Below are 112348 nucleotides of genomic sequence, written 5' to 3' on the forward strand. Positions count from 1 at the left end.
AGACACAGTGCTGCTCAACGGCAATAACGGTGCTGCTCAGAAGACCAACTACTCAGTAGGCCGACCCTCCGTAAGCGCTGACATTCCCCTGCGACGATCACCGCCAGAGCCGTCCGTGTAATAGCAAGCCCACCCGAATCACCGCCATGGAAGCCGTTGGTTTCCGCGCCCGGGCCGCCAGCACTGTCTTGGCGCATCAAGGTGAGATGTCCGGTCCAAACGAGGACGCCGTCGACATTGATCGAAACCAGGCGGTTCGTCGATAGAACGAAGTACCGGCACGTCTGTCCGGTCGTCGAGCCTGACGGGCAGAGCTGCCTACCCATCGGCAGGGTGCCGCGGTTGATGAGATGCGCTCGACGTTCGCTCGCCGTCGACGCGTACACACCGACCAGGACCGAAACGCCGACCAGCACGACGGCTCCGATCGATCCGAGCATTCTTTTTCCGCACGTTGCGCGGTCACCATAGCAGCAACGCTGAGCGCAGCGCTGTCCCCTTTTCGGCCTACAGACTCGCGTGTTTGACCTCGATAGGTTGAATGCGTGCGATGAGGGGTCCGGGCGGGCTACGGCCACAGATCACCGAGATTTGCCCGGGCTTGGTTTCCATATACCCGGCCGAATTCGACGTCGGATAGCTCCTCGACCGCCTCTGCTAGAGCAGGCTCGAGCCTGGGATCCGAGCGCACGTCCCCGAGAGAATGGAAACGCATGAGTCCACCAGCGAATGAGCGAAGTCGGAGCCAGGTCGAGGGAGGGGCGAGGGAATCTCCGGTGTCGAGGCGCACATTCATAGCTGCATCGGCTTCCGTACTCGCGGCCGCTGCGGTCGGCACAGAGTTGCTAACCCCGTCACGGGCCTCCGCCGCCGTTACATGGGGATATCCGTTTACGTTCCGTTCAGGGCGTTCGCGTGGATTCACAGGTCAATGGCCCAGTGGCCACGCTGGCATCGACTACACACCCGGCAATGAAACGCCGATTCATGCGGTCGCTGACGGCACGATCATCATTAGCGGAGTGAGCGGCACTGACGGCGCTTACGGCGAGAGCGTCTGGATTCAGCACGCCGACGGCTATCGCACAATCTATGCACATATGACGCCAGGCACGCGCGTGGGCACCGGGCCGGTGAAGCGGGGGGACTACATCGGCCGCGTCGGCAACACCGGGAACTCCTACGGACCCCACCTGCACATTGAGCTCCACCGTAATAACGTCGCCATCGACCCTGACCCGTTCATCAACGACGCGCCGCTCGCCAGCACGACGCCACAACCACCTGAGCCACCTGAGGAACAAATGCCCTTTTACAACCATAAGCAAGCCACGTTGCCGCTCAACTTCGCTGCGAACACTGCCTATTTTGCGACGTTCAACGGTGTCGTCACCACGACTGCTGCCCCCGGCGACACGAATCTCGCCGCTGGGGGTCCCGGCGTGTACGACCTGGACATTCCGATGCATTTCACCGGTCTCTACGCCGACTCGTTCGTAACCGTGAGCCTCGCGGTCCAGACCGTCGCCACGGGGGGCGTGTCACTCTGGTACGAGGAGAAGTTCGAGGGCAACGCGTCCGGCGAGGTTCGCGTCACGCACAGCACGAAACTCGCAGTCCCCGCCGACCGACGGTTGTTCCTACGAGTCACGCCTACCGCCAACGTGACGCTAGAAAAGTGGGGGCGCGCACTCACCAACTACCAAGGAGTGACAGGCTAGCTCGCTCCGTCCAATCGGGGCGCGCAACGCCGATTCTGAATTGAGCTTCTGGCGTACACGTAGCGCGAACAGGTTTCAGCGAACCTCAGAGCTCTCGCGAGCCTGCTCCCGACCTGCCGTGGACCTAGAGAAGATCGCCGCGGATTTGTGGCGATCTTCTCTTTGTTTGATCCGATCTCAGAAGAGCCGACTACGGGACTCGAACCCGTAACCCCCGTATTACAAGTACGGTGCGCTACCAATTGCGCCAAGTCGGCGGATGCCACCAGCTTAGCGATGGCATCGACCCGGCTTCGACCTACGGGGTCGTGGTGGGCGAAGGCGTCGACGTCGCACGCGAGGCATCGCTCGCGACGCTGAGCACGAACTGCGAGAACTCGGCCGGGTCGTCCAGCGCCCCGACGTAGGCCTCGCCGTTCGCGACGATCATCGGCGCTGCCGTCAGCACCAGGTCGTCGGAGCCGGCGAGCGGTCCGTCCAGGGCCCTGGTCGTCGCCTCCTTCGCCCAGCCGACGAAGTCGCCGTCCTCGATGCAGGACCGCACGGCCTTGGCGTTGTCGACGCCGACAGCACCGGCGAGGTTCGCGAGGTCCTCGTCGGAGAGGCCGTCGCTGCCGACCTCGGGCTGGTCGTCGAGCAGGTCATGGTTGAACGCGTAGAACTGGGCAGGCGAGTGCGTGGCGACGCAGGCCGCAGCGGCAGCCGAGCGGAGCGAGTACTTGGTTCCGTTGGAACTGGCGGTGAGCAGGGCGACCGGGTGATAGCTGACCGTGACCGCGTCCTCGCCGATCCAACCGGCGAGCTGTCGGGCGTTTGCACGCTCGAACTCCCCGGCGTCGGGCGACAGGTAGTCGACGTACACGTGGATGTCGACCTTTCCGGACGCCGTCGGCTCCGGCGTCGGGCTGGCCGATTCGCCGGCGTCGGTCGCCTCAGGAGACGGGGTCTCCGGCACCGCGCCGGTTCCCGCGAACGACTCGAGGTCGGTGACGACCACGCCATCCGATTCCATGCCGGTCGGCGTGAGCCGCGGCTTGGTGACCTGGGAGGACACCGCGAGGGTCACCGCGGTGCCGATCGCACCCACCGCGACGAGCGCCACCGCGCCGATGATGATCCGTCGCATGAGACGCGCCCTGGACTGCTGGGCGTGCACTCTCTGAGCCTTCTCCCGTACGGCCTCGCGGGAATTGCGAGGCGTCGGGACGTTCGGCGTTTCGTCGCTCGACATCGTTCCTCTGTGAGTCTCAACGGGGGTCCGGGTTGGCCCCGACCGCCGCCGAGCGACGATCGCCGCTGCGCGCGGCCGAGTTCGATGGTAGTCAGTGAGGCTGAGAAATACCCAGGTACCGCCGTTCATGTCATACTGATCCCGACCCAATGAGGGGTCACGGCGGGGTCACCCGCCGCTTCATCACTACGGATCGTCCGGCACGTACCTGCCGGTGAAGGAGAAAAGACAATGGCATCTGTGACTTTCGACGAGGCCACCCGCCTGTACCCCGGCGGAACCCGTCCGGCCGTCGACAAGCTGAACCTCGAGGTCGGTGACGGCGAGTTCCTCGTCCTCGTCGGTCCCTCCGGTTGCGGTAAGTCCACGTCCCTCCGCATGCTGGCCGGCCTCGAAGAGGTCAACGCCGGCCGCATCCTCATCGGCGACCGCGACGTGACCGACGTCCCGCCGAAGGACCGCGACATCGCGATGGTCTTCCAGAACTACGCGCTGTACCCGCACATGACCGTCGCCGAGAATATGGGCTTCGCGCTCAAGATCGCCGGCGTCGGCAAGGAAGAGCGCGCATCCCGAGTTCTCGAAGCCGCCAAGCTCCTCGACCTCGAGCCCTACCTGACTCGCAAGCCGAAGGCCCTCTCGGGTGGTCAGCGTCAGCGCGTCGCCATGGGTCGCGCCATCGTGCGTCAGCCTCAGGTGTTCCTCATGGATGAGCCGCTGTCGAACCTCGACGCCAAGCTCCGCGTGCAGACCCGTACGCAGATCGCTTCGCTGCAGCGTCGCCTCGGCGTCACCACGGTCTACGTCACGCACGACCAGACCGAGGCTCTGACCATGGGCGACCGCATCGCGGTCCTCAAGGACGGTCTGCTCCAGCAGGTCGGTTCCCCGCGCGACCTGTACGAGAAGCCGAACAACGTCTTCGTCGCCGGCTTCATCGGCTCGCCCGCGATGAACCTCTTCGCGGCCGACCTCGCCGACGGCGGCATCCGCTTCGGGTCCGAGGTCGTCCCGCTCGACCGCGACACCGTCGGCCGCGCGAACGGCAGCCAGGTCACGGTCGGCGTGCGCCCTGAGGACATCACGGTCGGACCGGCCGACGGCAAGGGCCTCCCCGTCGTCGTCGACCTCGTCGAGGAGCTCGGCGCCGACGGCTACCTCTACGGCCACACCGAGATCAACGGCAAGCGCAGCGACATCGTCGCCCGCGTCGACGGTCGCAGCCACCCGAACGCCGGCGAGACGGTCACGCTCGCTGCGAACCCGGGCCACGTGCACGCGTTCGACATCGAGTCCGGCGAGCGCCTGAACGACAAGCCGGTCGTCTCCGCCTGATCGGATCCACAGACGCGGCGCAGGCTGACTTCGGTCACCTGCGCCGCGTCTCTTTCTGTCCCACCTCGACCAGGGAGCATCATGCAGGATTCGCTGCGGATCACCGCCAGCAAGATCGATCCGGGGCTGTTGTCCCTCCCCTGGTCCACGACGCTGGCGAAGTGGCCGTCGGAGCACATCGTGTCGCTCCCGAAGGGGCTCTCCCGCCACCTCGTGCGCTTCGCCGACCTCTCCGGCCGGGTCATCGCCGTGAAGGAGACCACGGCGGAGATGGCCCAGCGCGAATACGACATGCTCGGCAATCTCGCCCGCCTCGACGTGCCCTGCGTCGACCGGGTCGCGGTGATCGCCGGGCGTACGGATGCCGACGGCGAGGCTCTTCCGGCCGCGCTGGTCACTTCTCACCTGCGTTTCTCGATGCCCTATCGCGCGCTCTTCACGCGGGTACTGCGCCCCGACACCGCGACCCGCCTCGTCGATGCCCTGGCCCTGCTGTTGGTGCGGCTGCACAACGTCGGCTTCTATTGGGGCGACGTCTCCCTGTCGAACACGCTGTTCCGCCGCGACGCGGGCGCGTTCGCCGCGTATCTGGTCGATGCGGAGACGGGTGAGCTGCACGAGGAAGGGCTGACCGACGGTCAGCGCGCCTACGATCTCGACCTGGCCCGCACGAACATCGCCGGCGAGATCATGGACCTCGCCGCGGGCGGTCGCCTCGAACACGGTGTGGACGCGGTGGCGATCGCCGACGGCATCGTCTCGTCGTATCGATCGCTGTGGGCCGAGCTCACCGCCCAGGAGTCCTTCTCGGCGGCGGAGACCTGGCGCATCACGGAGCGGGTCGAGCGCCTCAACGCCCTGGGGTTCGACATCGACGAGATGTCCATGTCGACGACCGCGGACGGCACCGTCGTCGAGATCCAGCCGAAGGTGGTGGATGCCGGTCACCACCAGCGCCGCCTGATCCGTCTGACGGGGCTGGACGTCGAGGAGAACCAGGCGCGGCGCCTGCTGAACGACCTCGACGAGTTCCGCGCCCGCTCGACGAAGCAGTGGGCGGACGAGGAGATGTACGCGCACGAGTGGCTCACCCGTGTCTTCGAGCCGGTGGTGCGCGCGATCCCATACGAGCTACGAGCCAAGCTGGAGCCCGCCGAGGTCTTCCACCAGGTGCTCGAGCACCGCTGGTACCTCTCGCAGGCGCAGGGGCGCTCGGTGCCGCTCGCCGAAGTGCTGACCAGCTACATCAACGAAGTGCTGCGACACCGGCGTGACGAGGCGACCATCATGGGCCCGCCGACCGAGACGATGAGCCTGCCGGTCGTCACCGGTGCGACTCCGGTGGCCGATGACGATGAGGACATCGACTGGCGCGACCTGGTCTGACACCTCCGCGGGCGCCGAGTGCACGGGTTACTGCCGAGCACACCGCATGCGTGCGTCAGCGAGCCGTGCATTCAGCGATAGCCCGTGCGGTCGCCGAAAGTCGTGGCGTCAGTAGCCGACGGTGAACCGCTCTCGGTGGTGGTTGCCCTGCTCGATCTCGTCCACCACGGCGACCGCGAAATCCGCGCCGGAGATGAACGACTTGCCGTCGGCATCGCGGACGATCACGTCGCCGCCGTCGCGATAGTGCCCGGTGCGCTCGCCTTCGGCCCAGGGACCGAACACCTCAGCGGGGTGGATGAAGAACCAGTCGAGGTCGGCCTCCGTCTCCTCGAGGAGCGCGAGGGAGTCGATGCCGACCTGCGCCTCGTGCTTGTACTCCTCAGGGAAATCCTGGTCGAACAGACGCGGCCCGCCGGGGGCCACCAGGCTGCCACCTGCACCGCCGACGACACCGAGACGCGTCTCGGTGCCCGCGACCCGGTCGACGACGTTCGACAGCGCCTCGAGCGCACGATCTTCCATGTCGCCGCGAGGGGAGAGCGCCGACACGACGGCATCCGCCCCGACGAACGCTTCCGCGATCGGATCGAGGTCGAGGGCGGAACCCTGCAGATATGCGGCTCCCGCCACCGGTTCGGTGGGCTCCGATCGGGAGATCGCGATCACCGCATGGCCGCGACTCACCGCCTCCCGGACGATGTGACGACCGGCGTAGCCGGTCCCTCCGAGCACGATGATACGGGCCATGATCTGCCTTTCCTCGGGCGGTCTAGTTCTTCGCGGCGCGGAGAGACGCGACCTGGTAGAGCGCGACCGAGGTCGCGATGCCGGCGTTCAGGGATTCAGCGGCCGCAGAGATCGGGATCGAGACGATCTGATCGCACGTCTCGGAGACCAGACGGGACAGCCCCTTGCCCTCCGAGCCGACCACGATCACGACAGGACGATCAGCCAGCTGGAGCTCGGGGAGCGACACGTCGCCGTCGCCGTCGAGGCCGAGCACGAACACCCCCTGTTTCTTGAACTCCTTGAGCTGCGCGGTGAGGTTGGTGGCCAGCGCGACGGGGGTCCGTGCGACGGCTCCGGCACTCGTCTTCCAGGCGGCGGAGTTGACACCGGCCGAGCGGCGCTGCGGAAGGATGATGCCGTGCCCACCGAACGCCGCGGTGGAGCGGATGATCGCGCCCAGGTTGCGGGGGTCCGTGATGCCGTCGAGCGCCACGAACAGCGGGACCTCGCCCTTGTCGATGACCTGCTCGAGCAGATCCTGTGGGTGGGCGTACTCGTACGGCGGCACCTTGATCGCGACGCCCTGGTGCACGCCGTCGAAGCCGGCCATGCGGTCGAGCTCCGGACGGGTGACCTCCATCACGGGGATCCCGCGATTCGTGGCGATCGCCAGCATCTCCTTCACACGGTCGTCCATCTCGACGCGCTGCGCGATGTAGAACGCCGTCGCCGGGATCTTCGCCCGCAAAGCCTCGAGGACGGAGTTGCGCCCGGTGACATTCTCGGTGTCGTCCCCCGCCTTGGCCTTCGGCGCACGGTTCGCACCGCCGCCGGACCCCGGACGACTGCCGCCGGGGCGTCCCTTGCCGCCCGACGCGGCGTATCGCTCGGCTGCGGCTTTGCGCTTGCCTGCGGGGTGCCACGCGCGGTCCTCCGCCTTCGGGGTCGGCCCGCGGCCCTCGAGCGCCTTGCGCCCGAGTCCGCCGGTGCCCTTGGTGGGGCCCTTCTTCTTGCCGTTGCTCGCGCCGGGGCGCTGTGGCTTAACCATCGATACTCCAATGAGTTCCGGCCGGAGTGTCCTCCAGCGTGATTCCTGCGGCGGCGATCGCGTCTCGGATGCGATCCGCCGCCGCCCAGTCCTTGTCAGCGCGTGCCTGCGCGCGCTGGGTGATCATCGTCTGGACGAGAGCGTCCAGAGTCCGGTGTTCCGCGAGGTCTCCCCCGGCCGACATGAGTTCATCGAATCCGAGGACGCGGACCATCGCATCCACTCCGACGAATGCCGCCCAGGCGTCGTCGTGCGCCCCCTCGTCGATCGCGGTGTTCCCGCGTCGTACGGTCTCGTGCAGCACGGCGATCGCCTGAGGCACGCCGAGGTCGTCGTCCATCGCGAGGGCGAAAGCTTCGGGGACCTCGCCGATCCCCGCCTCGTCCGGCTCCCCGGGGAGGGTGCGACGGACCCGCGAGATGAAGGTGCCGATACGGCCCAGCGCCGCCTCGGCCTCGGTCCACGACGACTCGCCGAGGTCGAGGCTCGAACGGTAGTGCGCTGCAGCGAGTGCGTAGCGCACCACCAGTGAGTCATGCGCGGCGAGAACATCGGCCGCCAGCGTGAAGTTGCCGAGCGACTTGGACATCTTCTGTCCGGCGACGGTCACGAGCCCGTTGTGCACCCAGTACCGGGCGAAGCCGTCGCCGGCGGCCGTCGACTGCGCGAGCTCGTTCTCGTGATGCGGGAAGCGCAGGTCCAGCCCGCCGCCGTGGATGTCGAACTCGGCACCGAGGTACCGCTTCGACATCGCCGAGCACTCGATGTGCCATCCCGGCCGCCCCGCGCCCCACGGCGACACCCATGTCGCATCCGCCGGTTCCTCCGGCTTCGTGCCCTTCCAGAGGGCGAAGTCCTGCGGGTTCCGCTTGCCGCGGGGGTCAGCATCCTCGGCCGCCTCCATGGCGTCGAGGGACTGATGCGTCAGCGAGCCGTACTCGGACCACGAGCGCACGTCGAAGTACACATCTCCGGAGCCGTCGGGAGCCGGATAGGCATGTCCGCGCTCGATCAGCAGCGCGATCAGCTCCTGCATCTGAGGAACGGATGCCGTGGCTCGCGGCTCGTACGTCGGAGGCAGGATTCCGACACCGGCATATGCGGCGGTGAACTCTCTCTCCATTCGGTACGCAAGCGCCCACCACGGCTCGCCGTCCGTCGCGTTGGCGAGCACCTTGTCGTCGATGTCGGTGACGTTGCGCACGAAGGTGACCCGCCCGTACCGGTGCTCGAGCCAGCGACGCAGGAGATCGAAGCTCAGCGCCGCTCTGACGTGCCCGATGTGGGGCCCGGACTGCACGGTGGGTCCGCACACGTACATCGTGATGTTCTCGGGGTCGAGAGGCACGAAGTCGCGCAGCAGCTGTGCGCGGGTGTCGTAGAGGCGGAGGGTCACCGGTCAAGCCTACTCGGGGACTGCTGAGCGCCCGCCCCGCGTGGACGATTCACGGAGGTTGTGACGTTCTGCCGATGGATCGGGGGGTTTCTCAGGCGATCGTCACGTGCTGCGCGCAACGTCGGGCACGACCAGGGCGATCGCGGTCACCGCGATGCCCTCGCCGCGTCCGGAGAAGCCGAGACCGTCGGTCGTCGTGGCCGTGACCGACACCGGAGCATCCAGGACCGCGGACAGGAACGCCTCCGCCTCGTGACGTCGGGGGCTGAAGCGCGGCCGATTCCCCTGCAACTGCACGGACACGTTGCCGATCACGAATCCGGATTCGGCGAGCAGCTCACGCGTACGAGCGAGGAAGACGTCGGCATGGGCGCCTGCGTACTCGGGGTGGGCTGTGCCGAAGTGTTCGCCGATGTCGCCGAGGCCCGCCGCCCCCAGGAGCGCGTCGACCACCGCGTGAGCGACCGCATCGCCGTCGGAGTGCCCGGAGAGCGGCTGCTCCCCCGGCCACTCGAGGCCGGCGAGCCAGAGGTTCCCGTCGCCGCCGAAGGCGTGGACGTCGGTGCCGATGCCGACGCGAGGGATACCCGGGATGTCCACCGACGAGGTCGGGCGTGCCATCGGCGCCGATGCCTCCAGCAGGTGCCGCGCACGTTCCAGGTCACTGGGAGTAGTGATCTTGAACGCGCGGCTGGAACCCTCGATATGCCGGACCCGGTGTCCTGCGGCGGCGAACAGAGCCGCATCGTCGGTGTACTCGATGCCGGCGGTCAGCGCTGCGTCATAGGCTGCTTCGAGCTCTGCACGGGGGAACCCCTGCGGTGTCTGCGCGGCAGCCAGCTCGGAACGGTCCACGGCCGAGACCACCGCGCCCCCCGCCACCTTCTTGAGCGTGTCGACAACGGGCAGCACGGGAATGACGCCCTCCCCCGGGACGACGGCCCGAGCGACCGCATCGATCTGCGCCGGAGGAGTCAGGGCGCGAGCCGCATCGTGCACGAGAACCGTCTTCACATCGCCCCACAGCGCGGCGAGACCTGCAGCGACGGACTGCTGCCTGGTCGCGCCACCGACCACGACACGGCCGAGGTCGCGTCGATCGCCTGCCGCCGCATCCAGCTCCGCCAGTGCGTCACCTTCGTATCCGGCCGGTGCGACGACGATGACCTGGGCGGGTTCCGCGGCGAAGACGCCGTCGAGCGCGTGGCGGAGGATCGAGTGCGCGTCGATTCCGACGAGGGCCTTCGGCGCCCCCGCATCCAGCCGGGTGCCGGAACCGGCGGCGACGACGATGATCGCGGTGTCGGGTACGGGAAGCAGAGTCACCGTCTCACGCTACCGTGTGGCGGGAACGACGAAGGGGCGGATGCCGAAGCATCCGCCCCTTCGCAGAGAACTCAGGAGGCGAGGACCTCGTCGAGCAGTGCGCCCGCCTTGTCCTCGTCGGTCTTCTCCGCGAGCGCGAGCTCGGAGATGAGGATCTGACGAGCCTTCGCCAGCATCCGCTTCTCCCCCGCGGACAGGCCGCGGTCCTGGTCGCGGCGCCACAGGTCGCGGACGACCTCGCTCACTTTGATGACGTCTCCGGAGGCGAGCTTCTCGAGGTTCGCCTTGTACCGACGAGACCAGTTGGTGGGCTCTTCGGTGAAGGGTGCACGCAGCACCTCGAAGACATGATCGAGACCTTCTTTTCCGATCACGTCGCGAACGCCGACCAGGTCGACATTCTCAGCAGGAACCTCGATGATGAGATCGCCCTGGGTGACGTTGAGCTTCAGATATTTCTTCGCCTCACCCTTGATGATGCGCTCCTTGACCTCGATGATGGTCGCAGCGCCATGGTGGGGATAGACGACGGTTTCGCCAACCTCAAAAAGCATAAAAACGTGTCCTTTCGGCAACCTCAAGGATACCACAGGGGAGATGCGCTAAGGTTCGCGCCCCCTGGGCCCCGGGGCCGTCACGACTTACCCATAGAATGGATGCGGACATCCCGCCGGACCTCAGGAGGACCCGTGAAATCGCGCCTTGTTGCGTCTGCTGCGCTCAGCGCTCTCGTTCTGCTCGGCGCCACCGGGTGCACATTCATCACTCCTCAGTCCACGAAGACCGAGTACGCGGCCTCCGACGGAGTGAACATCTCCGACGCCGACGGCCCGATCGATGTGCGCAACGCCCTCGTCATCGCCACCGACGACGGCTCGGTCGGCAACTTCATCGCCGGCATCGTCAACCCGACCGATGAGAGCGCCACGCTCACCATCGCCCTCGCGGACAGCGAGCCGTTCACCGTCACCGTTCCGGCGGGTGGCACGGTGAGCCTCGGCGCCGACGAGGAGCCGCTGCGCATCGTCGGCCTCGACACCATGCCCGGCGCGACCGTCGAAATGCACTTCCAGTCGGGCGACTCCACGGGCGTCAAGGCCGAGGTGCCCGTGCTCGACGGCTCGCTCCCCTACTACGCAGACCTGGTCCCCTCGGAGTCGGTACCCACTCCGACCCCGATGCCGACCGACACGGCAGCTCCGGCGCCTGCGGACTGACCCTCCGCACGGAACACGCAAGAGGCCGGCACCCCACGGGGCGCCGGCCTCTTCGGTGTTCAGCCCTCGAAGCGGTATCCGAGACCCCGCACGGTGACGAGCATCACGGGTTCGCTCGGGTTCTCTTCAATGCGGGAGCGGATGCGCTTGATGTGCACGTCGAGCGTCTTCGTGTCACCGAAGTAGTCGCTCCCCCAGACCCGATCGATCAGCTGACCGCGCGTGAGCACTCGCCCCGAGTTGCGCATGAGGACCTCGAGCAGCTCGAACTCCTTCAGGGGCATGTTGATCTGCTCACCGGCGACCGAGACGGTGTGCCGGTCGATGTCGAGCGAGACCCTGCCGCCGTCGAGCACACGCTCGTCGAGTTCACTGTCGGCCTGCACCCCCCGCCGCAACACGGCGCGCATGCGGGCGAGCAGTTCGCGGGACGAGTAGGGCTTCGTGATGTAGTCGTCCGCCCCGAGCTCGAGTCCCACCACGATGTCGACCTCGGAGTCCTTCGCCGTCAGCATGATGATCGGCACCGCCGAGGTCGAGCGGATCTGCCGGCACACCTCGGTGCCGGGCATCCCGGGCAGCATCAGGTCGAGCAGCACGATGTCGGCGCCCCGCTCCCGGAAAGCCGCGAGCGCGCCGGGGCCGTCCTCCGCGATCTCCACCTCGTACCCCTCACGTCGCAGCAGGTACGCGAGCGGGTCGGCGAGGTCGGGCTCGTCTTCGACGAGAAGGATTCGGGTCATGCTCTCTCTCCGTTTCGAACGCGCGCGGATGCCGCAGCCTTGGCCGCTTTGCGCGCACGCTTCTTCTTGCTCTTCTTGCCCGTGTCGGCGTGATCGGGGGCATCGATCCGAGGAAGTCGGATCGTGAAGGTGGATCCTCGGCCCGGGCGCGACCACAGCCGCACCTCCCCGCCGTGGCGCTGCGTGGCGTGTTTGACGATGGAGAGCCCGAGTCCGGTGCCTCCCGTACGCCGGGAACGAGCCTCATCGGCCCGGTAGAAACGCTCGAAGATGCGCTCCCGATCGGCCTCGGCGATACCGATGCCCTGGTCGGAGACGGCGATCTCGACCACGCCGTCCTCCGCCCGGACGCCGACTCCCACGCGCGAACCGCGGGGCGAGTAGACGATGGCGTTCGCGATCAGATTACCGACGGCCTCGATCAGGATCTGTGCGTCACCGCGCACCCAGACGCCGCGGTCGCCTCCCCTGGCGAGCTCCACGCCCGCGGAGTCGGCCTGCACGACATGGGCTTCGATGGAGGCGGCGATGACCTCGTCGATCGCGACCGGTCCCACCTTGGTCAGACCGTCTTCGGCCTGGAGCCGGGAGAGACTCATGATGCGTCCGGTGAGCTGTCCGAGCCGACCCGCCTCCGCCGAGATCCGGGCGGCGAAGATGCGCACCTGCGCCGGGTCATCGGCCGCGGACTCGATCGCTTCGGCGAGGAGGCTCACCGCACCCACCGGTGTCTTCAGTTCGTGGCTCGTGTTCGCGACGAAGTCCCGACGCATCTGATCGAGCCGCTCCTGCTCCGTGACGTCGCGGATGATCAACAGGACCAGGCGGGTGCCGATCGCGCTCGCACGAGCCGAGACGAGTCGCGGATCGAGGCTCAGTCCGCCTCGCGTGATGCGCATCGATTCGGTGGCCGTACCGCCGGCCGTCCTGACCCCGCGTACCAGCTGACGCAGCTCCGGATTGTCGAGCGTCGAGCCGACCTCGATCCCGAACCTGCTCGCAGCGTCCGACGCTGCGAGCACCAGCCCCGACGTGTCGACCACTCCGGCCGCGTCGTCCATGCTGTGCAGCACATCGGTGATGCCGGGAGGGATCGCCAGCGACGTCTCTTCCTGAACCCGGGCCCGCGCCCGATAGGCCCACACCACGAGCAGAGAGAGGCCGACGCCGATCACCAGCCCGATGGCGAGCGAAGACAGCGCGAGCTGCGGCAAGGTCATGTCATAAGCGTAGAGTGCGTTCACCGTCCGTCCGGCGGGTTTCCGCGCCCTGGGGGGAACAGGAGAAGTACTATTCACGTGCTGGGCACCGTTCGTTAACCTTCGAAGCAGACAATCGCTTCGGGCTTGTGCGGGAGCACAGACCTGCTCCTGTGCGGACGACCCGCCTTCTCGCGCTGACTCAGCCGAGATCCGAATGAAAGGTTGCGCCCCAACATGCGCGAAGTCTTCCACCAGTCCCTCGAGGACCTCCAGAATCGCCTCGTCGAGATCGCCGACCTCGTCACGGTCTCCATCGACAAGGCCACCAGGGCTTTCGCCACCAGCGACGTGGCCCTCGCCGAAGAGGTCATCGCGGACGACGCGAAGATCGACGAGCTGGCCGTGGCCCTCGACGAGCAGGCCATCGAGATCCTCGCCCGCCAGCAGCCGGTCGCCCGCGACCTGCGCATCGTCGTCACCGCACTCCGCGTGAGCGCCTCACTCGAGCGCATGGGCGACATGTCCGAGCACATCGCCCAGCTCGCCCGACTCCGCTTCCCCGAGCGGGCCATCCCGAAGGGGCTCAAGGGCACCTTCGTGAAGATGGGCGAGCTCGATGTCGAGGTCGCGCGTACGCTCTCGGAGCTGCTGCGCACCCAGGACCTGCGTTTCGCCGACGCGATCCGCAACGCGGACGACGACGTCGACGAGCTGCACGCCACGGTCTTCGAGAAGGTGCTCAGCGACAACTGGAAGGGTGAGGCCACGGCCACCGTCGACGCGACGCTCGCCAGCCGCTACCACGAGCGCTTCGCCGACCACGCGGTGGCCGTCGCGAAGAAGGTCGTCTACCTCGCCACCGGCGACTGGGCGGTCGAGGAGGAGGACATTCCCCTCGCCGTCGAACAGCAGGAACTCGAGCAGCAAGAGTTCGGGCACGCCTGACCCGCGCCCCGGAAGGACGAAGCCCCCGATGCGGTCGCATCGGGGGCTTCGTCCTTCCGGAGGCTCTTACTTCTTGCCCTGGGCCGCGACGGCGGCGGCACCGGCAGCAGCAGCCTCCGGGTCGAGGTAGCGACCGGGGCCGGTGGGCACGTTGTTCTCGTCCAGCTCGTAGACCAGCGGGATGCCGGTCGGGATGTTCAGCTCGGCGATGTCGTCGTCGCTGATGCCCTCGAGGTGCTTCACGAGACCCCGGAGCGAGTTGCCGTGCGCCGTGACGAGCACGGTCTTGCCGGCCTCGAGGTCGGGCACGATGGCGCTCTCCCAGTACGGAAGCAGACGGTCGATGACGAGTTTGAGCGACTCGGTGCGCGGCACCTCGCCGTCGATGCCCGCGTAGCGGACGTCGTCCACCTGGCTGAACTCGCTCTCGTCGTCGAGCACGGGCGGCGGCACGTCGAACGAGCGGCGCCAGAGCTGGAACTGCTCGGGACCGAACTCCTCGAGCGTCTGCGCCTTGTCCTTGCCCTGCAGAGCACCGTAGTGGCGCTCGTTGAGCCGCCAGGACCGGGTCACCGGGATCCACAGACGATCGGCGGCGTCGAGCGCGATGTTCGCCGTCTGGATCGCACGGCTCAGCAGCGAGGTGTGCAGCACATCGGGGAGGATGCCGGACTCGGCGAGCAGCTCGCCGCCGCGGCGTGCCTCCTTCTCGCCCTGCGCGTTGAGGCGGACGTCCACCCAACCGGTGAACAGGTTCAGTTCGTTCCATTCGCTCCGGCCGTGGCGGAGCAGGATGAGGGTGCGCGTCGCAGTCATGTCGCCAGTTTATCCGTGGCCGGCGCCGACGCTCGATTCGGATGCTGGGAGGATGGAGACATGGCGTCATCTCCCCTCGGCCGGCCGACCCGCGGCACCACGGGGACGAACCGTCTGCGGCGGAACGACCGCTGGATCGCCGCGAGCGATACCCTGCACCGAGCATCCGATCCACTGGTCGTCGATCTGGGCTACGGCGCCAGCGGCGTCACGGCATTCGAACTCGCGACGCGTCTGGTCCGGGTGCGCGACGACGTCGAGGTGCGCGGCCTCGAGATCGATCCGGTGCGCGTGGCCACGGCCGATGCCCAGCTCGCCGAGGTCCGAGCGGGGCACACACCCTTCGCGGCCGACCTGCCGGTCTCGTTCGCGCGAGGCGGCTTCGAGGTCCCCCTCCCCGGCGGACGACGAGCCGCGGTGATCCGCGCCATGAACGTGCTGCGCCAGTACGACGAAGGGGATGTCCCCGAGGCGTGGGGCCGGATGGCGTCACGGTTATCCCCCGGCGGCCTGCTGTTCGAGGGAACCTGCGATGAGATCGGCCGCGTCTCGAGCTGGATCGACGTCGATGCGCACGCCGTGCCGCTGCGCTTCACGATCTCGCTGCGGCTCGCCGACCTCGAGAGGCCGAGCATCGTCGCGGAACGGCTGCCGAAGGCGCTCATCCACCGCAACATCCCGGGGGAACGCATCCACGCACTGCTGGTCGAGCTCGACCGCGAGTGGGAGCGGGCCGCACCCCTGTCGACGTTCGGTGCCACACAGCGTTTCCTCGCCGCGGTGGGAGCTCTTCGCGCGCAGGGGTGGCCGGTGCTCGGCGGACGGACACGCTGGCGGCTGGGTGAGCTCACGCTGCCGTGGGCGGCCGTCGCCCCCTGAGCAAACCGCTGCCGGATGTAGTCATGCGGCATTCCGGTGAGCACACTGTGGCCCCACAGCAACATGTAACGTGTTAGCTGGCGTTCGCATGCGCCGAGGTCGGCAGCACAGTGGCTGCAGAACTCCGAGGACAGGAGATTGAATGGCGATCACCGATCCCCCACGGGAGCACGATCCCGCGGCGGCACAGGAGAACAGGCGTGAGCGCCTCGGCGACGTCGCAACCGCAGTTCAGGACTTCTCGCACGAGCAGAGGGGATATCGCACCGCCCTGAAACCGCGACACCTGCAGATGATCGCGCTCGGGGGCGCGATCGGCACCGGGCTCTTCATGGGTGCTGGGGGACGATTGCACTCCGCAGGGCCCCTGCTCGCGGTGTCGTACCTGGTGTGCGGTGTCTTCGCATTCTTCATCCTCCGAGCTCTGGGTGAGCTCGTGATCCATCGGCCGTCGTCGGGGTCCTTCATCTCGTATGCGCGGGAGTTCTACGGGGAGAAACTGGCGTTCGCGGCAGGCTGGCTCTACCTGCTCAACTGGGGCATGGTGGCGATCGTCGACTCCACGGCCGTCGCGTTGTACGTGCACTACTGGTCGGTCTTCGACGTGCTTCCGCAATGGCTTCTCGCTCTGATCGCGCTCATCGTCGTGGTCGGACTCAACCTCGTCTCCGTGCGACTGTTCGGCGAGATGGAGTTCTGGTTCTCGATCGTGAAGGTCGCAGCGCTCACGCTGTTCCTCGTCCTGGGGATCGTGTTCCTCGCTGCCGGCTGGAAGACGGATCAAGGCGCGACGGGGCTGGCGATGCTCGCCGAACACAACGGCTTCATGCCGGAAGGAGTGCTCCCCGCGGTCATCGTGATGCAGGGAGTCGTGTTCGCGTATGCGTCGATCGAACTTGTGGGCACCGCTGCCGGCGAGACAGAGAACCCCGAGAAGCTCATGCCCCGCGCCGTGAACTCGGTCATCCTCCGCATCGGAGTCTTCTACGTGGCCTCCGTGCTGCTGCTCGCGCTCCTGCTGCCGTACACCGTCTACCAGGCCGGCGAGAGCCCCTTCGTGACGTTCTTCTCACACGTCGGCGGGCCCGAGGTCGGCGCCGTGGCCGGCAGCATCATGAACTTCGTCGTCATCACCGCCGCCGTCTCGGGCCTCAACGCCGGCCTGTACTCCACGGGCCGGGTCTTCCATTCGCTCGCCGCCTCCGGGGCCGCCCCGGCGGTGGCCGGCCGGATGAGCAAGCGTGGCGTTCCCGTCGCCGGCATCGTCTTCACCGGGCTGTTCGCTCTCGGTGGTGTGCTTCTGAACGCGGTCGTACCCGACGATGCCTTCGAGATCGTGCTGAACATGTCGGCGCTCGGGATCATCGCCGCGTGGGCGACGATCATCCTCTGCCAGCTCCAGCTGCATCGACTTGCGAAGCAGGGTCGGCTCGAGCGCCCGGCCTTCCGACTGTTCGGCGCGCCCTTCACGTCCTACCTCACGCTCGCCTTCCTCGCGACGGTCATCGTCCTCATGGCGTTCGACTACCCGACCGGGACCTGGACCGTCGCCAGTCTGATCGTCATCATCCCCGCACTCATCGCCGGGTGGCTCGTGGCCCGACCGAGGATTCAGCAGCTCGCGGCGCTCCGCGCCACGGAGGCACATCACGCCGAGTAGCGCGCGACGCCCATCGCCTCAGGACGCAGCGGGGGCGTCGCGCGGATCGGGCGCAGACGGACGACGAGACAGTCGAGTGAGGCGCGGGATGTCTGCCGTGGCACCGGCATCCGCCGGCACGATCACCTGTTGGGACGCCGCGATGTCGATGCCGTCAGCACGCACCACGAGATCGCCGACCGGTGCGCGACGGGACAGGATGGCGAGCGCGATCGGCCCGTCTTCGTGGTGCCGCGCCACCGACGTGATGTGGCCGACCTCGTCATCCCCCGCGAACACCGTTGCTCCGGGCTCAGGAAGCACGGCGTCGCTGCCGTCGAGATGGAGCGCGGCCAATCGGCGCGGAGGATGTCCGAGGTTGTGCACCTTGGCGACCGTCTCCTGTCCGCGGTAGCAGCCCTTGTTCAGGTGCACGGCACTGCGGATCCAGTCGGACTCGTGCGGCAGCGAGCGCTCGTCGACCTCGGTGCTCCACCGCGGACGCCAGGCGGCGATGCGCAACGCCTCGGCGGCGAGGAGCCCGGCGAGAGCATCGCGGTCGAGCGATGCGGCGAGCGCATCCGCCGCGTCCGCGCTCAGCATCGCGACCCGCCACGCGTAATCCGCAGCCGGATGCTCGGCGACCTCGGCGTACTGGTGTCCCCCGCTGCTGATCCGCTGCCAGGGGTCGGCCCAGATCAGCGGGCTGCCGTTCGGCGCGAACGCTGCGGCGGATGCCGTCGGGGCCACCGCACCTCCGTCGATGTAGCCGATCGGCGCGAGGTCGGATCGCACGTCGACCGTGGCTTGCGTGCGGAACTTCATGCGGGTCAACCAGCCCGCGAGTGCATCGGCATCGCCGGCGTCGGCAAGGAGCCAAGTGGATGTGCCGTCGTCGAGGACGCCGGCCGCGTGCTCCACGCGCCCCTGCGGGTCGAGCACCAGCAGCTCCGTGCTCTCGCCGGCAGCGAGACGGCCCACCGACTGCGAAGTGATCGAGTCGAGCCAGGTCAGCCGTTCCGGGCCCGAGACCTCGATGATCGTCCGGTCGCCGAGTGGGGCGAGGGCCGCCCCCTCGGCGAGACGCCGCTGCTCGCGGAAGGCATCACCGAAGTGCATGATCCGATCGCCATCGGACACGACACCGTCGAGCTCGCCGAAGCCCGACACGTCAGACCTTGGCCAGCCGGGCCGAGGCGTGCGAACGGAGCGGGGTGCCGAGGGCCGCGACATCCCATGCCCACAGCAGATGACCGTCGACCAGGCCGTACATGCGGGAGGAGGCGGTGTGCACCTTCGCACCGGCACTGCGGACCACGGCATCGGTGCCGATGTCGACGCGCGGTCCGTTGATCTCGCCTATGTAGAGCTCGAGTGCGCCGTCGGAGTGAGCGACCGACACCTCGATCGGGAAGCCGCCGCTGGGTGCGCGCAGCTCCTCGACATCGTCGACCGTGCGTGCGACGGGGGGAGCCAGGGGCGGGAGCAGTGCGGGACCCGGATCCGCCGGCGCGGCCGGGCGAGCGAGCCGCCAGAAACCGGTCTCGGCGAGAAGCGCAGTCGACGGTGCGCCGTCTTCCGCGAGGAAGGTCGCGGTGCCGGAGTAGTTGAGGAACGGGCCGCCGTCGTGGCTGAAGCTGACCCGGTGCGTGAACTCGCCCTGCAGACGCTCATCACCCACCGGATAGTCGATGACGCCCGTGCCCTCCCACACGCCGATCAACCACGCGAGCGGGGCGAGGTCGGCGGGAAGGTCGGTGGGGAGTTCGATCACGATCGCGTCAGCGCTGGCCGCGGAAGAGGTTGCGCAGCACCACTGCCGAGACGAAGACGATAGCGAGGCTCGCGAGGCCCAGCAGGCCGATGAAGAAGATTTCGAGCGCCATGAGGTCCATGTGCTCCACCTTACCGCGCCGGGCCGACGTCAGGACGGGATCAGTGCGGCCAACCCGAAACCGATCGAGATGAGGCCCATCAACAGCAGGGCGCCCGTGACGCTGCTCGCCACCCGGAAGATGAAACCCTGCGTGCGCCCGTACCAGAGCTGCACGGCGAACGAGAGCAGAACGACTCCGCCGAAGCCGACCAGCATCCAGGGCACGCGCCATTCCTCCGGCACGAAGATGCCGATCGCGACGGTGGCGACGAACGCCACCGCCCACACGACCATCACACCGACGAAAGCGTTACGCGGTGCGAGTGCTGGTTCCGTCATGACACCATTGTTGCGCATCGGCTCCCGGTATCATGGCGGCACGGCGTCGATCGCCCGTCGGTGAGGAGTGCGCGTGGCCCTGGTCCTGGTTCTGACCAACGCTCCGCTCTCGGAGCAGGTCCTGCCCGCTCTCGAGTTGCTGAGCCATAAAGCGCGCCAGATTCCGGCGGAAACCGCGCAGCTGGTCAACGCCCCGGAGTATGACGTCGTGATCGTCGACGGTCGTCATGACCTGGTGGCGGCGAAGTCGCTGTGCCGCCTGCTGCGCGCGACCGGACAGGACGCGCCGCTGCTCCTCGTGGTCACCGAGGGAGGGATGAGTGCGCTCTCCGGCGACTGGGGCATCGACGACGTCCTGCTCGTCACCGCCGGCCCTGCCGAGATCGACGCACGACTGCGTCTCGCACTCGCGCGGCGAGATGACGTCGCCGAGCCCGCACGCGTACAGGCTTCCGGAGTCACGATCGATGAGCAGTCGTACTCGGCGAAGCTGCGCGGCAGACCGCTGGACCTCACCTACAAGGAGTTCCAGCTGCTGCACTTCCTCGCGACGCATCCTTCACGCGTCTTCACCCGGGAGCAGCTGCTCAGCGAGGTGTGGGGCTACGACTACTTCGGCGGGACCCGCACCGTCGACGTGCACGTGCGACGGCTCAGGGCGAAGCTCGGCGACCAGGAGCAGATCATCGGCACGGTGCGCAACGTCGGCTATCGCTTCAACGTCAACGAGGACGAGAGCATCGCCGCAGCCGGGTGAGGACGGACGCTGTTCACACGAGCGTCACCCGGCGGTGCTTAGATGTACCCCATGATCGATCCCGCACTCGCCGACGCCGGCCTCGGAGACGCCGAAGACGATGACTTCGACGCCATCGAGTCCCCCGACTCCCAGCTCCCGGACCACCGCTACCTGGATCGCGAGCTGAGCTGGCTCGCTTTCAACCAGCGCGTGCTGGAGCTCGCCGAGGATCCGTCGCTGCCCGAACTCGAACGGGCCAACTTCCTGGCGATCTTCGCCAGCAACCTCGACGAGTTCTTCATGGTGCGCGTGGCGGGCCTCAAGCGGCGCATCATGACCGGGCTCGCGGTGCCGACCAACATCGGCCGCTCCCCCGTCGACGCGCTCGCGGACATCTCCCGCGAGGCGCACGCCCTGCAGCTCCGCCATGCGGACGCGTGGATCTCGCTGGTGCGCCCCGCCCTCGCCGAGTCCGGCGTGGAGATCACCGACTGGTCGGAGCTCACCGACGGCGAGCGCTCCGCGCTGTCCGAGTACTTCCAGGCCCAGGTCTTCCCGGTGCTGATGCCGCTGGCGGTCGACCCGGCGCACCCGTTCCCGTACATCTCCGGCCTCTCGCTGAACCTCGCGATCCGCATCCGCAACGCGCGCACCGGTCGGCAGGAGTTCGCGCGCCTCAAGGTGCCGCCCATGCTCCCCCGCTTCGTGGAGGTACCCGGCGGCGGCGAGATCAAGCGCTTCCTGCGTCTGGAGGAGCTCATCGCGAACCACCTGGGCGACCTGTTCCCGGGCATGGAGGTGCTCGATCACCACGCGTTCCGACTCACGCGCAACGAAGACGTGGAGATCGAGGAAGACGAGAGCGAGAACCTGATCCAGGCGCTCGAGGCTGAGCTGCTCCGTCGCCGGTTCGGTCCGCCGATCCGCCTGGAGATCACCGACGACATGGATGACGTCACGATGGACCTGCTGGTCCGCGAACTCGACATCACCGACCTGGAGGTCTACCGCCTCCCCGGCCCGCTCGATCTGCGCGGCCTCTTCGACCTGTCCCGCATCGACCGACCCGACCTGCGGTATCCGCCGCACCTGCCCACCACGGCCGTGGCCTTCCAGCCCGCGGGATCGAGCAACCGCGCCGACATCTTCAAGGCGATCCGCAAGTCGGACGTGCTCGTGCACCACCCGTACGAGTCGTTCACGACCAGCGTCCAGGCGTTCCTCGAACAGGCCGCCCGTGACCCGCACGTGCTCGCCATCAAGCAGACGCTGTACCGCACATCGGGCGACAGCCCGGTCGTACAGGCGCTGATCGACGCCGCGGAGGCCGGCAAGCAGGTGCTGGCACTCGTCGAGGTGAAAGCCCGATTCGACGAGGCCAACAACATCGTCTGGGCGCGCAAGCTCGAGAAGGCCGGCGTGCACGTGGTCTACGGACTCGTCGGGCTGAAGACTCACTGCAAGCTCGCGCTCGTCATCCGCGAGGAAGACGGCAAGCTCCAGCACTATTCCCACGTCGGCACCGGCAACTACAACCCGAAGACCAGCCGTATCTACGAGGACTTCGGCCTGTTCACCGCAGACGCGCAGGTCGGCAAAGATCTGACCCGACTCTTCAATGAGCTCAGCGGCTATGCCATCGAGAAGAAGTTCAAGAGGCTCCTGGTCGCCCCTCTGCACCTCCGGAAGGGCCTCGTCCGCCAGATCGACGCCGAACGCAAGAACGCCGAAGCGGGCGTGCCCGCGCACATCCGCATCAAGGTCAACTCGATGGTCGATGAGGAGATCATCGACGCGCTGTACCGCGCGAGTGCTGCGGGAGTGAAGGTCGACGTCTGGGTGCGCGGCATCTGCAGCCTGCGTACGGATCTCGACGGCATCAGTGACAACATCACCGTGCGCAGCATCCTCGGCCGCTACCTGGAGCATTCGCGGATCTTCGCGTTCGAGAACGGCGGCGACCCGCAGGTGTACATCGGCAGTGCAGACATGATGCACCGCAACCTCGATCGTCGCGTCGAAGCGCTGGTGCGGGTCACCGACCCCGCCCATCTGAAGGAGCTGCAGACGTTCTTCGACCTGGCGATGGATGCCGGGACGACCTCGTGGCACCTGGGTGCCGGTGGAGTCTGGGAGCGCCACGCCGAGGACGCGGACGGCAAGCCCCTGATCGACCTGCAGGATAAGACCATGGGGTTGATCCAGCGGCGTCGCCGCGCACGGGCGGTGCGATGACCGGGCGGCAGCTGCAGCTCCCACCCGACACCGCGAACGGGTCGAAGTGGGCGGACAAGGCCGTGTACGCGGCGGGAGCCGTCGTCTGGCGACTCGTCGACGGCAAGCTGCGCATCCTCCTGATCCACCGCACGAAGTACCGCGACGTCACGCTGCCCAAGGGCAAGGTCGACCCCGGAGAGATGCTCGCCGAGACCGCCGTCCGGGAGGTGCACGAAGAGACCGGCATCCGCGTCTCGCTCGGGGTGTCGGTCGGTGTGAGCCGGTATCACCTGGCGTCCCAGAAGCAGAAGGTCGTGCACTACTGGGCAGCGGAAGCGACGGACTCCGCCATCCGGGAGTCGACGTTCGTGCCCAACCGCGAGATCGCCGCGCTGGAGTGGGTCAGTGTGAAGAAGGCGCGCGCGCGGCTGAGCTACCCCGTCGACCTCGAGATCCTCGACTTCTTCGCCAACCTCGTCGACGACGGAGTGCTGCGCACCTTCCCCGTGATCGCGCTGCGGCATGCGAAGGCCACGCCCCGTTCGGAGTGGGACGGATCGGATGCCTCCCGGCCGCTCACCGAGCGCGGTCGAAAGCAGGCGAAGTCGATCGTGGGACCGCTGCGTGCCTTCGGAGTGCGCCGGATCGTGACGAGTGACGCGGTGCGCTGCGTCGAGACGATCACCCCGCTCGCCCGTGCACTCGATCGCAAGCCGGTGAAGACCGACAAGATGAGCCAGGACGCCTGGGAGGACGGCGAGTCCGATCTGCGCTCGGTCGTCGGACGCCGCATCCGCGCCGGCAAGCCGGCCGTGCTGTGCAGCCACGGCCCGGTGCTGCCCGGCCTGCTCTCGGAGATCGCGCTGGCCACCGGCACCATCCACGGGTCGTATCTCAGCAGCGCCGCAGACCTCGAGCCGGCCGCGTTCTCGGTCGTCCACCTCTCCTCCACGAATCCCGGATCCGGGATCATCGCGATCGAGACCCACGTCCCGAAGGTCTGACGCTTCCTTGATTTCTCGCGGGAGCGCCCCAGAGAGTCGCCCGTCGTTCACCTGCCGTTCACCTGCTCGGGAGAGTCTCGTTAACCGTCGCCCCTAGCGTCACTGTGTGCCCTGCACCGGGCCCCACCCATCAAAGATCGAAGGATCCACAGTGAAGATCTCCCGAATCGCACGAATCGGCGCCATCGGCGCCGTGGCCGCTCTCGCCCTCGCCGGCTGCGCCGCGAACGAAGGCGGCACCGGCTCGAGCGAGGCTCCTGCCGAGTCCACGCTCTCCGGCACCATCGACGCCACCGGCGCCTCCTCGCAGGCCGCCGCCCAGGAGGCCTGGGTCGCCGCGTTCCAGACCGCCAACCCCGACGTGACCGTCAACTACGAGCCCACGGGCTCCGGCACCGGTCGTGAGAACTTCCTCGAGGGCGGCAGCAACTTCATCGGCTCCGACCGCGCATTCAACGATGAGGAGATCGCCGCCGGCGGCTTCGGCGCCTGCACCACGGACGACATCGTCGAGGTCCCCCTCTACATCTCGCCCGTCGCCGTCGCCTTCAACCTCGAAGGCGTCGACGCCCTGAACCTGGATGCCGCCACCATCGCGGGCATCTTCGCGGGCACGATCACCAACTGGAACGCGCCGGAGATCGCCGCGCTGAACGACGGCGTCGAGCTCCCCGACCTGGCGATCTCGCCGGTGCACCGCTCCGACCCCTCGGGAACGCAGGAGACCTTCGCGAAGTACATGAGCGCGACGGCACCCGATGTCTGGACCTATGAGGTCTCCGACGAGTGGCCGATCCAGGGCGGCGAGGCCGCACAGGGCACCTCCGGCGTCAAGCAGGCCATCACGGCCGGCAACGGAGCCATCGGGTTCCTCGACGCATCGCAGGCCGATGGCCTCGGCCAGGTCGCCGTGGGCGTCGGCGAGGAATTCGTCCCGTACTCGGCGGAGGCCGCTTCGAAGCTCGTCGAGGGCTCGCCGCTGGCCGAGGGCCGCGGCGAGGCCGACCTCGTCTTCGACGTCGACCCGTCCGCCGCCGCGGACGGCGCCTACCCGATCGCCCTGGTCAGCTACCTCATCGGCTGCGAGCAGTACGAGGACAGCAACGTCGCGGGGCTCGTGAAGGAGTACTTCTCCTACATCGCGAGTGCCGAGGGCCAGGATGCCGCCGCGGAGAACGCCGGCAGCGCCCCGATCTCGGACGGCCTGCGCGAGCAGGTGCTGGCCGCGATCGACCTGATCCAGGTCGGCTGATCCAGCCGATCCACTGACAGCGGTGCCCCCGCGTCCCGACGGGCGCGGGGGCACCTCCCGGTCAGTATCCGATCCACATCTACCCGGCCCGAAACAGGGAGATCATGAGCACGACCGCGCAGGCGCCCACACCGGCACCGGCCAAAGCGCCGCCCGCACCGATCAAGGCGAAGCAGCGACTCGGAGACCGGGTCTTCTCCGGCACCGCGCTCGGGGCGGGGATCATCATCCTCATCGTCCTCGCGCTCGTCGCCGCCTTCCTCTTCATCCAGAGCCTCCCGGCGTTCCAGCTCGACACCAGCGACAACCACATCCTCAAGGGCGAATCCTTCTGGGTGTACGTGTGGCCGCTGGTCTTCGGCACGCTCTGGGCCTCGTTCATCGCCCTGCTCATCGCCGCTCCGATCGCCATCGGCATCGCCCTGTTCATCTCGCACTACGCGCACCGGAGGCTCGCGGCCTTCCTCGGATACGTCATCGATCTGCTCGCCGCCGTGCCGTCCGTGGTGTTCGGCCTCTGGGGCGGGCTGGTGCTCGCTCCCCTGCTGCAGCCCATCTACGCCTGGCTGAACACGAACGCCTCCTGGGTCCCGTTCTTCGGCGGCCAGGTCTCGTCGACGGGCAAGACGATCCTCACCGCGGCCCTCGTGCTCGCGGTGATGTGCATCCCGATCATGACGGCCATCTGCCGCGAAGTCTTCCTGCAGACACCGAAGCTCCACGAAGAAGCGGCACTCGCCCTCGGCTCCACTCGCTGGGAGATGGTCCGTATGGCGGTTCTCCCCTTCGCCCGCGGTGGCATGGTGTCCGCCGCGATGCTGGCCCTGGGACGAGCGCTCGGCGAGACCATGGCCGTGACCATGGTGCTCTCCCCCTCGGCCGTCGTCAGCTTCCTGGTGCTCACCGCCACCAACCCGACGCCGATCCCCGCCAACATCGCCCTGGCCTTCCCGGAGGCGCACGGCACCGGTGTCAACACGCTCATCGCCACCGGCCTCATCCTCTTCGTCGTGACCTTCGCGGTCAATGCGCTGGCGCGCTGGATCGTCGCGCGCCGCGCCGAGTTCTCGGGAGCGAACTGACATGACCACCCTCACCTCCGCTCCCCCCGCATCGGCCAACGCGGCCTCGCTCACCTCCGGCAAGCTGCCGACGTGGGCGCCGTGGGCCCTGCTCACGGCATCCTTCGCCATCTCCGCCGCGATCTTCGGGGTCGCCGCCGCCGGTGCCGGATCCAGCCTCGCCGACTTCAACATCGTCGGCACAGCGATCGTCGGCATCCTGCTCTACATGGTCATCATCACGGTGATCTCCTCGATCGCGGAGAGCCGTCGCAAAGCGATCGACCGACTGATGACGGCGCTCGTCGCCACCGCCTTCCTGATCGCCCTGCTTCCCCTCGTGTCGCTGCTGTGGACGGTCGTGGCCAACGGCGTCGAACGGTTCGACGCCGAGTTCTTCAGCTACTCGATGCGCAACGTCGTCGGTGAGGGTGGCGGCATCGTGCACGCCATCTGGGGCACGGTGCTCATCACCCTGACCGCCACCGTCATCTCGGTGCCGATCGGTCTGATGACCTCCATCTACCTCGTCGAATACGGCCGCGGCAAGATCGCGAAGGCCATCACGTTCTTCGTCGACGTGATGACCGGCATCCCGTCGATCGTCGCCGGTCTGTTCATCTACGCCGCGTTCGCCCTGATCTTCAAGCCCGGCATCTCGATGGGCTTCATGGGCGCCCTCGCCCTCGCCGTGCTGATGACACCGGTGGTCGTGCGCGGCAGCGAGGAACTGCTGCGGATCGTCCCGAACGAGCTCCGCGAGGCGTCCTACGCCCTGGGCGTTCCGAAGTGGCTGACCATCCTGAAGGTCGTACTGCCGACCTCGATCGCCGGCATCATGACCTCGGTCATGCTCGCGATCTCCCGAGTCATCGGCGAGACCGCGCCGCTGCTGCTCACCGCCGGCTTCACCCAGAGCATGAACCTGAACATCTTCAACGGCCAGATGATGACGCTGCCGGTGTTCGCCTACAACCAGTACATGAATCAGGGCACGAGCCCCGACGCCGCCGTCGCGCGCGCGTGGGCCGCCGCCCTCACCCTCATCCTCATCGTCATGGTCCTGAACCTGCTCGCGCGTCTCATCGCGAAGTGGTTCGCCCCGAAGGTCTCCGGCCGCTGAGCGCCCGACCACTCAGAACAGGAATCCACGTGTCCAAGAGCATCGAAGTCAACGACCTCAACGTCTACTACAGCAACTTCCTCGCCGTGGAGGGCGTCTCCCTCGACATCCAGCCGCGCAGCGTGACCGCCTTCATCGGCCCCTCGGGGTGCGGCAAGTCCACGTTCCTGCGCACCCTGAACCGCATGCACGAGGTCATCCCCGGCGCCCGCGTCGAAGGTGAGGTGCTGCTCGACGGCAAAGACCTCTACGGTCCCGGCGTCGACCCGGTGCTCGTGCGTCGTCAGGTCGGCATGGTCTTCCAGCGGCCGAACCCGTTCCCCACGATGTCGATCAAGGAGAACGTCCTCGCGGGCGTGAAGCTCAACAACACCCGCATGTCCAAGAGCGACCAGGACGCCCTGGTCGAGAAGTCACTCACCGGCGCGAACCTGTGGAACGAGGTCAAGGACCGGCTCGACCGCCCGGGATCCGGCCTGTCCGGCGGGCAGCAGCAGCGTCTGTGCATCGCCCGCGCGATCGCCGTGTCGCCCGAGGTGCTGTTGATGGACGAGCCGTGCTCGGCTCTCGACCCGATCTCGACCTACGCGATCGAAGAGCTGATCGGCGAGCTCAAGAACGAGTTCACGATCGTCATCGTCACGCACAACATGCAGCAGGCGTCCCGCGTGTCCGACAAGACGGCCTTCTTCAACATCGCCGGCACCGGCAAGCCGGGCAAGCTCATCGAGTACGACGACACGACGAGCATCTTCACCACCCCGTCCGTGCAGGCCACCGAGGACTACGTCTCCGGCCGCTTCGGGTGAGTCGAGGCTGACGGAAGAGGGTTCGGGATCTTCGGTTCTCGGACCCTCTCGCGTGTCGGCGACGCCTCGACGCTCAGTCGCGCGGGGAGAGCAGGTAGCGGTTCAGGTCGGCGGTGAGGGCGGCGTCGACCGGGAGCGAGACATCGTCGACGGCGGTGATCGCCGCAGCGAGGCGGACGCTCGACACGAGCCACGCGGCATCCGCCTGCGGGAGATCCGTCGCCGGGATGCGGTCGTAGCCGACGTCGAAACCCTGTGCCGCGAGATGGTCGTACACGCTGAGCTGGGTCGTGCCGTGCAGGATGCCGCCGTTCGGGGCGGGGGTGACGAAGCGGTCGCCGAACCGGAGGATCAGCGAAGCCGTCGGCGCCTCCAGCACGAAGCCGTCGCTCGACAGGAAGATCGCGTCGTCCGCCCCGCGCCGGTGCGCCTCACGCAGAGCAGCCATGTTCACGGCGTACGAGAGGGTCTTGGCGCCCAGCAGCAGCCACGGCGCCCGCTCGGCCGCGCCCAGGTCGTATCCGCGGTCGAGGGTGACGACGCGCACGCCCGTCTCCCGCACGGCGGAGAAGTCGGCTGCCGGCGCCGCCGTCACCCATGCCGTCGGCGTGGGCCCGTGCTCGACGCCGCGGCTGAGGATGAGCTTGATCACGGATTCGCCCGCACCGAGCTGTGCCGCGGCCCGGTCGATGGCCTGGCGCCACTGCGCGAGGTTCGGCACCGGAAGGTCGCACAGGCGTGCCGAGTGCGCGAGCCGCTCGAGGTGCGGGACGACTTCCTGCGCATGCCCGTCGACCACGCCGATCGACTCGAACACGCCGTCACCGCGCTGCGTGCTCAGCTCTCCCACGCTGAGCGCGGGGGCCGCGGCATCCACCTGCGTGAGCGTGTCGGCGTAGTCGGAGCGCTGTTCCTCGGCGGGCACGGGATCGATCATGAGTGCGAAACGCCCGGTCATGATCCGAGCCTAGAGGGCGGGAATAGCCACCGCCGCATCGCGTTACAATTGAGTGGCCGGGCCGCATAACCCCGGGCTCCATTTTTCGCCGCTACGAGCGGCCTTCCGCCGAGAGGCGTTCTTGCGGCCCGGTCTTTTCTTTGTCCGGGCCCTTTTCTGCAGGACCGGCGGCCCGCCGGAGCGTGTCCGTCAGCTGAGAGCCCCCGTGCGCCACAGCACCGCTGCGGCCGCCAGATCCTGCGCATAGCTGCTGAGTCGCAGCGCTCGGGTGGTCAGTTCGCTGGCTCGCGCCGGTTCGGTGGGCTCGTAGTCGTCCGCCGAGTGGGTCGCCCCCGAAGCCTGCACCCGGCAGAACGCGGCGGCGCGGTCGAGAGCCACCGCGAAGTCCCCGCGGAACGCCCCGCGCAGGATCGTGTCGATCAGCGCGACGAGCTCGTCAGGGCTCGCCGGCACCGGAGCGCCGGCGATCACGACATCGGCCGAGGCCAGCTCCACCCGACCGCGGTCGTAGAGCAGCGCGGCCGTGCGGGCGTCGGCGTGGATCGCGAGCTGCAGCACGTACAGGCGCCACAGCGCGCCGGGAAGCGTGCGGGACGGAGCCTTCGACCACAGCTCCGCGATCTCGTCGATGCCGTGCTCGGAGGTGAATGCCACGAGCCGCTCCGCGCTGGCACCGCTCTCGTCCGCACGGACGCGCGTCAGCAGAGCGGATGCCGTGGCGTGTGCGACCCGCGTCTCTTCGGCGGGATCGTGCGCGCCGACGATGTTGTCGAAGGAGGAGGACGGTCGGCGCACAGGGCGGTGGTGCTGCTCAGGCATCCCTCCAGGGTACGCGCGATCGGCGACGCTCAGGCCGTGGGGATGACGATCACCGGGTCAGACGTCGGTTGCCCCGTCGGCGAGCCGCCGGCCTGTTCGACGGTCACCGCGATCGCATCTCCTGCCTGCATGTCGCCATCGAGCAGGGCTGTCGCCTCACCGCCGTCGACATCGAACACGCCTGCCGAGACGGGGGCGTCACCGCGCACGAACCAGAGTTCGTATGTCTCGCCCTCCCCGGGATTCGGGAGCCCGTCGGCCACGAGCACGGCCTTGCCGACCGAGCCCGACCAGTGCGCCGTCGCCGTTCCGCCGTCATCGAGCGCGACCGTCGCCTGCTCGGCGTCTCCCGCCGCTTCGATCTCCTGCAGGGCGACCACGCTCGCGGGGCGGTTCAGCTGCTGATTCAGAGCCACTGCGCCGATGCCGACGCCGACGAGGAGGGCGAGGCACGCGGCCAACGCGAACACCGTGCGAGTCCATCGGCGCGGCTTCGGGGATTCGGCGGCGGCCTCCTCCGTCGTGAAGCTCTCCGGTGCCGGAGCGGCCGCACGCGGCTCGTCGCCGTCCGACTCGATTCTCTGTGGCGTGACGGCGATCTGCGCGAGCAGGGCGGACCGGATGCTCGCGGGCGGATCGACCGTCGCGGCCGTCTCGGCGAGTAGCCCGGCCGCACCGGCATCCGCCTCGACGATGGCCTGCCACTCGGGGTGCGCGGCGCGTGCGTCACGGAAACGGCGCTCGTCGTCTGCCGACAGCGCGTGCAGGGCGGCACCTGCCGCGAGCTCTGCGAACTCTCTCTCGTTCATGCCGTCACCCCCATCGCCGTGCGCAAACGGGTCAGCCCGTCTCGCATCCGTGTCTTGATCGTCCCCAGCGGCGCGCCCACCAGAGCCGCGATCTCGTTCTGACTGTAACCGCCGTAGTAGGCGAGGACGAGTGCCTCGCGCTGCACCTCAGGAAGCCCCGAGAGCGCGTCGACGACCTTCTCGCCTTCGATTCCCAGCTCCACCTGTTCTGCGACGCTGTCGTGTGCCACACCGATGTCCTTGAATCCGGCCCGCACATCGCGGTCGGCGCTCGACTGCGATGCCCGCACCCGGTCGACGGCCCGACGATGTGCGATCGTCATGACCCACGTTCGTCCTTGACCTCTGTTCGGAGCGAAGCGGGAAGCGGATTGCCAGATCTCCAGGAAGACCTCCTGCAGGACCTCCTCGCTCTGCGCCCGGTTCACCAGCACGCGGAGGATCAGCCCGAAGGCGCGGGAGGAGAGGGCGTCGTAGAGGGCCGCGAAGGCAGCCTGATCACCGTCGGCGACGCGCACGAGGAGGTCGCCGACAGCATCCTGCGTCGCGCCGTCCTCCGGGACGTCCATTCCATCGATGACCATCTCCACAAGCATGCCGCATCTCCTCTCCGTACCCGTGCAGACGTCACCCGAATGTGAAGGAATAGACCTGGATTCCGGGCGGGACGTCGAGCGTGAGGGTGCCTTCGGCGATGTCGGTCTGCTTGAGCAGCTCGTACGAGCGCGGAGTGCCGTCGATCGCGATGGTCTCCGTCGATCCGTCGTCGCGTCGGAGCTCGATGTCTCCCGTCCCGGCGACCACGACCCGCACCTCGGCGGCGTGATACTCGAGGCTGATGCGTCCGTCATCACCCTCCGGCGTCGCGTACTGCGTCTCGATCGTCCAGTCGCCGTCGAGCGCGAAGCTGTCGGCCGGCTGATCCTTCGGGAACGTGTACGCGTTGGTGCCGGAGCGGTAGTCGCCGTCGCCGCCGTAGTTGACGTCCTTCGACGAACCGAGGAATGTCTCCCTCGTCGTCGACCCCACATCGGGTGTGTCATCTTCGACGTCTGTCGCGCCGGGAAGGTCGACGGACGGATCCGCGTCCTTCAACAGCTCGCGGATCATCGACTCGGTCGCGGCGTAGTTGCCCTCTCCGAACGAGATGTGGCGCACGGTTCCCTCTGCATCGATCAGGTAGTGGGCGGGCCAGTAGCGGTTGCGGTAGTTCGTCCACGTCGACAGGTTGTTGTCGAGGGCGACCGGGTATTCGATGCCGAAGTCTCGCGCGCCGGCCGCCACATTGCCCGGGTCCTTCTCGAACGCGTACTCGGGAGAGTGGATGCCGATCACCTGCAGGCCCGCATCGCGGTATGCCTCATCCCAGGCGACCACGTGCGGGAGCGAACGCTGGCAGTTGATGCACGAGTACGCCCAGAAGTCGATCAGCACCACCTGACCGCGCAGGTCCTTCAGGTCGAGCGCCTCCCCGTTCGGGGTGTTGAGCCATTCCTGGATGCCCTTGATCGACGGCGCCGTTCCGCACGACTCGAGTTCCTCGGCACCGTTGGTGCACTTGTCGAGATCCTTGTTCTCTTCGTTGACGAGTCCGCCGAGATCGAGGGCGTCCTTCACCTGGTCGGAGTCGGCGATCTGCTCCTGGAGCGGAGCCGTGTAGTCGGGCAGCAGACGCTGCAGCGCCTGGGGCACGTTGAACACGAGCCCGACGGCGAGCGCGATCATCGCGATGCCGGCGGCGATGCGCAGCCCGCGCTCCTTCGAGCGGAAGGAGCGGATGCGCTCGACGACGCTGCGGCCGGCGAGGGCGAAGATCAGCAGCGGCACCGCCACGCCGATCGAGAACGACACGGTGAGCAGCACAGTTCCGATGCCGATCTGACCGGTGGAGCCGGCGACGATGATGGCGGCCAGCACGGGGCCGGCGCACGGCACGAAGACCGCACCCAACGCGAGGCCGACGCCGAAGCCGCTCCCCCGGTTCTTCACCTCGCGCTGACCGAACCGCTGGAACGGGCGCTCGAGGATGTGCTGGAACCGCGGCACGATGAGCCCGACGCCGATGATGATCAGCACCGCGATGCCGACCCAGCGGATGATGTCCTGCGGCAGATTCAGCAGACCGAGCAGCAGTGAGCCGCCGAGCGTGACGAGCGTGAAGCTCAGCACCAGCCCCGCGATCACGAAGTACGGGCGGCTGCGCCTGGCGGGCACCACCTCGTCTTCATACCGCGCGGACTGGGCGCCCCCGGTGAGGAAGATCACGGGCAGCACGGGCAGGATGCACGGCGAGATGCCGGTGATGAGCCCGCCGAGCAGGCCGATGATGATCAGGTCCATGAGGTCCCCACTTCTGTCGGGAGCTGTTCGCTCCGGGGACGACAACGGATTGGATTCGATCGATCTGAGAGATTTCTGAGATTTCTCCCATCCGATCTCGAAGGTGCTCCGAACAGCCCTCGACGCCACGGAGAGGCCGTGGCTCAGTTCTGAAGGAGCTCGACATGTTCAGCACCAAGAAGAAGGTCACCGCAGCCATCACCCTCGGCCTGGCGAGCGCGTTCCTGCTCTCCGCCTGTTCGATGGGCAGCGGCAGCACCACGGAGGAGTCCACCGAGCCCAAGACTCCGGAGACGTCGGAGTCGACGCCGATGGAGGAGATGGACCCGGCCGCGAACCTCGTGGGCCCCGGTTGCGCCGCCTACGCCGAAGCTGTGCCGGAGGGCGCAGGATCGATCCAGGGCATGTCCCAGGACCCGGTCGCCGTCGCCGCATCCAACAACCCGATGCTGACCACGCTGGTCGCAGCGGTGAGCGGACAGCTCAACCCCGACGTGAACCTCGTCGACACGCTCAACGGAGACGAGTTCACCGTGTTCGCACCGGTGGATGACGCCTTCGCGAAGATCGACCCGGCCACCATCGAGGCGCTCAAGACCGACAGCGAGACGCTGAGCTCGATCCTGACCTACCACGTGGTCCCCGGCCAGATCGAGCCGGCCGACATCGAGGGCATGCACAAGACGGTCCAGGGTGCCGAGCTCGAAGTCACCGGCAGCGGCGATGACTGGATGGTCAACGACGCCAAGGTCGTTTGTGGTGGAGTGCAGACCGCGAACGCGACCGTGTACCTGATCGACACGGTCCTGATGCCCCCGGCTTCCTAAGCACGGGATGGCCGGGAGGAGGACCCGGCACGCGGCCTTCTCGGGGTAGGGGGAGCCACCCGGGAAGGAGAAGGGGCCGCCGGCGACGTTCTGTCGCCGACGGCCCCTCGTCGTGCGCACTAGACTTTGAGCAGGGGCCTCTAGCTCAGTTGGCAGAGCATCGGACTTTTAATCCGCGGGTCGTGGGTTCGAGCCCCACGGGGCCCACCGCAGGGTGAGCGCGGCGGCACCTGTCTCAGGATTCGCCGTCGTGCTCGCCCGCCAGCAGTTCCGAGCGGATGTCGGCCACGCCACTGGGCAGCGTCTCGCCTTCGAGTTCGAACGTCGGGGCTTTCGGGGTACCGCCGATCGCGCACACCGCGACGCTGTCCTGGCCGTCCAGTGTCTTGGGGATGACGACGAACCAGAGGGACTTCTCCGCAAGCCACTCGGTGGTCGCCATGTCGGCGTAGTAGGTCGCGTCCGGTGCCAGGCTGCGCGTCTTCTCGGTGCAGAGATTCACGAGCTGGGGACCGGAGAATTCCGAGGCGGCCTCCGTCGGGTCCGGGGTCGGCGCGGAGGTCTCAGACGGCGTGGGAGTGGGCGATGTCGGCGCAGAGGTCGACGACGTCGACGGCGACGGGCTCGGAGCCGGCTCGGGGGCGCAGGCCGCGAGCAGAACGAGCATCGGCAGGAGGACGAGAGCAGGACGAACGCGCATGTCTGGATGCTACTGCCGCCGCAGCGGATTCCGAGGGGAGCGCTCCGGAGACGACGGCTTCTCCTGTATCACCGGCTCCTCGCAGTGGCCACCCCCTTCCCACATTCGGGTGTCCCGGGAGAGGGTCTACTCGTCCGCTCCCCGCGGACGACCCTCCACGAAAGGACGACGAACCATGACTCTCACCGGCAACCGAGTGGCATTCCTGGCGACGGACGGATTCGAGGACAGCGAGCTCACCAGCCCCTGGGATGCGGTGACCGCCGAGGGCGCGAGCGCGACGCTGATCGCCCCGGACGGCGCCGCGATCACCGGGAAGAACGGTCACGAGCAGGCCGTGGATCTCCTCGCCTCCGACGCGTCGGCCGACCAGTTCGACGCGCTCGTGCTCCCCGGCGGTGTCGTGAACGCCGACCACCTGCGCCTCGACAAGCCGTCGATCGCCCTCGCGCGGTCCTTCTTCGAGCAGCACAAGCCCGTGGGCGTGATCTGCCACGGCGCCTGGATCCTCATCGAGGCCGGTGTCGTGGACGGCCGGACGCTCACCAGCTACCCGAGCCTGACGACAGACCTGCGCAACGCCGGGGCGACCTGGGTCGACGAGGAAGTCGTCGTGGACGAGGGCCTCGTCTCCAGCCGCACGCCCGACGACCTGCCCGCCTTCAACGCGAAGCTCGTCGAGGAGATCGGCGAGGGCAAGCACTCCGGGCAGACCGCCTGAGCAGCGGTGTCAGGCCCGCGCCCGGTGCCGTCGGACGGCCGCGCGGTTCGCACAGCGCACGGAGCAGAAGCGCTGGCGGCCGTTGCGGGTCACGTCCGCGACGACGTTCGTGCACGGTGCGGCCTGACACCTCCCGAGCCTGCTCATCCCTCGGGTCACGAGATGCAGCGATGTGCCGAGGCTGATGATCGCCCGCAGCACGTACGGCAGTGACGGCACGTCGTCGCGGTAGTGCAGGTGCCAGCCCTCCCCGTCGTGGTTCGTGAGCCGCGGGTAGGCGGCCGCGGCCGCGAGCTGGGCGTTCAGCAGCAGAGCCCGGGCGTCGGGGTCAGACTCGTCGACGATCGTGAGCCAGTCGTCGATGACCGCCCTGATCTTCTCGTGGTCGTCGGCAGCCGGCGGGAACGTCTGCGTCATGCCTAGCTCGAGGGTGCGCTCCTCGATCCCGGCACGGTCGGACGGCCAGTCGTTGGCGAGGGAGGCGGCCAGGAGCACCGCATATTCGCCGTAAGGGTTGAGATGCATAAGACCATTACATCACGCTGGGTACATGACCTCGCAGAACACGCTCCCGATCCCCCGCATCCGGCCCGAAACCGCGTCCCATGAGCACGCATGGCTCGTCGAGTCGCGGCATCCGACGAGTGAGGGCGTCATCCTCTACGTGCGGTGCGGGGGATGCGGCACCCGCCGCGTCGACCTGCAGTCGCACCCGCACACGCCGCCGACCGCGCTGAGCACGGAGACCGGCGGGGTCCAGGGCTGAGACTCAGGCCTCGACGATCTCCGGCGCCGTCACTCCGTCACTCCGTCACTCCGTCACGCCGTCAGCTCGATGAGTGTGCGCGTCGTCCGGAGGTTGCGGGCGGTCCCGGCCACGCCCAGCGCACGGTCCAGCACCCCCTTCGTGAGCTTCGTGGAGTGCACTCCACCACTCCCGTAGTCGATCCACAGGTCGTTCCCCACGAGCTCCAGACGCTCCTCCGGCAGGAGTCGTCTCCCCAGCGCCTCGACCGCCCCCGCCGAGGGCGTCCCCTCGAGGAACATCGCGTGCACGAACTTCACGTCACCCTCGGGAAAGGGCTGAGCGGACTCCGACGCGACCAACTGCGTGTGCGTTCGATGGATGACCGGAGTGTCGACCCCGAACTCCTCATGGATGAGCGAGCGGACGACGCTGCACGCGGCCTCCGGGTTCTTCGGGGTCGCGCAGACGATGTTGCCGCTCGCGATGTAGGTAGACACGTCGGCGAGATCAGTGTCGGTCGCCAGCACCTCTCGCAACCGTGCCATCGGCACGCTGTTGCGTCCGCTGACGTTCACAGCCCGAAGCAGCAGGACGCTGCGGTTCACGCGTCGGTGCTCTCGACCAGTTCCGCACCCGCGTGCACGAGTTCTGCGAGGGCCGCTTCGCTCGGCTCCGGAGCCACCCCGGCCACGAGGTCGGTCAGAATCCGTACATGGACGCCGTGCGCGATCGCGTCGAGCGCGGACGCCCGGACGCAGTGATCGGTCGCGATGCCAACCACATCGGCACTGAGCACTCCCGCGGCAGTGAGGAGCGCTCCGACGGTCTCACCAGCCTCCGTCTCCCCCTCGAACATCGAGTACGCGGGTTTGCCCTGTCCCTTGCGGACATGGTGCGTCACGGCATCCGTCACCAGGAGCGGGTCGTAGTCGGCACCTTCCGTGCCCGCGACGCAGTGCACGGGCCAGGAGTCGACGAAGTCGGGCGTGCCGGCGAAGTGTCCGCCGTTGTCTCCCTGCGCGTCATGCCAGTCCCGCGACGCGATGATCACCGCGTAGTCGGAGGCATGCGCGGCGAGGAATGTCGTGACGGCAGCGGCCACCGCATCACCGCCCGTCACGGCGAGTGCACCACCCTCCGTGAAATCGTTCTGCACATCGACGATCAGAAGCGCTCTGCTCATGATTCGAGGGTACGCCGCTGGAACGGGAAAGGCCCCGTGATGTTCTTCACATCACGGGGCCTTCGGAGCCGCTTGTCAGAATCGAACTGACGACCTTTTCATTACGAGTGAAATGCTCTGCCGACTGAGCTAAAGCGGCGTGCGACGCGTGAGCGGCGCGATCACCGATATTACCCTGTCTCGTGCCCGGTCGCGAATCGAGCCCGCCTCACTCGCAGCGCAGGCCGTCTTCGGGCACCACATCGTCGAGCAGGAACGCTTCGACGGCGTCGTCCACACAGACGTTGCCCTTGTTGTACCCGGTGTGGCCCTCGCCGACGCGGGTGATCAGGACCCCTTCTTCGAGCTGGTCCGCCAGCGACTCGGACCACTCGTACGGCGTCGCCGGATCGTTCGTCGTGCCGATCACGAGAATGGGTCCTGCACCCTCAGCCGCGATCTCGCCGCGCGTGCCGGTGGGCGGGTAGGGCCAGACCTCGCAGGAGTCCGGTCCGGTCCAGTACGGGGCGATGGTCGGCGCGCCCGCGGCGATCTTGGCCTCGATCGCGGCTTCGGCGGCCGGGTCGTCCTCGACCGGGTAGTCCATGCAGTTGTACGCACGGAAGGCCTCGGTGGAGTTGTCGGTATAGACCCCGTCATCGCCGCGCTTGTTGTAATAGTCGGCGAGCAGGAACGCCGTGGTCGGGTCTCCCTGCAGCGCCTCATCGAGGGCCTGGGTGAGGATGTCCCAGCTTTCCTGGGCGTAGAGCGCGGCGATGATCCCCGTCAGCAGGGAGTCCGCGCCCATCATCCGCCCATCGCCGTTCTCGAGCGGAGTGCGGTCGACGCTCGCCAGCAGCGCCCCGAGATCGGCCATCGCCTCGTCCACTGTGCCGTTGAAGGGGCAGTTCCCCGAGTCGAGACAGTTCTGCATGTAGGCGCGCAGCGCCGACTCGAAGCCCAGAGCCTGAGTCGCCCCGACCTCGAGCCCCGGAACCGCCGGATCGATGGCGCCGTCGAGCACCAGGCGTCCGGCCTTCTCGGGGTAGAGCTTGGCGTAGGTCGCGCCGAGGAAAGTGCCGTAGGAGTAGCCGAGATAGTTGAGCTGCTTGTCGCCCAGCACCGCGCGGATCAGGTCCATGTCGCGGGCGGAGTTGACCGTCGTGATGTGCGGCAGGATGCCGTCACTGTTCGCCTCGCATGCCTCGGCGAACGACTTGTGCGCGTCGAGCAGCTCGGCTTCCCACTCCGCCGTGCCACGGGCGGCGGACGGGATGCCGTAGAGGTAGTCGTCCATTTCCGGTGCGTCGTAGCAGGTCACCGCGGTGGAGCCCCCGACTCCGCGCGGGTCGAAGCCGATCACGTCGTAGTTCTCGATGAGATCGGGCCCGACGGCGAAGTCGAGGCTGCTCTGGACGAGCTCCACACCGCTCGATCCGGGTCCGCCCGGGTTCGTCAACAGGGAGCCGACGGGGGTCCCCTGCGCGCGATGGCGGATCACCGACAGGCTGATGTCACCGGCCCCCGGGCTCTCCCAGTCGAGGGGCGCCGTCACCTCAGTGCAGTCGAAGCCGGGGCCGCAGTCCGTCCACTCCAGCTCCTGCGAGTAGAAGGGCAGCAGGTCTTCGGCGACCCCGTCGGTGTCGGGGACGATGGTCGTCGCCGGCCGCGACGACTGCTCGGGGATCATCGCGTAGAGACAGCCCGAGAGGGCGACGGATGCCGCGGCGAGGCCGGCGATGACCGCGGCGGCGCGACGGAAGCGGGAAGTCGATCGGTTGTTCACGGTTTCCTCCCGCTCGTGATCGTCACGAGCAAGCTCTCCAGTGCGAGCAGCGGAGCGACGTTGCGCTCCAGCGACTGCCGCGTCTCGGCAAGGTGGTCAAGTACGACAAGGGTACGGGCCTCAGGCCAGGCCGACGCGAGGCCTTCCAGCTCGGGGCGCAGCTCGCGGTTGATGAGATCGTCGCCGCGGCCGAACTGCAGCATGATCACGTCGCGGAACAGCGACTGCAGATCGGTGAGCACGCGGTCGATGCCGTCACGCAGGCTGCGCGTGGCGCGCTTCTTCTGATCGTCTTCGAGCGCCGAGAGCTGTGTGCGCAATGCCGGCGGCACGGCCTGCCCCTCGGCGATTCCGATCGTGCGCAGGAGCGAAGCCCGCTCGTGCGCGTCGCGCTCCGCCGTGAGGGCCTTCGCGTCTTCGGTCGCGGCCTGGATGATCCGACCCGCGACATCGACCGCATCGCCGACACCGCGGACGCCGATGACAGACCGCAGGGTCTCGTCGCGCCGACGCCGAGCCGCGTCATCGGTGGCGAGCCGCTGCGCCATCCCGATGTGGCGCTGCGAATGCCGCGCCGCCTGCTCGGCGACGGCCTCATCGGCCCCCGTGCGCAGGGTGATGAGCCGGGCCACATCGGCGACATCCGGCTCCCGCAGTCGCAGCGAGCGGACCCGGGAGCGGATCGTCGGCAGCAGGTCGGCCTCGCTGGGCGCGCACAGGATCCACACCGTCTGCTCGGGCGGCTCCTCGAGTGCTTTCAGCAGCACATTGGAGGTGCGTTCGACCATGCGATCGGCGTCTTCGACGACGATGACGCGGTACCGACCCGCGGAGGGTGCGAAGTAGGAGCGCTCCACGAGAGCGCGGGCCTCGGCGATCGTGATGATCACCTTGTCGGTGCGGAGCGCCGTAACATCGGGATGGGTGCCCGCGAAGACCTGCCGCATCACCGCCTCATCTTCGGGGTGGTCGGCGACCAGAGCGGCCGCGAACGCGTACGCGAGAGTCGAACGGCCGGATCCGGGCGGGCCGGTGATCAGCCAGGCATGCGAGAGCGCACCCGGATCGGATGCCGCCGCACGGAGCGTGTCGACGGCAGCATCCTGCCCCCACACGTCCGCCCACGGGAAAGGAGGAGGAACGGTGCGGGCCATGCACTCAGCCTAATCGCGACCACCGACGCCGACGGCATGGGTGTCGCTCGCGCAGGTCAGCCGAGCAGTGCGCCGACCCGCGCACGGATCTGCTCCGCGATCACCGTCGGCGCTGCGGCGGCGTCGAGGACGAGGAACCTCTCGGGCTCGGCCGCCGCGAGGGCCAGGTACGCGTCGCGGACGCGCCCGTGGAACTCCGCCTGTTCTGCTTCCAGCCGGTCGAACGGCTTGTCGGCGGAGTCGAGGCGGGTGCGGGCCGCAGCGGGGTCGAGGTCGAGCAGCACGGTCAGGTCGGGCAGCGCGCCTTCGGCCGCCCAGAGCGAAAGCTCGCGGATCTCGGTCGCATCGAGCACACGGCCGGCGCCCTGGTACGCCACGGACGAGTCGAGGTAGCGATCCTGCAGCACGACATCCCCGCGGTCGAGTGCGGGTCGCACGACCGTCGCCACGTGGTGCGCGCGGTCGGCCGCGTAGAGCAGTGCCTCGGCGCGCGGCGCGATGTCACCGCGATGATGCAGCACGATGTCACGGATGAGCTGCCCGACCTCGGAGCCGCCGGGTTCGCGCGTGCGCACGACCGTGCGCACGGTGCCTTCGAGCCACTCCGCGAGCAGATTCGACTGCGTGGTCTTGCCAGAGCCGTCTCCGCCTTCGAGCGTGATCCACACCCCGTGACCTGGGGTCACGAGCTCGCCTTCTCCGCTGCCTTCGCGGCGGCGTTCGCCGCACGGGTGGCCGCAGCCTTCTTCGCCGCAGCCGACCGTGCGGCCGACGTCGCCGCCGTGGTCTTCTTCGCGGGGGCCTTCTTCGCGGTCGTCGACTTGGCCGCTGTCTTGGCTGCGGGCTTCTTGGCGGCGGCCTTCTTGGCCGGCGCCTTCTTGGCGGGCGCCTTCTTGGCCGCACCGCGCTTCGGAGCCGGGCCCTTGGCACGCTTGTCGGCGAGCATCTGCACGGCGATCTCGAATGTGATGTCCTCGACCGTCTGGCCGCGCGGAATCGTCACGTTCGTCTCGCCATCGGTCACGTAGGCACCGAACCGGCCGTCGCGGATGCGGATCGGCTTACCGCTGACGGGGTCGGCCTCGAACTCGGCGAGTGCGCTGGATGCACGACGACCGGCACCGTACTTCGGCTGGGAGTAGATCTCCAGCGCCTGCTCGAGCGTGACGTCGAAGATCTGCGATTCGCTCTCGAGCGACCGCGAGTCGGTGCCCTTCTTCAGGTACGGACCGAAGCGGCCGTTCTGGGCCGTGATCTCGTCTCCCGATTCCGGGTCGACGCCCACGACACGCGGCAGGCTCAGGAGCTGGAGCGCGGTGTCGAGCTCGATCGTGTCGACCGACATCGAGCGGAACAGCGATGCGGTGCGCGGCTTCGGGGCCGCCTCCTTCTTCGCTCCGCGCTTCGGCTTCGGGGCCTCGACGACCTCGCCGGTCGTCTCGTCGACCGCTGCGTCCTCGGACACCGGGTCGTTCTCCTGGACGTACGGTCCGAACCGGCCGTCCTTGACGACGACGATCTTGCCGTTCTCCGGGTTCTCCCCGAGCACACGGTCGCCCGCGACGGGAGCGTCGATGAGCTCCTGTGCCTTCTCGGCGGTCAGCTCGTCGGGCGCGAGGTCTTCCGGCACATTGACGATGCGCGGCTTGGCGTCGGGGTTCTCCGGGTCGGCGACCTCGAGGTACGGACCGTACTTGCCGAAGCGCAGCGTGGCGGTGTCCGTGATGCGGGTGGAGTTGAGGGCACGCGCGTCGATCTCGCCGAGGTTGTCGACGACCTGGCGGAGGCCGACGTGTGAGTCGGAGCCGAAGTAGAACGACTTGAGCCATTCCACGCGGTTCTGCTCGCCGCGGGCGATCGTGTCGAGGTCGTCCTCGAGCGCAGCGGTGAAGTCGTAGTCGACCAGCTCGGCGAAGTGCTCCTCGAGCAGCCGGACCACGCTGAACGCGAGCCACGTCGGCACGAGTGCCTGTCCGCGCTTGACCGCATAACCGCGGTCGAGAATGGTCTCGGGGATCGAGGCGAAGGTCGAGGGACGGCCGATGCCCTTCTCTTCGAGGACCTTCACGAGCGACGCCTCGGTGTAGCGCGGCTTCGGCGTGGTGCGGTGCCCCTTGGCCTCCGCATCCGACACCGCGAGCTGATCTCCGACGGCGACGGCAGGCAGCGACTGATTCTCGGCGGCATCCGCGTCGCCGCGCTTCTCGTCGCGACCCTCTTCGTAGGCCTCCAGGAAGCCCTTGAAGGTGTAGACGGTTCCGGAGGCCGTGAACTCGGCCTTCTTCCCCGCGGCGTCGACGGCGATCGTGACCGTGGTGGTCTCGTACTTCGCGTCGGACATCTGGCTGGCGACCGTGCGCTTCCAGATGAGGTCGTAGAGGCGCTGCTCGTCGCGGTCGAGCTCGGACGAGAGAGAGGCGGGCGTGCGGAAGGTGTCTCCCGAGGGACGGATCGCCTCGTGCGCCTCCTGCGCGTTCTTGCTCTTGGACTTGTACACGCGCGGCTTCAGCGGCACCGCGGCGTCGCCGTAGAGGGCCACCGCCTGGCTCCGCGCCGCCTGCACCGCCTGGGTGCTCAGCGACGTGGAGTCGGTACGCATATAAGTGATGTAGCCCTTTTCGTACAGCCGCTGGGCCACGCCCATCGCCTGCTTGGCTCCCATCGAGAGCTTGCGTCCCGCCTCCTGCTGCATCGTGGAGGTGGTGAACGGCGCATAAGGGCTGCGTGTGCCCGGCTTGGCTTCGACCTTGGTGACGCTGCCGGCGCCGACGGCGTCGACCGCTTCGGCGAGCGCGGCGGCGGTGGCCTCATCGAGGATGACGACGGCCTTCTTGAGCTTTCCGTCGTCGTCGAAGTCGGTGCCGCGGGCGAGCTGGCCGCCGTCGACACGCACGAGGCGGATCTTGAACGACGTGCCGGTCGCGGCTGCCTGCGCGTCGACGTCCCAGTACTCGGCCGAGGTGAACGCCATGCGCTCACGCTCGCGGTCGACGATGAGGCGGGTCGCGGCGGACTGCACGCGTCCGGCCGAGATGCCGGTCTTGACCTTGTACCAGAGGACAGGCGAGACGTCCCAGCCGTACAGGCGGTCGAGGATGCGGCGGGTCTCCTGCGCGTCGACGAGGTCGTGGTCGAGCTCACGCGTGTTGCCGACTGCCGCCTGGATCGCGTCCTTGGTGATCTCGTGGAACACCATGCGCTTGACGGGGACCTTGGGCTTGAGCGTCTCGAGCAGGTGCCAGGCGATCGCCTCGCCTTCGCGGTCCTCATCAGTGGCGAGCAGGAGCTCGTCGGCGCTCTTCAGTGCGCGCTTGAGTTCTGCGACCGTCTTCGTCTTGCGATCGGAGACGACGTAGTACGGGTCGAACCCGTTGTCGATGTCGATGGAGTACTTCCCGTAGGCCTGCTTGTCGGCAGCCGGGATGTCCTTCTTGTCAGCGAGGTCGCGGATATGGCCGACGGAGCTGAGCACCTCATAGCCGTCGCCGAGGTATCCCTGAATAGACCGCATCTTCGTCGGGGACTCGACGATGACGAGCTTCTTGCCTTCAGCCAAGGGTGCGTCCTTTCTTCGAAGCACACCATACACACCACTGTGTGGGGTCGTTCACAGTGAGTGAGGTCGCACGGCCGTCACTGTCCCTCGGGTGGCCCGGCACGGGCTCGGGAGACGGCTGCGAGTCCAGCGTACGCCGCCTGCACCTCCACGGTCGCCACGAAGCCCTCGAGAGAGCAGCCGGTGAGCGCCGCGCCCGCCGCCTCCGCGACCCGCGCGGCGAGCGCACACGGCTCCGCTGCGGTCGGCACGGCACCGTTCGCGGCATCGGCTGCGGCGAGCGCCGCGGCATCGGCAGCCCCGGCCGCGCGCTGCGCCGTCACCGCCGCTCCGCCGACGGCGGCCAGCCCGAGAGACAGTGCAGCGGCGACCACCAGGACCCCCGCGGCCACCGCCGTGCCCGCCATCAGCGGCCTCCGTCGAGCGCGCAGCTCGACGCCCGGAGGGGCAGCCGCACCAGCGCGCCGATCGAGGCCTCGAAGGTTGCCGTGACGCACACGAGGTCACCCGAGTGCGAAGACGAGATCCCTGCGCCGGGGACGGCCGTGCCCACCACGCGCTGGGCGGCGTCCGCCCCCTCGCCGCGGCCGAGGAGACGTGCCGCATCCGCCGATGCGTCCTGCAGCGCCACCTGGCGCGATGCCGCGCCGAGCGCGCCCGCACCGAGCAGGAGCGCCAGCACCACGGCGGGCAGCCCGAGAGCGAGTTCTGCGGCGACGGAGCCTCGCTCCCCCGCCCCGGCGCGACCGGCGCCGCTCCTCCGGGGGCGCATCAGGACACGGTGAGGGCTCGCCGGACGAGATCCGTCAGGATGCCGCGAACCTCGTCGGATCGCATGATGACGACCAGGAGCCCTGCGAACGCCACGGCGGCCATCGTGGTGATCGCGTATTCGGCCGTGGCCGCGCCGGTGTCGTCGCCGAACAGCGCAGCCGCGCGGCGCCGGTCGAGTCGGGGGATGCGGATCATGATGTACCTCTTTCTCTGTGATGCCTTCGCATCGGTTGGTCGGTCTCAGCGGGTCGCTCGGCACGTCGCTCACAGGGGCAGCGGTGTCGAGGCCAGGACGCTGAGCAGCATCGGCGCCACACCGAGCAGGAGGAACGCAGGCAGGGTGCACACACCGAGCGGGATGAGCAGTCGTGTCGAGAGCTTCGCCGCACGCAGGCGGCCGTGCACCCGCGCGGCATGCCGATCCTGCGCTGCGGACGCTCGAAGGAGCTCCACCGCGGGCACGCCGGCTGCTCGGGACAGCTCGAGCACGGATCGGATGCCCTCCTCGGTCCCCCCGCCGGCCGAGCTCTCGGCGACCAGACGGAGGGCGCGGTCGATGGAGGCGCCTCCGGCGAGCGCGACGGCCACCAGTTCGGCTCGCATCCCGGGCGTGCCAGGCTCGGGCGCAGCGCGGCGGAGCAGCCGCCGCGTCCACAGCCGAGCTGCGAGCACGAGGAGAAGGCCCGTGACCACGCAGGCGGCACCGAGCGGATTGCCGACGATGACGCCGACGGTGTCGAAGCCGAGCGCGAACCCGAGAAGAAGTCCCGCGAGCGGCATCCACAGCAGCAGGCGCGCTGTTCCCGCGGGCTCGGCGAGTGCGATGCGCACATCGTCGGCGGCGGACGCGGCGTCGCGCAGAGATTCGGCGATGATCCGGAGCACCTCGGCAAGCGGAGCACCGACCGTGGTGGCGATCTCCCATGCGGCCGCGAGGTCGACCCAGGCCCCACCCTCGGCCTCGATGGCGTCGAGCAGGGGAACGCCTCCCTCCACCCGCTCGGTCACGGCCAGCGCATGCGGGTCGCCGATGTCGGCGAGGTGCCGCCAGGCGACGACCGGCACCGCTCCCGCCTGCAGCAGGACGGCCAGGGTCTGCACCGAGGTCGCGGCATCGCTCGCCCCCGTCTCACTCGCAGGGGGCGCAGGGCGTCGCCGGATCACCACGGCGTGACCTCCTCGATGTCCAACCGGTCGCCCGCCATCACGAGTCGTCCGGCCTGCCGGATCCGACGGACGCCCCCGGGAGCACGGTGGAGATGCAGCACCACCGTGAACGCACTCACCGCCTGCCGCGCGAGGGCGACTGCATCCATCCCGGCCAGCGCACCGAGGGCCTCGAGCCGGGCCGGCACATCGCGGAGCCCGCTGGCGTGCATCGTGCCGGCGCCGCCGTCATGTCCGGTGTTGAGCGCGGTGAGCAGCTCTCGGACCTCTTCCCCGCGGCATTCGCCCACCACCAGACGGTCCGGCCGCATCCGCAGTGACTCGCGCACCAGCCGAGCCAGCGTGATCCCTCCCGCTCCCTCGACATTCGCCTGACGCGCCTCGAGGGCGACGTGATGCGGGTGGCGCGGACGGAGCTCTGCGACATCTTCGATCGTGACGATGCGCTCGGTCGCCGGGACCTCGGAGAGCAGCGCGGACAGGAGCGTCGTCTTGCCCGTTCCGGTGCCGCCTGTGATGAGGATGTTGGCCCGTTCGGCCACGAGCCCGAGGAGCCAGGCCTGCTGACGTGCGCCGAAGGAGCCGAGCGCAGCGAGCGCCTCGAGGTCGGCCGCCCGCACCCGAGGGATGCGGATCGAGAGCGCGGTGCCCATCGTGGACACCGGAGCGAGGACGGCATGCACGCGGATGCCGGAATCGAGACGGACGTCGACGCACGGGGCCTGGTCGTCGAGATGGCGCCCGCCGAGACCGACGAGGGCGACGGCGAGGTCGCGGACCTCCCGCTCCGACGCCCGCCATCCGCTCACAGGATCGGCGCCGCTGCCTCGGTCGACGAACAGACCCGCCGGGCCGTTGACGAAGACATCGGTGACGGCGTCGTCGATGTGGGCGATGAGCGCACCGAAGGCGGGGTCGAGGCGCAGCGGCTCGGGAGCGGCATCCATCGCGCCCGTCACCGGTGCCGCGCCACGGGGCTGGATGACGAAGGAATCGGGCATACCGCGAAGGTAAGCGGCCGGGACGGCGCGAGCGATCGGATACGCCAACGCGGCTCAGGCACTGTGCAGAAGACTCGTGGTCGTCGGCCGGTGCAGGAGGCGGAGAGGTCCGGGACGCCGCGAACGGGAGCGCTCCCAACGGAATGGGCGGCATCTCACGGGGGGAATGAGATGCCGCCCACGGCGATGCACGATTGGGGGAATCGGGCATGCCAAGGCCGGAATGAGATTTCGGCTGTCGTCGAGTGTACGCAAGGCAACCGTCCTGACAAAACCGGTGCGACTACCGACTTTCGGCAGTATGCGATGTGTGGCCCCGCGGATAGATTCACCCTGACCGCGCCGTCCACCCCCACGGCCAGGTTCGAACGACCCGAATGCCGCAAAGGAGCGCCTGCCGATGAGCAGCCAGATCGACCACCTTCTCGACGAGACCCGGCGGTTCGCACCGTCGGAGGAATTCGTCGCCCAGACCATCTCATCGCCCGAACTCTACGAGCGCGCCGCTGCCGATCGCGAGGCGTTCTGGGGCGAGCAGTCCCGCGACCTGGTGCACTGGCACAAGCCGTTCACGCAGGTTCTCGACTGGACGAACCCGCCGTTCGCGAAGTGGTTCGACGACGGCGAGCTGAACGTGGCGTACAACTGCCTCGACCGGCACGTCGAAGAGGGCAACGGCGACCGGGTCGCTCTGCACTGGGAGGGTGAGCCCGGGGATTCCCGGCGCATCACTTACGCCGAGCTGACCGCAGAGGTCAAGCGGGTCGCCAACGTCCTCGAAGGGCTCGGCATCGGCCAGGGCGACCGCGTCGCGATCTATCTGCCCATGATCCCCGAGGCGATCGCCTCGATGCTCGCCGTCGCCCGCGTCGGTGCGATCCACTCCGTCGTGTTCGGCGGATTCAGCGCCGACAGCCTCCGCTCACGCATCGACGACGCCGGAGCGAAGCTCGTCATCACCGCTGACGGCGGCTACCGCAAGGGCCGTGTGTCCGCTTTGAAGCCGGCGGTGGATCAGGCGCTCGCCGACCGCGGCGATGGCGAGCAGCAGACCGTCGAGCATGTCTTGGTGGTCCGGCGCGGCGAGAACGAGGTGGACTGGGTCGAGGGACGCGACCTGTGGTGGCACGACGTGGTTCCCGCGGCGTCCGCCGAGCACACGGCCCAGGCCTTCCCCGCGGAGAACCCGCTGTTCATCCTCTACACGTCGGGCACCACCGGGAAGCCCAAGGGCATCCTGCACACCTCGGGCGGTTACCTCACCCAGGTCGCGTACTCGCACAAGTACGTGTTCGACCTGCATCCGGAGACCGACGTCTTCTGGTGCACGGCCGACATCGGATGGATCACCGGACACAGCTACGTCACCTACGGTCCGCTCGCGAACGGCGCGACCCAGGTGCTCTACGAAGGCACGCCCGACGCCCCGCACCCCGGCCGCTGGTGGGAGATCATCGAGAAGTACAAGGTCTCGATCTTCTACACCGCGCCGACGGCGATCCGTTCGTTCATGAAGATCGGCCGCAGCGTGCCGAAGAAGTTCGACCTGTCGTCGCTGCGACTGCTCGGTTCGGTGGGTGAGCCCATCAACCCCGAGGCGTGGATGTGGTACCGCGAGGTCATCGGTGCCGGCAAGACGCCGATCGTCGACACGTGGTGGCAGACCGAGACCGGAGCGATCATGGTCTCGGCCCTCCCCGGCGTCACCGAGACCAAGCCCGGATCCGCGCAGGTTCCGCTTCCGGGGATCTCGATCGATGTCGTCGACGAGCAGGGTGTCGAGGTCGGCAACGGCAACGGCGGACTCCTCGTGATCACCGAGCCCTGGCCGAGCATGCTGCGCGGAATCTGGGGCGACCCGGAGCGCTACCGCGAGACGTACTGGGAGAAGTTCGAGGACCAGGGCTACTACTTCGCGGGTGATGGAGCCCGACTCGACGAGGACGGCGACCTGTGGCTGCTCGGCCGCGTCGACGACGTCATGAACGTCTCGGGGCACCGTCTCTCCACCGCCGAGATCGAGTCGTCGCTGGTCGCGCACGAGGCGACGGCTGAAGCCGCCGTGGTCGGCGCATCGGACGAGACGACCGGACAGGCGGTGGTGGCCTTCGTCATCATCAAGGAGAGCTACCTCGCCGAGCACGAGCCCGCGGGCCTCGCCCAGCTGCTGCGCCTGTGGGTCGGAGAGCAGATCGGGGCGATCGCCCGCCCGCGCGACGTGTACATCGTGGGCGAGCTGCCGAAGACCCGCTCCGGCAAGATCATGCGACGTCTCCTGCGTGACGTCGCCGAAGGCCGCGAGGTCGGGGACACGACGACGCTGGCCGACACCGCGGTGATGAGCATCATCTCGGCGCAGGTCAAGTAGGACTCCCCCGTAGACGAAGAACGCGCCTTCCCGATCCGGGGAGGCGCGTTCTTCGTGTGCGGCACGGACGTGCCGGATGGCCGAATGCTCAGGCGAGGATGAAGGTCACTTCGACCTCGACAGGGCTGCCGAGGGGAAGCTCCGCCACACCCACGGCCGCACGCGCATGACGCCCGGCGTCGCCGAAGATCTCGCCGAGGACCTCGCTGGCGCCGTTGATGACGCCCGGCTGCCCCGTGAAGTCTGCGGCGGAGGCGACGAAGCCGCCCACGCGGAGCACTCCGCCGATGCGGTCGACGCCGCCCGCGGCATCCGCTGCCGCGGCAAGGGCGTTCAACGCACAGGTGCGCGCATACGCCTTCGCGTCTTCCGCCGAGACCTCGGCGCCGACCTTGCCGAGGGCAGGGAGCGCACCGGAGACGAACGGGAGCTGGCCCGAGGTGTAGACGAGACCGTCGTGCACGACCGCCGGGACGTAGGCGGCGACGGGAGCGGCGACCGCGGGCAGCTCGATGCCGAGTTCGGCGAGGCGGGCGGAGACGCTCATGCCTGGCCTCCCTCGAACTGACGGGCGGCCTGCTCCGCCGCGGCCAGACCGGCGTTGGCGGAGGCATCCGCGTTCACCGGACGCTTCAGGTAGGCGACGAGACCGCCTTCGGGACCCTGCACGACCTGCACGAGCTCCCAGCCCTGCTTGCCCCAGTTGTTGAGGATGGCTGCCGTGTTGTGGATCAGCAGCGGCGTGGTGAGGTACTCCCACGTGGTCATGGCACTCCTGTCGATCGGGGCGCGACACCGTGATTGCGGGCCGGCTCGTCAAAGGTGGTATTCAGGGAACTCCCCTACGATCAAGCGTATGCCCCAAAAGAATCGCACGGTGAGAGGCGTGCTCGGCGGTCTCGTCGGGCTCGTCGGCTTGAGCGCCGTCGCCGGCCTCCTGGTCGCTGCCAGCGTCACGCCCGTCCTCACCATGACCGGTCTCGCCGGCGCCCAGGCACTGACTCTCTTCGACCAGCTCCCCGAGAACCTCAACCCGGGTACACCGATGGAGCAGTCGACGATCTACGCCACGGACCCCGACGGCAAGCCGGTCGAGCTGGCCTCTTTCTACGAGCAGAACCGCATCCCGGTCACGTACGAGCAGGTGGCCCCCGTGCTGTACGACGCCATCCTCTCCAGTGAGGACAAGAGCTTCTACAGCCACGGCGGCGTCAACCTCGGCGCGACCGTGAAGGCGCTCGTCGACAACGTGCGCGGCACCTCCAGCCGAGGCGCTTCCACGATCAGCCAGCAGTACGTGAAGAACGTGCTGATCCAGGAGTGCGAGCAAGACGTCGACCGCGCCTCCGAGACCTACACGGACGACCTGCGCAAGTGCTTCGAAGACGCGACCAACGCCAGCGGTAACGAGGGCATCGAACGCAAGCTGCAGGAGATGCGCTACGCGATCCAGGTCGAGAAGGACTTCTCCAAGAACGACATCCTGCTCGGATACCTGAACATCGCGAACTTCGGCGGCACGGTGTACGGCATCGAAGCCGCATCGAAGTACTACTTCAGCACGAGTGCCGCGAAGCTCACGGTCGCGCAGGCGGCGACCTTGGCCGGCATCGTGCAGAACCCCAACACGTACCGCATCGACATGCCGCAGGGCACCACGACGAACGAGGCCGGTGAGGCGCTGAACACCGCCGACAGCGGCTACTCGCTCACAAAGGACCGTCGCCATTACGTGCTGGGCCGCATGCTCGCCGACGGCAAGATCACCCAGGCGCAGTACGACGAGGCGGATGCCTCCGAGATCACACCGACGCTGAAGCAGCCCACGCAGGGCTGTGCGGCGGCCGGCGTCAACGCCTACTTCTGCCAGTATGTGCGGTCGATCGTGCTCGACGACGAAGCATTCGGTAAGACTCCCCAGGACCGCGCCGACCTGCTCCGTCGCGGCGGCCTGAAGATCTACACCTCGCTGGACTACAACATTCAGAATCCGGCCGCACAGGCGATGCGCGACATCGTCCCGGCGAACTACGACAACGACTACTTCGGCGCTGCCGGCGTCTCGATCGAGGTCGGCACCGGTCGCATCCTGTCGATCACGCAGAACACGCAGTTCGACGAGACCACCACCGACGATCTCGGGAAGACCTCGCTCGTCTTCGCCGGCGACCAGAAGCACGGCAACTCCGGCGGTTTCCAGGTCGGCTCGGTGTACAAGCTGTTCACGCTGATCGACTGGCTCGAGAAGGGGCACTCCGTCAACGAGGTGCTCAACGGGCGTGTGCAGACGAACTTGAAGATCCCCGTCTGCGAGAGCCCGCAGACCGCGAACACCAAGGAGATCGGCAACTTCGGCGGCGGCGGCGGCTACACCGCGAGCGTCATGGACTTCACGCGACAGTCACTGAACAGCGGCTACTTCGCGATGGCCTCGAAGCTCGACATCTGCGAGATCAACCAGGTTGCCGATCGGATGGGTGTCACTCTCGCCAGCGGCAAGAAGGTCACCGACGAGAACGTCCCCTACGACGTGCTCGGCCCGAAGAACATCTCCCCCATCGCCATGGCGAACGCCTACGCCACGGTCGCGAGCGGCGGCAAGTACTGCACCCCGCGAGCGATCGACCGCGTGGTCGGCCCCGACGGCGCGGAGCGCGAGCTCCCGGCCGCATCGTGCACCGACGGCGTGATCTCGCCTGAGGTCGCCGCAACCGCCGCTTACGCGCTCAAGGGCGTCATGGACGGCGGAACCGGTCGCGACGCGAATCCCTATGACGGGACCCCGCTGATCGGCAAGACCGGAACGCACGACCGCTGGTCCACCATGATGATCGAGTCCAGCACCGAGGTCGCCACGGCGGTCTGGGCGGGACGCTGGAAGGGGCAGTCGGACATCTACCAGAAGTGGGCAGGGAACTACCAGCTCAACGGGATGCGCTACCCGCTGGCCAAGGCCGCGCAGGCAGCCGCCAACGCGACGTACGGGGGGAAGGACTTCCCGCGTCCGGATGACAAGCTCACCCGACGGGTGATGACCGAGGTCCCGAACGTCGTCGGCATGACCGTCGAAGAGGCGGAGTCGACTCTCAAGAGCCGGGGCTTCGGCGTGTCCGTCGGTGCCGCCGTCGACAGCGACAAGCCCACGAACGTCGTCGTCGCGCAGGACCCGCAGGGACAGACCGCAGGCGGGTCGACCATCACGATCTCGCCCAGCAACGGCCAGGGCACCACCGTTCCCGCCGGCCTGGTCGGTATGTCTCGATCCGATGCGTCGGCAGCGCTCACCGCTGCGGGATTCACGTCGATCGCCATCGACAACTCGTGCAACCCGCCGACCGCGGTGGTGTCCGCCACGGACCCGGCACCAGGCACGGCGACCAGCAAGTCCACCGCCGTCACCGTGACGTGCAAGTGACCGCTCGCGGCGCTGCGCACCCGGCCCTCATCGCGCTCGGCGCGGTGGGGGCCGTCGGTGCGGCCGCAGCGGTCTGGGGCATCGGCATCGAGCGCTACCTGTTCACGGTGCGCGAGGCGACCGCATCCGCGCTCCCTCCCGGTTCGGCCCCCTTGCGTATCCTGCACGTGTCGGACGCGCACATGGCGCCCTGGCAGCACCGCAAGCAGGACTGGCTGGCCTCGCTCGCCGAACTGAAGCCGGACCTCGTCGTCAACACCGGCGACAACCTCGGGCACGCGAACGGCTTGGAAGGCATCCGCCGCGCGTTCGACCCGCTCGCGGGCATCCCCGGGGTGTTCGTGCACGGATCGAACGACGTGACCGCTCCGTCTCCCCGCAACCCTCTGCGCTACTTCCTCGGGCCGTCCAAGAAGCAGCCTGAGCCGGAGCACCTCGACACCGCGGCGATGGACCGGTACTTCACGGACGAGCTCGGGTGGACCGACCTGAACAACGCCGCGGCGCGTCTCACCCTCGCCGGCACAGCGGTCGACCTCTTCGGCGTGAACGACGCCCACCGCGACTGGGACCGCCTCGACGTGCTGCCGGACGCCATCGGCGCGCTCGGTCCGCGTGACGCCGGCACACCGATGCTGGGCGTCACCCACGCGCCGTACCAGCGCGTGCTCAACGGGTTCACGGATCTCGGCGCCGACGCGATCCTCGGTGGCCACACCCACGGCGGCCAGGTGTGCCTCCCCGGCTATGGCGCCCTTGTGGCCAACTGCGACATCCCCCTCAAGCAGGCCAAGGGACTGAGCACGTGGTCGCACGAGGGCCGCACGGTGCCGCTCAACGTCAGCGCCGGTTGCGGACACTCGATCTACGCGCCGGTCCGCTTCGCCTGCCGCCCCGAGGCGACGCTGCTCACGCTCACCGCGCGGGACTGATCGCCGGCTCGATTCGGCGCACGGAGCATTTCCCTGTAGACTCGGAGGGTTGCAAACGGGGTGTGGCGCAGCTTGGTAGCGCGCTTCGTTCGGGACGAAGAGGTCGCAGGTTCAAATCCTGTCACCCCGACCAGTGACACCGGAAGGCCGCCCCCACAGGGGCGGCCTTCTCTGTATGGGGAACACGCAGAAGGGGAAGGGAAAGCATGGGATCTCTGCTTCCGCCCCCGCGCCGGTTCACCCGCGTGTGGGCTCTCGCTCTCGGCATCCCGTTCCTCCTGGGCCTTGCGGCTCTCACCCTCACACCGTCTCGGGTCGAGCAGGTCATGCCCAATCTCCTCGATCTGACCCTCCACGCCGCGCACCGCCTCGGCTGGGATTCGCTCGACTTCACTCGACTCGAGATCATCGCGAACATCCTGGTGTTCGTGCCCGTCGGCATCCTCGCCTTCGTCCTGCTCCCCCGCCGGGTGTGGCCGCTCGCCCTGCTGGTCGGGCCGCTGCTGTCGCTCGGGATCGAGACCGCGCAGCGCGTGGCGCTGCCGCATCGGGCGGCCACCGTGACCGACGTCGTGGCGAACTCGACCGGCGCGCTCGTCGGCGTCGTGTTCGCCGTCCTCTGCACACTGCTGCTTGCTTCACGACCCTCCCAGCGGCCACCTTCTAGGCTGGAGACATCATGACCGTGCCCACACTCGTCGCCTTCGATCTCGATGACACGCTCGCCCCTTCCAAGGGGCTGATCGACCCACGCATCGCCGCGCTGCTGCGCAGCCTGCTGCGTTCGGTCGACGTCGCCATCATCTCCGGCGGCAACGAGGCGCAGTTCCGCAGTCAGGTGCTCTCGCGCCTCGGCGATGCGGATGCCGCCGACCTCGCCCGCCTGCACCTGCTGCCGACGTGCGGTACGCGCTACCTCCGCCACGACGGGACCGACTTCACACCGGTGTATGCGCACGACCTCAGCGACGAGGACAAGCAGGCCGCGTTGACGGCGCTGCGCGAAGAGGCCGAGCACCTGGGGCTGTGGGAGGCCGAGCCCTGGGGCGAGATCCTCGAGGACCGCGGCTCGCAGATCACTTTCTCCGCACTGGGGCAGCGCGCGCCGCGCGAGGCGAAGCACGACTGGGATCCCACGGGGACCAAGCGCGCGGCTCTTCGTGCCGCCGTCGCCGCTCGCCTTCCCGGACTCGAGGTCCGCTCCGGCGGATCGACATCCATCGACATCACCCAGGCCGGCATCGACAAGGCCTTCGGGATGCGGCAGCTCGCCGAGCACACCGGCATCCCTCTCACCGCGATGCTGTTCTACGGCGACCGACTCGACGAGGGCGGGAACGACTACCCGGTCCTTGCCATCGGAGTGCCGTCCGTGGCCGTCGACGGCTGGGAAGACACTGCGGACAAGCTCGACGGCCTCCTGCGGACGCTCTGACCTCGGGGGCGTCCTGCGACGTTCTGCCGCCCCCTGGTCCTAACATGGCGTCATGGATGCCCTGCTGATCGTCGTCATCACCGCCGCGGTCGCCAGCGCCGTGTGCTGGATCCTCTCCCTGATCACACGCGACACCTCGTGGGTCGACCGGGCATGGTCGATCGTTCCCGTGGTCTACGTGTGGATCTTCGTGGCCGGCGCCTTCGCGCACGGCGACGGCTCCGTGCGTGTCGTACTCATGGGGGTGCTCGCGACCGTCTGGGGCGCACGCCTGACGTTCAACTTCGCGCGCAAGGGCGGCTACACGGGCGTGGAGGACTACCGGTGGGCGATCCTGCGCGGGCGCATGCGCCCGTGGCAGTTCCAGGTCTTCAACGTGCTGTTCATCATCGGCTACCAGATGACGCTGCTCGTGCTCATCACGCTGCCCGCCCTGGTCGCGGCCGAGCATCCCGCAGCCCTTACCGGGTGGGATGCACTGTTCGTCGCTGCGTTCCTCGGGTTCCTCCTCGGCGAGACCGTTGCCGATCAGCAGCAGTGGCGCTTCCACCAGCGCAAGAAAGAGGCAGGGGGCACGCTCGCCCCGGGGTTCCTGACGACCGGGCTGTTCCGCTTCAGCCGCCACCCGAACTTCTTCTTCGAGCAGGCGCAGTGGTGGGCGTTCTACGCGCTCGGGGCGACGGCTGCGGTCGCCGGCGGTGCGGGCTTCGTCGGCGGGGCGCTCAACCCGACCATCGTCGGTCCCGCCCTGCTGACGGTGCTGTTCATCGGGTCGACCATCTTCACGGAGTCGATCACCGCATCCAAGTACCCGGCCTACGCGGAGTACAAGCGCTCGACCTCGATGCTCATCCCGTGGCCGCCGCGTGCGCGCGCCGTGGCCCCGCAGTCCTGAGACGGCGAAACCACCGCGCGGCCGACGCGATCAGTGCGTGCGCGCCCCGGCGTTCGCGCGGGCGACCGGCACCAGACGGGTGAGCTGGGTGACGTGACCCGGCTCGAGCTCGGCCAGCGAAGAGACGCCCAGCAGCCGCATCGTGCGTTCGATCTCGCTGCGCAGGATGGCGATCGTGCGGTCGACGCCCTGGCGCCCACCGGCCATGAGCCCGTAGAGATACGCGCGACCGATGAGCGTGAAGTCGGCGCCGAGAGCGACCGCGGCGACGATGTCGGCGCCGTTCATGATCCCGGTGTCGATCATGACGGTGAAGTCGTCGCCGACAGCCCGCCGTACCTCGGGCAGCAGGTGGAACGGGATGGGCGCGCGGTCGAGTTGGCGCCCACCGTGGTTCGACAGGACGATGCCGTCGACGCCCGCATCACGCAGACGCACGGAGTCCTCGACGTTCTGCACGCCCTTGATCACGATCTTGCCGGGCCAGATGTCGCGGATGACGGCGAGGTCGTCGTAGCTGATCGTCGGATCCATCGCCGCATCCAACAGCTCGCCGACTGTGCCGCCGGTGGTGCTCAGCGACGCGAACTCCAGCTTGGGGGTGGTGAGGAAATCGAACCACCACCAGGGACGCGGGATCGCGTTGATGATCGTGCCGAGCGTCAGCTGCGGCGGGATGCTGAAGCCGTTGCGCTTGTCGCGCAGACGAGCACCGGCGACGGGGGTGTCCACGGTGAACTGCAGGGTGTCGAAGCCGGCCGCGGCCGCGCGTCGGGTGAGCTCGTAGGAGATCTCGCGATCACGCATCACATACAGCTGGAACCAGTTGCGCCCGTCCGGGTTCGCAGCCTTCACGCCCTCGATCGACGTGGTGCCGAGAGTGGAGAGTGTGAACGGGATACCCGCGGCAGCGGCCGCACCGGCTCCGGCGACCTCGCCCTCGGTCTGCATCAGGCGCGTGAACCCGGTGGGCGCGATGCCGAACGGCAGGGCCGACGGACCTCCGAGGATCTCGGTGCTCGTGTCGACATCGGGTGCCGGACGCAGGATACCGGGGTGGAACTCGACGTCCTGGAAAGCCTGACGCGCTCGGGTGAGGGAGAGCTCGCCCTCGGCCGCACCGTCCGTGTAGTCGAACGCGGCCTTGGGAGTGCGCCGCTTGGCGATCAGACGCAGATCGTCGATGGTCAGCGCGGCGTCGAGGCGGCGCTTGCGGCCATCGAGCTCGGGCTTCTTGAACTTCATGAGATCGAGCAGTTCGACGGGGTTGGGAAGCTGGCGCTGCACCATGATGTGCCTCTCAGTTCTGGGGATGGATGTCGCGGGTGAGCCCCGCGGACGTGTAGTAGCCGGTGATGTGCGTGCGGACGAGGGTTCGAGCAGCCTCGACATCGGCGGCATCGATCGCGGCGACCAGTGCGTGGTGCTCGGCGCGGAGCCTGGTCGCCATCGCCGCCCAGTCCGGGATCGCCGCGGCCCCCGCCTGCACGTAGGACTCGATCGAGGAGCGCAGGCCCGCCATCATCGCGGCGATGACGGTGTTCCCGCTCGCTTCCGCAAGCGAGAGGTGCAACTGGGCGTCGAGGGCGAGGAACTCCCCGGCGGACAGGCCGACGGCATCCATCGCCTCGAGCAGCTCATGAGCTCGTGCGGTGTCGCGATCGGGCGAAGTGGCCAGGGCGGTGACGACCGCGTCTTCGAGGACGAGGCGGGTGCGCACGACATCATCCAGCGCGAAACCCTGAGCCGCCACCTGCAGCCGCAGCAGCGCCGACATGCCACCGGTCGGCGTGGCGATGACGATGGCGCCGGACTGCGGACCGGAACCGGTCGCGGTGCGGATGAGTCCCATCACCTCGAGCACGCGGAACGCCTCGCGGACGCTGGACCTGCCGACGCCGAGCTCGGTCGAGAGATCTCGCTCCGACGGCAGACGGTCACCGGGCCCGAGTCGGCCGTCGAGCAGGTCGCGCTCGATGTGCTCGAGCACGAGCTGCCAGGCGCGCGCCGGCTGGTCGCTCATCGGTCCTCCTGTGGTCTGACCACAGGTTAGCGCGTGTGGTCAGACCACGCAAACGAGCGCGCTCGATCGCCCCGCTGCACGCGCTGCGGGCCGGGTGCCGGGCGATCAGCCCAGGCGTCCGCCGGACTCCTGGAGGTAGCAGGTGCCGCACAGGGACTCGTACGTCGTCAGCTCCGGCGAGGCCGACCCGATGGCCCCCTCGTCGATGGCGACCTGATCGCCGTCGAACACGAAGCGCCCGCCGACGACCCGGCCGTTGAACACGGCCTTCCGCCCACAGCGGCAGATCGTCTTGAGCTCCTCCAACGAGTGCGCGATCGCGAGCAGTCGCGCGGAGCCGGGAAAAGCATGCGTGAGGAAGTCGTTGCGGATCCCGTACGCCATCACCGGGATGCCGTCTTCCACCGCGATGCGGAAGAGGTCGTCGACCTGAGGCGGCGTGAGGAACTGCGCCTCGTCGATGAGAAGGCAGGCGACATCGGTGGGTCCCGCCGGGAGCAGCTCGTCGTCCGACGAATGCTGCATGCGCGCACGGTGCTCCGCGAAGAGCACTCGCGCGTCGTCGTCGGGGCCGATCAGGAAGTCGACCGGACGGGTGACGCCGAGCCGACTCTCGATCTCGGACGCCCCCTTGGTGTCGATCGCGGGCTTCGCCAGCAGCACGTGCTGGCCGCGCTCCTCATAGTTGTAGGCAGCCTGGAGCAGCGAGGTCGACTTGCCCGAGTTCATCGCGCCGTAGCGGAAGTAGAGCTTCGCCACGGTCCGGACTCAGACGTTGATGCCGAGGGTGGCGGCGGTCGCCTCGGTGTACTGCTCCGCCAGCGCCGCATCCTTGTTCAGCTTCTCGCCGAACGTGGGGATCAGGGCGCGGAGTTCCGGCTCCCAGTGCGGATACTCGTCCGGGAAGCAGGCCTTGAGCAGCTCGAGCATGATCGGGACAGCGGTCGAAGCTCCCGGAGAAGCACCGAGGAGCCCGGCGATCGATCCGTCTGCCGATGAGACGATCTCCGTGCCGAACTGCAGGATGCCGCCCTTCTTCGGGTCTTTCTTCATGACCTGAGCACGCTGACCGGCGTCGATGAGAGTCCAGTCCTCGTCCTTGGCCGTCGGCATGAACGTGCGCAGGCTGTCGACCTTCTTGGCGTGGTTCTTCAGCAGCTCACCCACGAGGTACGTGATCAGATCGGGGTTCTTCACCGCGACCTGCAGCATCGGCAGCAGGTTGTGCGGGCGCACCTGCGAGACGATGTCGAGCATCGATCCGTTCTTGAGGAACTTCGGGCTGAACGTCGCGAACGGCCCGAACATGAGCGAGGACTCACCACCGACGACGCGGGTATCGAGGTGCGGAACCGACATCGGCGGAGCGCCGACGGATGCCTGCGAGTAGACCTTCGCCTTGTGCTGCGCGACGACCTTCGGGTTCGTGGTCTTGAGGAACTGGCCGCCGATCGGGAAGACGCCGTAGCCCTTGATCTCAGGAATGCCGGAATTCTGCAGCAGCTTGAGCGCCCAGCCACCCGCACCGACGAACACGAAGCGCGCCTTGATCTCGTTCGGCGTGCGACCGATGGTGGTGCGGTACTTGACCAGCCAGCCGCCGTCCTTCTGCTTCTTGAGGCTGCGCACCTCGTGGTTCGTGCGCAGCGTGACACCCGACTCGGTCAGGTGGTCGAAGAGCTGGTGCGTCAGGGCTCCGAAGTCGACATCGGTGCCGGCCGGCACGCGCGTCGCGGCGAACGGCTCACCCTTGCGGCGCTGCTGCATGAGCAGCGGCGCCCACTTGTTGATGACGCGGGAGTCCTCGCTGTACTCGATGCCGGCGAACAGGGGCTGCTCCTTGAGCACCTCGTAGCGGGCCTTGAGGTAGGCGACATCCTTCTCGCCGCGGACGAACGTCATGTGCGGAGTCGCGTTGATGAACGTCGACGGCGCGTCGAGCACACCCTTCTCGACCAGCGACGACCAGAACTGACGGCTCTGCTGGAACTGCTCGTTGATCGACACGGCCTTCGCCGGGTCGAGCGGAGCGTCGCCCTGCTGCGGCATGTAGTTCAGCTCGCACAGGGCGGCGTGCCCCGTGCCGGCGTTGTTCCACGGGTTCGAGCTCTCCTGAGCCACATCGGAGAGTCGCTCGAAGGCGACGATCTTCCACTCCGGCTGCAGCTCATGCAGGAGAGTACCCAGGGTGGCGCTCATGATGCCACCGCCGATCAGGACGACATCGACGTTTTCTGTCACCGAACCAGTCTAGTTCGCGGGCACGGGGTCGCAGACCATGCGTCCGACCCTGCCAGACCGGTTCGACATGGCGGGGATACCGTCAGGCTATGACCAGACGCTCCGCGAGGACCTCGGCGATCTGCACGGCGTTCAGCGCCGCACCCTTGCGCAGGTTGTCGTTGCTGATGAAGAGGACGAGACCCTTGCCCTCAGCTGCCGACTGGTCGGCACGGATGCGGCCGACGAAGCTCGGGTCCTTGCCCGCCGCCTGCAGCGGGGTCGGAACCTCGTCGAGTACGACGCCGGGAGCCGCGCTCAGGACCTCGCGGGCACGCTCGGGCGTGATGTCCCGAGCGAACTCGACGTTGATCGACAGCGAGTGACCGGTGAAGACCGGGACGCGCACGCACGTGCCCGCCACGCGGAGGCCGGGGAGTTCGAGGATCTTGCGGCTCTCGTTGCGGAGCTTCTTCTCCTCGTCGGTCTCGTTGTCGCCGTCGTCGACGAGGTTGCCGGCGAACGGGATCACGTCGAACGCGATCGGTGCGACGTACTTCTCGGGCTCGGGGAAGTCGACCGCCGAGCCGTCGTGCACGAGACGCAGGGTGTCACCCTGAGCGAGCACGCCCTCGACCTGGCCGAGCAGTTCCTGCGCACCGGCGAGGCCGGAGCCGGAGACCGCCTGGTACGTCGACACGATCAGACGCTCGAGGCCGGCCTCGGCATCCAGCGCCTTCAGCACCGGCATCGCGGCCATCGTGGTGCAGTTCGGGTTCGCGATGATGCCCTTGGGGCGCTCATCGATCGCGTGCGGGTTCACTTCGCTGACGACGAGCGGAACCTCGGGGTCCATACGCCAAGCGCTGGAGTTGTCGACGACCACGGCACCGGCAGCGGCGAAACGCGGCGCGTAGGCACGGCTCGCGGTGGCCCCGGCGGAGAACAGGGCGATGTCGATGCCCGCGGCATCCGCCGTCTCGACGTCTTCGACGATGACCGTCGCCCCACCGAACTCGATCGCGGTGCCGGCGGAACGTGCGGAGGAGAACAGGCGCAGGTCGCGGATCGGGAACGACCGCTCGGCGAGAATCTCGCGCATCACGGTGCCCACCTGGCCGGTGGCGCCGACGATGGCGACGGAGAGTCCTGATTCGGAGATGCGGGTCATGATGTTCCTTGGCGTCGTGCGGTGCGGCGTACGAGGCTTCGGGCGCGGCGTCGGGATGCGGATGCTGCGCCTGGCGCCGGTGTCAGGGTTTCGGTGAGTCTACCGCGGTCCGAGGCGATGCGGCTTCCACGCTGCACACGCCCGCACAGTCGGCAGGAAAGCGAAGGCGGATGGCAGAGATCAGCGTCCGGTGCCGGCGTGGACCGTGGCGTCGGAATCCCCGTCGAGTCCGTAGGCGGTGTGCACGGTGCGCGCGGCCTCGGTCAGGTCGGTGTCGCGCAGGACCACCGAGATGCGGATCTCGGACGTCGAGATCATCTCGATGTTGATGCCGCCGGCGGAGAGCGCCTCGAACAGCGTCGCGGAAACGCCGGAGTGAGTGCGCATACCCGCACCGACGACGGAGAGCTTGCCGATCTGGTCGTCGTGGATCAGATTCTGGAAGCCCACCTCGGTCTGATCCCCCGCCAGCGCCTTGAGCGCTGCCGCGGCATCCGCCTTGGGGACGGTGAAGGAGATGTCGGTGCGCCCGGTGGCCGAGACATTCTGCACGATCATGTCGACGTTCGCGCCGGACTTGGCCACGATCTTGAAGATCTCGGCGGCCTTGCCGGGGACGTCGGGCACGCCCGCGACCGTGATCTTGGCCTGGCTGAAGTCGGTGGCGACCCCGGCGACGATCGGTTCTTCCATGACTGCTCCCTCGGCTTCGCGAGGGTTCTTCATACCCTCGCCCAGAACGTACGTGCCCTCGGCCGACGAGAACGTCGACCGAGCGTGAATGAGGACCCCGTGACGGCGCGCGTACTCGACGGCGCGGATGTAGAGCACCTTGGCGCCGTTGGCGGCGAGCTCCAGCATCTCCTCGCTCGAGACGTGATCGAGCTTCTGCGCCTTCGGGATCACGCGCGGATCGGCGGTGAAGATGCCGTCCACGTCGCTGTAGATCTCGCACACGTCGGCGTCGAGCGCGGCGGCGAGGGCGACGGCCGTGGTGTCCGACCCCCCGCGACCGAGCGTGGTGATGTCGCGGGTGTCGCGGTTGAAGCCCTGGAATCCGGCGACGATCACGATCGCCCCCTCGTCGAGAGCCTCGCGCAGACGCACGGGAGTGACATCGACGATGCGGGCGGCACCGTGCTGCGAGTCGGTGATCATGCCCGCCTGGCTGCCCGTGAAAGAGCGCGCCTCGAAGCCCATCGAGTGGATCGCCATGGCCAGCAGCGCCATCGAGATGCGCTCTCCGCTGGAGAGGAGCATGTCGAGCTCGCGCGGCGCGGGAATCGGGGCGACCTCGTTGGCGAGCTCGAGGAGCTCGTCGGTGGTGTCGCCCATGGCGCTGACCGCGACCACGACGTCGTGACCGGCACGACGGGTGTCGACGATGCGCTTGGCGACGCGCTTGATGCTCTCTGCGTCGGCGACGGACGAGCCGCCGTACTTCTGCACGATGAGGGCCACGATCACTCCCTGGGATGTCGGGCGGATCCGCCCACGCTCATTCTACGATCGGCGCGTATGCCCCGTTGTGCATGTGTCACGGGGCGCGCGTGGGTCAGAGTGCGGGAGGGAGCGCCTGCGGAGAGACCGGACGCAGACGGCCACCGGTGGCGGCGAACCAGCAGCCGACGATGATCAGCGGGAACCCGAGCAGCAACCCGGGCGTCAGCGGCTCGGCGAGGACGATCGCCCCGAGGATGATCGCGACCACCGGATTCACGTAGGTGAACAGCGGGGCGCGCACCGGTCCCACCTCGCGGATGAGGGCGAAGAACGCGAGGAACGCTACGGCCGTGCAGATCACGGCGAGCGCGAGGAGCGCGGCGATCGAGGGCAGCGTGGGGACCTCGTGCTGCGTGAGCAGACCGATCGGGAGGTAGAAGATGCCGATCATGAGCAGCGACAGGGTGATGGTGCCCAGCGAAGGGACGTCGTTGAGCTTGCGCGCCACGATGAACGGGGCGATCGCGTAGAGCACCGCCACCAGCAGGACTTCGCCGGCCGCCAGCAGGCTGACCTCGCCACCGAAGAGACCGGGACCGGCGACCACGATCGCGACGCCGATGAAGCCGACGAGCAGGCCGATTCCGCGAGTGGGCCGCAGCACCCCACGGTCGCCGCCGCCGAGAGCGATCAGCGCGGCGAAGAGCGGAACCGTCGCCACCAGCAGACCGGTCATGCCGGAGGGAAGCGTCATCTCGGCATGTCCGAGCAGCAGGAAGGGACCGGCCATCTCGACGGCGCCGAAGGCCAGCACCCACGGCCAGTGCTTCAGCGCAGCCCGAAGCGCGCCGCTGCGGATGGCGAACGGCAGGAGCAGCAGGGCGGCGATGAGAGTGCGCCCGGCGACGATCGCGGGCGGCGAGAACGACTCGACCGCGACGCTGATGAACAGGTACGGCACGCCCCACAGCAGGGCCATGGCCCCGAAGAGAAGCCAGCCACGACGCGAGAAGCCCGCGTTCGGGGTCACAGGATGCGCCGGCCCTCGAAGGCACGACCGAGGGTGACCTCGTCGGCATATTCGAGGTCGCCGCCGACCGGGAGCCCGGAGGCGAGCCGGGACACCGTGATCTGCATCGTCGTGAGCAGCCGACTCAGATAGCTCGCGGTCGCCTCCCCTTCGAGGTTCGGGTTGGTGGCGAGGATGACCTCCTGCACCGTGCCGTCGGCGAGGCGCGTCATGAGCTGCGCGATGCGGAGGTCGTCGGGCCCGACGCCGGCGATGGGGCTGATGGCCCCGCCGAGCACGTGGTAGAGCCCGCGGAACTCGCGCGTGCGCTCGATGGCCGCGACGTCTTTGGCGTCTTCGACCACGCAGATCAGCGTCTGGCTGCGGCGCGGGTCGCGACAGATGGCACACCGCTCCTGCTCGGCGACGTTGCCGCAGATCTCGCAGAACCGCACACGGGTGCGGATCTCGCTGAGGAGTTCCGCGAGACGGGCGACGTCGAACGTCGGCGTCTGCAGGATGTGGAACGTGATCCGCTGGGCGGACTTCGGGCCGATGCCGGGCAGGCGACCGAACTCGTCGATCAGCTCCTGAACGATGCCGTCATACATCAGTTGAACCTCGTCGGGGGCTCGTAGGGCTCTTCACGCAGGAACGTCGCGCCGAGCACCTGGCGGATCACGGCCTCGCCGTAGCGTTGAACTCCCCCGACCGAAGGAGCGCGCTCGATGACGACCGGTGGGGCTGCTGCCGCGCGCTGCGCCTGCGGGGCGGGCTGCTGCTGAGGAGCAGCCCGTGGAGGCACTGGCTCCCGCGGAGCAGGCTGCCGCGAGACCGGCGGCTCGTACGAAGGATCGTAGGGCGGCTCGTCATCGAAGGCCGGAGCCTCATCGTCGCCCGGAAGCGGAGGTTCGTCACGATCGACCGCACCATCGGATGGCGGGACGGGAGCGGATGCCGCTGCCTCGACCTCTTCGGGCTCCTCGTCGACGGGGAGCGGCGAAGACGGCGCGGGCGGGGCGCTCGCCGGCTCTTCCTGCGCGGTGGGGATCGGTGCGACCGCCCATTCGGTCACCGCGGATGCCGACGAGCCACGGACCTGCGAGCGGGAGGAACTCGCTGACGCAGGCTCCGATGCGGCAGCGGAATCGGCGGGCGCCGAGGGACCGGATGCCGCCGACTGGCGTGGAGCACCACCGGCAGGCATCGGTGCAGGAAGGTACTTCACCCGCACCCCGAGCTCGTGCTCGATCGCCGACCGCAGGTGGTCGGAGGGACCGGAACCGGGGGTCGTGCCCTTGAACTTTGCGACGTCGTGCTGGCTCGTGAAGCCCAGCGTCAGCACCTCGGTGTCAGTGACGTAGGCGAGCGGCTGCACGGCCGTGGCCAGCAGCCAGGATGTGCGGCTGATGCCTTCGAGCCGGGTGAGGACAGCGGGCCAGGACGCACGGATGCTGTCGAACGTGACCGGTCCTCGAGGAGCGGGAGGTTCGGTGGCAGACGGTTCGGTGGCAGACGGTTCGGCGGCAGCAGGCTCGGTCGCGGTCGTTTCCTGCGCGGGCGCCTCGGCCCCGGCTGAACTCGGCGCCGCGGGTGTGGCGACGGCAGGCGCGGACGCAGGTGGCGTGTCCGACACCGATGGAGCGGGAGTGGGCACCGAGGCCGCAGGCGCCGAAACAGGCGCCGACGCTGCCGTGGGCCGCGTGGGCGCCGGGGCGCGCTCGGCAGGGGGAGCCGCCGGCGCCGCAGCGGCAGCATCCGTCGCACTGGCGAGCACACGCGCCACCATGAGCTCGAGATGCAGGCGCGGGGATGTCGCCCCCGACATGTCGTCGAGGGCTGCGCTCACCACGTCGGCGGTGCGGGACAGGCGCGCGGCACCGAAGACCTCTGCCTGGCCGCGCATGCGCTGCAGGTCGTCTTCGGCGATCCCACGCAGGACGGCCGAAGCGCCGGCACCGACGGCCGCGATGACGATCAGGTCGCGCAGCCGTTCGAGCAGGTCGTCGACGAACCGCCGCGGGTCTTGACCGGTCTGCACGACACGGTCGATGGCGGGGAACGCGGCGGCGGCGTCTCCGGCGGCGAGCGCGTCGACGATCTCGTCGAGGAGGGCACCGTGCGTGTAGCCGAGCAGAGAGACGGCACGCGCGTAGCCGACCGTGACGGTCTCGGAACCGGCGGGTGCGTCGGATCCGGCGATGAGCTGGTCGAGCAGCGAGAGCGTGTCTCGCGGAGAGCCGCCGCCCGCGCGGACGACGAGCGGCAGCACGCCCTGCTCGACGATCACGCCCTCTTCAGCGCAGAGCTTCTCGACGTACTCGAGCATCGCTGCGGGCGGCACGAGACGGAACGGGTAGTGGTGTGTGCGGGAGCGGATCGTGCCGAGGACCTTCTCGGGCTCGGTCGTCGCGAAGATGAACTTGACGTGCTCCGGGGGCTCCTCGACGAGCTTGAGCAGCGCGTTGAACCCCTGTGGGGTGACCATGTGCGCCTCGTCGAGGATGAAGATCTTGTACCGGTCGCGGCTGGGCGCGAAGGTCGCCCGCTCGCGCAGGTCACGGGCGTCGTCGACGCCGTTGTGGCTGGCCGCGTCGATCTCGACGACGTCGAGCGATCCCCCGCCGGCGCGCGACAGCTCGACGCAGCTCGGGCAGACGCCGCACGGCACGTCGGTCGGCCCCTCGGCGCAGTTCAGGCAGCGCGCCAGGATGCGCGCCGAGGTCGTCTTGCCGCAGCCGCGAGGGCCGGAGAACAGGTACGCGTGGCCGACCCGATCGCCGCGCAGCGCCGTCATGAGCGGGTCGGTCACCTGGGACTGCCCGATCATCTCGCCGAACGTCTCGGGGCGGTAGCGGCGGTAGAGGGCTGTGGTCACCTCAACAGCCTACGGCGTGCCGCCGACCTTCGGCGGGTCGGCCGATCCACGGCGTCCGGCAGCGTCAATCGGTCGACTCGATCACCGGGATGGCGGTGGTGATGACGGGGACGGATGCCGACATCCGGGTGCCGTCGTCGCGGCGGGCGTCGGCGAACTGCCGCAGCGTCGGACGCCCGGGGATCAGCGGTCCCTGATCCGCCAGCGGCACGACGACCTCGTCCTCCACGGTCGCGAAATACGCGGTGTCCCGCACGCTGAAAGGCACCGGGGGGCCGCTGCGCACCTGCACGCGCAGCTCGTCCTTGGTGACCGAGACGTGCAGCGTGGATCCCTGCCACTGCAGCGGGAACGACAGCGACGGCCAGTCGGCCGGCAGGCGTGGATCGAAGCTCAGGTCGCCGGCATAGTCACGCATGCCGCCGAAACCGCACACCAGCGCCGTCCACACGCCACCGGCGGAGGCCACATGCACGCCGTCGGCCGCGTTGTGGTGCAGGTCGTGCAGGTCGACGAACAGCGACTGCTCGAAATACCTCTGCGCGAGATCCTGGTACCCGACCTCCGCGGCGAGGATCGACTGCACGACCGCCGAGAGCGTCGAGTCGCCCGTGGTCAGCGGATCGTAGTAATCGAAGTCGGCCTTCTTCTCCTCGGGCGAGAAGTGGTTCCCCTGCAGGAACAGCGCCAGCACGACATCCGCCTGCTTGAGCACCTGGAACCGGTAGATCACCAGCGGGTGGAAGTGCAGCAGCAGCGGTCGCTGCTCGGCGGGCGTGTTGGCGAGATCCCAGACCTCGCGCTCGAGGAACAGCGAGTCCTGCGGATGGATGCCGAGGCCCTCGCTGTAGGGGATGTACATCGCCTCCGCCGCGCGGTCCCACGCCTCGGCCTCGCCGACGCCGAGCCCCGTGCGATCGACGAGCTTCACATAGTCCTCGGGGTGGCTCTCCTTGATCTCGCGGACGATCTTCGCCGCGTAGCGGAGGTTGTAGCGCGCCATGACGTTCGTGTAGAGATTGTCGTTGACGACCGTGGTGTACTCGTCGGGCCCCGTGACGCCGTGGATGTGGAAGGTCTCGATCCCGTCGCCGGCATCCGCCTCCTCCACCAGCCGCGAGGCACGCCAGAAGCCGAGAGTCGCCCACAGCCGCGCGGTCTCGATCGCGATGTCGGCGCCCTCGCGCCGGAGGAACTCCTCGTCACCGGTCGCGCGCACGTACTTGCCGAGCGCGAAGCTGATGTCGGCGTTGATGTGGTACTGCGCGGTACCGGCCGCGTAGTACGCGGAGGCCTCCTCGCCGTTGATGGTGCGCCACGGGAAGAGCGCCCCCGCCTCGTTGAGCTGTGCGGCCCGGCGACGCGCAGCCGGGAGCATCTTCACCCGCGCCCGCAGTGCGTTGTATGCCCACCGCGGCGTCGTGTAGGTGAGGAAGGGGAGCACGTAGATCTCGGTGTCCCAGAAGTAGTGTCCGCTGTATCCCGACCCGGAGACGCCCTTCGCGGGGACGCCGGCGCCGTCTGCGCGGGCGGAGGCCTGAGCCAGCTGGAAAAGGCACCACCGGGTGGCCTGCTGCAGGTCGTCGCGGCCACCGATCTGCACGTCGCTGCGCTCCCAGAACGCATCGAGCCAGGCCCGCTGACGCTGGAAGACCGTCTCGACGCCCTCATCGGCCGCGCGGTCGAGCGAACGACGGCAGCGATCGACGAGCTCACGCGGCGGTACGCCCCGCGAGGTGTGGTAGCTGACGAGCTTCGTGACCGTGATGGGGACGCCGGCCTTCGCCTGCACGCGGAACACGTTCTTCGCGATGTCGGGCTCCACGAGCGTGCGGGCGTTGTACTCGTTCTCGGTCTCGACCACGTGGTCGGCCACGACGGCGACCGTCATCCCGGAGTCGGCGACCCGGTACGACAGCGCGGAGCGCAGCCCGTCCTGCCAGTGCTCGGCAGGCTCCAGCACGCGGTCGGCGATCTTCTCGGCCTTGCGAGGATCGAAGGCAGCGGCCTTCGTGCCGATCGGAGTGCCGGCGTACACGCCCGCACCGTCCTGGCGGTTCAGCAGCTGGCAGCTGATGGTGACCGGGGCATCGGCGTTCTCGACGACGACCTCGAGCCGCAGCACGGCGAGGTGCCGCTCCTCGAAGCTCACGATGCGCTCGTCACGCATGCGCACACGCTTGCCCGACGGGGTCTCCCAGACCACGTGACGCTCCAGCACTCCGGTGCGCAGGTCGAGCGTGCGGCGGTACTCGCGCACGTCGGCGTCGTCGAGGGAGATGGGTTCGTCGTCGACGTAGACGCGCATGACCTTGGCGTCGGGAGCGTTGACGATCGTCTGCCCGACCTCGGCGAAACCGTAGGCCTGCTCGGCGTGCCGGATCGGCCACGTCTCGTGCAGCCCGTTGATGAACGTGCCGTGCTCCTGCGCGCCGCGGCCCTCGATGTGGTTGCCGCGCAGGCCCAGGTAGCCGTTGCCGACCGAGAACAGCGTCTCGCCGACGCCCTCCTCCGAGTAGTGCGTGTCGATCAGTCGCCAGGGGTCGACGGGGAAGCGGTCGCGGTCGATCATGCGGTCTCCGGGATGTCGGTGCGGGTATCGGGGACGAACACGGCCAGGTCGTCGACGACGACGGTGGCGCCGGCGGCACGGAGCGCATCGGCACCGGCACCGCGGTCGACGCCGATCACGCTCGCATAGCCGGCGGCAGCGGCGGAAGCGGCCCCGGAGGTGGCATCCTCCACGGCGACCGAGCGGGCCGGGTCGACACCGAGCGCCACCGCGCCCGCGGCGAACATGTCGGCGGCGGGCTTCGACGCGAGACCGTCGCGCTCGGCCACGACCCCGTCCACGACGATCCGGAAGAAGGAGCGGATGCCGGCGGCGGCCAGCACCTCCTCGGCGTTCTTGGAGCTCGACACCACGCCGAGCGGGATGCCGGCGGCATGCAGAGCCTCGACGACCGCGAGTGAGCCCGGGTACGGCGCGATGCCCTGCCCGCGCAGCGACTGCGCGAAGGCGGCGTTCTTGCGGTTGCCGATCCCGCAGATGGTCTCGGCCGAGGGGTCGTCATCGACCTCGCCCCAGGGCACCTCGACGTTGCGACTGCGCAGCAGACTCGCCACTCCGTCGTAGCGCTTCTTGCCGTCGACGTAGTCGTAGTAGTCGGCATCGGTGTACGGCGACGTGATGCCCCAGCGGGCGAACACGTCGTCGAACACGACCTTCCAGGCGCGCATGTGCACCTCGGCGGTCGGAGTGAGCACGCCGTCGAGGTCGAACAGTACGCCGTCGGCGTGGAACAGGTCGGGCAGTGCTTCTGGCACAGAGCCTCCAGGAGAAGGGCGATCGTCGGGCCGGCACCTCTCCGTGCCACTGTGCAAGCGTAATGCGGTGGCGCTTCAGGAGGTAACCCCGGCGGACGGATCAGAGTAGTTCGGCCGTCTGCCGGGCGATCTGCAGTTCCTCATCCGTCGGCACCACGAGGACCGTCACCGGTGAGGTGCTCGTGGAGATGCGCCGGATGCCGCGTTCCCTCGCCTCGTTGCGGGCGGCATCCATCTCCACACCCGCGAATCCTAGGGTCGCCATCGCGGCCGCCCGCACCGGCGCCGCGTTCTCGCCGACGCCGGCGGTGAAGGAGATGACGTCCACTCCCCCGAGCTGCGCGATGTACGCGCCGGCATAGGCGCGCAGGCGGTGCACGTACACGTCGAAGGCGAGCATCGCGGCGTCGTCCCCCGCCTCCACCCCGGCGAGGATGTCGCGCATGTCGCTCCGACCGGCGAGGCCTGCCAGCCCGCTGCGGGTGTTGAGCAGCGAGTCGAGGTCGTCGATCGAGAGGCCGGCACGACGCGACAGGTGCACGAGCGCGGCGGGGTCGATGTCGCCGGAGCGGGTGCCCATGACCAGGCCCTCGAGCGGAGTGAGTCCCATCGAGGTCTCGACCGAGCGACCGCCGTCGATCGCCGTCACCGACGCCCCGTTTCCGAGGTGGAACACGAGCTGTCGGAGGCTGCCGAGGTCGCGGCCGAGGAACGCCGCCGCGGCCTCGCTCACATACTGGTGGCTCGTGCCGTGGAAGCCGTAGCGGCGCACCCGGTGCTCGGCGGCGAGCGCGGCGTCGATCGCGTAGGTGTACGCGGCGGGCGGGAGCGTCTGGTGGAACGCCGTGTCGAAGACGGCGACGTGCGGAACCTGATCGAACACGGCGCGGGCGGCGCGGATGCCGGCCAGGTTCGCGGGGTTGTGCAGCGGCGCGAGCACGGCGAGCTCATCGATCTGCCGCTCCACATCGGCATCGATCAACGTCGGGGCGTAGAAGCGGGCGCCCCCGTGGACCACGCGGTGCCCCACGGCGACCGGGCGGTGTTCCTCGAGTGACGGGCCGTGCGCGGCGAACTGCGCGCGCATGATCTCGAAGGCGGCGGCATGATCGGCGATCGGGCGCTCGTCGCGATACGTCGCGTCCAGCATCGTCGGCATGGCCGTGCCGTCGGACTCGGGACGCACGGTGTGCGCGACCGGGCTGGCGTCCTGGCCGATGCGCTCGATGAGCCCGCTCGCCAGCAGGTTCTCCTGCTCGATGTCGATCAGGCTGTACTTCAGCGACGACGAACCGCTGTTGATCACCAGGATCGCGCTCATGCGTGCTCTCCCTGCGCCTGGATCGCGGTGATCGCGACGGTGTTGACGATGTCGTCGACCAGGGCGCCGCGGGAGAGGTCGTTGATGGGCTTGTTGAGCCCCTGCAGCACCGGTCCGATGGCGACGGCGCCCGCCGATCGCTGCACGGCCTTGTAGGTGTTGTTGCCGGTGTTGAGGTCGGGGAACACGAACACCGTCGCCCGTCCGGCCACGGCGGAGCCGGGGAGCTTGGCCTTGGCGACCGCCGCATCCGCCGCCGCGTCGTACTGGATGGGGCCCTCCACCGGCAGCTCCGGTGCCCTCTCGCGCACGAGGGCGGTCGCCGCGCGCACCTTGTCGACGTCGGCGCCGGTGCCGGATTCTCCGGTCGAGTACGACAGCATCGCGACGCGCGGATCGATCCCGAACTGGCGCGCCGTGGTCGCGGAGGAGATCGCGATGTCGGCGAGCTGCTCGCTCGTCGGATCGGGGATCACGGCGCAGTCGCCGTACACGAGCACACGGTCGGCGAGCGCCATCAGGAAGACACTCGAGACGACGTTCACCCCCGGCTTCGTCTTGATGATCTCGAACGACGGGCGGATGGTGTGCGCGGTCGTGTGCGCGGCGCCGGAGACCATCCCGTCGGCGAGGCCGAGATGCACCATCATCGTGCCGAAGTACGACACGTCGGTCACGGTGTCGGCCGCCTGGGCGAGCGTGATGCCCTTATGGGCGCGGAGTCGCGCGTACTCGGCGGCGAAGCGCTCCACCAGCTCGGGGTCGGTCGGGCTGAGCACCTGGGCCGCCGCGATGTCGACGCCGAGCTCGACGGCCCGCGCGCGCACCGAGGCCTCGTCCCCCAGGATCGTCAGGTCGGCGACCTCCCGGGCCAGCAGCGTGGCGGCGGCGCGGAGGATGCGGTCGTCTCCCCCTTCGGGCAGCACGATGCGGCGACGGTCGGACCGGGCACGCTCGATGAGCCCGTACTGGAACATCAACGGTGTGACGACCCGTGACTCCGCGAGCCCGAGTTTCTCGGTCAGCTCGGCGATGTCCACATGCGCCTGGAACAGGCCGAGCGCGCGGTCGTACCGGCTGCGGGAATCGGCCGAGATCCGGCCGCGGGCGCCCATCACCCGCACCGCCGTGTCGTACGTGCCCAGGTCGGTCGTGATGATCGGAACCGTGGAGGCGAATCCGTCGAGCAGCTGGAGGATCGGCTCCGGCAGCGGGAAGGGGCCGTTCAGGATGATGCCGGCGATGCGCGGGAAGGTGCCGGACGAGTCGGCCAGCAGCGCAGCGAGGAGCACCTCGGTGCGGTCGGCGGGGATCACCACGACCGCCTCTTCGGTGAGCCGCGGCAGCACGTTGACCATCGACATCCCGGCGACCACGATCGTCAGCGCCTCCGCCGCCAACCGGTCGTCGTCGCCCTTGAGGAGCTTCCCGTCGACGGCTGCGAGGATGCCGCGGATCGACGGGGCGACCAGCGCACGGTCCTCGGGGATCGCCCACACCGGCGTGCGCTCGTCGTGGAGGACCGCACGCACGGCATCGATCACGGCGTCGAGCGCGTCGGGGTCCGCCCGGTTCACGGCGACCGCGAAGAGTTCGGCCCGTTCGGCGGCGAGCTCGGACAGCGCCAGCTCTGCGATCTGTCCGACGGCAGCGGCTGCGCGAGCGGTCGTCGTGCCCAGCTGCTCCGCCTGGCGCTGCTGATCACGACCGCTGAGGACGAGCATGACCGGCGCCCCCAGGTTGGCGGCGACACGCGCGTTGAAGCCCAGTTCGGCGGGGCTGGCGACATCGGTGTAGTCGCTGCCGATGATCACCACGGAGTCGCACTGCGCCTCGACCGCCTTGAACCGCGCGACGATCGTCGACAGCGCTGCCTCCGGATCGCTGCGCACGTCGTCGTAGGTGACGCCGATGCAGTCCTCGTAGTCGAGCTGCACGCCGTCGTGCGCCAGCATCAGCTCGAGGATGTCGTCGCGTTCGGTGACGGATCGCGCGATCGGACGGAACACCCCCACCCGCGGCGACACGCGCATCAAGGCGTCGAGCGCCCCGAGGGCGATCGTCGACTTTCCGGTATGGCCTTCGGCCGAGGTGATGTAGATGCTCTGCGCCACGGCTTCAGCATAGGCGCGGCATCCGTGAACCCATCGGGCATCCCACCGGAACTATTGCGCCGGCGTCACTCGCACGGGCCCGACAGCGCGTCGACGACCGCCGTGGCATCCGCCTGGAACCGCGAGTAGTAGTCGCGGTCCATGTTGATCTGCACCCGATGGATCGCGTGCGAAGGCGTCATGCTCTGCCAGTCGGGAAGCCGTCCGAGACGGTCGAAGAACAGGGTCGCGGCGGTCGCCGGGTCCATCCGCTGCTCGGCACTCCCCCACCAGTCCTGCTGCTGGAACAGCCCGATGCTCGTGGTGCGCGAGCCGTCGGGGTTGGTGAACCCGCTCGTCTCCCAGTCGCCGTAGTCGATGTTGCGCAGGCTGCTCTCGCCCATCGCGGTCATCACCCCGAGGATCTGTCCCTCTCGCGGGAAGCCCAGCCCGGCCGCCGTGCGCACGATGGTCGCCGCATTCTCGAGCTGCTCTCCGCTCCACCCCTCGATGCCCGCCTCCGGGAACGTCTGCGGCTCGTCGATGCAGATCGGCGCCGGGTCGTGCGCGAGCCCGAGCGGGATGAGGGCCAGCAGCCCGCCGAGCACCAGGACGGCCGTGGTCGACACGAGCACCCGCTGCAGGATCTTCCGGCGGCGGAGCCGGATCGCCGCCTGCCGTCGCGTGCCGGGTTTGCGCCGCCGCGCCGTGCTCTTCCGCTTCGATCTCGGCTTCGTCGTCGCCCGCCTGCGCTTCGCCGGCGACGCCGCGCGTCGAGGACTCATGCCGCGAGCGCTCCGCGCTCTGTTCGCGGGCGACGGCCGATGAGGGCGGCGAGCCCGCCACCGATCGCGCCGAAGAGGTGACCCTGCCACGAGATCCCCTCGGCGACGCCGAACACCCCGGCCAGCATCGTGGCACCGTACAGGGCGAGCACGATCAACGCGATGACGGCGTAGAGGATCCGGTGGGCGACCCGGCCCGGCGCGAACACCCGCATCACGACGTAGCCGAAGTAGCCGAACACGAGTCCGGAGGCGCCGACCGTCAGCGTGCCGGGAGCATTGAAGAGCCACGTGCCGATGCCGCTGACGACCGCGACGATCGCCGTGACGGCCCAGAATCGGCGGGTTCCTTCGACCGCGACGAGGCAGCCGAGGACGAGGAACGGCACCGAGTTGCCGATGAGATGCTGCCAGTTCGCGTGCAGGAGCGGACCGAGCACGATGCCACCGAGACCGGACACATCCCACGACCGCAACCCGAAGCCGGTGAAAGACCCCGGCAGGATCGCATCGGCGAACTGCACGACCCACATCGCGACGAGCAGGAGCACCGGCGAGGCGAAACGGCCGAGCGGATGCTGCGTCTTCAGCGGCGGGGTGACGGTCACCGGATGATTGTCGCAGGTGCAGCCAGGAGACGACTGAGCGTCCGGCGGATCACCCGCAGAAAAAGAAAGTGACCCTCCGCGCACCCAGCAGAGCCCGGTTACCCTTGCTGCGTTTCCGCCCTGGGGGAATTGGCCTGGATGCCGCCACGCGGAGAGCCGTCAACCATCCTAACCCGATGCGCCGGGTGGTTCGAACCGTCACCGCGGATGGCGGCGAGCTCAGGGGAACCTGCCAGAGCGATACCCCCTCCACAGGGTTACGATCGAGTAACGCGCACCGCAGCGCCGATGTGAGAGGGAACGCATGCCCGAGAACGCCCCCCTGGTCCCGGTGACGATCGACGCCGAGCGGTTCGCCGCGCAGACCTCCGCGATCCTCGGCTCCATCGGCCAGGTCATCGACGGCAAGCCCGATGCCGTGCGCAGCGCGCTCGTCTGCCTCCTCGCCGAGGGGCACCTGCTCATCGAAGATGTACCCGGCGTCGGCAAGACGATGCTCGCGCGGGCACTGGCCGCGAGCGTGGACGCGACGGTGCGCCGCATCCAGTTCACCCCCGACCTGCTTCCCGGCGACGTCACCGGCGTCTCGGTCTACAACCCGGTCGACCGGGAGTTCGAGTTCAAGCGCGGCGCGGTCTTTGCCCACATCGTGATCGCCGACGAGATCAACCGCTCCTCCCCGAAGACACAGTCCGCGCTGCTCGAGGCGATGGAGGAGGGACAGGTCACGGTCGACGGCGCCACGCACATGCTCCCGAAGCCGTTCCTGGTCGTCGCGACCCAGAACCCGCTCGAGATGGAGGGCACCTACGCCCTGCCCGAAGCGCAACGCGACCGCTTCATGATGCGCATCTCGATGGGATACCCGGATGCCGCAGCCGAAGCTCTCATGCTCCGCCAGCGCGATGTGGTGAGCCCGCTCGCCGCGGTGACGCCCGTCGCCGATGCGGCGTCCATCTCGCAGCTCATCGCGTGGGCACGCTCCGTCCATGTGGCCCCCGCGCTGGAGGAGTACACGGTCGCCCTCGCGCAGTCGACCCGTTCCGATCCGAACCTCCACCTCGGCGCGAGCCCGCGCGCCACGCTGCAGCTGATCAGGGCGGCGAAGGTGTGGGCCGCGCTCGACGGACGCGACTACGTCATCCCCGACGACATCACCGCACTGCTCATCCCCGTGCTGGCGCACCGCCTGCTGCCTGCGCGCGGTGCCCACCGTGCCGGCGCGCAGCCCGTCGAAACCGCGCTGACCCAGATCGTCGAGCGGGTGCGCGTGCCCGTCGCGACCCGCTCCTGACCGAGACCCTCATGCGACGACGCCGATCCCTCACCAGCCGCGGCGCCGGTGCGCTCATCGCGGCGCTGTGCTGCATGATCGCCGCCAACGTCCTCGGCGCCCGCATCCTGCTCTACATCGGGGTGCTGCTCGCCGCCCTCACGCTGTTCTCACTCCTCGCCGTCCGCCCCCCCCGCCGCTCCGGGACGGTCACCCGTCAGATCTCCACCGACCTGCTGACAGTGTCGGAGACCTCGAGGGTGACGGTGCGCTTCACGCTGCGTGCGCTCCGCGTGCCGCGAGGGCTGTGGCACGACGTGCTGCCCGACGCCGTCACCGGCGACTCGGGCGGCGAGTACCCGCCCGAGACCGGTCAGCTCACCTACCTGATCACCGGCGTCCGACGCGGCGTCTGGCCGCTTGGGCCGCTCATGCTGCGCACGGTGGATCCGTTCGGGTTGGCGCAGCGCGAGCAGCCGTTCGGCGACACCCGCAGCGTCACCGTCGTGCCCGAGGTCTTCGCCCTCGCCCCGCTCGCCGTGCGGGTCGGAGCCGCCGGAGGAACCGCGCACACCTCGTCGACGAGGCTGGGGCAGGGCAGCGACAACCTGTCACCGCGCGGCTACATCCCCGGCGACTCGATGCGTCGCATCCACTGGCGGGCGACCGCACACCGTGGGCAGCTCATGGTGCGTCAGGAAGAGGAGGAGTCGAGCCCTGACGCGGTCGTCGTGCTCGACCGCAGCAGTCGCCACTGGGACGCGCCGGGCGTCCACGCCGATCCGGCCTTCGAGACTGCCGTTTCCCTGTGCGCATCCGCCGCCATCCATCTCGCGTCCGAGGGCTACAGCGTCGACGTGATCGACGGCGCGGGAACTCTGCTCGGCGCCCTGCGCGGGCACGAAGACGACCGCGACGGACTGCTCGTGGCGCTGGCGATGGTGACCCCCCGCGGCGAGAGCCGGGACCTGGCGTCGCTCATCGGCGGCACGCCTCCTGGCCCGCTGGTCTTCATCACCGGGCGCCTCGATGAGGAGGACGCCGCCCTGCTGCGTCCGGCGGGAGCCACCGCCCCGATGCTGTTCAGCACCGAGCTGCTGCCCGGTGCCGCCGAGGCCTCCGTCCCGCACGGCTGGACGGTCGTGGAGATCGGCGAGGACATCGCCGAGGCGTGGGAGGATGCCGTCTCGGCGCGGATCGGGGTCGGCGATGTTCCGCGCTGAGCAGTCACCCGCGACCGCGGCCGCCCCCGCGCCGACCGCGCCACGGTGGCATCGCGACCGTGAGGAGACGACCGGTGTCGTCGGCCCCGGTGCGATGGCGGCTGCGGCGACGCTGGTGGCGACGTGGCCGTACACGTCGGTCATCTCTCCGGGCACCTGGTCGGGCACGGTCCTCGTCGTGGTCATCGTCGTGGCCGGCACGGGAATGCTGCTGCGGCACCTGCTGCGCCGACGGGCGGCATGGGTCCGGGACACCGGCACCCTCCTCACCCAGATCGTCGTGGCCATCGGCGCCGTGACGCTGCTCGTCGCGGGTGACACCGCGATCTTCGGGGTGGTCCCGACGACGACCACCCTCGCGGTGTTCGGAGCCCTCGGGGCCGCGGCCTTCGAGGAGGTCGCGTTCGGTTCCGCGCCGCTCGACGCCTCGCCCGGGCTCGCCGCCACGATGGGCGCCGGCTTCGCGATCGTCGCGATCCTCCTCGACCAGCTCGTGGCGCACCGCTCGGCCGTGCTGGCCGCGCTGCTGACCGGCGCCATCGGCGCGGTGCCGATGATCGTCACCCTGGGTGAGACGAACGTGATCTGGTTCGTGCTCTACGGCGTGATGGCCCTGCTCCTCTTCCGTTACACCGCGCGCCGGCATCCGGAATCGCCTCGCCGATCGTCGACCTCGCTCGCCGTCGCGCTGGGGGCCGCCGCGCTGGTCACGACCGTGGCCATCGCACCCGCGCTGCCCGTCGCCACGAGCATGGCCGGCACCGGCGTCGGCGTCACGGTCGACGCATCGCTGCGCCTCGGTGACGACCTGCGCCAACCGAACCCGGTCGAGGTGCTGACCGTGGCGGCGGACGGCGAGACCGCCCCCTACCTGCGGCTGACGACGCTCTCCCGATTCGACGGACGCGTCTGGCAGCCGGACCGAGGCGACCTGCAGTCGCAGGACGACGGCTTCGGCGCCCCGGAGTGGGGTGAGGAGATCGCGACGGAGGAGGAGAACACCTCCATCCGGGTGCTGCGCATGTCGAGCTCGTGGCTTCCGGTGCCGTATCCGGCCACCGACGTGCAGGGACTCAGCGGATCGTGGCGGGTCTCCCCCGACAACCGCACGCTCTTCTCCCGCAGCGCCGATGCGGTCGGCAACGATTACACCGTCACCTCGTCCCGCCTGATCCCGACGCTCGAGCAGATCCGCGCGATCGACGCCGCGCCCCCCGTCGACGATCCCGAGGCGGAGCCCGTGGAACTGCCGGGCATCATCGCCGAGACGGCCACCGACGTGACCGCGGCTGCGAGCACCGACTACGACCGACTCGTGGCACTGCAGAACTGGTTCCGCTCGCAGTTCGCATACTCCCTCGAGACACCGGTGCAGGAGGGCTTCGACGGCACGGGTGCGGAGGCCGTGGCGCAGTTCCTCGAAGAGCGCCAGGGGTACTGCGTGCACTTCGCCGGAGCCTTCGCGCTGATGGCCGAGAGCCTGGGGATGCAGGTGCGCATCGTGGTCGGCTACCTGCCCGGCGCGCTCACCGACGAGAAACGGGGCACGGAATCGGTGTTCTCCGTGACCAGCGATCAGCTGCACTCCTGGCCGGAGGTGCTCTTCCCCGGCGTCGGCTGGGTTCCTTTCGAACCGACCGCCTCCCTGGGCGTGCCGACCGCCTTCCGCGCAGGAGTGACGCAGGGCGGTGGCTCCGGAGACCCGTCCGTCCCCGTCCCCACCACGGCCCCGCAGAGTGAAGAGACCTCGGGGCCGGAGGTGGACCGCGAAGACGCCGGCAGCGACTCGGCGGACGGCGACGCACAGCGTGGCCTCGACGCGATGCCGCTCGTGTTCACCGCACTCGGAGCCGTCGTGCTGCTCCTGCTGCCGGCGCTCATCCGCGTCGTGGAGCGCCGCGGTCGCATGAGCCGAGCGCGAGGCGGAGACTCCGCGGCGGCCTGGGCCGAGCTCCGCGACACGTTGATCGACCTCCAACAAGACGTGTCCGATGCCGAGACCCCACGTGTGCGTGCGGCGGGTCTCGTGCGGTCGAACCAGGTCGATGCGGCGGCGATGCGTAGACTCACGGATGCCGTCGAGCGGTCCAACTACGCCCGGTCCGGCGAGGCATCGGCAGATCTCTCCGAGCCGCTGCGACAGGTCTTGGCGCAGCTGCGCGACAGCGTCGACCGACCGACCCGGGTGCGCGCCGCACTGCTGCCGCGGTCGCTGTACGCTCCGCGAGCCGCCGAGCCGGGAGCGGCGGTCTGACGGCAGGGCTCCGGGACGCTCGGCTCGGGTCGGCTCGGGTCGGTCGAACCCGCGTTCAGGCGGCGTGAGCCGTGCAGGGCACGGCGACGCACGCCTCGCACACCACGAACTGCGAGCGGCAGGAGAGATCGGGGCAGTTGGCGGTGCGCTTGGTGGGCGTCCCGCAGCCGACGCACTCGCCGATGACCCGCGCGTGGTCGGAGAAATCGACGGAGCCACGGCCGTCGAACACATACAGCGAGCCGTCCCAGAGACCGTCATCGCCGTACTTCTCGCCGTAGCGGACGATGCCGCCCTCGAGCTGGTAGACCTCGCCGAAACCGCGCGCCGTCATCAGGCTCGACAGCACCTCGCAGCGGATCCCGCCGGTGCAGTAGGTCACGACCGGCTTGCCCTTCAGGTCGTCGTAGGCGCCGGAGTCGAGGAGCTGCACGAAATCGCGGGTCGTCTCGGTGTCGGGCACGACCGCGCCGCGGAACCGCCCGATCTGCGCCTCGAGGGCGTTCCGGCCGTCGAAGAACACCACGTCGTCGCCGCGTTCGTCCATCAGCGCGTGCAGTTCTTCCGGGGTCAGGCGGGTGCCTCCACCGACGACGCCGTGCTCGTCGACACGCAGCTCTCCCGGGGCTCCGAACGACACGATCTCGTCACGCACCTTGACGCTGAGCTTCGGGAAGTCGAGGCTGCGGCCTTCGGCATCGAGCCCCGTCCCCTCGCTCCACTTGATGTCGGCGTCCGCGAACGGCGCGTAGGAGCGGAAGGAACGGAGCCATTTCTTCAGGACCGTGATGTCACCACCGAGAGTGCCGTTGATCCCGTCCTTCGAGATGAGCAGTCGTCCGCGCAGCCCGAGCGCCTCGCCGATGTCGCGCTGCCAGACGCGCACGGCATCGGGGTCGGCGAGGGGCGTGAACGCGTAGAAGAGGACGATCTTGGGGGTTGCCACCCAGGAATCCTACGTCGGGTGCGGGTGGTGGGCGGAACCCGCTCAGAGCCGGTCCCGGCCGCGCTACTTCACGTCGCGCTTCAGAAACGCGACTGCGCCAACCCCGAGTGCCGCCACCACCCACCCTGCTACCACCAGCACGGCCAGCCATGTGTCGAGGCTGTCCTTCGGTTCCACTCCCAGGGCGGTGATGTCGAACTGAAGGGCTTCGAGCATTGCGAGAAGCGGAAGGTAGACGGCGCCCGCACTCCAGAAGGGCGCCACCAGCATCGCCGCCGCCATCGACATGGACGCGGCGAACAAAGCCACCAGATGGGTCTGGATGACGATCCCGAGCCCCATTCCCCAGAGGCCCGCGACAGCGCCGAGCGCAACGACGGGGCCGACCGATGACCACTGCACAGGAATGCCGCCCATGGCGATCATCAGCGCAATATGACCCCCCACCACGCCGGCGAGAGTGACGACCGCACCGCCGAAGGCAGCGGTGGGCATTCGGGTGAGGAAGATCACCCACCGAGGCTGGAGCATCAGACGCTGCGCGATGACACCATCTCGGCGGTCGACGGTGTACCGGAAGGAACCGTAAACAGCCGCGACGACTGCCCCATAGGTCGCGAGCACTGCCCCGAAGGGTGCCATGAGCGCCTCGCGGACATCAGCAGGCGCAGCCGCGAACTCCGGTGGGACACTCGTCGCCAGGGAGAGCGACATCACGAATGCCGCAACCGCGCTCCAGAGGAGGACGACGTCGGCTGCGAAACTCCGGCTCTGAGCGCGCAGAGCCCGCAGAATCACGAGGCGGCCCTTCGTCTCCGGTACCACGCGAGCGCGACCAGGCCGACAGCCCATGCGAGCGCGACAGTGAGGGCGGGGATGAACTCGAGCAGCTGGTCCTGGTACCCGGGAACGCTCAGTGCGGCAAGAGCCAACCCGGGCGAGAACCGCGCCAGCTCGGGTGCGTTCCGCAGCAGCGCGAACTCCACCGCCATCGGGATGGCGAGAACGAGAGCCGCCGTCACATAGTAGTTCCGTGTGATCCATCCGACGGCGCCCCCGACGAAGGCACCGAGCACGGAACCGAGCAGAGCTCCCGCATATATCTGCCAGGCATCCTGGGTGAGCACGAGCGAAAGTCCGTTCTGAGCGAGAAGGAAGTGCACCCCCACCGTCCACAGCACGAAGATGCACACTGACAGTGCGCTCGCGACAAAGGCACCGGCGACGAGCTTTCCCGTGAATGCGCGACGAAATCCGACGCCGGTCAGCGTTCTGTCCATCGAGCCGTAGTAGTACTCGCGGGTGACACCGTATGCCCCGGCGAACGCCGCGGCGATGGCGGACCAGGCAAGCGGCTCCAGGAGCCGGGTCGTGGCAGCGCCAGCCTCGACGCCGGCGACATCGAAGCGGGAGCCGTCGGAGAAGAGAACGAACAGGGGCATGAGGAGCGCGATGAAGTAGACGGGCAGAATGGAGAGGCCGCTCGCCGCGCGCAGCACCTCGCTCCGAATGGCTCGTCTCATGCGGGTGCTCCTTCGACCAGGTCGAAGTACTTGCTCTCGAGAGAATCGCGGTCGCTCGTTACGAGGTCGCCGAGCCGCCCGGCGTAGAGCGCGCGCCGCTTGATGACGACGACCTCATCCACGACCTGTTCCAGTTCGGCCAGTTGATGACTGGCGATCAAGACGGTGCCGCCGCTTTCCGCGAAGCCGCGGAGGAACCGGCGGAGCCATCGAATGCCGTCGGGGTCCAACCCGTTCGCCGGCTCATCGAGGATGAGAGTGCGCGGAGAACCGATGAGAGCAGCAGCGAGTCCGAGCCGCTGGGCCATTCCCGTCGAATAGGTCTTCACACGGCGACGGGCGTCTGGGGCGAGTCCGACCATCTCCAGGACCTCGTCGACCCGGCCGGTAGATGCGCCGGCCGCGAGTCGGGATATCTCCAGATGCCGTCTCGCGGTGATCCCGAGCTCGAAGCCGAAGCCGTCCATGTGCACGCCGACGTGGGATGCGGGGTTGTCGAGTGCGGTGAACGGGGCACCATCGATGAGGCTGTCGCCGCTGGTCGGCGCGAGCAGGCCCACGATGCTGCGCAGAGTCGTCGACTTGCCCGCGCCGTTGGGACCGAGCAGACCGACGATGGAACCGCGCGGCACAGCGAACGACAGCTCTTCTACGGCCGTCCGGTTCCCATATCGCTTGGTGAGCGCTCGGACTTCGATTGCTTGGTCGTTCATCTTGATCCTCTTTCTACTTCTCGTTCTGGGATGCCGAAAGTGGCTGCATCACGCCGGTGGCCCAGAGGAACTCCCACAGACTCACCATTCCGAGATCGAACCTCGCCTGCCCGGCCTCGGGAGGGCTCCCGCCTCTGTCGGATACATCCACTTCTGCGAAGGACACGGCCGAGACCGACACGCCCGCCGCTGTGGCGGGAACCAGAGCATCGAGCGGCACCCTCGTGGGCTCGGGTCGCTGCGGTCTCGCGGTTCCTTCACCGACCTGCCGGCTGCCCAGGATGCCGCTGCTCAAGAGCACGATAGGGGTCCCGTCGCGCACCTCCACTGCCGTTTGCCCGTCGGCGTGGACAAGGACCACCCGACCGCCTTCTGTGGAGAAGCCGAAGGTGGCGGTCATCGGTACGGGGATCACGGCTCCGGCGATCACGATGATCGCACCCAGCGCGGCGCAGACCGAGATGAAGCGCAGTCGCGACACACCTGACCGGAGCACCCGGTGCAGGGCCCTCCATAAAAGCCCCATCCCGACGAGCACGACGACGGCTTCCAGCGCCACCACGAACATCCCGAGACTTGGTCCGCCCGCGGCCAGAGATCGGACCGCGCGTGTGACGGCGAGCAGCACCAGCGTGATCGGTGCGATGAGGCTCGCGAGGCCGAACGGCACGCTCCACCACGTGTTCACGCTCTTGCTCATGCGCCGTCCGCCGAAGAGGAGGCCTGTCAGGAAGTTCGCTCCGTCGCGAATCGTCCGATTCCTGAGGTTCGGCTCGTCCAGCGCACTCATGAGCGCGATGTACCCGTCGAACCGCACGAACGGGATCAGATTGACGAGGACGATGGCTGTGCAGGAGAGACCAAGGATCTGCAGGGTCTCGCGGACGACCGGTTGCGGAGCCACCAGCGCCGCCGTGAGTGCGATCGCCGCGACCACGGCGTGCACGGCGGGTCCGGCAAGAGCGACTTCCACGCGCTGCCGACGGCGAGGCAGGCGCCAGCCATCCGTCACATCGACGAAAAAGGCGGGAGCGAGATAGAAGAGCATGACGCCGGCGCGCCGGGGCCTGCCGCCGTAGCGCGTGAGTGTGAGGCCGTGGGCGCTCTCATGGAGCAGGGTGAGGCACGCGAGGACGGCGACGAGAACCACGATCGCCCCCAAAGGCATGGGCGTGGTGACGACGTTCAGCAGCTCTCTCGCCTGAAGGATGGCCGCCATGAACCCCAGGCTGAGCACGGCCGCAACGGATACCAGGATCGCCCGGCGTGGGAGGGGCGCGATCAGACGGTGCAGTCGACCGAAGATGGCGGCCGCACGAAGGGTTGCGATCTGCAGCGTGAACGGGGGCCGATAGGTCAGCCGACCGGGCGGCAGCTTGGTGTCGCCCTCGAGCAGCCCCGTGGCGCGGAAACGCTGGACCAGCTGGAGGAAGCTCTCGGAGGACTCGGATGCGGCGAAGCGCAGATGCAGATCGTGAAGCGAGGTCGTGCCGTCCATCGCCGACAGCAGGTCGACGACCGGCCGCGAAACCCTGGATGAAGGCACGCCGTGCAGCACTGCTATCCCCGTCGATTCATCGCCGACTCCCACGAACGTGACTCCGGTCGACAGAAGCGGACACGTGTCTGCAGTGAGCGGTGCTGGTGCGGAGCTCTTTCTCCTCCGAAGGGAACTAGTCGGAAACATCGCCATCCGCCATTCCCCAGGCCCCCGCCCACGACGTCTTGAGAAGGAGGATCTCCGCTCCGAGGTGCGTTCGAACAGGAGATACGGCAGGTTCGTGGAAGCCGGCTTCGACGAGTTCTCTCGCGAGAACCTCGTGGCTGAGCAGCTGCAATCGGCTGGTGAGGACGGTGACTTCGCCGCCAGGGGTCACGTCTGAGGCACGGACCCAATTGACCACCCGCGCCGCGCCGTCCGCTTCCACCTGCTGGGAGAAGAGATAGATGTCGTCTTGGCCTCTACCGGGGACTCTGATCTCACGCTCTGTCGGCACGGCGAGACTCTGCGCAGACGCACCTGCGGCGACGGTGAAGGCGAAGACGCCGCCGGGCGCGAGGTGACGCCGCACGTTCGCGTAGAGAAGCGACCTTCCTTCGTGATCGAGCAAGGTGATGGACGTCGCGCCGATGATGACGAGCTCGTACCGGGCCTCCAGCGAGAAGTGACGCATGTCCGCGACGATGCACTCGACGGCCGACCGCTCCGGCAAGGCGCGTCGCAGGTGGGCGAGCATGTCGTCCGAAAGGTCGATGGCGGTGACTCGCTTGCCGGATCTCACCAGCGGGATCGTCACTCTCCCGCTTCCCGCGGCGAGATCGAGTACAGGCCCCGCGGCATCTCTCGCGAGTGCCAGCATCTCTCGAATCTCGGCACGGTCGGGGCCGACGAGTCGCTCATAGAAGTCGGTGCCCTCCCCCTCGTACAGGTCTTGTTCCCGGGGACGCGCCCCGACCAGGTCGAGTCGCGCCTGCATGGCTTCGGTGATCAGTCCTGGCATTCGATGGCCTCTCAGCGTGAGCAGTGGAGTGCGGGCGGGTGTGGTCCGCCCGCACCCCTCGGTCAGGTTGCGATCGCTGCCGCACCGCCGATGATGGCGATGATGTAGCCCGCGTGCTCCCACCATTCGAGTGGTGCGTCGATCTGTTCGAGTTCCTGGAATTCCAGCGATCTCGTCAGCATTTGGTACCTCCTCAATCGGTAGTCGGATACGACTACTACGTCAGCGCGAGAATCCCGATGATGACGCCCGCGGCGAATCCCCGCAGGAAGTCCTCGCCGTCGTTCAGCGCTTCCATGGCCTCGAGTTCGGTGAACTCGAGCTTCGGCATCGTGGCTTGCATATTTCCTCCTTTCGTTTCGTCACCCTCATCGGGTCGACGAGATCACGTCGCTGCGGCTGCGCCGATTCCGATGAGTATCAGTGCGCCGATCGCGCCCTCATAGAAGCTCTCCCAGCTGGGGGCTTCCATTTCGTCGAGTTCTTGAAAGCAGATCTGCCTTTCAACACCGTTGTTCATTGAATTCACCTCCTTCATGTCGAACGTGAGAGGTTGGCATGGGGGTGCCAACGGGCTGAGCGTTCCAGCACGAATCGCGGAGCACATCACGGAAGTCCGCCGCAAGAAGTCCGCGAAGCATCGGTTGGCGATGCCCCCACGCTTTCTCGGTGGCCGTGGAGATGCGACCGATCTCGTCAACCGTCGGCTTCGCCGGGCACGGGATCCCCCACCCGTCGACGAGCGCAGCCGCGCCGGCGGGCGGATCGAGAGGCAACCCGGTCCCGGCGGTGACCCCGGCCCAGAAATCCTGGAGGCTCTCACGATCCCCCCAGCGTGACTCACCCGAGCAGATTCGCCGCCACACGGCAGCGATGATGCCAGCCGTCGCGACCATCTTGCGAACCCCGAGCACGAACGCGACTTCGTTCGCCAGGTACCAATGACGGGCGCTGTAGGGGTCGGGGCCCCTGAGCGCTGCGGTGCGCTGGGTCGCTGCGCTCAGACGCGCAACGCGCAACCTTCCCATGGGGGAACCCGAGTGACCAGCGGCGGTCTCGAGGAGTGCCCTACCGAGCGTGACGGCGTCGCTGTTCGCCCTCGCACTCCTTCCCGGACTCGTCGACGCCCCTGCCAGGCGAAGGAACGCCTCCAGCGCTCCCTCCCTGACCGAAGTCGGCCGGAGGGTGACCGAATTGCAGGGATCGATGATGGCGTGACGCGGCCTCAGGGAGCGCCCGACGATGAGGCGATTGCCGTGTTCGTTTCTGAGGATGGCGACACTGTTCGTCTCCGACGAGGTGCCGAGCGTAGTCGGCATGGTGACGATGTCGACGGGCGGCGGAGCATCGGGCAGGAATGTCAGTGGCGCCCTCGACGCATGTTCGACGGCGTAGTCGAACACCCGCCCCTGGGCGAGCGCGAGCGCGGCGAGCTTGCTGGCGTCGAGTACGCTCCCTCCACCGACTGCCACGATGACGCGTGGAGGGCGGCGAACGATCTCGCGCGCGATGGCTACCACCGTCGTGACGTCTGAGGCGAGGGCGTCGATGTCGATCATCCTGGCGTTGCCGTCGTCCAGGAAGGGAACCGTGACGGCCGCATCAGCGATCACCAAGGTCTCCCGTCCCGCCGTGAGGCGCCCCACCGTCTCCCGTGCGATCCCGCTTCCGTGCCATAGCGTGGGAACGCGCCCCGCAAAGCCCCTATTCATGCGGAGGTCTCCCGTGACTGCGCCACACCCGCACGCACCGCCGTATCCATTTCCACGAGTTCCCCGGGAGTGAACCCGTACGCCGGAATCAGTTCGATGGAGCTCGGCCCCGGCTGCACAAGGACGCCGTTCGCTGCGACCGCGGAGACGACGCGAAGAACCTCGGGACCGGAGAGCGGATTCCCATCCTGGTCGCAGAGTTCCAGCCCGAGAAAGCAGCCGCGTCCCGTGACCCCGGTGACGATGCCGTCCGACACCAATCGTGTCGTGAGCTGTGACAACTCGTCTGCCAGTGACATGGTCACCGATTCCACGTCGATGCGGTGCAGCTCCTCGATGACGGCGACGATCGCCGCCGAACACCCTGGTGTCCCCGCCTGCGTCTCGCCGTGGATGAACGTCCAGCCTCCTCGGACGAACTCGGAGGCCACGCGATGCCCGACAAGGAGTGCTGCGGCGCCCATCGCGCCGTTCGTCAGTGCTTTCGAGAGGATGAGGACGTCGGGCGCGGCCGCCCAGCGGTCGGTAGCGAACATCGTCCCGGTGCGGCCGAATCCCGTCGCGACCTCATCAGCGACGATCAGAAACCCGTACTCCTCCCTCAAAGCGAGAAGACGGTGCACGAAGGCATCTGAGAGCGCGTACGCGCCGCTGCCCAGGACGGGCTCGACGACGACCGAGGCCACCCGCGACCCTTCGCGTGAGAGCAGTGTCGCCAGCTCCTCCCCGTCATCGCTGTGCGACACGTGCCTCACCGATCTGCGATCGACCGAATAGACCGCTTGGTGGAGTTCATCGCCACTCAGTGCATGGCTGCCGTACATGGTGCCGTGATAGCTACCCTTCAGTCCGACGACGAGCGATCGGGACCCGGAGCCCTTCTGCACCCAGTACTGTCGCGCCAGCTTCACGGCGGCATCGTTCGCCGCCCCGCCCGACGTCGAGAAGATGACACGGCGGTACCTGCTCGGTTTCGCCAGTTCGATGAGAGCCTCCGCCGCGTTTTCCGCATACCTGTGCGGCGCTCTGAACAGGGACAGGTACGAGGCATCATGTGTCGCTCTGCTCACCGCTTCGGTCACCGCAGCGTTGCCGAAGCCGAGGGGGACATTCCACAGCCCGCTCGTCGCACAGAGGCGCGTGGATCCGTCAGCGAACTCGATGCGGTTTCCTGACGCGCCGACGGCCACTCGGTCAGGCGCGAAGGTGACGTCGGCCGGGAGCATCGAGGTCCACAGCGCGTGCGGGTCGGTCATGCGTCGACTCCCGTGGGGCGTGGTGCGGCGGCAGCGCGTCTGCCGGAGTGGACGCCGAGAGCTGCGAGGGCTGCACGGCACAGGGTCTCCGCTTCCGAGATAGAGATGCCGAGTTTTCGCGCCACCCGCTCAGCCGCGAGGGCGAGCGTGCTGGAAGTCTGGGCGACGGCGACCACCGTGGCAGTCATGGGCGACAGCAGCTGGCGACGCAGTGTGGTGGGGTCGGCCAGTATGAAACCGTCTGCCGTCTCGAGCAGGAATGGATCGCGGATGGGCGGTTCGGCATCGGAGAGGTTGTCGTCGACCAGGGACCAGCCGAATCCCGTGATTCTCGCCGCACCGTTGGCAAGCCGGAGCATCTTCATGAGATCCGTCGCCTGGAGGTATCGACCGATCCACTCCCGATTCGCGAGGTCGGCGAGGAGCACATCTCTGGGCGCGATGTCGTCCCACGCGGCGACACCCGGAAGCGGGATCGTGAGCACCGCCGGCAGGTCATCGACATGGCCGATGTCGGCGCCGCGCACACCGATGCTCACTCTGCCAACGGAACTCAAGCGGATGGCGCTCGGAGTCTCCAGTCCGCGGGGGTCGGCAAGCGCTCTGCGGTCCGCGAGAAGAATCCGGGGGTCGAGCAGAGTCGAGGGAAAGATGCCCGTCCGTCGGGCGACTTCAGCGTCATCGAGGAAGGCGCGCCAGCTCGACTCATCGAAGAAGCACACCGCAGTGGGGCCGACGATCTGAACGAACTCCGCAGCCGAATAGTCCTGGAGTTCGACTCCACGTTCTCCGAAGAACAGCTCGTCTCCGAGGTCGCGCAGTGCGCCGTTGTAACGGACGGCCGTGGCAGGTCCTCTGTACGGATCGCTTCCTGTCGGCAACAGCATGACGTCGTCCTTACTGGTCACCGCGTCCAGGTTCCGTGCCGAGGCTCCGACATCCACGAGGTACACCCGCGTGTGCTGATCGCGCACTCCGGTGATCCATTCACGCAGTGCCCGGGCTCCGACGCGTTCGATATCGACCGACCCTTCTTCGTCGCGCGTCATGACCCGTGCCGCCGGTAGCCGGTGACGTCGAATCCCGTCGCCGCAAACCTGTCCTGCAGCGCACGCACCAGCGGAGCGACCCTGCTCACCCGCGTGCCGAGTTCGGTGGCGAGCAGGGCCGTCGCCTCAAACTCCTCCGAGGTCGCGATCAGGCATTCCGCAGCCCTCGCGGAATCGACTCCGAGTCGGAGACGTCTGTGGCTCACTCGATCAACCAGGATGTACTCCTCGCCGTCCCCTGTAACGAGGAAGGGTGCATCGGCAGCCAGTATCGAGGGATATGCCCCACCCTCGTCGAGCACCGCGACAAGGTGGCGGCCGAATCCGGAGATGGCAGGACGAGGCGGTGCGCCCTCCCACCCTCGCATCAGATCGAGAGCCGCCAGATACCGCCCGAACCACGGGCGGTCGTCGAGGTCCGCCTCGAGGACGCGAGGGTCGACGACCTCGGCAAACGAGCGCCCTCGCCCTGTTCCCGCCGCGGCCGTCGCCTCGATATCGGCCCGTTCATCGCCCACGCTCCCGAGCAGAAGCCCGTCAGGCCCGTCTCGATACTCCCCATGACGCGTGACGTGGACCCGACCGAGTGAGTCGCCGATGAGGTCCGCCGCGAGAGAGGAGGCCCAGGAATCCAACAGCACTTCCGTGTTCAGTAGCTGACCCACGAAGACGCCGGAGTTCCGCGCCGTGTCGGCATCGCTCAGGAAGGCGGCGATCCCCACTGCCGAGAACTGCCGGACGACGGTCGGACCGGCGAAGGTGGTGAAGGGAACAGCGACGTAGTCCTGCAGTTCGAAGGTGTGGCGCCCGCCGAGGGTGATCTCATCGCCGGGTTCGAGGAAGGAACCGTCGTACGCAATGGTCCGCGGATCGGGATGTCGTAAGGGGGCGATCACGATGTCGCAGGGCTCCGCCGCGTGCAGCACCTCCTCGATGTGGTCTCCGGATTCGAGGAAGAACACGGCGCCCTCGACGATTCCCCGCCTTCCGCTGACGTACTGCTCGAAAGCAGTGGCCGTGCGGTGGCTCGGCCGTGATGCCGTGGTCGCGCTGTCCTGCATACTCTCCCCCAGACGACGAGGACGTTGATCGAACACGATCTGTCCTCATCTGAGGCTATACAGCTGACGTGTGACATGCAATATTTTGCCCGCGGCATCCTCGCGACCGGCCGAGGGCCGCGCGTCACGGCTCTGTCACGCCACCCTCCCCCGATCGGATAGGATGGACAGGTTGTTCCTGGTGACGTGTCCGAGCGGCCGAAGGAGCACGCTTGGAAAGCGTGTGTTGTGCAAGCAACCGCGGGTTCGAATCCCGCCGTCACCGCCAGAAACGCAAGAAGGGTCTCCGCGCCAGCGGGGGCCCTTCTTGCGTTTCTCTCCAGTACGGGGATTCGGGGAGGAGCGAGCGCCGGGATACGCCCCCGGCTCACTCAGCCGTCGAAGCGCACGCCGTAGATCTGCCCACCGGGCGCTGCGGGTAGGCGCGTCATCCCGAGCCGCTCGTAGAACGCGGCCGCTCCAGCGTTGTTCGGATCGATCCCCAGGTGCAGTCCGCGCACCCCGCGGCGGGTCAGCTCGGCGAACAGGGTCTCCATGAGCCCGCGCCCCAGCCCCTGCCCCTGTGTCTCGGGGAGCAGATCGATGTGCAGATGGGCGGGGTACTCGGCGGCGTTCGGCTCGATGCCAGGGGCTCGCTCGTAGCCGTACTCGACCATCCGCTCCTCCCGGGTCGCGGGCTCCGCAGACCGGGGGTATCGCTCCTGCAGCCCGGGCCACCACTCGTCGCGGAACCAGGTATAGAACGCGTCGGTGTCGTCCGTCGCCACGATGTACCCGATGGTGCGCTCGTCGTCGCTCTCGACCACCCAGGCGAGGTCGGGATGCCGCTCGGCATAGGGAACGGCGAACAGGTCGCCCCACAGCGAGTCGTCGGAGAGGATGCCGGTCGCATCCCCGCCCGCGTCGGCGGTCTGCACGCAGATCTCGTACAGCGCGGCACGATCGGTGGGGCGGTAGGGACGGATGCGCGACACGAAGGCTCCTCTGACTGAACGGTCCGGTTCAGCCTATCGGCGCCTCTACCTCGGACTTCTTCTGCTGCACCCAGGGCAGCAGCCAGGCCGCCAGCACGAGCACGACGCCGGCGCCGACGAGCGCACCGCCGAGCGTGTCGGTGGCCCAGTGCACCGACAGGAATGTCCGCGAGAGCGCCATCGCCAGCACCCACAGCACACCGAGGATCGCGGTCCAGACCCGCGGGAACAGCACCCAGACCACGAGCGCGATCGTCGCCGCGTTCGCGGTGTGGCCGGATGGGAACGAGCCGTAGTCGCTCACCACCAGCATGTCCTCCGGGCGCGCTCTTCCGAAGAGCTGTTTGAGCAGCTGCACCGCACCGGCACTCGCGGCGAAGCACACGGCCGCGAAGACCGCACCACGCCAGCGTCGTGCGAGCACGAGCACGAGGATCGCCAGCAGCGGCACCCCGAGGATCGCCACCCAGCCGCCGCCGATCCAGTCCATGACCAGCGCGAACTGCAGCAGCCAGTCACCCCGGATGCCGGCGACCGTCTCGTTCCACCAGTGGTCGAAGCCGGGCGTCTCCGGATACACGAACACCACCAGGGCACCGAGCACCGTCGCGAGCGCGAGGAGGCCCACTCCCCACCACAGCAGCATCCGCCTGTCCATCGTCCCATTCTGCGGGACGGGGCCCTGCCGATCAGGGATTGAGCATCCCGACGGTCCGCGGACGCACGACGAACCAGAGCGAGAGGATGCCGATGGCGGCGCAGCCGACCATGACCGAGGCCATGGTGGTCGCGGTGATCCCGGCGTCGTGGGAGAGCCATCCGACGACCGGTGAGATGAGCCCGGCGACACCGAAGTTCGTCGCGCCGATGATGGAGGCCGCGGTGCCGGCCGCCTTCCCGTGGCGGTCCAACGCCAGCACCTGCACGTTGGGGAACGTGAAACCGCAGGCGGTCATGAACACGAAGAGCGGGATGACCGTTCCCCAGAGTCCGAGCCCGAGCTGGTCGGTGACGATGATCGCGACGCCGGCGAGCAGCAGCACGGCGGTGGAGTAGGCCATGACCCACTGCGGTCCGAACCGGGCGGCGAGACGAGACGCGGTCTGGACGCCCGCGACGACGCCGAGCGAGTTCACGGCGAAGAGCAGGCCGTATTGCTGCGCATCGAGTCCGTGCGTGACCTGGAACAGGAACGGCGAAGCCGAGAGGTAGGAGAACAGCCCCGAGAAGGTCATGCCACCGATCACCAGCACACCGAGGAAGACCCGATCCGAGAGCACCGAGCGATAGCGCTGCAGCATCGTCGCGCCCCCGCGGTCCTGTCGGCGGGCGACGGGCAGCGTCTCCGGGATGAACAGGATCGCCGAGGCCAGCATCACGATGCCGTAGGCGGCGAGGACGACGAAGATCCCCCGCCAGGGCATGAGGGTCAGGAGCCACGAACCGATCAGGGGCGCGATGACCGGGGCCACGCCCGACACCAGCGCGAGACGCGAGAGCATGACGACCAGGCGGCGTCCGCCGAACAGGTCGCGCACGATGGCCATGGCCACGACGCCACCGGCCGCGGCTCCCACGCCCATGAGGACGCGCGCGGCGCTGAGCAGGCCGAGGTCCGGAGCGAAGGCCGCTCCGACGCTGGCGAGCACGTGCAGGGCGGTGACCGCGATCAGCGGCACCCGGCGGCCGACCTTGTCGCTGAGCGGACCGACGACGAGCTGCCCGAGGGCGAAGCCGATCATCGTGCCGGTGAGGGTCAGCTGGATCGCCGCAGCCGTGGTCTGGAAGTCCTCCTCCAGCACCGGGAAGGCGGGGAGGTAGAGGTCGATCGTGAACGGCCCGAGCGCCGTGAGCGCGCCGAGCAGGATGATGTACAGCGTCCGGCGACCGAGGGAGATCGCATCCCCCGGGTGCAGCATGATGGGCGCCGTCGCCGGGTTCGCGCCGAGGGTGCGGATGGCGCCGGTGGCGGTGGAGGTGCGGGTGCTGCCGGTGGCGGTGCGCTCGGGCTCTGCGGCCGGAACGGCGTCCGACCCGTCGGGTCGCGCGGTGGGGATGGAGTCAGTGCGGGGAGCGTCGGACACGACGTCCTTCCAGTGTTCGGGGTGCGTGGTCGAATCGATTCGCCAGGGGAAGAACCCATGCTACCGCCGACCCGACCCCACCCCCGCGATGGCTCCGGGCGGGAGGTCAGCGCGCGATGCGCTCCAGACCCTGCTCGAGGTCGGCGAGCAGGTCGCCGATGTCCTCGATGCCGACCGAGAGCCGCACGACGTTCTCCGGAACGGCGAGCTCGGTGCCACGCACCGACGCGTGGGTCATGTCCGGCGGGTACCCGATGAGGGATTCGACTCCGCCCAGCGACTCGGCCAGTTGGAACAGCGAGGTGCTCTCGGCGAAGGCCCGTGCGGCATCGGCGCCCGCGGCGAGCCCGAGCGAGAGCATCCCGCCGAAGGCGCTCATCTGCGAAGCGGCGATCTCGTGACCGGGGTGTGCCGCGAGTCCGGGGTAGTACACCTGCGCGAACTCGGGGCGCGCTGCCGCCCACTCCGCGATCGCCTGCGCGTTCTCGGAGTGCTGCCGCATCCGCAGCGCGAGCGTCTTGATACCCCGCGTGGTGAGCCACGCGTCCAGGGGCGCGGAGACGGCACCGACCGCGAACTGCTGGAACTTCACCTGATCGAAGTAGCGGTCGTCGCTGAACACGACCGCGCCCCCGAGCACGTCCGAGTGACCGCCGAGGTACTTCGTCGTGGAGTGCACGACCAGGTCGGCGCCGAGCGCGAGGGGCTGCTGCAGCGCGGGCGAGGCGAACGTGTTGTCCACGACCACGATCGCACCGGACTCGTGTGCGACCTCGGCGATCAGAGCGATGTCGACGATCTTCAGCAGCGGGTTGCTCGGCGTCTCGAGCCACACGATCTTCGTCTCGGGGCGGATCGCGGCGCGGAGCACATCCACATCCGAGAGCTCGACCGTCGTCGTGTCGATTCCCCACGGCGAGAGCACCTTGGTGAGCAGCCGATAGGTCCCGCCGTACACGTCGTTGCCGAGCAGCACGTGATCACCGGGCTTCAGGATGCCGCGCAGCAGAGCGTCTTCGGCGGCAAGACCCGAGGCGAAGGAGAGTGCGCTCGCGCCACCTTCGAGCGCGGCCAGCTGCGTCTCGAGCGACGACCGCGTGGGGTTGCCGGCACGGTTGTACTCGTAGCCCTCGCGGAAGCCGCCGATGCCGTCCTGCACGTGCGTGGAGGACTGGTAGATCGGCGGGATGATCGCCCCCGTCGTCGGGTCGGGAGCTTGTCCTGCATGGATGGCGCGAGTGGCGAAGGCGTGGTCGGACATGCCCTCAGCCTACGACCGCCCCCGCAGCGGAGGCCCTCCCGTTACGCCCGGGGTCATCCGCCGTCGGAGCGCTCAGCGGGAGAGGTACCCGAGCAGATCCTGTCGCGTCAGCACCGTGTGCGGCTTGCCGTCTTCCGTGACCAGCAGGGCATCGGCGTCGGCGAGCGCTGTCTTCGCCTGGGCGACGGAGGCATGGATGCCGATGAGCGGGAGCCGCTCCCCCACGTGCGCTCCGACGGCATCGGTCGCGCTCGCCTCGCCCCGGAACAGCAGGTCGAGCAGCCCCTTCTCGTCGACCGTGCCGACGACCTCGCCCATCATGACGGGCGGTTCGGCGCTGAGCACGACCAGCTGCGACACGTCGTACTGCGTCATCATCCCGATGGCCTCGAGCACCGTGTCGGTCGGATGCGCGTGCACGAGGTCGGGGATACCCTCGCCCTGGCGCGATGGCCGCGCGGCGAGCACGTCGGCGACGGTCTCCCCCTCTTCCACGTCGCTGAACCCATAGGAGCGCATCCATCCGTCGTTGAAGATCTTCCCGAGATAGCCGCGACCGCCGTCGGGGAGGAGGACGACCATCACGGCATCTGCGGGCAGTTCGCGCGCGACGCGCAGGGCGCCGACGACGGCCATGCCGCTCGATCCGCCGACGAGGATCCCCTCCTCGCGGGCGAGCCGCCTCGTCATCGCGAACGAGTCCGCGTCGCCCACCGCCACGATCTCGTGCGGAATGGTCGGGTCGTAGGCGCCCGGCCAGATATCCTCCCCGACGCCCTCGACGAGGTAGGGACGACCGGTGCCGCCGCTGTAGACGCTGCCCTCGGGATCGACGCCGACGATGCGCACCTGCCCCTCCGACACCTCGCGGAGGTAGCGCCCGGTCCCCGTGATCGTGCCGCCCGTGCCGACGCCGGCCACGAAGTGCGTGACCTGCCCCTCGGTGTCGCGCCAGATCTCCGGCCCTGTGGTCTCGTAGTGGCTGCGCGGACCGTTGGGGTTCTCGTACTGGTTCGGCTTGAACGCGCCGGGGATCTCACGGGCGAGTCGGTCGCTGACGCTGTAGTACGACTCCGGGCTTTCCGGCGCGACCGACGTGGGCGTCACCACGACCTCCGCGCCGTAGGCCCGCAGCACGTCGATCTTGTCGTCGCCCACTTTGTCGGGCAGCACGAACACGCACTTGTAGCCGCGCTGCTGGGCGACGAGTGCCAGGCCCACTCCGGTGTTGCCGCTGGTGGGTTCGACGATCGTGCCGCCGGGCTTCAGGTCGCCGGAGGCCTCGGCGGCATCGATGATGCGCGCGGCGATGCGATCCTTCGACGACCCGCCCGGGTTCAGGTACTCGAGCTTCACGAGCACCGTGCACGCGACGCCCTCGGTGACGTGAGTGAGCTTCACGAGGGGCGTGTCGCCGACGAGGTCGACGATCGAGTCTGCGTACTTCATGACTTCAGGGTAGACGCGCGGATGCCGCGGGCGGGGCTGTGTTTCGCCCACCCGCGGCATCCGTTCTCACGAAAGGCCCCCTGTGTCTTCCGAAGCGTCAGCCCTTCGTCGACCCCGCCAGCAGGCCCCGCACGAAGTACCGCTGCAGCGCGAAGAACACGATCAGCGGCACGATGATCGATACGAATGCGCCGGCCGTCAGCAGGTACCAGCCTTCACCGCGACCGGTGATCTCGGCGAGCACCTTCGTGATCGGAGAGGCGGCACCGTCGGCGAACACGAGCGCCACGAGCAGATCGTTCCAGACCCAGAGGAACTGGAAGATCGCCACGGACGCGATCGCCGGCATCGTGAGCGGAAGCACCACGCGGAAGAAGATCTGTCCGCGGGACGCGCCGTCGACGCGCGCGGCCTCGATGATCTCGCCGGGGATCTCCGACATGAAGTTGTGCAGCAGGTAGATCGCGAGCGGCAGCGCGAACATCGTGTGGGCGATCCACACCTGCGCATAGCCGCCGGCGACGTCGAGGCCCTCCGTCACCTGCACACCGAACAGGTTGATCCCTCGGGAGAACGATGACAGGAGAGGCACCAGAGCCATCTGGATCGGCACGATCTGCAGCGCGAACACGAAGATGAACAGCGCGTTGCGACCCTTGAACTCGATCCAGGAGAACGCATACGCCGCCATCGCCGCGATCATCAGCGGGATGAGCGTCGCTGGGATCGTGATCACGATCGAGTTGAAGAAGGACTCCAGGATCGTCAGCTGCGTGGTGCCGGACTGCAGCACCGCCGCGTAGTTGTCGAGCGTCAGCCGGGGGTCGGTGAACACGGTCCACCAGCCGGTCGTCTCGATCGCTTCCCGGTCGCGGAACGACGAGATGAAGAGGCCGAGCGTCGGAACGGTCCAGATGACGGCGATAATGATCGCGGCGACACTCGCCCAGGGCCGGCTGAGACGCTTGCGGGTGCGACCGGCCGAAGCCTCGAACCGGCCCGCGGTCGTGATGGCCCGCGTGCTGTCGTCGGCGTCTGTCTTCACGGTGTCGGTCATCGGATCTCCCGCTGCTTCTTGATCTGGCGTGCGTTGTAGATGACGATCGGCAGCACCAGGATGAACAGGATGACGGAGAGCGCAGCACTGCGACCCGCCTCGAACTTCGAGAACTGGGTGTACATCTCATTCGCCAGCACCGACGTGCCGTAGTTTCCACCGGTCATCGTGCGAACGATGTCGAACACCTTCAGGGAGGCGATCGAGATCGTGGTCAGCACGACGATGAGCGCCGGACGGATCGACGGGATCGTCACCGACTTGAAACGCTCCCAGGCGTTGGCGCCGTCGAGCTCCGCCGCTTCCAGCAGCTCGGCCGGCACGCCCTTGATGGACGCCGAGAGCACGACCATCGCGAAACCGGTCTGCACCCAGATCAGCACCACGATGAGCGCCAGGTTGTTCCACGGATTGTTCAGCAGGAACTGCTGCGGCTCACCGCCGAACCAGACCAGGATCTGGTTGAGCAGACCGATCTGCTCGAACTCCGGGCCGCGGTAGGCGTACACGAAGCGCCAGATGATGCTGGCACCGACGAACGAGATCGCCATCGGCATGAACACCAGCAGCTTGTAGATCTTCTCCCCACGGGTCCGATCGATGAACACCGCGTACCCGAGGCCGATCATCGTGGAGAGCGTCGGGACGAGCAGCACCCACACGATCGTGTTGATCACCGAGGTCACGCCGTCGGACTGGGTGAAGATCCAGAGATAGTTGGAGAACCCGACGAAGTCGCTGCCCGTCGAGTTCCAGAACGACGCATAGACGGTCTGGATCGACGGCAGGATGAGGCCGGCGAGGAGCAGCAGAATCGCCGGGGCCATGAAGGCCACGAGCTGGATCAGGTAGCCCGCGCCGTCGCGGGACCGATAGTCCAGGAAGAAGAACAGTGCACCGACGGCGACCGCGACTCCCATCGCCCAGTAATAGGAGTTGAAGAACCACATCACCGCGAGCGGGATGAGCAGGCACATCGCGAGGCGGATGCCGGTGTAGAGAGCGCCCTTGCGCGGGGCGATATCGACGAGCAGCAGGATCACCACCACGACCACCGCGAACGCGATGACCACGGCGAGTGCCTGGAGGATCGGCGGGAGTGTCCCGATCCATTGGAAGAACACAGTCGCGTTCATGGATTCCCCTTCATGAGACGGAGCTGATCAACGGTCGGCGCGGCGATGCGTGGACCGGGTGTGAGAAGGAGGGCCGCCCCGCGGGGCGGCCCTCCTCATCCGATCAGCTGGAAGGCCAGCCGGTCTCGATCTGGGTCAGCACCTCATCGGTGGAGGTCCCGTTGATCCAGGCGACCATGCCCTTCCAGAAGGTTCCGGAGCCGACAGCACCGGGCATCTGGTCCGAACCGTCGAAGCGGAACGTCACCGAGTCGTCCTGGAGGAGCTTGATCGACTCCTGCAGGATCGGGTCCTCGACCACGTCGAGGTCGACACCCTTGTTGGCCGACGTCACGCCACCGAGGGCGAGACGGCTGTTGGCCCACTCAGGGCTGGACAGGTACTCGAGCACCTTCTGCGTCGCCTCGGAGTCGCTGAATGCACCGACGATCTCGCCACCACCGGTGATGAGCGTCTCGTCCGGGTTCGGGCTCGGCGTCAGGAACGCCCAGACATCGCCGTCCTCGGCGAAGTTCGTTCCCTCGGGGTAGAAGCCCGACAGGAACGAGGCCTGGTGGGTCAGCCCACACTCGCCGCTCGCGACCTTCGCGGCCACGTCACCGAATGCGGTGGAGTTGATCGAACGCACGTCGCCGAAGCCGGCGTTGACGTACTCCGGGTTCAGCAGGATCTCACCCGTGGCGTCGAACGCCTCCTTGATCTGCGGGTCGGTGAAGGGGATCTCGTTCTTGACCCACTGGTCGTAGACGTCGGGGCCCGCGTTGCGGAGCACGAGGTCTTCGATCCAGTCGGTGCCCGGCCAGCCGGTCGCGACGCCCGACTCGAAGCCGGCGCACCACGGGGCGGCGCCGCTCTTGTCCTTGATGGTCTGCGTCAGCGTCAGCAGCTCGTCCCAGCTGGTCGGCTCCTCGACACCCCACTCGGCGAACTTGGTCGGCGAGTACCAGACCCACCCCTTGACGCTCGCCATCAGCGGTGCGCCGTAGAACGTGCCGTCGTAGGTGCCGAAGTCGACCCAGCCCTGCGTCCAGTACTCCTCGGCGTTCTTCTTGACCGCCTCCGGAGCCGGCTTCAGCAGGTCACGCGACGCGTAGTCCGCGAACAGTCCGGGCTGCGGGAAGATCGCGATGTCGGGCGGGTTGCCGCCCTGTGCGCGGGTGCCGAGCTGCGTCTCGAAGTCCTGGCTGCCCTCGTATTTGATCTCGATGTCGTTCTCCTTCTCGAAATCCGCCCAGGATTCCGCGAGGAGTTCTGCTTCGCCCTCGACGATCGTGCCGTAGATCGTGACGGTGTTGTCTCCGCCGCCACCACCGCCGCCTCCGGAGGTCCCACCGGGAGCCCCGCATCCGGCGAGCGCGATGCCCGCGACCCCCAGCAGGGCGAGCGGCGCGTAACGCCGGGAACGCTGTGACAGAGCCATGTGAATTCTCCTCTTCGAGTACAGGGTCCCACCTGATGCGATGCCACCCCGCGGCACCGGTAGGGAACCGATTCCAGGCCAACCTACTGGCGATCGATATCCCGGCACAACACGGAAGGGTCACAAGCTCACAACCATTCGACTCAGATCGACGCCGTCGATGGGAGCGCTCCCTCGCGCACAGTGTGGAACCGGTTCCTTTTGAGCGCTTCGGGGACTACGCTGTCACCCGGCGCGGCGACCGCGCCGCCACCCACGCAACCGCGTGATCAGGTCGAGGAGGACCGATGAGCACGATCGCGGACGTCGCTGCGCGTGCCGGGGTGTCGAAGGCCACCGCGAGCCGTGCGCTGAGCGGGCGCGGTTATGTCTCGGAGGACACCCGTGCCCGCGTCACGGATGCGGCGCGCGAGCTGTCGTATGTCGCGCACTCCTCCGCGACGAGCCTGGCCACCGGTCGCACGCAGACGGTCGGCGTCGTGATGCCGCCCGTGGACCGCTGGTTCTTCGCCGAACTGCTGGCGGGCATCCAGGAATCTCTGTTGACGCTCGACTACGACCTCGCGCTCTACGGCGTGCCCGAAGGTTCGCAGATGCGAGATCGGCTGTTCGAGAACGTGCTTCCCGGGCGACGATTCGACGGCATCATCGCCGTGGACATCCAGCCCAGCGCCCGCGAGCTCGAACGCCTGCAGCTCACCGGGCGTCCGCTGGTGAGCGTGGGTCCATACAGCGAAGGATCCACTGCCGTCTCCATCGACGACGCCGCCGCAGCCCGCATCGCCACCGAGCATCTCGTCGAACTCGGTCACACCGATATCGCCTTCGTCGGCGGCGCGTCCGACGGGAAAGCGCTGAGCCTCGGCGACGCCCGGCGACTGGACGGCTATCGCGGCGCGCTGCGTGCCGCGGGACTCACCGAGCACGCGCGGGTCGCGGGCGCCACTCCCACAATGCCGGGCGGCTACGCGGCGACGGCCGGTCTGCTCGGCGACCGTCGGAACCGCCCGACCGCGATCGTCGGAGTGTGCGACGAGGCGGCCATCGGCGCGATCATCGCCGCGCGTCGCCTGGGCATCGCGGTGCCTACCGAACTCAGCGTCGTCGGCATCGATGACCATCAGCACGCCGACATGTTCGCCCTGACCACGATCGGGCAATCGCCCCGCGAACAGGGACACGAGGCCGTGCGCCTCCTGATGCAGCGGATCGACAGGCCGGATGCTCCGCTCGAACATGTGTCGGCGGCATCCGCCCTCGTGGTGCGCAACTCCACCGCTCCGCCGCGCTGACCTGCGCGGAAAGCGCCGGAGACGCACGAAGGCCCCGGGCGAACCCGGGGCCTTCGATCAGAAACGCGTGAGCGTCGCGATTACTTGAGGGTAACCGTGGCGCCTGCCTCTTCGAGAGCAGCCTTGGCCTTCTCGGCGGTCTCCTTGTTGGCGCCCTCAAGGACAGCCTTCGGGGCACCGTCGACGACAGCCTTGGCCTCGCCGAGACCCAGCGAGGTGAGCTCGCGGACGGTCTTGATGACCTGGATCTTCTTGTCGCCAGCAGCCTCGAGGATGACGTCGAAGGAGTCCTTCTCTTCCTCAGCCTCAGCGGCGCCTGCGCCACCCGCAGCACCGGCAACGGCGACGGGAGCAGCAGCGGTGACCTCGAACTTCTCCTCGAACGCCTTGACGAAGTCGTTGAGCTCGACGAGGGTCAGGCCGGCGAACTGCTCGAGCAGCTCCTCAGTGGTGAGCTTAGCCATGATGTATCTCCTAGATAGATGGGGTTTGTAGACGAGATCGCAGGTCGCTTACGCGGCCTCTGCGGTCTCCAGCTTTTCGCGAAGAGCATCGATGGTGGCGGCAGCCTTGCCCATCGTCGCCTTCATCATGCCCGCAGCCTTCGCCAGCAGAACCTCACGGCTCTCGAGCGCGGCGTACTTGTTGACCTCGTCCGCGGTGAGGGCGTTGCCCTCGAAGATGCCGGACTTGATCACGAGAAGCGGGTTGGCCTTGGCGAAGTCACGCAGAGCCTTGGCGGTGGCGACGAAGTCACCGTGCACGAACGCGACAGCCGACGGACCCTTGAGGTCGTCGTCCAGCGCGGAGATGCCAGCCTTGTTGGCGGCGATCTTGGTCAGCGTGTTCTTCACCACGGCGTACTCAGCGTCCTGACGGATGCTGTTGCGCAGCTCCTTGAGCTGGGCAACCGTCAGACCGCGGTACTCGGTCAGCAGGACGGCGTTCGAGTTCTCGAATGACTTCGTGAGCTCGGCGACCGATGCATCCTTCTGCGCCATGGTCACTCCTTGGTGTGTACGAGGCGCCGCACGGTGGTGGGGCGCCGACCTGGACCACCTGCACAGAAAAAAGCTCCGGCGCAAGCGCACGGAGCTTTGAGAAGTTCGTGTCCTGCGCGGGCCCCTGCTGTGCAGAGCTTCGATCCGGCGTGATTGCGCACGCCTGATGACCAGCGGTCTTCGGTTGCCACAACTCTACCTCACCCGCTCCTCTCCCCCAAATCCCCCTCCCTCCCCCTCCCCCTCCTCTCCCTCCCTCTTCGCCGAGTGCACGGGTTGTTGACGAATGCACGGGTTGTTGCCGTGAATACGCGGTGCGCTCGGCGGCGGGCCGCACAGTCGGCGTCTCGATGGGGCGGCGACGGTCAGGGCGGAGTGATGTGGAAGGTGGCGAGGCGCGCGGCGAGGGCGGCGGGCGACCCGATGTGCTCCGACCCCCATCGGGCGAAGCGCCACTGCGTCCGACCCCGGATCCAGTCCTCACGCTGCTTCTCCGCGAGCAGGACCTGCTCGAGCGTGCGACCCGAGCGCAGAGCCTCGTCGAGGTATTTCGTCTTGCCGTCGAACTCTCCGAAACTGCGGACATCGGCGAGCCCGAAGTCGACGAAGTAGCGAGTGCCGCCGGGCCCGTCCACCGGCACCTGCAGGTCCGGGGCGGCGAAGCCGAGTCTGTGCAGATGCAACCGGCTCACACTCTCACCGGGAAGCTGCGCCCGCCCGTCGGCGAAGTCCGCGACCCACCGCGCCTGACGGATCCCCCGCGCTCCCCCGGCAGCGGTCAACCTGGCCGCAAGTTCACGACGCCAAGAGAGGACGGCATCCATGTCCCACTCCCACTGCCGCTCCGCCATCTGCCGCTCCGCAGCGTCCGCCAGTGCCACGGCCGCGGGCGGCGTCAATGCGCGGATGAGATCGAACACCGTACGCGACAAGGTGGTGCACCGGATGCCGCTGCGCACTGTGACGTCGGAGATCGGGAGCGGCGCGACATGACGGAACACGTCCGGCGCACTCGAGATCCTCCGCGGCGACGGAGTGGTCATATGGACACGGGCGAGGCGCATCGCGTACAGCGGCAGTCCCCACAGCACGGCCGCCGACGCATGAGACATGACCGCGGAACCGCTCGCATCTCGGGCCACAGCGATGACGTGCGCGTGGTGCCGCTGTTCCGGCCGCAGAGACTCCCGATCGGCGGTGTCCATGAACCACCCTCGCCGGATGCTGAACAGCACTCCGCTCTGCAGCGCGGCGGCGATCCTCCGATCCGTCCACCCGTTCAGAAAGAGATCTGCCCGCGATCGGACGAGCTGGGTGAGGACAGGCACAGTTGTCGTCGGCATGCCCAATAGTTCCGCCGTCCCCCTTCCCGGCATCCCTCCCCACCCTCTCCCCTCTTCTTGCTGCCCCCGGCTCGTTGTGCAGGACGAGTGCCACACCGCGAGCGCACCGGATGCTGCCGAGCGCACGGGCTACACGCGTGAACGGGCCGTGCGCTCGGCATCAAGCCGTGCACTCGGCGGAAGGGGAGGGCGGGCGGAAGGGGAGGGCGAGGGATGCGGGGGCGGGAGGGCGGCGTGTGTGCGAGGGAGGGTCGGCGGGCGGGGTTAGGGTCGAAGGGTGACCCCCGAACTCGCCGCCCGCATCGTCGCGGATTCTCGCGACCGCGTGGCGTGGATGCGCGCACGCTCCCGGGGGATCACCGCCACCGACGTCGCCGGACTCACCTCCGAGAAGTCGATCGCTCGCGCGGCGGACTCCAAGCTCGGCGGAGGCCCCCGCTTCGTCGGCAACGCCTACACCGATCACGGCCGGCGGCGGGAGCCCGAGATCGCGGCGTGGGTGGCAGCGACCCACGGCATCCTCCCGTCTTCCGCCCTGTTCCGCGCCGAAGTCGAGCACCGGCACCTGGCCACGCCCGACGGCATCGCGGTCGACGCCGAGGGGCGAGTGAAGCTCGCCGAGATCAAGACGACCAACAAGGCGTTCCGCGGCATCCCGCGCACCTACCTCCGCCAGATCTGGTGGCAGCAGCACGTCCTCGGCGCCGAGCGGACACTGTTCGTCTGGGAGGAGCACGTCGACTTCTCCCCGATCCACGACGAGCCGCGCTGTGTATGGATCGACCGCGACGACCGCGAGATCGCCAAGCTGGTGGGCCTCGCCACCGACCTCATCGACGAGCTCTACCGGCGCACCACCGGCCGGCAGGTCCCGAGCCTCACTCCGGAGGATGCCGCAGCCAGCCGCCGCGAGCAGCTCCGTGAACGCGACGCGTTCCGCGCACTGGCACTCGCCGACTGACCTCTCGGCTTCGACCTAGTAGCTGGCTGCGATGCCCATCGTGCACTGCGGGTTCGCGCCGAGCAATCCCATGGTCGCGTTCGCCACGAGCCAGTCGGACTTCCACCCGCCCGGCCCGGTGAAGCGGATCCCGAAGGTCTTCGTCGCTCCCAGAAGCCCCGTGAGCAGGCCCCCGTCGATGACGGTGACGTAGGCAGCCGCGGACCCCGTCGTCTGGACGTTCCCGAGGAGGTTGCTCAGGATCGGCTCGAGGAGGCCCTGATTGACGATCTGCCCGAACTCGGCTTTCGTCAGGTCGTACCCCGTCGCGGCGGCCGGTGCCCGCCAGGAGATGGTCACCTTCGGGTTGGCGCCCAGCAGTCCACTGCTCGCCACGCAGCCGGGAGATGCGGAGGCGATGGGTTCCGGGACGTTGATCGAGGTTCCGGTCGCGGTCGCCCGCTCGGCATCCGTCCATGCCGCCTCGGTCGACGGGACGGTCGGGGCGAGGCCGACCCCGATCAGCAGCGAGATCCCGAGCACGGCGCCCACCGACCGCAGACGCTTCTCGGGACTCATCGGACACCGCCGGGCTCACGCGGCTCAACACCGATCGCCACGGCACGACGACGAGCGACGAGCAGGACACCGACGACGACCAGCGCCGATGCACCGGCGAGCACCCACGGCGGCAGCGGCGTCGGACCGGTCGCTGCCAGGCCTCCACCGGGACCGACGATCACGTCTTCACCGATGCCGCTGGCATGGAGGCGGAGGGTCGTCGAGCCCGCCGCCTCTTCGCCGAGCCCGATGGAAAGCCGGACGTGCGCGACGTCGGTGTCGGCGACCTCGCCGAGCCGCACCTCGCCGCCGTCGCGCGGCACCTGCCATGCCGAGCGCACGATCACGGCACCGCCGGGGCATGCGCTCCCCTCCCAGGCGCGCAGACAGATGGACACGTCGAGGACCAGCGGCGCTTCGCCGGTGGCGCTCAGGGCTATCGTCACGACCCCCGGATCCGGTGCCACAGCACTGACGGCGACATCCCACCGCACCTGCTGCCCGGGGAGCAGCGATCCGGCGGCTTCCCAGTCCGCCACCGAGACGAGCCGCAGGATGCGCCCCTGGATGATCTCCGTCGTCGGCGACGCCCACGCAGGGGCCGCCGAGCCGAGCAGCATGAAGAGCACGACGACTCCGACGCTCAGGCGTCTCATGGGCGCCGATCCCTCCGTCTGGCCCCCGCCGCGACCAGCGCGTCCGGAGCCGCTGGACCCTCGACGTCGTCGGAGGATTCCTCCGGCGCCACGCGCTCCCTCCGCGGCCAGAACGCCCACACGACCAGCAGCGATGCACCGAGCGTGACCCCGCCGAGCACCCACGGACTGCCGAACCAGACGATGACATTCGCGAGGGCGGGCACCGAGCCACGGACGATGCGGACGTCGGACACGATGTACGGCGCCGGATCCTCGACGTCGTTCGCGTCACCCTTCATGGTGAGGGTGCGCATGTCGCCCGCATCCGCCGGCTCGACCGCGGTGACGCGGTGCGTGATCGGCAGGGCTGCATCCCGATCCACCGTCACGACGTCACCGACCGCGATGTCGGAGGCGGGTATCTTCTGCACGAGGGCGACGGATCCAGCAGGGATGGTCGGCGCCATCGACCCGGTCTTGAACATGATGAGCGAATAGCCACCGGTGAAGGCCATGATCACGAGCACGATGCAGATCACACCGCCGATGGCCGCCAGAGTGAGCAGCACCTCGCGCACTCCGCGTCCCACTGCGCGGGCGCCGCGTGCGATGGTGGCCATGTCGTCTCTCAGCTCGTGCTTCCGGTGAAGGTCCAGGTCGGTTTCACGGTGCCGCCCTGCGCCGTTCCGGTCGCATCTGAGGGCAGCTCGAGCACGATGCAATACGTGATCGTGTTGAGCGGGGTCACGGTGAGTGTCTGCGCGGGAAGCGCGGGAACCGCGGTCAGAGCGGCCGTCGCGGTCGCCGTCGTCGTGCAGTTGGCGGGTGCAGCGACCACGGCGATGTTGACCCTGATCGCGTTCTGCAGCGCGAGGTCTGCTCCGGTCGGCGCCGTGCCCGCGTTGTTCGTCACAGCGACGGCGGTGAGGTTGACCGTGCCACCCAGGGTGCCCGACGCCTGCACCTGCACATACGCCGCCTTCTTCACCCCGGGGTAGAGGCCCGTCGCGTCGAGAGGCACGGTGAGCACGGTCTCGGTGGGTCCGTGCGACGCGAATGCCCCCTGATCGGACCGTGACACGATCGAGAAGCTCCCGGCGCTGACCGTGCTCGTCGCGAGTTCCTGGTCGGTCCACGCCGCGATCGTCATCGTCGCGCCGACGCCGAGCACCAGCCCGCCGGCGAGCAGGGCCCGCACGCGCCGAAATGCACGCGAGGGCCGCGGGCGAACGGACGCGCGCAACGAGCGGCGGGTGGGCGCTACGGCTGCACCGAGGTCGCGTTCCACTGCCATGTGACGGTTCCCGTGTCGCCCTGCTCGATCCCGCCCGCACCGGAGGCGGCGGTGACCTGGATGCACAGGTTGACGTCCGTGCCCGGCGTCATCGTCGCAGGCACCGCGGTTCCCGCGGCGAACGCGGTCTCGTCGCAGCCGAAGGTCGTCCCCGTCGACACGACGTCGTAGGTCAGCTTGCCCGCGGTGACGAAGTCGCCTGCCCCGACGGGAGCGACGGCGTCGAGCGTGGCGTCGTAGGTGCCGCCGAGACGCAGGGCGTACGGCGCGTACACCACGTCGCCCGGGCTGAGGTTCGTCGGGTTGAGCTCGAAGGTCAGCGAAGCTGCCGCGTCGTCGGTCGCGTGCTCGCTGAACGTCGTTCCGTCGGTGGAGCCCGTGAACGTGAAGGATCCGGCGGTGAAGGTGCCGTTCGCGAACTCGGAGTCGTTCCACGCGGCGAGTGTGACGGCCACCCCCACTCCGAGGACGAGTCCGCCCGCCAGGACGGCGAGAACCTTGCGCTGCGTGTCTTTGGTAGCCATCGGAGTCCCCCTCAGGAATCAGGCGATCGCGTGAATGCCTGAGAACGACCGCCTCGCAGAGGCCCCGCATCCCCGCCGTGCCCTCATCCTCACTGACGCCTTCCCCCAGAACAAGGCGATTTCGCGCACGTCCGAGGCACATCGCGCGCACCGCATTTCCCGCCACAATGGTTGACGTAGATCAACGATTCCCATATAGTTGACGCAGTTCAACCATCTTGCGCGCGCCAGAGCTGTCGCAGCATCCGTCCTTCCGACCGCGAAAGGTCTCGCATGACCACGGACTCCCCCGTCAAGATGACGCATCGCCAGGTGCTCGAAGCCCTCACCGGGCTCCTCCTCGGCATGTTCGTCTCGATGATCGCCACCACGGTGGTCTCCACCTCGATGCCGGTCATCGTCCATGACCTCGGCGGCGACCAGGCCGCATACACCTGGGTCATCACCGCGACCCTCCTGACGACAGCGATCTCCACGCCGATCTGGGGCAAGCTCGCCGACCTCTTCAACCGCAAGCTCCTGATCCAGATCGCGATCGTCATCTTCGTCGGAGCGACTGCGGCGGCCGGATTCGCGCAGGACACCAACACCCTCATCGCCTTCCGCGCCATCCAGGGCATCGGCGGTGGCGGGCTCGCCGCCCTCAGCCAGGTCATCATGGCCGACATCATCAGCCCGCGCGAGCGCGGCCGGTACATGGGGCTGTTCGGCGCCGTGATGGCCGTCGCCACCGTCGGCGGCCCGCTCCTCGGCGGCTGGATCACCGACGTCGCGAACTGGCGCTGGAACTTCTTCGTCGCCCTCCCCTTCGCCGTCGCCGCGCTGATCATCCTGCAGAAGACGCTGCATATCAGCACCGAGCGCACCCGCAAGGTCTCGATCGACTACGTCGGCATCGTGCTGCTCTCGGCCGCGGTGTCGCTGATCCTCATCTGGATCACGAACGCCGGCTCGACGTTCGACTGGTGGAGCACCGAGACCGTGCTCATGGTCGGCGGCGCGATCGTCTCGGCCATCGCCTTCATCATCGTCGAGCTCAAGGTCCGCGAGCCCCTCATCCCTCTCACGCTCTTCCGCGGTCGCACGTTCACCCTGTCGGTGCTGGCATCGATCTCGATCGGCGTCGCGATGTTCGGCACCTCGGTGTACCTCGCGCAGTACATGCAGCTCTCCCGTGGCGCCACGCCCACCGAGGCCGGCCTCATGACCCTGCCGATGATGGCGGGGCTCCTGATCTCGTCGATGGTCATCGGCCAGCTCGTGACCCGCTTCGGCAAGTGGAAGGGCTATCTGATCCTCGGCTCCGTGCTGCTGATCGCCGGTTCCGTCATGCTGTCGACGCTGCACTACGACACGAACTTCGCCCTCGTCTCGATCTACATGTTCGTGATGGGCGCCGGCGTCGGCATGACCATGCAGAACCTCGTCCTCATCGTGCAGAACGTCGCGAAGCCGAGTGAGATGGGTGTCGCGAGTTCGGGCGTGACGTTCTTCCGCAGCCTCGGCGGCACGGTCGGGGTCTCGGTCATGGGCGCCGTACTGGCGAACAGTCTCACCAGCCTGTTCAGCGACGGCAAGGAGCGCATCGGGGCGGCGATCGCCCAGCTCGGCGACAAGGGCGCCGATGTCGCCGCGCAGCTCTCCAGCGGAACGCTGCCCGAGGTCCGGCTGCTTCCGGAACCGGTGCGCTCGATCATCGAGGACTTCTACGCGCAGGCCATCTCGCACGCGTTCGTGATCGGCATCCCGCTCGCGGTGATCAGCCTCATCGCGATCCTGTTCCTGCCGAACCGTCCGCTCACCACGATGACGACCACCGAACGGGCACAGGCAGATGCGGCGAAGGCGGACTCGGCCGCAGACGACGATGCCACCCCGGTCGATGACGCGGCCGACGTCGCGATCGCCGATGCCACGGCGCTCTCCGGTGCACCGACGACCGGCACCGTCACCGTGGCCGGTCGCACACGCGACGCACACGACGATGCAGCCGCCGATGCCGGACGTTGATCACCTCTCCGACACCCCCGAGGCGCGGGCCGCTGCAGTGCGCGCCCTCGAGGCGCAGTTCGGCGAACTGATCACGCACTTCCGTCGGGTGATCTCGGAGAACGCGAACCGCGTGAGTCCCGGCCTGCTGCCGGGCGCGTACAAGATCTTCACCACGATCGCCCGATGCGAGACCGTCACGGTGTCGTCGCTGTCCGAGCGGATGCTGCTGGACAAGGGGCAGGTCAGTCGGATGGTGCGCGAGCTCGAGGAGCTCGATCTCGTCGAACGCTCGACCGATCCCGCCGACGGGCGCTCCTTCCTGCTGCAGCTCACGCCCCTGGGGGAAGAGCGCCTCGCAGCCGCGCGGCTCCCTCAGGAAGGCCGGCTGCTCCGCACGCTCGAGGACTGGAGCCTCGCCGACATCGGGAGCCTCACCCGCCTGCTGCACGCCCTCGCTTCGGGCGCGAGCCCGGACGCGATCGCTTCGGAGTGAGGGGCGTCTCCCCGAGCACCCGACGTGCCTCGGCGGCGATCTCGGCAGCGATGGTGTCGAGCAGCTCTGAGCGCAGGTTCCACTGCTGCCAGTAGAGCTGGACCCGAAGCGTCGGGCCGCCCAACGGGATCAGCCCGGAGGACTCCTGCAGGAGCGGGACCATCCCCCACCCGAGCCCGAGCCCGACGGCGAGCGCATAGTCATGGGACGCCGGAACGTAGTGCCGCGGCACCCCCGCCTCGCTTACGGACATCGCTCGGAGCCACTCGTGCTGCAGCGTGTCCCGCCGGTCGAAGTCGACGAACGGTGCGGCCCTCAGGGCCTCCGCCGTCACTCCGTCGGCGAACCAGCGCGCTGCGAACCCCGGTTCCGCCATCGCCCGGTATTCGAGTACGCCGAGCGGCGACACCGAGCATCCGGCGACCGGCGCGGCCTCGCTCGTGACCGCGGCCATCACGGTACCGGATTCCAGGAGCCGGGCGGTGAAGTTCTGGTCGTCGCGGTGCAGATCGAAGTCGATGTCGTGGCCGGCCGCGAGCCGGGAGAGGGGCGCGAGGAACCACGTCGCCATCGAATCGGCGTTCACGGCGAGCGGGATGCTGATCCGCCGGCTCTCCGCGACCTCGTCGATCCCCACGCCGAGGAGCGCGTCGTGCTCGAGCAGAGCTATCTGGCGGGCCAGGCGGACGACGGCCTCCCCCGCCTCGGTCAACTGCGCGGGCTTCGTACGCACGACCAGGATCCGACCGAGTTGCTGCTCCAGCGTCTTCAGGCGCTGACTCACCGCCGACGGCGTGATCTGCAGTCGCCTGGAAGCGGCGTCGAGCGTGCCCTCGTCGACGATCGCGGCGAGCGTGGCTGCGAGTTCCGGGTCGATCCTCACATAAGCGATGCTAATGGTTCGGTAGGAATCTTCGCTTCTCTTCACGATGCGAGATTCCTAGGCTGGAGCCATGCTCACCGTTCTCGCCGGCCTCGGACTCGGCCTCTCCCTCATCGTCGCCATCGGCGCGCAGAACGTCTTCGTGCTGCGCCAGGGAATCCGCCGCGAGCACGTGTGGGCTGTCGTGATCATCTGCGCCCTGTCGGATGCCGCTCTGATCGCCGCGGGCGTCGCGGGCCTCGGATTCGTGCTGTCGGCCGCCCCGTGGCTCGTCGTCGTGGCACGTTGGGCGGGGGCGCTGTTCCTGCTGAGCTACGGCATCCTGGCCGCGCGCCGCGCCTGGCGCGGCGGCGAAGAGCTCCAGGTGGACGGAGCGGATGCCGCCGACTCGGCCGCGGCGACGCCGGGCAGCGCGACGGCGACCCTCACCCGCGCCCGGCTGGCGCCTGTCGTCCTGACCACGCTCGCGCTCACGTGGCTCAACCCGCATGTCTACCTCGACACGGTGCTGATGCTCGGCTCGATCGCAGCCACTCACGGCGAGGAACGCTGGCTGTTCGCGGGCGGCGCCATGGCCGCCAGCATCCTGTGGTTCACGGCGCTGGGGTTCGGTGCGCGCTATCTGGGACGCTGGCTGCGTACGCCGCGCTCCTGGCGCATCCTGGATGCGGTGATCGCCGTGATCATGATCGCCATCGCGATCAGTCTCGTGCTGCCGGTACTGGGCGGCTGACCGATCAGCCGTCGATCTGCGCCACCCGCGCCCGGACCAGCTGCTCGAGCACGCCATCGGGGATCGGATGCTCCGGTTGGAACCGGATGGTCCCCTTGTCGACGCTGACACCCGGCTGACCCTCCAGCGCTCCCGCCACGGCCGCGACGGCATCGGGGCTGAACGGATAGATGCCGATGTGCTTCTTGGCGCGCATCACCGACAGCAGCGGCTTCCCGGCGTGGACGAGGGCCGGCATTCCGTAGCCCTTGCCCTGCTCGGCATCCGGAGCCTCCCGACGTGCGACCGCGTACACGCGGTCGATCGCGTCACGATCCGCAGGAACGAGTTCTTCGAGATAGTCGTCGACAGTGCCCATCACGGCATCCTGCCACCCCGGCCCCGCTCCGACAACGCAGAAACGCCCCCGGGAGAACCCGGGGGCGTTTCTGCGAGTCAGACTCAGATGGAGTTGACGTCCAGCGGGATGCCGGGGCCGAACGTGGTCGACACCGCACCCTTCTGGATGTAACGGCCCTTCGAGCTCGAGGGCTTGAGGCGGACGATCTCCTCGAGCGCTGCGCCGATGTTCTCGTCGAGCTGCTCTGCGGTGAAGGACGCCTTGCCGACGACGAAGTGCACGTTGGCGTGCTTGTCGACGCGGAACTCGATCTTTCCGCCCTTGATCTCCTCGACGGCCTTGGCCGGGTTCGGGGTCACGGTTCCGGTCTTCGGGTTCGGCATCAGACCACGCGGTCCGAGCACCTTTCCGAGACGACCGACCTGGCCCATGAGCTCCGGGGTGGAGACTGCGGCGTCGAAGTTGGTCCAGCCATCGGCGACCTTCTGGATGAGCTCGGCGCCGCCGACCTCATCCGCACCTGCGGCGATCGCTGCCTCGGCCGCGGGGCCGGTGGCGAAGACGATGACGCGGGCGGTCTTACCGGTTCCGTGGGGCAGGATGACGGTGCCGCGCACCATCTGGTCTGCCTTGCGGGGGTCGACCGCGAGCTTCAGCGCGACCTCGACGGTCGAGTCGAACTTCGACGAGCCGGTCTCCTTCGCGAGGGCCACTGCCTCGGTCGGGGTGTAGAAACGGTCTGCCTCGATCTTCTCGGCGGCAGCCTTGTAAGCCTTGGACTTGGTAGCCATGATTATTCTCCTCAGCCCTCGACCGTGATGCCCATGGAACGGGCGGTGCCGGCGATGATCGAGATCGCGGCCTCGATGTCGTTCGCGTTCAGGTCGGCCTGCTTGGTCTCGGCGATCTGGCGGACCTGGTCCTTGGTGATCTTCGCGACC

The 112348-nt window shown here is 68.3% G+C and carries 111 protein-coding genes, 5 tRNA genes and 1 other RNA gene (1 of these 117 cut by a window edge); 34 read left to right on the top strand and 83 right to left on the bottom strand.

What is annotated here, in order from left to right; translation table 11 throughout:
- Positions 1 to 713 precede the first annotated feature (713 nt).
- On the top strand, positions 714 to 1721 hold the full coding sequence (locus OC372_RS06140) for a M23 family metallopeptidase (RefSeq protein WP_262001239.1): 1008 nt from the start codon (positions 714 to 716) through the stop codon (positions 1719 to 1721).
- 184 nt (positions 1722 to 1905) lie between these two features.
- Here OC372_RS06140 and OC372_RS06145 read toward each other — a convergent pair.
- Positions 1906 to 1978: transfer RNA gene (locus tag OC372_RS06145), tRNA-Thr, on the bottom strand.
- Between the two features lie 41 nt (positions 1979 to 2019).
- Entirely contained in the window at positions 2020 to 2952 is a 933-nt protein-coding gene (locus OC372_RS06150; RefSeq protein WP_105711334.1) for a DsbA family protein, read from the bottom strand.
- Between the two features lie 231 nt (positions 2953 to 3183).
- Here OC372_RS06150 and OC372_RS06155 point away from each other — a divergent pair, with 231 nt between their 5' ends.
- Together OC372_RS06155 and OC372_RS06160 are read left to right on the top strand one after the other, a co-directional pair.
- Positions 3184 to 4287, top strand: coding sequence for an ABC transporter ATP-binding protein (locus OC372_RS06155; protein ID WP_029262761.1), 1104 nt, complete (start codon positions 3184 to 3186; stop codon positions 4285 to 4287).
- 81 nt (positions 4288 to 4368) lie between these two features.
- Positions 4369 to 5673, top strand: coding sequence for a DUF4032 domain-containing protein (locus tag OC372_RS06160; protein ID WP_262001240.1), 1305 nt, complete (start codon positions 4369 to 4371; stop codon positions 5671 to 5673).
- Between the two features lie 108 nt (positions 5674 to 5781).
- On the opposite strand, the gene OC372_RS06165 is transcribed toward OC372_RS06160, so the two are convergent.
- The 5 genes from OC372_RS06165 to OC372_RS06185 all read right to left on the bottom strand — a co-directional run bounded on the left by OC372_RS06165 (position 5782) and on the right by OC372_RS06185 (position 10729).
- Positions 5782 to 6423 carry an NAD(P)-dependent oxidoreductase gene (locus OC372_RS06165; protein ID WP_262001241.1) on the bottom strand — a complete coding sequence of 214 codons (642 nt, stop codon included), beginning with the start codon at positions 6421 to 6423 and terminating at the stop codon, positions 5782 to 5784.
- 22 nt (positions 6424 to 6445) lie between these two features.
- The gene (gene rlmB, locus OC372_RS06170) at positions 6446 to 7453 is read right to left on the bottom strand and encodes a 23S rRNA (guanosine(2251)-2'-O)-methyltransferase RlmB (RefSeq protein ID WP_029262764.1); all 1008 of its coding nucleotides are present in this window, start codon (positions 7451 to 7453) and stop codon (positions 6446 to 6448) included.
- Positions 7446 to 8849 (bottom strand): cysteine--tRNA ligase, encoded by a 1404-nt coding sequence (gene cysS / locus OC372_RS06175; RefSeq protein WP_262001242.1) that lies wholly within the window; start codon positions 8847 to 8849, stop codon positions 7446 to 7448. Before cysS ends, rlmB begins: the two co-directional genes overlap by 8 nt.
- Positions 8850 to 8951: 102 nt before the next feature.
- Positions 8952 to 10175 (bottom strand): 2-C-methyl-D-erythritol 4-phosphate cytidylyltransferase, encoded by a 1224-nt coding sequence (ispD, locus tag OC372_RS06180; protein WP_262001243.1) that lies wholly within the window; start codon positions 10173 to 10175, stop codon positions 8952 to 8954.
- Positions 10176 to 10246: 71 nt separating this feature from the next.
- Entirely contained in the window at positions 10247 to 10729 is a 483-nt protein-coding gene (locus OC372_RS06185; protein WP_017201416.1) for a CarD family transcriptional regulator, read from the bottom strand.
- Between the two features lie 135 nt (positions 10730 to 10864).
- Here OC372_RS06185 and OC372_RS06190 point away from each other — a divergent pair, with 135 nt between their 5' ends.
- Positions 10865 to 11392 (top strand): hypothetical protein, encoded by a 528-nt coding sequence (locus OC372_RS06190; RefSeq protein ID WP_029262767.1) that lies wholly within the window; start codon positions 10865 to 10867, stop codon positions 11390 to 11392.
- Positions 11393 to 11451: 59 nt separating this feature from the next.
- Here the strand turns inward: OC372_RS06190 and OC372_RS06195 are convergent, their stop codons facing one another.
- Positions 11452 to 12135: a response regulator transcription factor gene (locus OC372_RS06195; protein WP_262001244.1), complete on the bottom strand. Its 684-nt coding sequence runs from the start codon at positions 12133 to 12135 to the stop codon at positions 11452 to 11454.
- Complete coding sequence (locus OC372_RS06200; protein ID WP_029262769.1) at positions 12132 to 13355, bottom strand: sensor histidine kinase; 1224 nt, start codon at positions 13353 to 13355, stop codon at positions 12132 to 12134. Before OC372_RS06200 ends, OC372_RS06195 begins: the two co-directional genes overlap by 4 nt.
- A gap of 216 nt (positions 13356 to 13571) precedes the next feature.
- Here OC372_RS06200 and phoU point away from each other — a divergent pair, with 216 nt between their 5' ends.
- Positions 13572 to 14282, top strand: a complete 711-nt coding sequence (gene phoU / locus OC372_RS06205; protein WP_029262770.1) for a phosphate signaling complex protein PhoU — start codon at positions 13572 to 13574, stop codon at positions 14280 to 14282.
- Between the two features lie 66 nt (positions 14283 to 14348).
- On the opposite strand, the gene OC372_RS06210 is transcribed toward phoU, so the two are convergent.
- Complete coding sequence (locus OC372_RS06210) at positions 14349 to 15098, bottom strand: phosphoglyceromutase (RefSeq protein WP_262001245.1); 750 nt, start codon at positions 15096 to 15098, stop codon at positions 14349 to 14351.
- A 60-nt stretch (positions 15099 to 15158) separates the two neighbouring features.
- Between OC372_RS06210 and OC372_RS06215 the strand changes: the two genes are divergently transcribed.
- Positions 15159 to 15977, top strand: a complete 819-nt coding sequence (locus OC372_RS06215; protein WP_262001246.1) for a class I SAM-dependent methyltransferase — start codon at positions 15159 to 15161, stop codon at positions 15975 to 15977.
- A 142-nt stretch (positions 15978 to 16119) separates the two neighbouring features.
- Entirely contained in the window at positions 16120 to 17637 is a 1518-nt protein-coding gene (locus OC372_RS06220; protein ID WP_262001247.1) for an amino acid permease, read from the top strand.
- Between the two features lie 18 nt (positions 17638 to 17655).
- On the opposite strand, the gene OC372_RS06225 is transcribed toward OC372_RS06220, so the two are convergent.
- The 3 genes from OC372_RS06225 to OC372_RS06235 form a co-directional block, all read right to left on the bottom strand.
- Positions 17656 to 18786: a YgfZ/GcvT domain-containing protein gene (locus OC372_RS06225; protein WP_029262773.1), complete on the bottom strand. Its 1131-nt coding sequence runs from the start codon at positions 18784 to 18786 to the stop codon at positions 17656 to 17658.
- Position 18787: 1 nt separating this feature from the next.
- Complete coding sequence (locus OC372_RS06230; RefSeq protein WP_029262774.1) at positions 18788 to 19390, bottom strand: FABP family protein; 603 nt, start codon at positions 19388 to 19390, stop codon at positions 18788 to 18790.
- Positions 19391 to 19540: 150 nt separating this feature from the next.
- The gene (locus tag OC372_RS06235; protein ID WP_105711395.1) at positions 19541 to 19831 is read right to left on the bottom strand and encodes a hypothetical protein; all 291 of its coding nucleotides are present in this window, start codon (positions 19829 to 19831) and stop codon (positions 19541 to 19543) included.
- 73 nt (positions 19832 to 19904) lie between these two features.
- Between OC372_RS06235 and OC372_RS06240 the strand changes: the two genes are divergently transcribed.
- The 7 genes from OC372_RS06240 (at position 19905) to pstB (ending at position 28036) form a co-directional block, all read left to right on the top strand.
- The gene (locus OC372_RS06240; protein WP_029262776.1) at positions 19905 to 20588 is read left to right on the top strand and encodes a winged-helix domain-containing protein; all 684 of its coding nucleotides are present in this window, start codon (positions 19905 to 19907) and stop codon (positions 20586 to 20588) included.
- 51 nt (positions 20589 to 20639) lie between these two features.
- Positions 20640 to 22805 carry an RNA degradosome polyphosphate kinase gene (locus OC372_RS06245; RefSeq protein WP_029262777.1) on the top strand — a complete coding sequence of 722 codons (2166 nt, stop codon included), beginning with the start codon at positions 20640 to 20642 and terminating at the stop codon, positions 22803 to 22805.
- Positions 22802 to 23791, top strand: coding sequence for an NUDIX hydrolase (locus OC372_RS06250; RefSeq protein ID WP_262001248.1), 990 nt, complete (start codon positions 22802 to 22804; stop codon positions 23789 to 23791). The genes OC372_RS06245 and OC372_RS06250 overlap by 4 nt, the downstream gene beginning before the upstream one ends.
- A gap of 151 nt (positions 23792 to 23942) precedes the next feature.
- On the top strand, positions 23943 to 25043 hold the full coding sequence (locus OC372_RS06255; protein WP_262001249.1) for a phosphate ABC transporter substrate-binding protein PstS: 1101 nt from the start codon (positions 23943 to 23945) through the stop codon (positions 25041 to 25043).
- A gap of 104 nt (positions 25044 to 25147) precedes the next feature.
- On the top strand, positions 25148 to 26125 hold the full coding sequence (gene pstC / locus OC372_RS06260; protein WP_051662330.1) for a phosphate ABC transporter permease subunit PstC: 978 nt from the start codon (positions 25148 to 25150) through the stop codon (positions 26123 to 26125).
- Position 26126: 1 nt separating this feature from the next.
- Complete coding sequence (gene pstA, locus OC372_RS06265) at positions 26127 to 27227, top strand: phosphate ABC transporter permease PstA (protein WP_262001250.1); 1101 nt, start codon at positions 26127 to 26129, stop codon at positions 27225 to 27227.
- 29 nt (positions 27228 to 27256) lie between these two features.
- Positions 27257 to 28036 carry a phosphate ABC transporter ATP-binding protein PstB gene (pstB, locus tag OC372_RS06270; protein ID WP_029262782.1) on the top strand — a complete coding sequence of 260 codons (780 nt, stop codon included), beginning with the start codon at positions 27257 to 27259 and terminating at the stop codon, positions 28034 to 28036.
- A gap of 73 nt (positions 28037 to 28109) precedes the next feature.
- Here the strand turns inward: pstB and OC372_RS06275 are convergent, their stop codons facing one another.
- The 5 genes from OC372_RS06275 to OC372_RS06295 all read right to left on the bottom strand — a co-directional run bounded on the left by OC372_RS06275 (position 28110) and on the right by OC372_RS06295 (position 32962).
- Complete coding sequence (locus tag OC372_RS06275) at positions 28110 to 28994, bottom strand: aminodeoxychorismate lyase (RefSeq protein WP_262001251.1); 885 nt, start codon at positions 28992 to 28994, stop codon at positions 28110 to 28112.
- 189 nt (positions 28995 to 29183) lie between these two features.
- Complete coding sequence (locus OC372_RS06280; protein ID WP_029262784.1) at positions 29184 to 29813, bottom strand: hypothetical protein; 630 nt, start codon at positions 29811 to 29813, stop codon at positions 29184 to 29186.
- 29 nt (positions 29814 to 29842) lie between these two features.
- Positions 29843 to 30622 carry an anti-sigma factor gene (locus OC372_RS06285; RefSeq protein ID WP_262001252.1) on the bottom strand — a complete coding sequence of 260 codons (780 nt, stop codon included), beginning with the start codon at positions 30620 to 30622 and terminating at the stop codon, positions 29843 to 29845.
- Positions 30619 to 31218 carry an ECF RNA polymerase sigma factor SigK gene (gene sigK / locus OC372_RS06290; protein ID WP_029262786.1) on the bottom strand — a complete coding sequence of 200 codons (600 nt, stop codon included), beginning with the start codon at positions 31216 to 31218 and terminating at the stop codon, positions 30619 to 30621. The genes OC372_RS06285 and sigK overlap by 4 nt, the downstream gene beginning before the upstream one ends.
- A 31-nt stretch (positions 31219 to 31249) precedes the next feature.
- The gene (locus OC372_RS06295; protein ID WP_262001253.1) at positions 31250 to 32962 is read right to left on the bottom strand and encodes a cytochrome c biogenesis protein DipZ; all 1713 of its coding nucleotides are present in this window, start codon (positions 32960 to 32962) and stop codon (positions 31250 to 31252) included.
- 164 nt (positions 32963 to 33126) lie between these two features.
- Here OC372_RS06295 and OC372_RS06300 point away from each other — a divergent pair, with 164 nt between their 5' ends.
- Both OC372_RS06300 and OC372_RS06305 read left to right on the top strand, forming a co-directional pair.
- Positions 33127 to 33789 (top strand): fasciclin domain-containing protein, encoded by a 663-nt coding sequence (locus OC372_RS06300; protein WP_029262788.1) that lies wholly within the window; start codon positions 33127 to 33129, stop codon positions 33787 to 33789.
- Between the two features lie 134 nt (positions 33790 to 33923).
- Positions 33924 to 33996, top strand: a tRNA-Lys gene (locus OC372_RS06305).
- A gap of 28 nt (positions 33997 to 34024) precedes the next feature.
- Here the strand turns inward: OC372_RS06305 and OC372_RS06310 are convergent.
- Complete coding sequence (locus OC372_RS06310) at positions 34025 to 34489, bottom strand: hypothetical protein (RefSeq protein ID WP_262001254.1); 465 nt, start codon at positions 34487 to 34489, stop codon at positions 34025 to 34027.
- A 175-nt stretch (positions 34490 to 34664) separates the two neighbouring features.
- On the opposite strand from OC372_RS06310, the gene OC372_RS06315 reads away from it, so the two are divergent.
- On the top strand, positions 34665 to 35210 hold the full coding sequence (locus OC372_RS06315; protein WP_105711349.1) for a type 1 glutamine amidotransferase domain-containing protein: 546 nt from the start codon (positions 34665 to 34667) through the stop codon (positions 35208 to 35210).
- Positions 35211 to 35219: 9 nt separating this feature from the next.
- On the opposite strand, the gene OC372_RS06320 is transcribed toward OC372_RS06315, so the two are convergent.
- Positions 35220 to 35735 carry a CGNR zinc finger domain-containing protein gene (locus tag OC372_RS06320; protein WP_262001255.1) on the bottom strand — a complete coding sequence of 172 codons (516 nt, stop codon included), beginning with the start codon at positions 35733 to 35735 and terminating at the stop codon, positions 35220 to 35222.
- A gap of 25 nt (positions 35736 to 35760) precedes the next feature.
- Here OC372_RS06320 and OC372_RS06325 point away from each other — a divergent pair, with 25 nt between their 5' ends.
- Entirely contained in the window at positions 35761 to 35976 is a 216-nt protein-coding gene (locus OC372_RS06325; RefSeq protein WP_029262792.1) for a hypothetical protein, read from the top strand.
- A gap of 53 nt (positions 35977 to 36029) precedes the next feature.
- Here OC372_RS06325 and OC372_RS06330 read toward each other — a convergent pair whose 3' ends face one another.
- From OC372_RS06330 to OC372_RS06385, 12 genes are all read right to left on the bottom strand, one after another.
- Positions 36030 to 36563 carry a DUF1697 domain-containing protein gene (locus OC372_RS06330; RefSeq protein WP_262001256.1) on the bottom strand — a complete coding sequence of 178 codons (534 nt, stop codon included), beginning with the start codon at positions 36561 to 36563 and terminating at the stop codon, positions 36030 to 36032.
- Entirely contained in the window at positions 36560 to 37141 is a 582-nt protein-coding gene (locus tag OC372_RS06335; RefSeq protein WP_262001257.1) for an isochorismatase family protein, read from the bottom strand. Before OC372_RS06335 ends, OC372_RS06330 begins: the two co-directional genes overlap by 4 nt.
- A gap of 66 nt (positions 37142 to 37207) precedes the next feature.
- A tRNA-Thr gene (locus tag OC372_RS06340) sits at positions 37208 to 37280 on the bottom strand.
- 69 nt (positions 37281 to 37349) lie between these two features.
- The gene (locus tag OC372_RS06345) at positions 37350 to 38906 is read right to left on the bottom strand and encodes an alpha/beta hydrolase (RefSeq protein ID WP_262001258.1); all 1557 of its coding nucleotides are present in this window, start codon (positions 38904 to 38906) and stop codon (positions 37350 to 37352) included.
- Positions 38903 to 40060, bottom strand: coding sequence for a DNA polymerase III subunit delta' (locus OC372_RS06350; protein WP_262001259.1), 1158 nt, complete (start codon positions 40058 to 40060; stop codon positions 38903 to 38905). Before OC372_RS06350 ends, OC372_RS06345 begins: the two co-directional genes overlap by 4 nt.
- A gap of 56 nt (positions 40061 to 40116) precedes the next feature.
- Positions 40117 to 40746: a dTMP kinase gene (tmk, locus tag OC372_RS06355; protein ID WP_262001260.1), complete on the bottom strand. Its 630-nt coding sequence runs from the start codon at positions 40744 to 40746 to the stop codon at positions 40117 to 40119.
- On the bottom strand, positions 40743 to 43616 hold the full coding sequence (gene topA / locus OC372_RS06360; RefSeq protein ID WP_105711356.1) for a type I DNA topoisomerase: 2874 nt from the start codon (positions 43614 to 43616) through the stop codon (positions 40743 to 40745). Before topA ends, tmk begins: the two co-directional genes overlap by 4 nt.
- A gap of 77 nt (positions 43617 to 43693) precedes the next feature.
- Positions 43694 to 44023, bottom strand: a complete 330-nt coding sequence (locus OC372_RS06365) for a helicase (protein ID WP_262001261.1) — start codon at positions 44021 to 44023, stop codon at positions 43694 to 43696.
- Entirely contained in the window at positions 44023 to 44388 is a 366-nt protein-coding gene (locus OC372_RS06370; protein ID WP_136025903.1) for a TadE family type IV pilus minor pilin, read from the bottom strand. Before OC372_RS06370 ends, OC372_RS06365 begins: the two co-directional genes overlap by 1 nt.
- On the bottom strand, positions 44388 to 44585 hold the full coding sequence (locus OC372_RS06375; RefSeq protein ID WP_029261056.1) for a DUF4244 domain-containing protein: 198 nt from the start codon (positions 44583 to 44585) through the stop codon (positions 44388 to 44390). The genes OC372_RS06370 and OC372_RS06375 overlap by 1 nt, the downstream gene beginning before the upstream one ends.
- A 69-nt stretch (positions 44586 to 44654) precedes the next feature.
- Complete coding sequence (locus OC372_RS06380; RefSeq protein WP_181156313.1) at positions 44655 to 45557, bottom strand: type II secretion system F family protein; 903 nt, start codon at positions 45555 to 45557, stop codon at positions 44655 to 44657.
- The gene (locus OC372_RS06385; protein WP_262001262.1) at positions 45551 to 46558 is read right to left on the bottom strand and encodes a TadA family conjugal transfer-associated ATPase; all 1008 of its coding nucleotides are present in this window, start codon (positions 46556 to 46558) and stop codon (positions 45551 to 45553) included. The genes OC372_RS06380 and OC372_RS06385 overlap by 7 nt, the downstream gene beginning before the upstream one ends.
- 400 nt (positions 46559 to 46958) lie before the next feature.
- Between OC372_RS06385 and acs the strand changes: the two genes are divergently transcribed.
- Positions 46959 to 48926, top strand: coding sequence for an acetate--CoA ligase (gene acs, locus OC372_RS06390; protein WP_262001263.1), 1968 nt, complete (start codon positions 46959 to 46961; stop codon positions 48924 to 48926).
- Between the two features lie 88 nt (positions 48927 to 49014).
- On the opposite strand, the gene OC372_RS06395 is transcribed toward acs, so the two are convergent.
- A complete protein-coding gene (locus OC372_RS06395; protein ID WP_029261052.1) occupies positions 49015 to 49473 on the bottom strand; it encodes a RidA family protein in 459 nt (152 codons plus the stop codon).
- Positions 49470 to 49694 (bottom strand): hypothetical protein, encoded by a 225-nt coding sequence (locus OC372_RS06400; RefSeq protein WP_029261050.1) that lies wholly within the window; start codon positions 49692 to 49694, stop codon positions 49470 to 49472. The genes OC372_RS06395 and OC372_RS06400 overlap by 4 nt, the downstream gene beginning before the upstream one ends.
- Before the next feature lie 88 nt (positions 49695 to 49782).
- Here OC372_RS06400 and OC372_RS06405 point away from each other — a divergent pair, with 88 nt between their 5' ends.
- The 6 genes from OC372_RS06405 to OC372_RS06430 all read left to right on the top strand — a co-directional run bounded on the left by OC372_RS06405 (position 49783) and on the right by OC372_RS06430 (position 55603).
- Positions 49783 to 52341 carry a penicillin-binding protein gene (locus tag OC372_RS06405; RefSeq protein WP_262001264.1) on the top strand — a complete coding sequence of 853 codons (2559 nt, stop codon included), beginning with the start codon at positions 49783 to 49785 and terminating at the stop codon, positions 52339 to 52341.
- Positions 52338 to 53273, top strand: a complete 936-nt coding sequence (locus OC372_RS06410) for a metallophosphoesterase (RefSeq protein WP_262001265.1) — start codon at positions 52338 to 52340, stop codon at positions 53271 to 53273. Before OC372_RS06405 ends, OC372_RS06410 begins: the two co-directional genes overlap by 4 nt.
- A gap of 56 nt (positions 53274 to 53329) precedes the next feature.
- Positions 53330 to 53406 (top strand) — tRNA-Pro (locus OC372_RS06415).
- Positions 53407 to 53479: 73 nt separating this feature from the next.
- The gene (locus OC372_RS06420) at positions 53480 to 53956 is read left to right on the top strand and encodes a VanZ family protein (RefSeq protein ID WP_262001266.1); all 477 of its coding nucleotides are present in this window, start codon (positions 53480 to 53482) and stop codon (positions 53954 to 53956) included.
- Positions 53953 to 54708: an HAD-IIB family hydrolase gene (locus OC372_RS06425; RefSeq protein ID WP_262001267.1), complete on the top strand. Its 756-nt coding sequence runs from the start codon at positions 53953 to 53955 to the stop codon at positions 54706 to 54708. Before OC372_RS06420 ends, OC372_RS06425 begins: the two co-directional genes overlap by 4 nt.
- A gap of 52 nt (positions 54709 to 54760) precedes the next feature.
- The gene (locus OC372_RS06430; RefSeq protein WP_262001268.1) at positions 54761 to 55603 is read left to right on the top strand and encodes a DUF1295 domain-containing protein; all 843 of its coding nucleotides are present in this window, start codon (positions 54761 to 54763) and stop codon (positions 55601 to 55603) included.
- Positions 55604 to 55633: 30 nt separating this feature from the next.
- On the opposite strand, the gene OC372_RS06435 is transcribed toward OC372_RS06430, so the two are convergent.
- The 16 genes from OC372_RS06435 to ffs all read right to left on the bottom strand — a co-directional run bounded on the left by OC372_RS06435 (position 55634) and on the right by ffs (position 74642).
- The gene (locus tag OC372_RS06435) at positions 55634 to 56893 is read right to left on the bottom strand and encodes an alpha-hydroxy acid oxidase (RefSeq protein ID WP_262001269.1); all 1260 of its coding nucleotides are present in this window, start codon (positions 56891 to 56893) and stop codon (positions 55634 to 55636) included.
- A gap of 10 nt (positions 56894 to 56903) precedes the next feature.
- A complete protein-coding gene (locus tag OC372_RS06440; RefSeq protein WP_262001270.1) occupies positions 56904 to 57626 on the bottom strand; it encodes a FadR/GntR family transcriptional regulator in 723 nt (240 codons plus the stop codon).
- Between the two features lie 105 nt (positions 57627 to 57731).
- Entirely contained in the window at positions 57732 to 58385 is a 654-nt protein-coding gene (locus OC372_RS06445; protein WP_262001271.1) for a thymidine kinase, read from the bottom strand.
- A gap of 9 nt (positions 58386 to 58394) precedes the next feature.
- On the bottom strand, positions 58395 to 59867 hold the full coding sequence (locus OC372_RS06450; RefSeq protein WP_262001272.1) for a malate:quinone oxidoreductase: 1473 nt from the start codon (positions 59865 to 59867) through the stop codon (positions 58395 to 58397).
- Between the two features lie 82 nt (positions 59868 to 59949).
- Positions 59950 to 61017 carry an aspartate-semialdehyde dehydrogenase gene (locus OC372_RS06455; protein ID WP_029261040.1) on the bottom strand — a complete coding sequence of 356 codons (1068 nt, stop codon included), beginning with the start codon at positions 61015 to 61017 and terminating at the stop codon, positions 59950 to 59952.
- A 180-nt stretch (positions 61018 to 61197) separates the two neighbouring features.
- Entirely contained in the window at positions 61198 to 62478 is a 1281-nt protein-coding gene (locus OC372_RS06460; protein ID WP_029261039.1) for an aspartate kinase, read from the bottom strand.
- A gap of 94 nt (positions 62479 to 62572) precedes the next feature.
- A complete protein-coding gene (locus OC372_RS06465; RefSeq protein WP_029261038.1) occupies positions 62573 to 63490 on the bottom strand; it encodes a DMT family transporter in 918 nt (305 codons plus the stop codon).
- A complete protein-coding gene (gene recR / locus OC372_RS06470; RefSeq protein ID WP_029261037.1) occupies positions 63487 to 64080 on the bottom strand; it encodes a recombination mediator RecR in 594 nt (197 codons plus the stop codon). The genes OC372_RS06465 and recR overlap by 4 nt, the downstream gene beginning before the upstream one ends.
- A complete protein-coding gene (locus tag OC372_RS06475) occupies positions 64080 to 66347 on the bottom strand; it encodes a DNA polymerase III subunit gamma and tau (protein WP_262001273.1) in 2268 nt (755 codons plus the stop codon). The genes recR and OC372_RS06475 overlap by 1 nt, the downstream gene beginning before the upstream one ends.
- A 64-nt stretch (positions 66348 to 66411) precedes the next feature.
- Positions 66412 to 68919 carry a glycoside hydrolase family 65 protein gene (locus tag OC372_RS06480; RefSeq protein WP_029261035.1) on the bottom strand — a complete coding sequence of 836 codons (2508 nt, stop codon included), beginning with the start codon at positions 68917 to 68919 and terminating at the stop codon, positions 66412 to 66414.
- Positions 68916 to 69674 carry an HAD family hydrolase gene (locus OC372_RS06485; RefSeq protein ID WP_036302886.1) on the bottom strand — a complete coding sequence of 253 codons (759 nt, stop codon included), beginning with the start codon at positions 69672 to 69674 and terminating at the stop codon, positions 68916 to 68918. Before OC372_RS06485 ends, OC372_RS06480 begins: the two co-directional genes overlap by 4 nt.
- 100 nt (positions 69675 to 69774) lie before the next feature.
- Complete coding sequence (locus OC372_RS06490) at positions 69775 to 70995, bottom strand: acetate/propionate family kinase (protein WP_262001274.1); 1221 nt, start codon at positions 70993 to 70995, stop codon at positions 69775 to 69777.
- Positions 70992 to 73109, bottom strand: coding sequence for a phosphate acetyltransferase (gene pta / locus OC372_RS06495; protein WP_262001275.1), 2118 nt, complete (start codon positions 73107 to 73109; stop codon positions 70992 to 70994). The genes OC372_RS06490 and pta overlap by 4 nt, the downstream gene beginning before the upstream one ends.
- 65 nt (positions 73110 to 73174) lie before the next feature.
- Positions 73175 to 73873, bottom strand: a complete 699-nt coding sequence (locus OC372_RS06500) for a hypothetical protein (protein ID WP_181156315.1) — start codon at positions 73871 to 73873, stop codon at positions 73175 to 73177.
- Positions 73870 to 74481: a rhomboid family intramembrane serine protease gene (locus OC372_RS06505; RefSeq protein WP_262001276.1), complete on the bottom strand. Its 612-nt coding sequence runs from the start codon at positions 74479 to 74481 to the stop codon at positions 73870 to 73872. Before OC372_RS06505 ends, OC372_RS06500 begins: the two co-directional genes overlap by 4 nt.
- 64 nt (positions 74482 to 74545) lie before the next feature.
- Positions 74546 to 74642: signal recognition particle sRNA small type (gene ffs, locus OC372_RS06510), an RNA gene on the bottom strand.
- A gap of 143 nt (positions 74643 to 74785) precedes the next feature.
- Here ffs and OC372_RS06515 point away from each other — a divergent pair.
- Genes OC372_RS06515 through OC372_RS06525 form a run of 3 tightly spaced genes read left to right on the top strand, consistent with a single transcriptional unit; the run spans position 74786 to position 79231 of the window.
- Positions 74786 to 75775, top strand: a complete 990-nt coding sequence (locus tag OC372_RS06515) for an AAA family ATPase (RefSeq protein ID WP_262001277.1) — start codon at positions 74786 to 74788, stop codon at positions 75773 to 75775.
- Positions 75776 to 75786: 11 nt separating this feature from the next.
- Positions 75787 to 76977 (top strand): DUF58 domain-containing protein, encoded by a 1191-nt coding sequence (locus OC372_RS06520; RefSeq protein WP_262001278.1) that lies wholly within the window; start codon positions 75787 to 75789, stop codon positions 76975 to 76977.
- Positions 76934 to 79231 (top strand): DUF3488 and transglutaminase-like domain-containing protein, encoded by a 2298-nt coding sequence (locus OC372_RS06525; protein ID WP_262001279.1) that lies wholly within the window; start codon positions 76934 to 76936, stop codon positions 79229 to 79231. Before OC372_RS06520 ends, OC372_RS06525 begins: the two co-directional genes overlap by 44 nt.
- 55 nt (positions 79232 to 79286) lie before the next feature.
- On the opposite strand, the gene OC372_RS06530 is transcribed toward OC372_RS06525, so the two are convergent.
- The 13 genes from OC372_RS06530 to mpaB (OC372_RS06585) all read right to left on the bottom strand — a co-directional run bounded on the left by OC372_RS06530 (position 79287) and on the right by mpaB (OC372_RS06585) (position 89992).
- Complete coding sequence (locus OC372_RS06530) at positions 79287 to 80177, bottom strand: rhodanese-related sulfurtransferase (RefSeq protein WP_262001280.1); 891 nt, start codon at positions 80175 to 80177, stop codon at positions 79287 to 79289.
- A gap of 63 nt (positions 80178 to 80240) precedes the next feature.
- Positions 80241 to 80891 (bottom strand): hypothetical protein, encoded by a 651-nt coding sequence (locus OC372_RS06535; protein WP_262001281.1) that lies wholly within the window; start codon positions 80889 to 80891, stop codon positions 80241 to 80243.
- Positions 80892 to 80971: 80 nt separating this feature from the next.
- On the bottom strand, positions 80972 to 81700 hold the full coding sequence (locus tag OC372_RS06540; RefSeq protein ID WP_262001282.1) for an ABC transporter permease: 729 nt from the start codon (positions 81698 to 81700) through the stop codon (positions 80972 to 80974).
- Entirely contained in the window at positions 81697 to 82413 is a 717-nt protein-coding gene (locus OC372_RS06545; protein WP_262001283.1) for an ATP-binding cassette domain-containing protein, read from the bottom strand. Before OC372_RS06545 ends, OC372_RS06540 begins: the two co-directional genes overlap by 4 nt.
- 13 nt (positions 82414 to 82426) lie before the next feature.
- Positions 82427 to 84106 (bottom strand): daptide biosynthesis intramembrane metalloprotease, encoded by a 1680-nt coding sequence (gene mpaP, locus OC372_RS06550; protein WP_315985390.1) that lies wholly within the window; start codon positions 84104 to 84106, stop codon positions 82427 to 82429.
- On the bottom strand, positions 84087 to 84914 hold the full coding sequence (gene mpaM, locus OC372_RS06555) for a daptide-type RiPP biosynthesis methyltransferase (RefSeq protein ID WP_262001285.1): 828 nt from the start codon (positions 84912 to 84914) through the stop codon (positions 84087 to 84089). Before mpaM ends, mpaP begins: the two co-directional genes overlap by 20 nt.
- 62 nt (positions 84915 to 84976) lie before the next feature.
- Complete coding sequence (gene mpaA3, locus OC372_RS19335; RefSeq protein ID WP_308737268.1) at positions 84977 to 85096, bottom strand: MpaA3 family daptide-type RiPP; 120 nt, start codon at positions 85094 to 85096, stop codon at positions 84977 to 84979.
- Positions 85097 to 85131: 35 nt separating this feature from the next.
- A complete protein-coding gene (mpaA2, locus tag OC372_RS06560; RefSeq protein WP_258134202.1) occupies positions 85132 to 85257 on the bottom strand; it encodes an MpaA2 family daptide-type RiPP in 126 nt (41 codons plus the stop codon).
- A gap of 42 nt (positions 85258 to 85299) precedes the next feature.
- Positions 85300 to 85434, bottom strand: a complete 135-nt coding sequence (mpaA1, locus tag OC372_RS06565; RefSeq protein ID WP_258134203.1) for an MpaA1 family daptide-type RiPP — start codon at positions 85432 to 85434, stop codon at positions 85300 to 85302.
- Positions 85418 to 86527 (bottom strand): daptide-type RiPP biosynthesis dehydogenase, encoded by a 1110-nt coding sequence (gene mpaC, locus OC372_RS06570; RefSeq protein WP_262001286.1) that lies wholly within the window; start codon positions 86525 to 86527, stop codon positions 85418 to 85420. The genes mpaA1 and mpaC overlap by 17 nt, the downstream gene beginning before the upstream one ends.
- A 95-nt stretch (positions 86528 to 86622) precedes the next feature.
- Positions 86623 to 87882, bottom strand: coding sequence for a daptide-type RiPP biosynthesis aminotransferase (gene mpaD / locus OC372_RS06575; RefSeq protein ID WP_262001287.1), 1260 nt, complete (start codon positions 87880 to 87882; stop codon positions 86623 to 86625).
- Positions 87879 to 88931 carry a daptide biosynthesis RiPP recognition protein gene (gene mpaB / locus OC372_RS06580; protein WP_262001288.1) on the bottom strand — a complete coding sequence of 351 codons (1053 nt, stop codon included), beginning with the start codon at positions 88929 to 88931 and terminating at the stop codon, positions 87879 to 87881. Before mpaB (OC372_RS06580) ends, mpaD begins: the two co-directional genes overlap by 4 nt.
- Complete coding sequence (gene mpaB / locus OC372_RS06585) at positions 88928 to 89992, bottom strand: daptide biosynthesis RiPP recognition protein (RefSeq protein ID WP_262001289.1); 1065 nt, start codon at positions 89990 to 89992, stop codon at positions 88928 to 88930. The genes mpaB (OC372_RS06580) and mpaB (OC372_RS06585) overlap by 4 nt, the downstream gene beginning before the upstream one ends.
- Positions 89993 to 90172: 180 nt before the next feature.
- Here mpaB (OC372_RS06585) and OC372_RS06590 point away from each other — a divergent pair.
- A tRNA-Ser gene (locus tag OC372_RS06590) sits at positions 90173 to 90260 on the top strand.
- A 103-nt stretch (positions 90261 to 90363) separates the two neighbouring features.
- Here the strand turns inward: OC372_RS06590 and OC372_RS06595 are convergent.
- The 8 genes from OC372_RS06595 to OC372_RS06630 all read right to left on the bottom strand — a co-directional run bounded on the left by OC372_RS06595 (position 90364) and on the right by OC372_RS06630 (position 99373).
- Positions 90364 to 90966 (bottom strand): GNAT family N-acetyltransferase, encoded by a 603-nt coding sequence (locus tag OC372_RS06595; RefSeq protein WP_105711384.1) that lies wholly within the window; start codon positions 90964 to 90966, stop codon positions 90364 to 90366.
- Positions 90967 to 90994: 28 nt separating this feature from the next.
- Positions 90995 to 91624, bottom strand: a complete 630-nt coding sequence (locus OC372_RS06600) for a phosphatase PAP2 family protein (RefSeq protein WP_036302883.1) — start codon at positions 91622 to 91624, stop codon at positions 90995 to 90997.
- A gap of 31 nt (positions 91625 to 91655) precedes the next feature.
- On the bottom strand, positions 91656 to 93050 hold the full coding sequence (locus tag OC372_RS06605; protein WP_262001290.1) for a multidrug effflux MFS transporter: 1395 nt from the start codon (positions 93048 to 93050) through the stop codon (positions 91656 to 91658).
- A 106-nt stretch (positions 93051 to 93156) separates the two neighbouring features.
- Complete coding sequence (locus OC372_RS06610) at positions 93157 to 94311, bottom strand: cystathionine gamma-synthase (protein ID WP_262001291.1); 1155 nt, start codon at positions 94309 to 94311, stop codon at positions 93157 to 93159.
- 72 nt (positions 94312 to 94383) lie between these two features.
- Positions 94384 to 95760, bottom strand: coding sequence for a cystathionine beta-synthase (locus OC372_RS06615; protein WP_262001292.1), 1377 nt, complete (start codon positions 95758 to 95760; stop codon positions 94384 to 94386).
- 97 nt (positions 95761 to 95857) lie between these two features.
- A complete protein-coding gene (locus tag OC372_RS06620; RefSeq protein WP_029261011.1) occupies positions 95858 to 96817 on the bottom strand; it encodes a carbohydrate ABC transporter permease in 960 nt (319 codons plus the stop codon).
- A complete protein-coding gene (locus OC372_RS06625; RefSeq protein ID WP_262001293.1) occupies positions 96814 to 97953 on the bottom strand; it encodes a carbohydrate ABC transporter permease in 1140 nt (379 codons plus the stop codon). The genes OC372_RS06620 and OC372_RS06625 overlap by 4 nt, the downstream gene beginning before the upstream one ends.
- Before the next feature lie 103 nt (positions 97954 to 98056).
- Positions 98057 to 99373 carry an ABC transporter substrate-binding protein gene (locus OC372_RS06630; RefSeq protein ID WP_105711389.1) on the bottom strand — a complete coding sequence of 439 codons (1317 nt, stop codon included), beginning with the start codon at positions 99371 to 99373 and terminating at the stop codon, positions 98057 to 98059.
- 287 nt (positions 99374 to 99660) lie between these two features.
- On the opposite strand from OC372_RS06630, the gene OC372_RS06635 reads away from it, so the two are divergent.
- Positions 99661 to 100665 carry a LacI family DNA-binding transcriptional regulator gene (locus OC372_RS06635; RefSeq protein WP_105711390.1) on the top strand — a complete coding sequence of 335 codons (1005 nt, stop codon included), beginning with the start codon at positions 99661 to 99663 and terminating at the stop codon, positions 100663 to 100665.
- Between the two features lie 80 nt (positions 100666 to 100745).
- Here the strand turns inward: OC372_RS06635 and rplL are convergent, their stop codons facing one another.
- From rplL to OC372_RS06650, 3 genes are all read right to left on the bottom strand, one after another.
- Positions 100746 to 101129, bottom strand: coding sequence for a 50S ribosomal protein L7/L12 (gene rplL, locus OC372_RS06640; protein ID WP_029261007.1), 384 nt, complete (start codon positions 101127 to 101129; stop codon positions 100746 to 100748).
- A 48-nt stretch (positions 101130 to 101177) separates the two neighbouring features.
- On the bottom strand, positions 101178 to 101666 hold the full coding sequence (gene rplJ / locus OC372_RS06645) for a 50S ribosomal protein L10 (RefSeq protein WP_029261006.1): 489 nt from the start codon (positions 101664 to 101666) through the stop codon (positions 101178 to 101180).
- Between the two features lie 365 nt (positions 101667 to 102031).
- The gene (locus tag OC372_RS06650; RefSeq protein WP_262001294.1) at positions 102032 to 103009 is read right to left on the bottom strand and encodes a hypothetical protein; all 978 of its coding nucleotides are present in this window, start codon (positions 103007 to 103009) and stop codon (positions 102032 to 102034) included.
- 277 nt (positions 103010 to 103286) lie between these two features.
- Here OC372_RS06650 and OC372_RS06655 point away from each other — a divergent pair, with 277 nt between their 5' ends.
- Complete coding sequence (locus OC372_RS06655) at positions 103287 to 103970, top strand: YqaJ viral recombinase family protein (RefSeq protein WP_262001295.1); 684 nt, start codon at positions 103287 to 103289, stop codon at positions 103968 to 103970.
- Positions 103971 to 103985: 15 nt separating this feature from the next.
- On the opposite strand, the gene OC372_RS06660 is transcribed toward OC372_RS06655, so the two are convergent.
- From OC372_RS06660 to OC372_RS06680, 5 genes are all read right to left on the bottom strand, one after another.
- A complete protein-coding gene (locus OC372_RS06660) occupies positions 103986 to 104528 on the bottom strand; it encodes a hypothetical protein (RefSeq protein ID WP_262001296.1) in 543 nt (180 codons plus the stop codon).
- Positions 104525 to 105166: a hypothetical protein gene (locus OC372_RS06665; protein WP_105710385.1), complete on the bottom strand. Its 642-nt coding sequence runs from the start codon at positions 105164 to 105166 to the stop codon at positions 104525 to 104527. The genes OC372_RS06660 and OC372_RS06665 overlap by 4 nt, the downstream gene beginning before the upstream one ends.
- Complete coding sequence (locus OC372_RS06670; RefSeq protein WP_105710386.1) at positions 105163 to 105768, bottom strand: signal peptidase I; 606 nt, start codon at positions 105766 to 105768, stop codon at positions 105163 to 105165. Before OC372_RS06670 ends, OC372_RS06665 begins: the two co-directional genes overlap by 4 nt.
- Before the next feature lie 8 nt (positions 105769 to 105776).
- Positions 105777 to 106346, bottom strand: a complete 570-nt coding sequence (locus OC372_RS06675) for a SipW-dependent-type signal peptide-containing protein (protein ID WP_258134110.1) — start codon at positions 106344 to 106346, stop codon at positions 105777 to 105779.
- 62 nt (positions 106347 to 106408) lie between these two features.
- A complete protein-coding gene (locus tag OC372_RS06680) occupies positions 106409 to 106966 on the bottom strand; it encodes a SipW-dependent-type signal peptide-containing protein (RefSeq protein ID WP_262001297.1) in 558 nt (185 codons plus the stop codon).
- A 273-nt stretch (positions 106967 to 107239) separates the two neighbouring features.
- Here OC372_RS06680 and OC372_RS06685 point away from each other — a divergent pair, with 273 nt between their 5' ends.
- Both OC372_RS06685 and OC372_RS06690 read left to right on the top strand, forming a co-directional pair.
- On the top strand, positions 107240 to 108976 hold the full coding sequence (locus OC372_RS06685) for a DHA2 family efflux MFS transporter permease subunit (RefSeq protein ID WP_262001298.1): 1737 nt from the start codon (positions 107240 to 107242) through the stop codon (positions 108974 to 108976).
- Entirely contained in the window at positions 108963 to 109451 is a 489-nt protein-coding gene (locus tag OC372_RS06690) for a MarR family winged helix-turn-helix transcriptional regulator (protein ID WP_262001299.1), read from the top strand. The genes OC372_RS06685 and OC372_RS06690 overlap by 14 nt, the downstream gene beginning before the upstream one ends.
- On the opposite strand, the gene OC372_RS06695 is transcribed toward OC372_RS06690, so the two are convergent.
- Positions 109390 to 110334: a LysR family transcriptional regulator ArgP gene (locus tag OC372_RS06695; protein ID WP_262001300.1), complete on the bottom strand. Its 945-nt coding sequence runs from the start codon at positions 110332 to 110334 to the stop codon at positions 109390 to 109392. The two genes, OC372_RS06690 and OC372_RS06695, sit on opposite strands and share 62 nt — an antisense overlap.
- A gap of 70 nt (positions 110335 to 110404) precedes the next feature.
- On the opposite strand from OC372_RS06695, the gene OC372_RS06700 reads away from it, so the two are divergent.
- Positions 110405 to 111067 carry a LysE/ArgO family amino acid transporter gene (locus tag OC372_RS06700; protein WP_262001301.1) on the top strand — a complete coding sequence of 221 codons (663 nt, stop codon included), beginning with the start codon at positions 110405 to 110407 and terminating at the stop codon, positions 111065 to 111067.
- 4 nt (positions 111068 to 111071) lie between these two features.
- On the opposite strand, the gene OC372_RS06705 is transcribed toward OC372_RS06700, so the two are convergent.
- From OC372_RS06705 to rplK, 3 genes are all read right to left on the bottom strand, one after another.
- Positions 111072 to 111425, bottom strand: coding sequence for an iron chaperone (locus tag OC372_RS06705; RefSeq protein ID WP_105710393.1), 354 nt, complete (start codon positions 111423 to 111425; stop codon positions 111072 to 111074).
- Between the two features lie 83 nt (positions 111426 to 111508).
- Positions 111509 to 112198 (bottom strand): 50S ribosomal protein L1, encoded by a 690-nt coding sequence (rplA, locus tag OC372_RS06710; RefSeq protein ID WP_029260994.1) that lies wholly within the window; start codon positions 112196 to 112198, stop codon positions 111509 to 111511.
- 11 nt (positions 112199 to 112209) lie between these two features.
- Positions 112210 to 112348: the 3' end of a 50S ribosomal protein L11 gene (gene rplK, locus OC372_RS06715; RefSeq protein ID WP_017829145.1), read on the bottom strand. Its footprint extends 293 nt past the window's final position; the window shows 139 of its 432 coding nt (coding positions 294-432); the start codon falls outside the window, past its right edge; it ends in the stop codon at positions 112210 to 112212.

This window comes from Microbacterium sp. Mcb102 (assembly GCF_024519805.1).
Classification (GTDB): domain Bacteria; phylum Actinomycetota; class Actinomycetes; order Actinomycetales; family Microbacteriaceae; genus Microbacterium.

Coding starts and splice junctions, on each gene's coding strand:
- rplA (WP_029260994.1), bottom strand. CDS start 112,198: ATGGCTACCAAGTCCAAGGCTTACAAGGCTGCCGCCGAGAAGATCGAG.
- OC372_RS06525 (WP_262001279.1), top strand. CDS start 76,934: ATGCCGTCTCGGCGCGGATCGGGGTCGGCGATGTTCCGCGCTGAGCAG.
- OC372_RS06420 (WP_262001266.1), top strand. CDS start 53,480: ATGGGATCTCTGCTTCCGCCCCCGCGCCGGTTCACCCGCGTGTGGGCT.
- mpaA2 (WP_258134202.1), bottom strand. CDS start 85,257: ATGCAAGCCACGATGCCGAAGCTCGAGTTCACCGAACTCGAGGCCATG.
- OC372_RS06155 (WP_029262761.1), top strand. CDS start 3,184: ATGGCATCTGTGACTTTCGACGAGGCCACCCGCCTGTACCCCGGCGGA.
- OC372_RS06425 (WP_262001267.1), top strand. CDS start 53,953: ATGACCGTGCCCACACTCGTCGCCTTCGATCTCGATGACACGCTCGCC.
- OC372_RS06615 (WP_262001292.1), bottom strand. CDS start 95,760: ATGAAGTACGCAGACTCGATCGTCGACCTCGTCGGCGACACGCCCCTC.
- OC372_RS06435 (WP_262001269.1), bottom strand. CDS start 56,893: ATGGTGCAGCGCCAGCTTCCCAACCCCGTCGAACTGCTCGATCTCATG.
- OC372_RS06295 (WP_262001253.1), bottom strand. CDS start 32,962: ATGGACCTGATCATCATCGGCCTGCTCGGCGGGCTCATCACCGGCATC.
- OC372_RS06480 (WP_029261035.1), bottom strand. CDS start 68,919: ATGATCGACCGCGACCGCTTCCCCGTCGACCCCTGGCGACTGATCGAC.
- OC372_RS06635 (WP_105711390.1), top strand. CDS start 99,661: ATGAGCACGATCGCGGACGTCGCTGCGCGTGCCGGGGTGTCGAAGGCC.
- recR (WP_029261037.1), bottom strand. CDS start 64,080: ATGTATGACGGCATCGTTCAGGAGCTGATCGACGAGTTCGGTCGCCTG.
- OC372_RS06235 (WP_105711395.1), bottom strand. CDS start 19,831: ATGACGGAACCAGCACTCGCACCGCGTAACGCTTTCGTCGGTGTGATG.
- OC372_RS06660 (WP_262001296.1), bottom strand. CDS start 104,528: ATGAGTCCCGAGAAGCGTCTGCGGTCGGTGGGCGCCGTGCTCGGGATC.
- sigK (WP_029262786.1), bottom strand. CDS start 31,218: ATGCTTGTGGAGATGGTCATCGATGGAATGGACGTCCCGGAGGACGGC.
- OC372_RS06705 (WP_105710393.1), bottom strand. CDS start 111,425: ATGGGCACTGTCGACGACTATCTCGAAGAACTCGTTCCTGCGGATCGT.
- OC372_RS06385 (WP_262001262.1), bottom strand. CDS start 46,558: ATGCCCGATTCCTTCGTCATCCAGCCCCGTGGCGCGGCACCGGTGACG.
- OC372_RS06185 (WP_017201416.1), bottom strand. CDS start 10,729: ATGCTTTTTGAGGTTGGCGAAACCGTCGTCTATCCCCACCATGGCGCT.
- mpaP (WP_315985390.1), bottom strand. CDS start 84,106: ATGGCGATGTTTCCGACTAGTTCCCTTCGGAGGAGAAAGAGCTCCGCA.
- OC372_RS06315 (WP_105711349.1), top strand. CDS start 34,665: ATGACTCTCACCGGCAACCGAGTGGCATTCCTGGCGACGGACGGATTC.
- OC372_RS06200 (WP_029262769.1), bottom strand. CDS start 13,355: ATGACCTTGCCGCAGCTCGCGCTGTCTTCGCTCGCCATCGGGCTGGTG.
- OC372_RS06685 (WP_262001298.1), top strand. CDS start 107,240: ATGACCACGGACTCCCCCGTCAAGATGACGCATCGCCAGGTGCTCGAA.
- OC372_RS06520 (WP_262001278.1), top strand. CDS start 75,787: ATGCGACGACGCCGATCCCTCACCAGCCGCGGCGCCGGTGCGCTCATC.
- OC372_RS06630 (WP_105711389.1), bottom strand. CDS start 99,373: ATGGCTCTGTCACAGCGTTCCCGGCGTTACGCGCCGCTCGCCCTGCTG.
- OC372_RS06215 (WP_262001246.1), top strand. CDS start 15,159: ATGGCGTCATCTCCCCTCGGCCGGCCGACCCGCGGCACCACGGGGACG.
- OC372_RS06365 (WP_262001261.1), bottom strand. CDS start 44,023: ATGGCGGGCACGGCGGTGGCCGCGGGGGTCCTGGTGGTCGCCGCTGCA.
- OC372_RS06275 (WP_262001251.1), bottom strand. CDS start 28,994: ATGACCGGGCGTTTCGCACTCATGATCGATCCCGTGCCCGCCGAGGAA.
- OC372_RS06680 (WP_262001297.1), bottom strand. CDS start 106,966: ATGGCTACCAAAGACACGCAGCGCAAGGTTCTCGCCGTCCTGGCGGGC.
- OC372_RS06220 (WP_262001247.1), top strand. CDS start 16,120: ATGGCGATCACCGATCCCCCACGGGAGCACGATCCCGCGGCGGCACAG.
- OC372_RS06455 (WP_029261040.1), bottom strand. CDS start 61,017: ATGACCCGCATCTCCGAATCAGGACTCTCCGTCGCCATCGTCGGCGCC.
- mpaM (WP_262001285.1), bottom strand. CDS start 84,914: ATGCCAGGACTGATCACCGAAGCCATGCAGGCGCGACTCGACCTGGTC.
- OC372_RS06690 (WP_262001299.1), top strand. CDS start 108,963: ATGCCGGACGTTGATCACCTCTCCGACACCCCCGAGGCGCGGGCCGCT.
- OC372_RS06285 (WP_262001252.1), bottom strand. CDS start 30,622: ATGAACGAGAGAGAGTTCGCAGAGCTCGCGGCAGGTGCCGCCCTGCAC.
- OC372_RS06300 (WP_029262788.1), top strand. CDS start 33,127: ATGTTCAGCACCAAGAAGAAGGTCACCGCAGCCATCACCCTCGGCCTG.
- rlmB (WP_029262764.1), bottom strand. CDS start 7,453: ATGGTTAAGCCACAGCGCCCCGGCGCGAGCAACGGCAAGAAGAAGGGC.
- OC372_RS06310 (WP_262001254.1), bottom strand. CDS start 34,489: ATGCGCGTTCGTCCTGCTCTCGTCCTCCTGCCGATGCTCGTTCTGCTC.
- OC372_RS06160 (WP_262001240.1), top strand. CDS start 4,369: ATGCAGGATTCGCTGCGGATCACCGCCAGCAAGATCGATCCGGGGCTG.
- OC372_RS06670 (WP_105710386.1), bottom strand. CDS start 105,768: ATGGCCACCATCGCACGCGGCGCCCGCGCAGTGGGACGCGGAGTGCGC.
- OC372_RS06700 (WP_262001301.1), top strand. CDS start 110,405: ATGCTCACCGTTCTCGCCGGCCTCGGACTCGGCCTCTCCCTCATCGTC.
- phoU (WP_029262770.1), top strand. CDS start 13,572: ATGCGCGAAGTCTTCCACCAGTCCCTCGAGGACCTCCAGAATCGCCTC.
- OC372_RS06245 (WP_029262777.1), top strand. CDS start 20,640: ATGATCGATCCCGCACTCGCCGACGCCGGCCTCGGAGACGCCGAAGAC.
- OC372_RS06600 (WP_036302883.1), bottom strand. CDS start 91,624: ATGGACAGGCGGATGCTGCTGTGGTGGGGAGTGGGCCTCCTCGCGCTC.
- OC372_RS06375 (WP_029261056.1), bottom strand. CDS start 44,585: ATGATCCGCATCCCCCGACTCGACCGGCGCCGCGCGGCTGCGCTGTTC.
- OC372_RS06405 (WP_262001264.1), top strand. CDS start 49,783: ATGCCCCAAAAGAATCGCACGGTGAGAGGCGTGCTCGGCGGTCTCGTC.
- mpaA1 (WP_258134203.1), bottom strand. CDS start 85,434: ATGAACAACGGTGTTGAAAGGCAGATCTGCTTTCAAGAACTCGACGAA.
- OC372_RS06210 (WP_262001245.1), bottom strand. CDS start 15,098: ATGACTGCGACGCGCACCCTCATCCTGCTCCGCCACGGCCGGAGCGAA.
- OC372_RS06320 (WP_262001255.1), bottom strand. CDS start 35,735: ATGCATCTCAACCCTTACGGCGAATATGCGGTGCTCCTGGCCGCCTCC.
- OC372_RS06490 (WP_262001274.1), bottom strand. CDS start 70,995: ATGAGCGCGATCCTGGTGATCAACAGCGGTTCGTCGTCGCTGAAGTAC.
- OC372_RS06610 (WP_262001291.1), bottom strand. CDS start 94,311: ATGTCCGACCACGCCTTCGCCACTCGCGCCATCCATGCAGGACAAGCT.
- OC372_RS06535 (WP_262001281.1), bottom strand. CDS start 80,891: ATGTCGCTCTCCCTGGCGACGAGTGTCCCACCGGAGTTCGCGGCTGCG.
- mpaD (WP_262001287.1), bottom strand. CDS start 87,882: ATGACCGACCCGCACGCGCTGTGGACCTCGATGCTCCCGGCCGACGTC.
- OC372_RS06395 (WP_029261052.1), bottom strand. CDS start 49,473: ATGAGCGTCTCCGCCCGCCTCGCCGAACTCGGCATCGAGCTGCCCGCG.
- pstA (WP_262001250.1), top strand. CDS start 26,127: ATGACCACCCTCACCTCCGCTCCCCCCGCATCGGCCAACGCGGCCTCG.
- OC372_RS06325 (WP_029262792.1), top strand. CDS start 35,761: ATGACCTCGCAGAACACGCTCCCGATCCCCCGCATCCGGCCCGAAACC.
- OC372_RS06250 (WP_262001248.1), top strand. CDS start 22,802: ATGACCGGGCGGCAGCTGCAGCTCCCACCCGACACCGCGAACGGGTCG.
- OC372_RS06500 (WP_181156315.1), bottom strand. CDS start 73,873: ATGAGTCCTCGACGCGCGGCGTCGCCGGCGAAGCGCAGGCGGGCGACG.
- OC372_RS06280 (WP_029262784.1), bottom strand. CDS start 29,813: ATGCCTGAGCAGCACCACCGCCCTGTGCGCCGACCGTCCTCCTCCTTC.
- OC372_RS06545 (WP_262001283.1), bottom strand. CDS start 82,413: ATGAACGACCAAGCAATCGAAGTCCGAGCGCTCACCAAGCGATATGGG.
- OC372_RS06440 (WP_262001270.1), bottom strand. CDS start 57,626: ATGAGCGACCAGCCGGCGCGCGCCTGGCAGCTCGTGCTCGAGCACATC.
- acs (WP_262001263.1), top strand. CDS start 46,959: ATGAGCAGCCAGATCGACCACCTTCTCGACGAGACCCGGCGGTTCGCA.
- OC372_RS06370 (WP_136025903.1), bottom strand. CDS start 44,388: ATGCGCCCCCGGAGGAGCGGCGCCGGTCGCGCCGGGGCGGGGGAGCGA.
- mpaA3 (WP_308737268.1), bottom strand. CDS start 85,096: ATGCTGACGAGATCGCTGGAATTCCAGGAACTCGAACAGATCGACGCA.
- OC372_RS06540 (WP_262001282.1), bottom strand. CDS start 81,700: ATGAGACGAGCCATTCGGAGCGAGGTGCTGCGCGCGGCGAGCGGCCTC.
- mpaB (WP_262001288.1), bottom strand. CDS start 88,931: ATGACGCGCGACGAAGAAGGGTCGGTCGATATCGAACGCGTCGGAGCC.
- mpaB (WP_262001289.1), bottom strand. CDS start 89,992: ATGCAGGACAGCGCGACCACGGCATCACGGCCGAGCCACCGCACGGCC.
- OC372_RS06650 (WP_262001294.1), bottom strand. CDS start 103,009: ATGCCGACGACAACTGTGCCTGTCCTCACCCAGCTCGTCCGATCGCGG.
- OC372_RS06625 (WP_262001293.1), bottom strand. CDS start 97,953: ATGAACGCGACTGTGTTCTTCCAATGGATCGGGACACTCCCGCCGATC.
- OC372_RS06400 (WP_029261050.1), bottom strand. CDS start 49,694: ATGACCACGTGGGAGTACCTCACCACGCCGCTGCTGATCCACAACACG.
- OC372_RS06620 (WP_029261011.1), bottom strand. CDS start 96,817: ATGACCGACACCGTGAAGACAGACGCCGACGACAGCACGCGGGCCATC.
- rplL (WP_029261007.1), bottom strand. CDS start 101,129: ATGGCTAAGCTCACCACTGAGGAGCTGCTCGAGCAGTTCGCCGGCCTG.
- OC372_RS06335 (WP_262001257.1), bottom strand. CDS start 37,141: ATGAGCAGAGCGCTTCTGATCGTCGATGTGCAGAACGATTTCACGGAG.
- OC372_RS06350 (WP_262001259.1), bottom strand. CDS start 40,060: ATGGCCCGCACCGTTCCTCCTCCTTTCCCGTGGGCGGACGTGTGGGGG.
- OC372_RS06195 (WP_262001244.1), bottom strand. CDS start 12,135: ATGACCCGAATCCTTCTCGTCGAAGACGAGCCCGACCTCGCCGACCCG.
- OC372_RS06140 (WP_262001239.1), top strand. CDS start 714: ATGAGTCCACCAGCGAATGAGCGAAGTCGGAGCCAGGTCGAGGGAGGG.
- pstC (WP_051662330.1), top strand. CDS start 25,148: ATGAGCACGACCGCGCAGGCGCCCACACCGGCACCGGCCAAAGCGCCG.
- OC372_RS06515 (WP_262001277.1), top strand. CDS start 74,786: ATGCCCGAGAACGCCCCCCTGGTCCCGGTGACGATCGACGCCGAGCGG.
- OC372_RS06430 (WP_262001268.1), top strand. CDS start 54,761: ATGGATGCCCTGCTGATCGTCGTCATCACCGCCGCGGTCGCCAGCGCC.
- OC372_RS06150 (WP_105711334.1), bottom strand. CDS start 2,952: ATGTCGAGCGACGAAACGCCGAACGTCCCGACGCCTCGCAATTCCCGC.
- rplJ (WP_029261006.1), bottom strand. CDS start 101,666: ATGGCGCAGAAGGATGCATCGGTCGCCGAGCTCACGAAGTCATTCGAG.
- OC372_RS06665 (WP_105710385.1), bottom strand. CDS start 105,166: ATGAGACGCCTGAGCGTCGGAGTCGTCGTGCTCTTCATGCTGCTCGGC.
- OC372_RS06165 (WP_262001241.1), bottom strand. CDS start 6,423: ATGGCCCGTATCATCGTGCTCGGAGGGACCGGCTACGCCGGTCGTCAC.